Source organism: Sphingomonas sp. PAMC 26621, assembly GCF_000251145.1.
GTDB lineage: Bacteria > Pseudomonadota > Alphaproteobacteria > Sphingomonadales > Sphingomonadaceae > Sphingomonas.
In genome coordinates, this window is record NZ_AIDW01000009.1 from 1 (window position 1) to 115,343 (window position 115,343).

The window sequence follows — 115,343 nt, forward strand, 5'->3', positions numbered from 1 at the left end:
CCTATCCCCTGTGTGCCTTGGCAGTCTCATGAGCTGCTGCCGGTCTCATGGACACCAAGTTAGGCTACATGAGCTTGCTTCTCGAAGTCCATGGGGCTGAGATAGCCCAAGGTCGAGTGCCTGCGTGTGGGATTGTAGAAGCGTTCGATGTAATCGAACACGTCCTGCCTTGCCTGATTGCGCGTGCGGTAGGTTTTGCGTGCGATGCGTTCGGTCTTCAGCGAGGAGAAGAAGCTCTCCATCGCAGCGTTGTCCCAGACGTTGCCCGACCGGCTCATCGAGCAGGTGACGCCGTTGTCGGCCATCAGCCGCTGGAACTGCTGGCTGGTATATTGGCTACCCTGGTCGGAGTGATGCAGCAGCGCATCGGGCTTGCCGCGTCGCCAGATCGCCATGACCAGCGCATCAGTCACGAGCTGTGCCGTCATCGTGTCGCTCATCGACCATCCGACCACCCGCCGCGAGAACAGGTCGATCACCGCGGCCGCATACAGCCATCCTTCGGCGGTCCAGATGTAGGTGAAGTCGGCCACCCACTTCTGGTTCGGCGCGTCCGCGCTGAACTGCCGATCGAGCACGTTGCCCGCGATCACCGAGCGTTCGCCATGATCCTTGGGCAGACCGCGGCGTCGCGGCCGCGCCATCAGACCGTGCGCGCGCATCAGCCGTTCGACCCGATGCAGGCCACAGACGAGGCCTTCGGCCAAGAGATCGTGCCAGACGCGACGCGCACCATAGGTTCGGTAGCTGGAGATGAAGCTGGCGCGGATCTTTCCTGCATACACTTGGTCGCTGCGCGACCGGGCACTTGGCGCCCGCACGAGCCAGGCGTGGAAACCACTGCGCGAGACATCGAGCGCCCCGCAAAGCCATGATACCGGCCAGATTCCTCGATGCTTTGCGATGAACCCGAACTTCATATCGAGTCCCTGGCAAAGTAGGCCGCGGCTTTTTTTAATATGTCACGTTCAGCCTTCATCCGGGCCAACTCGCGGCGCAGCCGCTCAATCTCCTGCTGCTCGGGCTTCATCTGACCGTTGCCCGGGAATGCCGACTGGGGATCAGCTTCCGCTTCGCGGACCCATTTGCGCAGCACGTTCTCGTGCAGGTCCAGGTCGCGGGCAGCCTGCGCTACCGCCACACCCCGATCGCGGACCAACTTCACCGCCTCGAGCTTGAACTCTCGGCTGAACTTCCGTCGTTGCATTTACACCCTCCGGTTCCGAAAACACCTTATCTCGGTGTCCACGAAACCGGCAGCAGCTCAGTTCGCCGCGAGCTCATCGCCGGTGTCTTGCTAAACCAGTCTACCGCTTGGCGGATCAGTGACTGTATCATGGCATTCATAGCGGATCTGCAATCGATTGCTGAAGGTCGAGGCTTTCTAACGGGCTCGAAAAGGTAAATTACTCAATTTTATATAGGCAACCCTGTAGGCGCTACAGCTAATTGTTCGCAGTACCGTAAGAATGTCGCAGTGGTTCAACCGTCGCGACATCCTTGCTCGCAATATGTGCGGGCTGCGTTCGTCAACAAGGGAGAGGTCGTTATGAAAAATGTTATAATCCTCGCATCCGCTGCAACTGCAGCATGTCTCGCCAGTGCGCCGGCCTTTGCCGAAAGCCTGACCGTTCAGGGCGTCGTCGCCCCCTATTGCAACGTCGCGCTGAGCAACGTGTCCAGCGGCACCGCCTCGATCGCCATGGCGAACCAGCAAACCGTCGCCAACTTGCGGTTGTCCTGCAATTCCGCATCCGGCACCAAGCTGATCGTCGGATCGACCAACGGGGATCTCACGCAGGTGGTCGGCGGCGTCACGCAGCGGATCAATTATGATCTCATCCTCGATTCCCCTAGCGACAGCGCTTTCGCGATCGCCGCGCACGACACCTTCCCGGGGAGCGGGCAGGAAAACGTCAACCAGTTCACCCGGTCGCGCACCGGCTATACCCAAGGGATCGCCAACGGGATTCCGCTGGTCCTGTCGCTCAACATGAACGTCGCGGCGGATACCAATAACACGGCGACGTCGCAGAACTTCTCCGCGAACGCTGCACCCGCGGGCACCTACACGGAGACGTTCACCTTCACGGCAACTTCGGTCTGATTGGCTGATCGAACTGGCGGGAGCGGGGGGGGCCGCTCCTGCCTTTGTCTCGTCGTGTACAGGGGAATGATCGTGACCACAGCTTTCGTACGGGGGTTCGGGAATCGGTATCGCGGCCGACCGTTTGACCATGATCTTCGAACAGTTTGCCCAGGCGGATTCGTCGACTGCGCGCAAATATGGCGGCACCGGGCTGGGGCTTGCGATCAGCAGCAATCTGGCACGGTTGATGGGCGGCACGATCACCGTTCGCAGCGTTGAAGGACGTGGCACGACCTTTACGGTCACCCTTCCCCTGGTGGCGGGCGATCCGGCAGCGGTGGCCGCCACGATAGTGACGAGCGAGCCCGCTGCGCCGACGGTCGTCGGCCAGGCGCGAGTTCTCATCGCCGAAGATCACGATATCAATCAGATGCTGATCCTGGCGCTGGCGGAAGCCGCCGACCTCGACGCGACGCTTGCGACCAACGGCGCGGAAGCGATCGCAAAGGTCGAGGAAGCGGCGCGCTCGGGCAAGCCCTTCGACCTTGTCCTGATGGACGTCCAGATGCCGGTCATCGATGGGCTCGAAGCCACCCGACGGCTCCGCGCGGGCGGCTTCTCGGCGGAAATGCTGCCGATCGTCGCGCTGACCGCAAATGCCTATGTCGAGGATGTGCAGGCGTGTCACACCGCGGGCATGCAGGCGCATCTCGCCAAGCCTGTGCGTCTTCGCGACATTCAGGCGATCGTGACGAGGTTTTGTCGCGCAGACGGCGCGAGCGATGCCGTGACCGCCGCTCCCGGTCCGATCGAACCGATGCCCGCAATGAAATCGGCGGCCGAACGCTATGCGGTCCGGCGCGTGCAGACGCTGGAAGCGATCGCCGAAGCGGCCCGAAGGAAGGCGCTCGATGGCGTTCTGGTGACGGACCTTGCATCGATGTTGCACAAGCTTGCGGGCAGCGCAGGGTTCTTCGGTGAAGCCGAACTGGGACAGATCGCGGCGGAAGCCGAACGGTCGCTGGTGACCGCAGCGCCCGACGACTGGACCCGGGTCGTGGCGGAAGTGTCGTCGACGTTGCAGCGCGCCGCGTAAGTGAACGATTGTATCAAGCCTATATTCCAGACCGTTAGGATCGAGCCCGGCAAGTAACAATTTCCCGGGCCGGGTGAACTTTTGCGTCCCAAGAGCGTCGTTTTAGGGCCTGTCTACAGGGTCTGCATCAATTGCCGCACAGTGTCGGTTTTGGGAATTTTTGGCATGGGTAGGATCATCTTCGCCGACGATGACGACGTGGTCGCCGAAGTCGTGTGCGACGCCTTCATGGCCGCCGGCCATGCCGTCGGCTGGCTGAGTGACGGGCGCAACGCGTATGAGGTGATTTGCCGGCGTCCCCCCGACCTCGTCATTCTCGACTGCAGCATGCCGGAAATGACGGGCGTCCAGATCGTGCGCGAGATGCGCAAGTCGGCCGCCTTGTGCGATATCCCGGTCCTGATGCTGACGGGACGCGTCGGGGACTCCGATGAAGGTATTGCGCGCTACGAGGGGGCCAACGACTACGTGAAAAAGCCGTTCGATCCTCGTCTCCTGGTGGCCCGAGCGGAAGCGCTGATGCGGGGCGAGCGGCGTTGGGACTGAACAACCCGCGCATCTGTTGCAAACGGGCCATTCGACATCGAGTGACGTGGATGCGGCGGACGGTTGCATCCTTGAGAGTCGCGGTCGCCTGGGTAAGCGATGGAACGACGATATTGGGCGAGATGCAGCTCCGTTACTGCGACGAATGCGGCCTTCATCCCATTCGTCCGGTGCCTCCAGAACGATCGAGCCTTTCCAGACAGATTCCGTGACAAACGAAGGGTTGCCGCGATAGCGACAGGCACTTGCCCGTTGCGACGCTATCGATGCTTCGCAGGACGGCTCATCGGGGTCATGACCAGCAGCGAAACGCCCTGGCGGGGCAGCTTGAAGGTCAGTTCTGCATCCCGGCCATCCTTCGAAAGCCGGGCCGGATCCGTCTCGATGGACGCGAGGGCACCCGCTTTCAGCAGAACGGCGCGTTGCGCGTCCGTCGGCGCAAGCGGCGACCCCATGTCCTGCCAAGCGGCAAAACTGTTCGAATGACGGGGGTCGATGCGATACTGGGTCAGCACCACCCCAGCCGAGAAGGGGCGGGGCAAGCGATGCAGTCGCAGCTTTACGCTGGCCGTCGGTCCGGCCTGGTCGTCGTCGTGATAGTGCCATACCAGAACAGCAAGCGACGCACCGTCGAGGGTGGCAACGCTGCCGACGTCCGCCGCGCCGCGCACGCCGTCCCGCATCACGGTATCCAGCGCGGCTTGATGATCGGAGATGGCGGGCACATACCGCCCGTTCATTTTGGCGAACATCTTGAAGACGTTCATCACCGGCAGGTCGATCCCGTTCGAGGTCAGTTGCCGAAAACCGGCGAACGGCGGCTGGTCCTCAAACTCGAACGCCCAGGACAGGATCCCCTCGAGATCTAGGCCACGGCGCCCGGCGAGCGCCAGCAGGCGCGGGAAGGACGCGGCGGTGTAGCTCGAATACATCGTGCCGTTGCGGTACGCATTGGCCGGCCCCTGACACGCGGCACAGCCTTCCGGGTCCGATTCGCCGATGATGATCGGCTTGGTGCGGAACGCCGGGTTGGCGGCGATCGCGGCGAATTCGTGGTCGGCTGCCTTGAGATGGGTGTTTAGCCCCATGCGCACGTGGCTGCCGTTCGCATCCGCGATCACCTCGGGTTGGCCTTTTGCATGGAAGGAGAGGAAGTCGGTGGGGGTTCCCGCGGCCTGCGCATGCGCCATGAACGCCGTCAGGAAATCGTCCCCCGCGCCGGCGCTGTCGGGTCCGCCGACACGCGCCTCGGGCAACGCGCGTCTGACGCCGCGGACCGCGGCATCGTGCAGCCGGAAGAACTGGTCGCGCGTGCCGCCCCAATAATATTGCGGCAAATTGGCTTCGTTCCACGTCTCGAAATACCAGCTCGCCACATCGGCGCGGCCATAGCGCGCGATGCAGTGGAGCACCCATTGGTGGATCAGTTCCTCCCAGCGCGCATAGTCGCGCGGGGGATAGGCCCAGCCGGTCCGTAAGCTCCCGCTGCCCGGGCGCCAGTCATGCTGATACGGCAGCGGTCTGGTCGACAGGGCCTCGGGCATGAAGCCCAGTTCGACATAGGGTTTGACGCCGCGCGCGCGGTAGGTGTCGAAGATTCGATCCACCACGGTCCAGTCGTAGACCGGACGGCCATCGCGGTCCTCGCTGTAGATGCCGGTGGATCCCCATTTGAGCGCCGGCGTACCGTCGCCCGACGTCAGCAGGTTGTGGGTGCGGAAATAGACGTGGTCGGGGCTCAGCGCACCGAGGGTCGCCAGCGTGCTGCGCCCGTCCTTCATCGTGGCATAATTGGCTTCGTCCGCGCCGAAGAAGCGCCAGACCGGATCCACCGGCTTCCCGGGATCGCCCGCATCGACGGCGATCGTCACGGGGAACGTATCGGCGGCAGGCCGGGGGTCGGCGCACGCCGGACCGGACACGGCAACGATCGCGGCACTGAGCGTCAGCAATCGTAACATGCGTTATCCTCTACCTATTCTTTCGGATGATGCGGATCCCGGCGGCTCTGCGCAAGCATGCGGTTGAAGCGATGCTGTCGTTTGCATGGAGTTCGTCAGACGGCTGCCCTTGCACCCGGCAGTAGCCTTGGTACCGGTAACGTGCTTAAAATGGTGGAACACCCCTATGTCGCAACGAGGCAGGATCCAGCCTCAGCCGGGAGCACCGTCATCAGCACTGCCAGCACCTTTGCTCACGCGACACTCGCAGCCACGGGCTGGATCGCGCTGTGTTTCGCGGCCCCCGTGCTGGCGCAAGCCCGGGACGTGACCGCTCCGGCAGCACATGTCACCGCAGCGGACGTCACCGCGCAGATCGAGACGATGCGCAGGGCGTTGAAGCCCGGTCAGGGTTTTGCGTATCAGCCGATCCTGCGCGCAGGCGATGCCAGTGCGGCGATCGAATATTGGCGCAAGCCCGGCAAACCCGCGGTCCATCCCGATCAGGCCGAATATGTCGTCGTATTGGCGGGTGGCGGCACGATGATATCCGGTGGGACGATGATCGATCCCGCCACGACCAACCCGACGCTGATCGAAGGTAGCCGGATCGTCGGGGGCACGACCCGGCAGTTGCGAACCGGCGACGTGTTCCTGATCGCCGCAGGTACCCCGCACTGGTTTGGCGTCACCGGGGAGCGGCTGGTGCTGCTGGGTACGAAGATCCCGCAACACCGCGAATAGGCTGGTCCTGGTTTTTCCTGTGTTTCAGCGCGGGCCGTGCCATCCCGCGGTCCCTCGAAGCAGACAGATCCTGGTTGAACGGAGACAAGCATGACAAGCGAAGTGTCACGGCGTGGAATGCTCGGACTGGGCGTGGGGGCAACGCTTGCGATCCCGGCGATGACGCGGGCGCAGCGGCCACTCCCGCCGCACCGGGAGCAGGATTCGGTTGGCGTCGCGGTCGTCGGACTCGGCAAGCTGAGCGAGGGGCAGATCCTGCCCGCGCTCAAGCGGACCAAGGGCGTTCATCTTGCAGCGCTCGTCAGCGGCGTGCCCGAAAAAGCGAAGAAATGGGCGACCGAGTTCGGGCTCCCGGACAGCGCGATCTATAGCTATCAGAATTTCGACTCGATCGCGCGCGATCCCAAGGTTCAGATCGTCTACATCGTGCTCCCCAATGCAATGCACGCGGATTTCACGGTGCGGTCGTTCAAGGCGGGCAAGCACGTGCTGTGCGAAAAGCCGATGGCGGTCACGCTGGCCGAGGGGGAGCGGATGATCGCCGCGGGCAAGGCGGCGCAGAAGCATCTGATGATTGCCTACCGCTGCCTGTTCGAGCCGGTCAACGTCTCGGCCATGCAGATGATGCGCAAGGGCGTCGTCGGCGCGCCGAGGCTGATCAAGACGGTCATGGGCAAGCAGACCAGTCTATCCGACCCGTCCGACGCCTGGCGACTCGACATGGCGATGTCCGGGGGCGGGGCGCTCGCCGACATGGGGATCTACGGCATCAACGCCACGCGCTACCTGCTTGGCGAGGAGCCGACCGAAGTGCGCGCCTGGGCACGCACGGACCGGAACGACCCGCGCTTCAAGACGGTCGAGGACATGATCGCCTGGCAGATGAAGTTCCCGTCCGGCGCAATCGGCGAAGGCTCGTCCTGTTTCTCGCAGCCCGGCACGATGGCGTGGCAGGCGATCGGTACGGAACGCCGCCTGGTCGCCGATCCCGGCTGCTTCTACAATGGCAACGCGGTGCGGATCGTCGGCGGGAAGGATGATGACCAGCCACGCGTCGCCGAGATCGATCATTTCGGGAACGAGATGAACTGGTTCGCGGACGTCGTGCGCGGTCGCGCCCCCAACGTCGCACCGGGTGAGGAAGGGTTGCAGGACATGCGGATCATCCACGCGATCCTGCAGTCGGTCCGTGATGGCGGTGCCACGGTGAAAACGGGCTTCGGTTACAAGCGCGCCTACGATCCCGCGACTGTCGTGGGCATTCGGACAGCGATCTGATCTTCTGCCGGGGGGCGACGGCCTCCCCGCGGATGCGGAACGGTCGTCGTCCGCGCACCTTCGCGTCGTCAGGGTCTAGTGCTGCGGATCGGGCGCGCGGAAGGGGGAGCAGCAGGGTTTCCCGACCGCGTGAAACTCCATCAACTCGGCGCGCGTCCCGTCTGGATCGAGCAGGTTGAGCTGCCACTTGGCGTCCCGCCCGATCTTGGGAGTCTGGTCCTGCCCATCGAGGCGCTTGCCGTTCCACAGCAAGGTGTACGCCGCGCGCGCATCGGGAATGCCCAGCGCGAAGTGATTGAGCACCCCGAGGTTCGCCGCCGACATGCCTGCGGGTATGCCCTTCGTGTCGGGTGTCCCCACGACCATATATTCGATCCAGTCGCGGCCTTCCGGGAGTTGCAACGAGACCCATGTGGTATCGTCGTCGCGCATGCCGCCCTCCCAATACGGGCGTAGGCCCAACACGCCCTTGTAGAAACGATCCTCGTTGGCACGGTTGTGGATGATGAAGCCGAAATGCATGATGTGGCTCGAGAGCGCATTGACGGGCACGTCCGGCAGCCGGGCAGGGGGCTGGAGGAACTGAACCATTGTGCCTTCGGGATCGGTCACGGAAAACCACCGGCTACCATCGGGCGCAGACGTCAGCCGTCCCGGGACCGCGATGCCTTGCGCTGCCAGATATGTGCGCATGGCCTCGGCGTTCGCCGTGGTGAACGCAACATGGGCCAGGCGGTTGATCGAGCGATTCCCCGAGGGAAGCGGCAGCACCTCGACGAACTGGGTCGCGGAGAAATAATAGCGCGCGCCCGCCGAGGCCTCGGGGTCCGGCATTTTGACCGCGCCCAGATCCTGGACGTAGAACCGCTCGCTCTTGGAGAGGTCTTCGGCATAGATCGCGATATGCGAGACGCTCGCCAGCGGGGGGCGTGCCGGTCCCTTGGCCATGGATGGGGTCGTAGACAAGAGCATCGCAAGGATCGCCAGGCCGGTCGTACGTCGGGTCATCGGCGGCACCTCTCAGGCATGCAGGGATTGCATGCGACGCCGGATCCGTACCCCGACCATAGGGTTGTGCGAGGACCGGCGCCTTTTGGTCAATAGCTTCGGTGGCTTTGTCCTCTCGTCATGGCAGGGCGCTGGGTTTGAAGCGTTCGAGCCCGCGAACAGGTCCTCCGCGCAGCAACGTTGCACTGTGATCCGATGATCAACATTCGACGACGTTGACCGCCAGCCCGCCCAGGCTCGTTTCCTTGTACTTCGAGCGCATGTCTTCCCCGGTCTGCCGCATCGTTTCGATGACCGCATCCAGACTGACGACGTGATTGCCGTCGCCGCGCATCGCGAGATACGCCGCATTGATCGCCTTGACTGCGCCCATCGTGTTGCGTTCGATGCACGGGATTTGCACCAGTCCCCCGATCGGATCGCAGGTCAGGCCGAGATTGTGCTCCATCCCGATCTCGGCGGCGTTCTCGATCTGGCGGTTGCTGCCGCCCAGCACCGCGGCAAGCGCGCCCGCAGCCATCGAACAGGCCACGCCGACCTCGCCCTGGCAGCCCATCTCCGCCGCGGAGATCGAGGCGCGCTTCTTATAGAGCATGCCGATCGCGGCGGCGGTGAGGAGAAACGTCCGCGCACCGTGTGCGGTCGCTCCCGTCACGAGCGTCTCGTAAAAGCGGAGCACGGCCGGCAGCACGCCCGCCGCGCCGTTGGTCGGCGCGGTCACCACGCGACCCCCTGCCGCATTTTCCTCGTTGACCGCGAGCGCCCACAGGCTGACCCATTCGAACACTTCGGCGGGATTGCTGCCGGGCCGCTCGCCCGTAAGGTCCGCCGCCAGCGCGCGGGCGCGCCGTCGCACCTTGAGGCCCCCCGGCAGCACGCCATCCTGCGCGATGCCGCGATCAATGCAGGCGCTCATCGCGGCGCGAACAGCGTCGAGGAAGGCGTCGGTTTCCGCAGGCGCGCGCCAAGACTCCTCGTTGGCACGGACGATGTCGGCGATATGGAGGTTCGTCGCATCGCCGATCGTCAGCAGGTCGGCGCCGGACGAGAAGGGGTGCCGGACCGCGAGATTGGTCGCTGCGCAGGGTGCCCCCTTGCGCAGGATCGCACCGCCGCCGATCGAGAAATAGGTTTCGGTATGCGCGCTGCCGTCGGCACCGGTTGCAGTGAACGTCATGCCGTTGGGATGCTCGGGCAGGAATTCGCGCGGATGGAAAACAACGTCGTCTTCGGCGAAAGGGATTGCCGCGATCCCACCGAGCATCAGATAGCCGCTCGTGCGTATCCCGGAGAGGAATGCGGGGGCGGCGTCGGGATCGAGCCGTTCGGGCTCCCAGCCGGCAAGACCAAGGATCGTGGCCGTATCCGTTGCATGGCCGCGCCCGGTCAGCGCAAGCGAGCCGTACAGGTCGCACGTGACGCGAACCGGCACCGCCTTGAGCGCCAGGGCGCGTTGCGCGAAATCGAACGCCGCGCGCATCGGTCCCACCGTATGGGAACTCGATGGTCCGATCCCGATGGTGAAAAGCTCAGCGACACTGATGGGGCGGTGGATGTCGCGGTCGAGAGGAGTGAGAGCCAGATCGGGCAGCATGCGGTCCTTCCGCCGGTCCTGCCCGGCCGTGCATGCCCCGTCTGTCCCTTGTGCCTGAGATCGCTATCCCGTCGGCGGACGCGATACCTGCGTCACTCTCCAGATGTTATACGTCGAGGGGTCCTTTTGCCTGAGAGTTTCCGGGGCGGTTGCTCCTTCGGCGCCGGGATGCCCCCGGTCTCTCCCACATCGACGCGCCGGGCTATCGGTCATCCGAGCGGTCGCGGTCAAGCCGGATTGGCCTTCAAGACGTTCTGATCGTAGGAAGATTACCGTTCCCTACGCCAACCTACCCGAAGCGCCGAGGTGCGCTGCAGAAGGAGCCTTGGCCCGCAAGACGGCGGTGAACGACCAGACCTGGCTGGCTCCGCAACGCGCGGATCTGTCGGCAAGGTCGCACCGATTGCCATTGGCAGATGGCAACCGGCGCGAACAGTTGGGTCGCAAACGTGGCAATTAATGCTCACCACCGCTGAATAATTCGAGCCGTTTCAAAGCCAATACAGCACTATTACGTACCGCGAACGTCGCGCGATGCGGCACATGCCGTGCCCGCCGCATGGTCTCACCAATCTTCCCCCGTCAGCATGGCGATCTTGCTGAGGAGACAAATCAACTGCGGTTGCCGTGCGGTGCCGGTCTTGGCGAGCACGTTGGCAAGCTGTGTCCGCAGCGTCGGCATGCGGACGTTGGTCCGTTCGGCGATTTCCTGCAACGTCTCGCCCCCGGCCAGCGCGGATGCCAGCGTCGCTTCGGCCCTGGTCAGCCCGAAGGTCAGTTGCAGCAGCGTTTCGGGAAGGTGGTGGCGTCGTTCCAGATCGACGATCGTAAGAGTCGCGGCGACGGTGCGTTGCTCGGTCCGTTCCGCGCGCAGGCGCAAGAGTATCGGGAGCTTGAACGGCCGTGGTTGTGTGAAGACCAGTGTCGTATGCGCACCCGCGAGCGGACTGGACTGGACGAGAGAAAGAACCTCGTCGACCCGCTGTCCGACCTGGCGATTCCGGAACCGCAACGTGTCGTTCTCGATCGACAAGACGGTCTCTGCCAGCGTCCCCTGCACCGGTGGCTTGCGCAGCAGGCGCATCTGCTGATCGAACGAGTATTTACCAATATCGGGAGGAGCCAATGGCTCTACCGGATCGGGCAGGAACATGATGTTCGATTGTTCTTGGCGAAATTCCAGTAAAGCTATCGACATGATACGCCCTTTACACAACCGCGAAACCGAACATACCGTGCCGATTCCGTGTTTTAGGGGAGATGTCGCGATGGAAGCTTTCTTGTCGGACAGGTATGACTGCCGACCCCCATTGCGTTCACTGTTACCCCAATCGAATGACATAGCATCCGGGGTTTACCAGCAATACAGTACTAATACGGCGTTAAGGATTCGCGCGACCGACTTTGGTACGTCATCGATTTGACGCACGAGAGCCGCGCGCGGGGGGCATTGGTCGAGGACGAAACGCGCATCCCGGGGGCTGTCGGCAGCGGTCTCTACGCAAGCGTTATAATCACATTGGCGTAAGCCGTTCACCGCACGTTCATCCCCACTTTGACGTTACGGCAACCCGTGGTATCGTTCGGACGGTTCGTTTCAGGAACCGGAAAGGGCAGGGATGCGGCGGCTTTGGCTGATGCTCGATGAAGCCCCTTTGCCGTCGCGGCAGGGCGTCTTCGTCTGGCTCACGGCATCGGCCGCGTCGTTCGCCGCAGTGATCGTCACCCTCGTCTTCGATCTCAAGTTCGGCATCCAGCTTCCGTTCCTGTGGGCGATCGCCGCGATATTGGTCGTTACCGTCCGGACGGGGATGACCGGCGGGTTGCACTGTGCGGCGATGAACCTCCTGTTGCAGATCGGGATGGCCTACCGCGTTCCAATGACGCTGCTGACCTTTCGCAATATTGCGGTCGTGGCATGCCTGTCCGCCTGTCTCGCGGTCATCGGCGGATGGCGCCGGCAGAAACGGGCCGATCGCGATGCCTTTGCCGCGCAGATCAAGCTCCGCGAAGCGCATCTCCAGTCGATCTTCGACCATTTGCCGGCGCCAATCGTGATCATCGACGTGGCGGGGCGGGTGCGCGGGATCAACGCCGCCGGATGCGCCTTGTTCGAAGTCGCCCCCGACACGGTCTTTGGCGGTTCGCTCGAGGCCTTCGTCATCCGACAGGATCCGGACGAACGATCACTGGCTGACGTCCTGAGCGACTTGTCCGCATCGGGCAGCGACCTGGCCGTCAAGGCACGCGGCACGACGGCAACCGGGCGCGCGCTGCATTTGCTGCTGACCGCGTCCCGAGTCCCGTCGGGGGAAGGGCGCTGGCTGACCGTCCATGTGCAGGACGAAACCGAACGGCTCGCGGCGGCCGCGCGGCTCGAGGACGTCCAGCGCCAGCTGATGCACGTATCGCGCGCGACCGCCCTGGGCGAACTGGGGTCCGCGATCGCGCACGAACTCAACCAGCCGCTGGCTGCGATCAGCGCGTGCCTTGGCGCGGCGAAGATCGAGATCGCGCGGGAACGGATCGATCGCGCGGAGATTGCGGACGCGCTCGACACGTCGCTTGCGCATACGCTGCGCGCCGGGGCGGTCCTCAAGCGGTTGCGAGTCTTCGTCGCGCGCGCGCCCGAGACGCGGCAGGTCATCACGGTCGCCGACATCGTTGCCGAGGCGGTTTCGCTGGTCCAGTTTGCGGTGCGCGATGCCGGAGTCCGGCTGGACGTGACTGTCGCGCCGGGACTCGGCGCGGTAGAGGTCGATCCGGTCCAGATCCAGCAGGTACTGCTGAACATGATCCGCAACGCGATCGAGGCGATGCGCGACGCCGCGGTCCGGATGATCACGATCGAGGCGCGGGCCGACGGACACGCCGGTATCGTGATTTCGGTCGTGGATACGGGAACGGGAATCGCGCCGGCGATCGCCGATCTCGTCTTCACGCCGTTCGAGACGACCAAAGGCGACGGATTGGGGGTCGGCCTGTCGATCTCAAAGACGATCGTCGAATCGTTCGGGGGCGAAATCGGATGCGAAGCGAACGGCGGTGCCGGAACGCGCTTCTGGTTCAGCCTGCCGCTTGCCCGGGCGGAGGGAAGCCGCCTTGCCGCATAACCCGCATATCGCCTTGGTCGAAGATGATGGCGATGTCAGCCAATCGCTGGTGCGGCTGTTGACCGCCGCCGACTTCACGGTCAGCGCCTATCCGTCCGCCAGCGATTTTCTCGGCCATCCCTATGCTGTGCACAGCGACTGTATCGTCAGCGACGTGCGCATGCCGGACGTCACCGGCGTCGACCTGCTCATGTTGCTCCGGGACCGAGGCGTCGACATTCCGGTCATCCTGATTACGGGGCACGGCGACGTGCCGCTGGCGGTACAGGCGATGAAGCTCGGCGCCCGCGATTTCCTGGAAAAGCCGTTCGATCCGCAGACCCTGCTCGATGCGATCGCGCGCGCGCTCGCCGGCGGCGACGGATCGGGCAACGCGGCGATGGAGGCGCACGCCCGTGCCGAAGCCCGCGAGCTGGTCGCGCGCCTGTCGCCGCGCGAGCGACAGGTCCTGCAAGGCATCGTCGCCGGGCATCTCAACAAGCAGATCGCGCACGACCTGCACCTCAGCGTGCGCACGGTCGAGGTGTATCGCGCCAGCATCATGACCAAGATCAACGTTCACGGCACGTCGAACCTCGTTCGGGTCGGGCTGCTCGCGGGGCTTCAGGAAGGTCCGCCGCCTGAATCAAAACCGCAGGCGATACCCAATGTGCCCGATAAAGGCGCGCTCGAACCGCGTCCCTATTAGGCGATCGGTGGTATACCGCTGCCAGATGAAATTGCCGCCTGCCTCCGCCTCCAGCTCGGTGTTGCGGATCGGGCGCCAGACGAGCCGCATCGATGGCGCAATCACGCGTTGATCCCCCGTCGCAAGCCGCTGGTCGCGCAGCGCGAAACGCAGGCGCGGGGCGAGCATCAGTCGCGGCGCGACCGGCAGGCGGACGGTGAGGTCGCCCGCGTAGAGATGTGATCGTTGCAATGTCGCCGTCCGCAGGCCCACCAGCCAGGTATCGCGCGGCAGCATCAGCCCGTCGCCGATGGCCTGCACCCCAATGGCGATTTCGGTTCCGGTGGCGGGGAAGGCCGGTACGCCGAACGATGCCGGGGACGCACCGGTCGAGAACACGCTGCCATCCACGATGACGTGCCATTTCGCCGACAGATCATGGGAATAGGTAACGCTCGCGGATCGGGTCAGCAGCGTCCGGTCCCGCGCGGCCTGTTGCAACGCGTCGAGCGCGAACAGATCGCGGACCACATCCAGCGACGGCGTCGGTTGGCCGAGGGCGGCATTGGTCAGGGACAGCGTCGGGGCATGAAACTGTTGCAGCAGGACGGCGAGGTTCGACGTGCGACCGAGCCTGATCGAGGCGTTGAGCAACGCGGCATCAAGCGTCCCGAACGCAACGTTGAAATCGACCAGGCCGGACAGGGACAGCACGCGCGACGCACTGTGCCCCTCGATCCCGATCGACTGGCGATCCACCAGCCCAGCGGCGCGCTGATCGAACCAATAGACGCCAATCGATCGCCGCCCGTTCGGGGAGGTGAGATCCGCGCCGAGGCCATAAAAGGGCCGCGACCGGTCGACCCAGGTCTGGCGTTCCGACCAGACCGGGAATCCGGCGACGAGGTTGAGCCGCACATTGGACCGGACGTCCACCCCGGCCCGAACCCCGTCGAAGCGGCCGAAGATCCCCGAGCCATAGCGGGTCTGCCGCCCGATCCGCAGCGACGTGTTCAGGCGATCGATCGCGACGTCCAGATAGAGCTGGTCGAGCAGATCGTACGAGCCCCGGTTGCGATCGGCACCGACGAGGATCACGGGGCGATATTCGGCGACATGACCGAACGAGGCGCGGGCTTCGATCCGGGTCGTGCCGAGTGTTGCGCGACCGACGATATCGGCCACGCTCAGCAGTTCGTCGACATTGTCGCGTCGGTCGGGATTGGTCGACGCGGTCGCCGGTTGCGCGGTGAGGAAGATGCTCCTGCTGCGGTCGTGCAGATAGAATTGCGAAACGACTCCCCGAACCGATACCCGGTCCGCAGGGGTATCGCGCACGGCTGGCGAGGCGGCCCTCGTGCCCATTGGTCCGGAGTCGCCGAGCGCAGCGAGCCGTTGCCGAACGCGCGGCGCGCCTTCGTCCTGCGGAAAGCGGCGGAGATAGTCCTGATAGATGTGTCTGGCGTCCTCCTGCCCGCCAGCGCGTTCGCGTAGCATCCCGATGAGTTCGCAGGCGCGGGGCGTGTGCGGATTGCCCGGTGCGGCGGCGAGCGGTTCGAGCAACGCCCAGGCGCGTGTCGGATCGCCGCTGCGGATCGCATCCTCCGCGTCGCGTTCGCGTGTGGCGTCGGCGGTCGGATCGGGCGGGACTGCGGAATCGTTCGGCAGGGCGGACGTTGCGCCATTGCTGCAAAGGGCGACGATGCGATCCACTGGCGGAGGAGCGGTCGCCGACGGTCGCGGCAGATCTGGAGTGGTGGGAGGAAGATCGGCAATCATCCTGCCGATCCCTCCCGCGTCCGCCCGGCCGGTGGGCGCGCGATCGCGTGGATTCCCGGAAGCAGCAGCTTCCAATGGACCGTGTCGTGGCAATCCTCGCAAATGTTGCTGGTTGCGGGATGGGTCGCGGTCTTGCCGGGCGCGGTGAAATTGTTGTGGCACCGCACGCATCCGGCGAGCACGTCGCTATGGTCGAAGCGCGACAACCGCCAGTCCTGGACCGAGTGACAGCTGTCGCACGAAAGCGCCGTCGGAATGTGCCGCGGTCCGCGCGCTTCGGCCAGGACGCCGTTGTGGCAGTCGCCGCAGCGCCGCGGCGTCCCCTTGAAAACGCCGCCGCGGTGGCAATCCTCGCAGGCGACACGTTCATGCCCGCCCTCGAGCGGAAAGCCGGTTGCATAATGGTCCAGCCGGTCGACGATGCCGTGCCCCCCGGGTCCCTGCGCGAACACCGTGATCGAAAACAGCAGGGTCGCGAGGCAGAAGACGATGCGCGGCAGCACTTTCATCGACGCCTCCTGATATCGCCGAGCGGGGATTGTTGCGCGAGCTGCCAGCATCGCGCGACCCCGCCGTGGAGACGGTCCGCCGGACAGGCCGCCGCGGGCATCCTGACCGGCGTCGAAGCACCGATCTGCCCTTGTACCTTTGCCGGGCGGAACCCCTCGGTCGAATGGCACTGGCCACATTGCCGGCCGAAGGCGCCGTGGTGCGCGTCGTCGGATCGGTGGCAGGCGTAGCAGGTCGGGTCGAGCTTGGCGGTTGGCGCCGCGACCCGGTGGCATGCCGCACAGGCTAGACCGAGATGCTTGCCGTCGAGCGCGAACCCGGTCTGGCGCGCATGGTCGAACCGCCACCGGTCCCATCCGGCCGGGACGTGGCATTGCGCGCAGTCGGGCGTCCGGCCAAGGCGACCCTTGTGGAAATCGTCGGCGTGGCAGGCGGTACAGGTCAGCCCCTTGGCGGTGAAGCTGCGGTCGACGTGGCAGCCCACGCAAGCCATGCGGGCGTGCTGGCCAACCAGCGGGAAACGCGTCCGGCCATGATCGAATCCGAGCGCCGCGCGCCATTGCGTTTCATCGTGGCAGCCGGCGCAATCGGTCCCGAGCCGACCGCGATGCGGATCGTCGGCGCGGTGGCAGCCGATGCAGGTGGACGGCGGCCGGACGCTATGCAGTGGCCCGACATGACAGGCGGTGCAGGCGACCGTGCGGTGCGCCCCCCGAAGCGCGAAGCGGGTCATCCGATCATGGTCGAAATGGACGTCCGGCCAGCGTGTCGGCGCGTGGCAGGTCGCACAGTCGCCGCCAAACCGCCCGTGATGGACATCGTTGGTCGCGTGGCAGGCGATACAGGTCGTCTTGGGGTGCCGTTGCGCCATGGCCTTGCCGTGGCACCCGGCGCAGGCGGTGGATGCGTGCGCGCCGACCAACGGGAACCCCGTGTCGCGATTGTGATCGAAGGTGGCGAACTTCCACCCCGCGGGCGTGTGGCATGCCGCGCACTCGGTGCCGCGCTGGCCGTGGTGGACGTCGTCCTTGCGGTGACAGGCGATGCAGGTGCGCGGTGTTCCCGCGAGCCGGCCGTTGACGTGGCAGCCGGCACATGTCGTCTGGCGATGCAGGCCGACCAGCGGGAAGCCGGTGCGCGCGTGATCGAACGCGTGGATCGATTTCCACGACCGCGTGTCGTGGCAGGACGCGCACGCCTTGCCGAACCGATTGTGGTGCACGTCCTGCTTTGCATGACATCCCGCGCACGTACCGGGGGCATCCGCATACTTCCGGGGCGGCTTGTGGCACGCGGTACAGGCAACGCCGCGATGCGCGCCCGTCAGCGCGAAATCGGTGAGATGGTGATTGAAATGATGCGGATCGAACTGTACGATCGCGGTGCGCTTGCCGCGATGGTCGCTGTGGCAGGCGCTGCAGCGCTCCGTGGCGATCGCGGGCACCCGCCCGTGAAAGCCGCGATGCGCCGCGATGTCGCGCCCCACCCTGGCGTGGCAGGCGAGGCAGGTCGTGTTCTGTGCCGCCTTGGCGAACGGCACGTGGCAGGCGAGGCACCGTCCGCGCAAACTGGCGTGCGGCGCACTGAGCGGCCCGGGGCTGACCACGCTCTCCAGCACTTCGCGCGTTACGATCGTGAACGCCGCGACCGCGAGCAGCACCGCGAGGAGCGTCAGGATCAATCCGCGGCGCATCAGTAGAGGTGAACCGCGACGACATGCGTGATCGCCGCGAGCACGAGAAAGCCGAACAACGGCAGGTGCAAGTGGTGCCACAGCGCGAACAGCCGTTCGAACGCACCGTAGGTGGCGGCGCTGCGGACCGCGCGGAAGTAGCTGTCGAGATGGTGCGCGGCGTCGCGCCGATGCTGCCTGAGGTCCGCCTTCAACCAACCGCGTTCGATTGCGACCTGCGCGAGGTGCTGGTCGATCTCGTGGAGCAAGGCGGGCTTGCGCAATCGCATCGCCAGCGTCAGCACCAGCGCCTTCGCGATCGTGACCGGAAGCGAACCGCGGACGTCCGCAGCCCGTGCGGCAAACGCCGCGAGTTCGGCAAGGACGCTGTCGTCCGCATCCTCTTTCACGGCGGCGCGCGCCGCCATGACCGTATCGCCGAGCTCGCTCGCCTCGATATGTTGCAGCCGGTAACCGCGATAGAGGTGCCGATGGAAATACCGCCCGACGATCCCGCTGCCCGCGACGATCAGCATCGCCGCCAGCGCGACGCCACTGTTGAGCGCGTCGTAACGGAAGCGCGCGTGATACAGGATCGCCAGCGGACCGAGCAGCCCGAGCAGCATGTGGAAGCGAAACCAGAAACCGACCGACCCGGGGATCGCCCGTCCAAACCGCTTGCGCAGCGGATAGGCGAGCAGCACGAGCATCATCCCCGCGCCCACGATCCCGAGCCAATAGCCGACGCCGAGGTCGGGGCGGATCCCGAGATGCGCCCGTTCGCGGTATCCCACTATCAGCGCGCCCGCGATCCCCAGACCGGTGGCGCTCGGCAGCAAAGCCGCCGCGGCTGTCGCCAGCCGCCCTGCCGCCAGCCGAACTGCCGGCGATGGGCCGATCTCGGAAATAAACGCAGATACCCGGGCAGGCACGAACACGCTCCTGTTAGGTCGCGCCTGCCAGCACGGCGATCGCAAGATAGGGGAAACCCCAGGGATCGGCAAGGAAGGTCCGGTTCGGTCATATCATTCAAAAGGTCGAGCGCGGTGTCAGCCGCCGTATTTTCCGAACCGCTCGACGATCCCCAAGGGGCCGTTACGGACCCATTAAGGTGGCTACGTATTAGTGCGGTATTGGCCCATCGACGGACGATGCGCCCTGAAAGCATCGAGAACATTGTGACCGATTTCACGATTGGGCTTGCCTATGCCATGCCCGCGATTCCCATCTGGGGAAGCTACTTGCTGACCCGGCGGCAGCGCGGAGGTCTCCACAAGTCCATCCGCGACGAAGCGGTCGACGCCGGCCTGACCGAGCCGCCCTCGCTTCACCCGGTGGTCGATCTGGACGCGTGCATCGGGTGCGGTGCCTGTGTCCGCGCGTGTCCGGAGGGCAATGTGCTCGGCCTGATCGAGGACAAGGCGAGCCTGATCGATCCGACCCGGTGCATCGGCCACGGCGCGTGCAAGGCCGCGTGTCCGGCCGATGCGATCAGCCTCGTGTTCGGCACCGCAACGCGCGGGATCGACATTCCGCTGGTCGACCCGAAGTTCGAGACGAACGTACCGGGCATCTACATCGCAGGCGAACTCGGCGGCATGGGGCTGATCCGCAACGCGATCGAACAGGGGCGGCAGGCGATCGGGTCGATCGTCGCCGCGACGCAATCCGACGAGCGCACGGACGGCATGCTCGATCTCGTGATCGTCGGCGCGGGTCCGGCGGGAATTTCGGCGAGCCTGGCGGCGCAACAGGCGGGGCTCCGGTTCGAGACGATCGAACAGGACAGTCTGGGTGGCACCGTTGCGCATTACCCACGCGGCAAGATCGCGATGACCGCGCCGGTTACCTTGCCGGGCTATGGGATGCTCAACTTTCGCGAAGTGTCCAAGGAGGAACTGATCGGGATCTGGACCAAGGTGGTGGGCGAAGCCGGCGTGCCGATCGCCTATCAGGAACGCGTCCTGCAGATAACCCCGCGTTCGATCGGGTTCTCGGTCGAAACGGGGCCCCGGGTCCTGCATGCGCGGCGGATTCTGCTCGCGATCGGCCGACGCGGCACGCCGCGGACGCTCGACGTGCCGGGAGAGGACCAGACCAAGGTGGTCTATCGGCTGATCGAGCCCGAGCAATATGTCGGGCGTTCGATTCTGGTCGTCGGCGGTGGCGACAGCGCGATCGAGGCCGCCATCGCGCTGGTCGATGTGCCGCGAACGACGGTCACGCTCACGCACCGTGGCGAAGCGTTCGACCGCGCCCGTAAAAAGAACCGCTCCACACTCCAGACGCTCGTTTCCAGCGGTCGGATCGTCTGCCGCACCGGAACGAAGGTGCTCGAGATCCGCGAAAAGTCCGTTTCACTGAGCAATGCCGGAGGATGCGACGCCATTCCCAATGACGACGTGATCGTCTGCGCAGGCGGGGTCTTGCCCACGCAGTTTCTGCAGAAGGCGGGCGTGTCCGTGGAACGGAAATTCGGGGAAATGTGATAAGATCGTGATGGCCCGGCTGCGCGCGTCCGGGGCGATTCCTTGGCGGACGACTCCCGCCGGACGCGCGCAGCCACCCGTGTGTCACCCGATGCCGTCGAGCGCTGCCATCGCCGCGTCGGGAAGCTCCAGCGCGGCCGCGGCGAGATTCTCGCGAAGGTGCGCCACCGACGATGTGCCGGGGATCAGCAGGATGTTGGACGAACGCCGCAGCAGCCACGCCAGCGCCACCTGCATCGGCGTTGCGCGCAATCCTGCCGCAACGTCGGATAACGCCTGCGACTGGAGCGGGCTGAAGCCGCCGAGGGGGAAGAAGGGAACATAGGCGATGCCGTCCGCTGCCAGCGCATCGATCATGGCATCGTCGTGGCGGTGGGCGAGATTATACTGGTTCTGCACACAGACGATGTCGACGAGTCCGCGCGCCTGATCGACCTGCGCGGGGGTCGCGTTGCTCAGCCCGATATGGCGGATCAATCCCTGCGCCTGAAGCGCGGCGAGGGTGGTCAATTGCGGTTCCACCGTACCTTCGGCGGGCCCGTGATCGTCACTGTCGCCCATCAGGCGCATGTTGACGACGTCCAACACGTCGAGACCGAGGTTCCGGAGATTGTCGTGGACCGCGGCAGTGAGCGCCGCTGCGTCCTGCGCCGGGTTCCACGCGCCATCGTTGCCCCGCACCGCGCCCACCTTCGTCACGATGGTCAGTTCGTCGCGATAGGGATGGAGGGCTTCCCGGATGATCTGATTGGTGACGTGCGGCCCATAGAAATCGCTGGTGTCGATATGGTCGACCCCGCCCTCGATCGCTTCGCGCAGCACGGCCAGCGCGGCGTCCCGGTCCCGCGGGGGGCCGAACACGCCCGGGCCGGCGAGTTGCATGGCACCATAGCCCAGCCGCCGTACGGTGCGGTCACCGAGGTCATAGCGACCAGCCTGATCGATCGTCTGCATGTCGTTCTCCTCTTCCCCCGCCAGATAGCGGTTGCCCGGTCGCGCGATAATCCGGCATGATCCGCACGGGCTGTACGGAAAACCGAACGATGGACGCGGACCTTGGAGATCTGACGGCGTTCCTCGCCGTGGCGAAGGCGCGCGGCTTTCGCGACGCGGCGCGGACGAGCGGCACCAGCGCCTCGACGCTGAGCGAAGCCGTGCGTCGACTGGAAACACGCCTGGGCGTTCGGCTGCTTCACCGCACGACCCGCAGCGTCACGCCGACCGAAGCGGGTGCGGGGCTCATCGACCGGCTGACCCCGGCACTCGGCGCGGTCGATGCGGCGCTGGACGCCGTCGGAAGCTTCCGGGACGGCACGGCGGGGGCGCTACGGCTCAACGTTCCGGTCAGTGCCGCGCGGCTGGTGCTGCCCGCGATCCTGCCGGGTTTCCTTGCCGCCTATCCCGCAATTCGGCTGGAGATCGTCGCGGACGACAGCTTCGTCGACGTGCTCGCTGCGGGGTGCGACGCCGGCATCCGGTATGACGAACGGCTGGAGCAGGACATGATCGCGATCCCGATCGGGCCGCGCATCCAGCGCATGGCGACCGCCGCCGCGCCGATCTACCTTGATCGACACGGCCGCCCGGATCACCCGCGCACCCTGCTCGACCATGCCTGTGTCCTCGGGCGTTTCGCGAGTGGTGCGCTGACGAGTCCGTGGGAGTTCGAGCGGGCCGGCGAGATCGTCCGGGTCGAGCCGCGCGGGCCGTTGATCGTGCAGGTCGGCGGTGCGATGGATCTCGCCGTTGAGGCTGCCATCGCGGGCGTGGGGGTCATCACGCTGTTCGAGGACTGGCTGCGTCCGCATCTCGACAGTGGTGCGCTGGAGCCGGTGCTGGAGGAATGGTGGCAGCCGTTCTCGGGCCCGTTCCTTTATTATTCCGACCGTCGGCTCGTGCCGCCCCCGCTGCGCGCCTTCATCGACTATGTGAGGACGACGACGCCGTAGCGAACACGGAGGCGGGTTGCCGCGCCGCTGGTCGACCTTGGAACCGTATCAGGATCTGGCGACCGGGCGGCGGGGTGCGGGAGGATCGGCTTCCAGAGGCGAGATGGTCGGCGATTCGGCGGCGGTGCCGTTCACGGGCGGGTGTCCGCGATCGGATAGTGCCGAAGCGTCTGTCGAATATGCCCGGGCCGTGCGGCCTCGCCAGCGCCGTTTACCGGATGGGCGATCGTGCCCTTGCCGGTCCCGAGCGAGATCGTGGTGACATTGCTTATGCGCACGTCCGCGACATCGGGCACTTCGACCGCGCTGGCCAGGATGATCGACGGATCCGCCGTGAAGTTCGCATAGACGCCCATGCCGATGGCTTCGTGATGCCGGACGTGATCCGCAACCTTATAGGCTGCCCACCCACGGTCAGAATCCGCGCGCCATGCAGCCTGGCTTGGCGGATCGTAGGGCAGTTCGTTCTGGTAGAAGAAGGTCCGCCCCCGCTCCCCGTTCCACACGGTCTGCCAGCCCTGAAAATGTTCGACGAAAAGTCCGTAACAGGTCACGTCGTCGCCATTGACCACCAGTCCATGATCGCCCCGGCTTTCGGTCCAGCCGACATGAACCTGGCCGTGCTCGCGGTCGCCATGATCCGCCCGCCAGATCCACAAATGGTCCCCGATGACGTTGTTGCTGTTGATTTCCAGGCACGTTCCGACGCTGCCGATGGCGGCGCCGCCGACGCGGAAGAAGATGTCGGCGAAAAGGGTAGGATCGGCACTGTGATCGCGGGCGGCGCCACGCGGACCGACCTCGACGAGCACGGGGGAGGACCGGGGCCCCGCATCGATCAGCAGACCGGCGACGGACACGCCCGGTACGTCCGCGATCGTCAACGCGGCGTTACCGTCCACGCTGAGCAACGTCGCCAGTCCGATTCCCAGCACCACCGTCCCGGCACGGCTGACCCGGATCGGTTCGCGCAGATGGTAGATACCCGGCGTCAGCAGAAGGTGGCGGCCATCCGCGAGCGCCCGGTTGATCTCGCTGATCGACGTGGTCGGATCGGCGATCAGGAAGGCCTCCAGCGAGAGGGCGCGACCGGCTTGCTTCTCCCGCCAGGAGACATCGCGCGCATCCCGCCGCAATCCCGGAACGAAGACCGCCCATCCGCCGTCCGGTCGGACAATAAGGAAGGGCTTTTCGCGAATCACCGGTACGGTCGGCAGGGTGGTATAGGGTGGCTCGGGGAAGCTGTCCGGCGGTGCCCCCGCCACACCCATGAACATCATGTTCCAATTGGCACCTTGCCACCCGCCAATCCGCGAGGTGCGGGTGAACCATTGCTGCTGGGTCCCGGAGCGGACGGCGCCGTCGATCAGGCAATCGGCCATGAACCCGCCGCTCGACCAGCCACCGTCGTCGAGCGCGAGGTCCCCGGCGAGATGGACCCGCCGATACGGCGCGGCCTGCGATACCGCCCAGCGGTCCGCCCGATCGGGCGGTTGGACCGTCATGTTCTCGACCGACCGCCAGAAGTTCACCAGCGCCATGCCCTTCGCCCAATCGGCCTCGGCATGCACATGGCCGGTGACGGTCACGTCACCGGGTGCTAGGCCAAGGCCGGCGACCTGGGTGAAGAAACCGACGTTGATATCCAGCCGGTGCGTGCCCGGCTTCAGCAGTATGGCGTAGCGTCGATCGGTGAAATGTGCGCGTTCCTGTCGCGCGAACCAGCCGTCGATGCGGCGCTGCGCATCGGGCATGCCGGGGTCGACGATCAGCACGTTCGGTCCAAGGTGCGGGTCTTGTGGGGCCTTTCGGCCACGCGCAGCGACCGTATCGGCGCCAATGGCCGCGATGCCTGCCAGCACGCTGCGCCGCGTCGTTTCTCCCGTCACCCGATGTCCTTTGTCTGCAGGATCTTAGCGTTACCGTACCTAGCCCATATCGCGCGGGGTTGGCTACCGCCGGGCACCGCCGACCCTTTGCTGTTTTCCGATGGTTTCGCTCGCGGCCGGGCCTTAGAGCAGGTCCACGGCGGATCGGCCGAGATCGATCGGCCAGGGAAGAGGTGACACCTTGACGATCGTCGTGACCCTGCTCGCACAGGCGGTGAGCCTGGCTGCAACCAATTATACCGTGGACGTCCCGATGCGTGCCCCGGCTGCGCGACCCGAATGGGCGGATGCGTTCACCCGCTCGATCGACCGGACGCGCTGGCGCTACGATACCGATCGCAACCGGCAGGGCTGGCCCAACCACGAAAAGCAATATTATGCCGACCGTCGCCAGAACGCCCGGATCGAGCATGGCGCGCTGGTGATCGAGGCGCGGCGCGAGGCGTTGCGCTCGGCGCCCGATTGGGGCGGGCAGGGCTATAGTTCCGCCAAGCTCGTCAGCCGTGCCGCGCTTGGCTACGGTTTCTACGAGGTTCGGGCCAAACTGCCCTGTGGCCGCGGGAGCTGGCCTGCGGTCTGGCTCTTGCCAGAGAAGGGTACGTGGCCCGACATGGGCGAGATCGACCTGATGGAAATGGTCGGCTGGCAACCGAACGTGGTGCATGCGACGCTCCACAGCGGCGCGTTCAACCACAAGCTCGGGACGCAGCGTGGGGCGGAAATGCGTCTGGCGAGCGCCTGTACCGCGTTTCACCGCTACCAGCTCGACTGGCAGCCGCATGCGATCACGATCGGCGTCGATGGGCGTGGCTATATGCGCGTGACTGACGACCAGCCGGGGGGGCATGCCGCCTGGCCGTTCACCGTGCCGTATCACCTGATCCTCAACCTGGCGGTGGGCGGGGACTGGGGTGGCGCGAAGGGGATCGACGATGCCGCGCTGCCGCAGCGCCTGTCGGTTGACTACGTGCGCTATTGGCGCAAGCGGTGAGCGCCCCCTCGATTACCGTCCACCATGTCGGACGGGAAGCACAGCCGGTCGTGGTGATCGACGACTTCGCGCCCGATCCCGATGCACTGCGCGCGGCGGCGCTGCGTACGACCTTTGGGCCGGCGGTGCAGCATTATCCGGGTTTGCGCTCGGCCTTGCCGGACACTTACGTACCCACGCAACTCGCGGTGCTCGCACTGGTGCTGGGGCCACTGCTGGGTCGCGCGGGTACGGTCGACGTGCTCGATGCGAGCTTCTCGATGGTGACGACTCCGCCCGAAGCGCTCGAGATCCGCCAGCGTATTCCGCACTGCGATGCGTTCGGGCCGGAGCGGATTGCGCTGGTGCATTATCTTGCGCCCGAAGGCGGGGACGGGACCGCCTTCTTCCGCCATCGCTCAACCGGGTTCGAGACGATCGACGCGGATCGCGCGCCGATCTTCTTTGGCCAGCTCGATGCCGAGTTCCGTTTCGGCGGGGTGCCGCCCGCGCGCTATGTCCTGGGCGATACCTCGCTGTTCGAGCGCACCCTGGCGGTCGAGGCGCGCTACAACCGTGCGCTAGTCTATCCGAGCTACCTGCTCCACAGCGGCGCGATCGCACCCGATGCAGTGCTGTCGAGCGATCCCGCGCTGGGGCGGCTGACGGTCACGGCCTTCCTGTCGGTCGGCTGAAGCCTGCTCCGGCCGCCCGTCACCCCGGGGCCTGGCCCAAGGTGACGGAGGCTGGCGAGATCAATCGCTAGGGCTTCATCGTCGCTGCTGTGACCGTCGCGGTCGATACGAGCGCGCGGTCGCGCGCGTCGTGCGCGAGCGCGACGCGGTAGCGGCCGCCCGCCACTCGCCAGCCCGGCAAGCCGGTATCGTACTCCGCCAGGATGCGCGGTTCCGCCACCAGCGTGACGCGGGTCGTTTCGCCCGGCTTCAGCATCACCCGCCGGAACGCAGCGAGCCGCATCGGTACAGCCGCCCCGTCGCGAGTGACGTACATCTGTGGCACGTCGGCCCCTGCGACCCGCCCGGTGTTGACCACCTCGAAGCTGATGCTGAGCGTCGCGCCGCCCTTCACCACCGGGTTGCGATAGGCGAACTGCGTATAGCTGAGGCCGTAGCCGAACGGGAACAGGGGTTTGGCGTTGGTCTTTTCGTACCAGCGATAGCCGACGTCAGCCCCCTCGACGTAGTCGACCGGGAAGCTAGCCAGTTGGTGCTCGCCGGCATGCCCCGGATCGGCGGCCGCCTGCGCGTCGGCGGCGCTCAGCTTGTCGAGCCCGACGGGCGCGGCGCGGGGGGCCTGGCTGGCGCTGGCGGGGAAGGTGATGGGCAAGCGGCCGGACGGATTGACCCGCCCGGTCAGGATATTGGCGATCGCCGGCCCGCCGCGCTGGCCGGGATACCAGGCCTGCACGACCGCGGGCACCGCCGACAGCCACGGCATCAGCACGGGACCGCCCGTTTCCATCACCGCGATCGTCCTGGGCTGCGCCGCCGCCACCGCGGCGATCAGATCGTCCTGACGATCGGGCAGCGAGAGGTCGGGAACATCCTGCGCCTCGGTCGTCCACTGCGTCGCGAACACGATCGCGACGTCGGCGGCCTTGGCCGCGGCGGCCGCTGCGGCCGGATCGCGGCCATCGATCCAAGTGACCTGTGCCTGTGGCATCGCTGCGCGGATCGCGAGCAGTGGGGAGGAGGCATGCCACGTCACCCGCGCGAACGACGACGCTGCGCCGCTGGTGAGCGGAATCTCGACCGGTGCGCCGCCGACCGACCGCACCTGGCTAGACCCCCCGCCCGACAGGACGCCGACATCCGACCTGCCGCCGATCAGCACAACCCGTTTCGCCGTGCGCGCGAGCGGCAGGAGGTTGCCGTCATTCTTGAGCAGGACGATCCCGGCTTCGGCAGCGCGTTGCGCGACCTCGGCATGGGCTTCGTACGGGATTTGCTGCGCGACGCTGGCAGGCGCGTCATAGGCGCCCGTTTCGATCAGGCCGGTCAGATAGCGCGTCACCATGTCGTCGAGCCGTGCCATCGGCACGCGGCCCGCAGCGATATCGGTCTTGAGTGCGTCGGCGAAGTAGACAGCGTGGTCGAGTTCCTGTCCCGATTCTTGGTCGAGCCCCGCATTCGCCGCCTTGGCGGTCGAATGGACCGCGCCCCAGTCGCTCATCACCCAGCCGCGATAGCCCCAGTCGCGCTTGAGCACGTCGGTGAGGAGATGCTTGTTCTCGCACGCCCAGTCGCCGTTGACCTTGTTGTACGCGCACATCACCGAGCCCGGCTTGCCCGTCTCGATCGCGATCTGGAACGCGAGCAGGTCGCTCATCCGCAGCGCTGCCTCGCCGATTCGCGCGTCGACCACAGTCCGCCCGGTTTCCTGGGCGTTGAGCGCCAGATGCTTGACCGTCGAGACGATCCGGTTCGACTGGACTCCGGCGATATGCGCGCCCGCCAAAGTGCCGGCAAGCAACGGATCCTCGCCGAGATATTCGAAATTGCGGCCGTTCCAGGGGTCGCGCGTCAGGTTGACGCCGCCCGCAAGCAGGACGTTGAACCGTTTTGCGCGTGCTTCCGCGCCAATCATCGCGCCGCCGGCGCGGGCGATCGCGGGATCGAACGTCGCGGCGGTCGCGAGGCTGGATGGCAGGGCGGTCGCGACATCGCCCTTGCGCTGTTCGACCTGGTTGGCGACGCCGAGCGATGCGTCGCTCTCGCGGACCAGCGGGACGCCCAGATGCGGGATGCCGTCGATATGGCCTGCGGACGGGATCAGTTCGTTCGGGGTCTTGCCCTTTGCCATCGGCGGGAACACCCGTGGATGAGCGCGATCTTCTCGTCGACCGTCATTCGCGCGACGATCGCCGCGGCCCGCGTTCGGGCATCCTGTACCGGCGCCTGAGGTTTCGAGTCGCGTGCCTTCACCGGGGCGGTGGCGCCTGCGCCGCACAGGAGCGAGGCTCCCAATAGCCAGACGTGAATCTTCCTTGCCATCCCGACATGCTCCCCTGGTCTAGCGGTCATGCCGTGCCCCGCGGTCTCGCCGCCGGGCCGTGCCGCCGTTGGTGTTGCGCGTAAACAGCATATTCCGAGAACGTTCACAACCGGGCGTTTTCGTAGTGTTGCTGGCTTGACAATCGTTTCGCCGCGGATCAGGTGAACGTTCTCAAACAAGAGGGCGCAGGTGTAAAAGCGCCACGTTTACAGGGAGGATGACGATGGGGGGCTTCAAGACCCGTTTGGCTACGCGACTCGCACTTGGCGGGTCGATGCTAGCGCTCGCGAGCTATCCGATGATGGCTTCGGCACAGGATACGGCCTCGACGATGGGCAATACGGGTCCGTCGACGACCCAGGGCCAGCCAAGCGCGCCCGCGACCACGCAGAGCACCGCAGTGGCAGACGGCACCGCGGTGGCGGACGGGACCCAGGCCCCCGGCGATATCGTCGTTACCGGCATTCGCGCCAGCCTCCGCAACTCGATCAACCTGAAGCGCGACGCGCAGGGCATTGTCGATGCGATCTCGGCGGAAGACATCGGCAAGTTCCCCGACACGAACCTCGCGGAATCGCTCCAGCGTATCACCGGCGTGTCGATCGACCGGTCCAACGGCGAAGGCCAGTTCGTCACGGTGCGCGGCTTTGGCCCGGAATATAACCTCGTCACGCTCAACGGTCGCCAGCTCGCGACGTCGACGATCGGCGACGGCAACAGCGCGCCGGTCTCGCGCTCGTTCGATTTCGCGAACCTCGCCTCCGAAGGCGTCGCCGCCCTCGAGGTCTACAAGTCGGGCCGTGCAAGCGTGCCGTCGGGTGGCATCGGGTCGACCATCAACATCCGGACGCCGCGTCCGTTCGACAAGCCCGGGATCCGTGGCTCGCTATCGGCGCGTGGCGTCGTCGACACGTCGCAGAACGGCGGCAAGGACGTGACGCCCGAAGTCTCGGGCATCTTCTCCGACACGTTCGCGGACGACCGGATTGGCGTGCTGATCCTCGGCTCGTTCCAGGAGCGCCATTTCAGCGCGAACTCGGCCAATGTGGGCTTCCGCGACGGCTATCTCGGTGCGGAAAACAACTGGGGTTCGCTCGCGCAGCCGGGTGACCCGCGCTATGCGAACATCACCAACCGCCCCGGCGCGACCGACGTCTATCAGGTGCCGCAGAATGCGGGCTATGACGTCGTCAACGGCAAGCGTCAGCGTATCAACGGGCAGGCTGTCCTGCAGTTCAAGCCGACCGACACGCTGACCGCGACGTTCGACTACACCTACTCGCGCAATACGGTCGACATTCGCGATAACAGTGTCGGCATCTGGTATAACCACAACGACACGTCGAGCTCGTGGACCAACGGCCCGATCGCTGGGCCCGTCTTCTACACCGAGCGGTTCCAGGCGTCCGAAACCAAGGATCTCGCCTATTCGGCGTCGCAGACCTCGGCGCGTAGCGAGAACAAGGCGATCGGCGGCAATCTGACGTGGAAGGGGCCGGGTGGTGTCACCGTCGTGCTCGACGTCAACCACTCGACCGCGGAATCGAAGCCGAACAGCCCGTATGGCAACAGCAACTCGGTCGGTACCGCGGTGTTCGGCATCCAGAACCAGACGCTCAACTTCGACAACCGGCTGCCGGTCATCTCGTACAACATGTACGGAGGCATCGATCCGCTCAACGCCGCCAACATCGTCCCGACGGGCAATGCGTTCCGCAATTCCTACTTCCGCGACGAGATCAATCAGATCCAGCTGAAGGGGCATTACGAGCACGACAACGGCTTCCTCGACAGCCTCGACTGGGGTGTGCAGTACACCCAGAACAAGGTGCGTTCGGCCTACAGCGTGCTGCAGAACGACACATGGGGCGGGACCGGCGGCGACAGCGCCGCGCAGCGTGCCGCAGCGGCGGCGTTGCTGCCGGACAATCTGTTCAACCTCGTCAGCATTCCCGACAAATTCTCGGGCATCAGCGGCTCGAACGCGTCGAACATCGTCAAGTCGTTCTATTCGTTCAACCTGCCGAGCGTGGTCACGTTGCTCGATCAGGCGTACAAGATCTGCGGCGGCAACGGGCAGTGTCTGCTCCCGTACACCACGGACTCGCGCGTGACCGAAAAGACGATCGCGCCGTATCTGCAGGTCAACGGCAAGTTCGAAGTGATGTCGGTCCCCGGGCACATCATCGGCGGCGTGCGCTACGAGACGACCGACGTCAGCGCGTCCGCGCTGGTGCCGACCCCGTCGGGCGCGCGGCAGAACTCGCAGAACGAGTTCAACATCCTGTTCGCCGGTAGCGGTTTCACCCGGTTCAAGGGCAGCTACCAGAACTGGCTTCCGTCCTTCGATTTCGACATCGAGCCAACGAGCACGATCAAGCTGCGGGCTTCGTACAGCCACACGATCACGCGTGCGGATTACGGCAGCCTCCAGGGCGGGCGCCGGCTCGATACGCTGTTCCGCGTCGGTGGTGGCTTCGGTTCGGTCGGCAATCCGAACCTGATCCCCTTCAAGTCGAAGAACATCGATCTGTCGGCGGAGTGGTATTACACCAGGGAGAGCTACATTTCGGTCGGCTATTTCCACAAGAATGTGTCGAACTACATCAGCAGCACCGTGGTGAACCAGACGATCCCCGGGATCACGTCGCCGACGACGACCTTCAACGGGGTGACGCAGAACGGGCCACGCTATCAGGCGGCGCTCAATGCCCTTGGTACCAACGCGACCTTCGCGCAGATCCGCGACTTCATCGGCACCAATTATCCGGGTGGCGTGGTCAACGGGACGATCGTGGCGCAGCCGAACGATCCACTTGCCAACTTCGTGATCACGACGCCGTTCAACAGCGCAAACTCCGCTAGTGTCGATGGCTTCGAGTTCGCAATCCAGCACAACTTCTGGCGCACCGGCTTCGGCACGATTCTCAACTACACAATTGTCAACGGCAACCGGAACTTTAACAATCGCCTGCCTGCCAGCGTGTCGCAGTTCGCGATCACAGGTTTGTCGGACAGTGCCAACGCGGTGCTGTTCTATGACAAGAACGGCCTGCAGGCGCGCGCCGCCTACAATTGGCGCAAGGGGTATTTGGCGTCGGGGACGGGCATCAATCCGTTATACGTCGATACCTATGGCCAGCTCGACGTCAGCGCGAGCTATGCGCTGACCAAGAACATCTCGGTGTTCGTCGAGGGGATCAACGTCAACAGCGAGGATCGCAGCGGTCATCTCCGGTCCGAACGCAACATCAACTTCGTCACCAAGCAGGATCCCCGCTACTCGGCGGGTGCGCGGATCTCGTTCTAAGGCCTCGGGTAGACCACTCGCGCCCGGCGTGGGTGGTCTTTTCGCTTGGCTGAGGGCACAAGGCTATCGAACAAGGCTTGGGTACGGGCCACGCAACAGGACGGGCCACAGTGGATACGGCCATCACGAAGATCGTCATCGTCGGCGGCGGGACCGCAGGCTGGCTGGCCGCCTGCCGGATCGCCGCCGCGGCGCACCCCGCCGCCGCTGATCCGATCACCGTCACCCTCGTCGAATCCCCCGATGTGCCGACGATCGGCGTCGGGGAGGGGACGTGGCCGACGATGCGCGCCACGCTGGAGCGGATCGGGATCGGCGAGGCCGAATTCCTGCTCGCCTGCGACGCGTCGTTCAAGCACGGCTCGCGCTTCAGGGGCTGGGCGAGCGACGCGTCCGACGACGTGTATTTCCATCCCTTCACGCCACCGGTCGAGGCGGACGCCCGCGGACTCGTCGCTGCATGGCAGGCAGACGCAGCGAACGCGCCGTTCGCCGATGTCGTCACCCCGCAACCGCAGGTCGCGCGGCAGTGCCTCGCGCCCCGCCAGCGGACGATGCCCGATTTCGCAGGCGCGCTGAATTATGGCTATCATCTCGACGCGGGCAAGCTTGCCGCATTGCTGATGCGACACGCGACCGAACGGCTCGGCGTGCGCCACCTGCGGGACCATGTGACCGGGGTCGATCGCGCGGAAACCGGCGACGTGATCGCCGTACGCACCCGCGACAATGGCGCGGTCGGGGGCGACCTGTTCCTCGATTGCTCGGGCCATGCCGCGCTGCTGGTCGGCGAAGTGCCGTTCATCGACCGGGGCGACGTGCTGTTCAACGACCGTGCGCTGGCGGTGCAGGTGCCGGTCGCCCCGGACAGCCCGATCGCGGCGCAGACCGACGCGACCGCCCATGCGGCCGGATGGATCTGGGACATCGGCTTGCCGACCCGGCGCGGGGTCGGTTGCGTCTATTCCTCCGCGCATATGAGCGACGACGAAGCGCTGGCGGCGCTGACCGCGTATGTCGGCACGCCCGAGCTGGTCGAACCCCGACGATTGCGCTTCCGGTCGGGGCACCGCGCGCAATTCTGGACGGGCAATTGCCTTGCGATCGGGCTGTCGGCGGGGTTCCTGGAACCGCTCGAGGCGTCGGCGATCGTCACGGTCGAGCTGTCGCTCGATGCCTTGCTCGACGACTGGCCGACCCGCGCGACGATGCCGCTGGTCGCGGCGCGCTTCAACACGCTGTTCCGCTATCGCTGGGACCGGATCGTCGAGTTCCTCAAGCTGCATTACGTGCTTAGCCGGCGCGAGGGACGCTATTGGCAGGACCATCGCGATCCCGCATCGATCCCGCCGCGGCTCGCCGAATTGCTCGCGCTGTGGCAGCATCGTCCGCCGCTGCGCGCCGACCTGCCGATGGTAGACGAGATGTTCCCCGCCGCGAGCTATCACTATATCCTGTACGGCATGGGGGCATCCCCGCCCGCCACGGGGCCGCTGCGCGCAGGCGCGCTTCCGTCACTCGCGCCGATCGCGCAGCGCACCCGCAGCATGGTGGCCGCGCTGCCGCCGATACGGGCCTATCTCGACGCGTGCCGGGCGGCGCGCCAACCGATCGCTATGGAGCAGTTTTCCTGATGGCCAACCACGTCCTTCTCACCAGCGAGGAGCACCGCACGCTGCGCATCGATCCGTCGCGCGGCGCGGCCTTCGGCGATGCGGTGATGTCGTGCCTGATCGTGCCGAGCGAGTTTCGCCGCGTCCAGAACGACTATCCGATCCTGTTCCGCCTGACGCCGCAGCGCGATCGTTTCCAGGCGCTGGCGATGTTCGGGTTCGAACCCGGCGAGAACCTGTTCCTCGACGGCACGCGCTGGGATGCGCGTTATCGCCCGCTCGCGCTAAAGATCCAGCCGTTCCTGATCGGCCATCCCGCGACGCCGGGCGGCGACAAGCAGATTCATCTCGACCTCGACAGCGCGCGCGTCGCGACCGGCGGGGAGGGGGTGCGCGTGTTCGACGACCTCGGACGCCCGACGCCCTATCTTGAAACGGTTGCCGAACAGCTCGGCGAGCTGGATCTGGGCTGGCAGGCGACCGACGGCTTCTTCGCCGCACTCAACCGGCATGAATTGCTCGAACCGCTGACGCTGGAAATCACGCTCGACGACGGCACGACCAACCGGCTGGTCGGCTATCACGGGATCGCCGAGGAACGGCTCCAGCAACTCGATGCGACGGCATTGGGGGAGCTTCAGGCGGAGGGGTACCTGATGCCGGTGTTCATGGCGGTGGCGTCACTCGCCAACGTCGCCGAGCTGATCGCGCGGAAGAGCCTTCGGGAAGCGGCGCGTGGCTGAGGCGGATCGTGGCATCTTCGCGGATCTGGCGACGGTGCCCGAAGTCCGCGTCGCGGATGCCGCCGAGCTGGATGCGAGGCTGCGCAGTGCCGCGGCGCCGTTCGTGGTGCGCGGGCTGGTCAAGGACTGGCCGCTGGTCGAGGCGGGGCGTCGCTCGTCGCGCGATGCGCGCGCCTATCTGCTGCAGCACCACCGCGACATGGCGTTCACCGTCGCGATCGGCGAACAGGGTGCGGACGGCCGGTTGTTCTACGATGCGGCGATGGCGATGAACTTCCGCACGCTGCGCGCCAAGCTGCCCGACATCTTCCAGCGAATCGATTCGATCGAGGGGCGCGCGGGGGCGCCGCCGGTCTATCTCGCGTCGATCGACATGCACCAGTTCTTCGACGGGCTGTACGAGGCGAACCACGTCGATCTGGGCGATCGCACCTGCCTGGCGAGCATCTGGATCGGCACGAAGACACGGATTGCGGCGCATAACGACCTGCCCAACAATCTGGCGTGCGTGGCGGCGGGGCGGCGACGCTTCACGCTGTTCCCGCGCGAACAGTTCCGCAACCTACATCTCGGGCCGATCGACAATACGCCTGCAGGCCGTGCGATCAGCATGGTCGATTTTCACGCGCCCGATGCAGCGCTGCATCCGCGCTTCCCCGACGCACTGGCGCATGCGCAGGTCGCCGAGCTCGAGGCGGGCGACGCTTTGTATATTCCGGCGATGTGGTGGCACCATGTCGAAGGGCTGGCCGATTTCAACGTGCTGGTGAATTACTGGTGGCGCGAGACGCCGCGCTGGATGGGGTCGCCGCAGGATGCGCTCAACCATGCGCTGCTCGCGATCCGCGATTTGCCCGAGGACCAGAAGCGGCACTGGCGCGACCTGTTCGACTATTACGTCTTCAACAATGGCGACGACGTGACCGCGCACATCCCCGGGGAGGGGCGCAGCGTGCTCGCCCCGCTCACCCCGGAAAGCGCCGACCGTATCCGCGCCTTCCTGCTCAGGAACCTCAGCCAATGATTGCCAGCCCACGTCGTATCGTCGTCGCCGGGGGCGGCACCGCGGGGTGGATGGCCGCCGCCGCAATCGCGCGGACGATGGGCCGCACCGCCGAAGTGACGTTGATCGAATCCGACGCGATCGGGACGGTCGGGGTCGGGGAATCGACGATCCCGCCGCTCGTCACCTACAACCGGCTGCTCGGGATCGGTGAGGCCGATTTCATGCGCGCGACGCAGGCGACCTTCAAGCTCGGCATCCTGTTCGATGGCTGGAAGGATGGCACCGACCGCTATTTCCACTCGTTCGGGATCACCGGGCAGGACCATTGGTCCGCGGGGTTCCAGCATTTCTGGATGAACGGACGCGAACGCGGGCATGATGCGTCGTACGACGCCTATTGCCTCGAGCTTGCCGCCGCGATGGAAGGCAAGTTCGCGCATCTGCCCGATGAGCGGATGAACTACGCCTATCAACTCGATTCATCGCTTTACGCGCAGTTCCTCCGCCGCATGGCGGAAGCCGACGGCACGCGCCGGATCGAGGGCAGGATCGTGCGCGTCGCGCTCGACGGCGAGACCGGGGACGTCGCCGCGCTGCACCTGGACTCGGGTGCCGTGGTCGAGGGCGATCTGTTCCTCGATTGCACCGGGTTTCGCGCGCTGCTGATCGAGCAGGCGCTCCATGCCGGCTATGACGACTGGAGCCACTGGCTGCCGTGCGATTCCGCCATCGCGGTGCAGACCGAGAGCGTCCGGCCGCCCGTGCCCTACACCCGCGCGATGGCGCATGACGCGGGCTGGCAGTGGCGCATTCCGCTCCAGCATCGAACCGGCAACGGCATCGTCTATTGCAGCCGCTATCTCGACCGCGAGACCGCGCTGGAACGGCTGCTCGGCAACGTCGAGGGCACGGTGCTGACCGAGCCGAACACCATCCGCTTCGTCACCGGCGCGCGGCGGCGGCAATGGCACCGCAACGTCGTCGCGATCGGCCTGTCGGGCGGGTTCATGGAGCCGCTCGAATCGACCAGCATCCACCTCATCCAGCGCGCGATCCTGCGGCTGATCCGGATGATGCCGGGCGGGTCGATCTCGCCACGCGACATCGCCGAGTTCAACGACCAGCAGTTCGCCGACATGGAGCAGATCCGCGACTTCCTGATCCTCCATTACAAGGCGACCGACCGGCGCGATTCGCCTTTCTGGCGGCAATGCGCCGCGATGGACGTGCCGGAAAGCCTGGCGCAGAAGATCGCGCTGTTCCGCGAGACCGGCCGCGTGTTCCGCCGCAACGAGGAGCTGTTCGCGGAGAACAGTTGGGTGCAGGTGATGATGGGCCAGGGCATCGTGCCCGCCACCTATCACCCGATCGCAGCCAAGCTGCGCGACGAGGAACTGGCGAAGTTCCTGTCGAACCTGCGCGACAATGTCACGCGGACGGTAGCGGGGCTGCCGGGACATGCCGAATATGTCGCCCATTATTGCGGCGGTTGAAGGCAGTGGCACGCAGGCGGCAGGCCGTCACGATCAAGCATGTCGCGGCGGATGCGGGGGTATCGCTGCAGACGGTCAGCCGGGTCGTGAACAAGGAGGCGGGCGTCCGGCCGGAGATGGCCGCACGCGTGCAGGAAGCGATCGACCGGCTGGGGTATGTGCCCTCGATCGCGGCCCAACGGATGGGCGGCTCGCGCTCGTATCTCATCGTCGCGCTCAATGATCGGGAGCGGACGATCGCCGATTGGCGCGCGCGCGAAGGGACCGACTGGGTCGACCAGATGCTGTTGGGCGGGATGCTGACCTGCGCGACCTATGGCTACCGGATGATCGTGGAACTGGTCGACACGCATAGCGATCATATCGAGCGCGAACTGATGGGCGCGATTGCCGCGTTGCAGCCCGACGGCGTGATCCTGACTCCGCCGCATTCGGAAAACCCACTCATCATCAATCTGCTGGAGTCGCACGGGATCAGTTTCGCCCGGATTGGCTCGCGGCGCGCGGGGCCTGGCTTTGCGCTGACGATGGACGACGAGCGCTCGGCCTCGAGCGCGACCGAGCATCTCGTCGCGCTGGGACACGAGCGGATCGGCTTCATCGCGGGACCCTCCGAATATCAATTGAGCGCGTGGCGTGCCGAGGGGTGGCGCGCCGCGATGGCGGCGGCGGGGCTTGAGGATGACCTGCTGGCGCGTGGTGATTTCAGTTTTGCCTCGGGGCAGGCGGCGGCCGCCGCACTCCTCGACGCGGCCGAACCGGCAACCGCGATCATCGCCAGCAACGACCAGATGGCCCTTGCCACGCTCGAAACCTGTCGAGACCGCAAACTCGTCGTTCCGCGCGACGTGTCGTTGATCAGCTTCGACAACACGCCGATCGTTCGTTTCGCGCATCCACCGCTGACCGCAATCGACCAGCCTATCGCCGATCTGGCGGCACGCGCCGTCGAACTCATCATCGCCGAACTCGCTGGTCGCGAGGCTCCGCAGCAGCCGATCATCGTTCCCGCGACGCTGGATTTGCGCCGGTCGACCGCGCGGCGTCGCTAGCGTGCCCGTCTCTCTTGCCGCGCTGACGGCGCGACCGGGCTGCGTTCAACGATCATGCCCATGAAGCGCTCTCCGGCCGTCCGTGGTCCCGGGCAGCCGACCGTTTGGCTGCCGGTGCTGGGTGCGTTTGCCTATGCCGGCTGTGTCGTCGCCTATCTGCCTCTCCTGACGTTGCTGCTGCCGCTACGGGTCGAGCAGATTGCGGGGGAAGCGCGGTTGGGCGTGCTGGCGACGGCCATGATCGCCGGCGCGGCGATGGCCAGCATCGCCGGCATCCTGTTCGGTTGGCTGAGCGACCGTTCGCTCGAACGGGGCACGGGACGGCGTTCGTGGATCGCGGCTGGTCTCGTGGCGACGATCCTGTCCTACGCGGGTGTTGCCGAGGCGCGCACCCCAGCCATGCTCGTCCTCGCAGTGATGGCGTTCCAGCTGTCGCTGAACGTCGCGCTGGCACCGCTGGTGGCACTGCTTGCCGAGGAGATTTCCGATACGCAGAACGGACTGATGAGCGGTTTGCTCGCAGGCGCGCAGCCGCTTGGTGCGGTGATCGGTCCGTTGCTGGCGGGATGGACCCAACCCGAACTGGGTCTGCGTCTGTCGCTGATCGCGGTCATCGTCGTGCTGTGCATCGGTCCGTTACTGGCGACGTCGGCGCGCAAGACGGTGCAGCGATCCGAACCGACGGCCCCGGTCCTGTCCCCCGATCTCGCCATCGCCTGGCTGTCCCGCCTCATGGTCCAGATCGCGGGCAATGTCCTGTTCGCGTACCTCCTTTTCTATATGGAGCGGTTCGCGGTGCCCTCTGCGTCGGGCGACACGGCCACCCAGGTGGGATGGCTGATCCTCATCGCAAGCGTCGTGCCGTTGCCTCTGGCGGTTTTCCTCGGTCGCTGGTCGGACCGGATCGGACGGCGAAAGCCATTCCTGATCGCCGCTTCCGCATTCGACGCCGCAGGGCTGGTGGTGATGGCATTCGCGGACGACTGGACCGTCGCTGCGACGGGCTTCTGTCTGTATTCGACTGGCTGGCTGGTCTTCCTGACGCTGCAGATCGGTTTCGTCATGCAACTGCTTCCAAATCCGAACCGGCGGGGGCGGGATCTCGGGCTGATCAATTTGTCGAATACCGTGCCGGTGCTGATCGGGCCGGCACTGGCGTGGTGGCTCGCGACACCGCGAAACTTCGGCCTGCTGTTCCTGACGCTCGCCGGATTGTCGTTCATCGGGGGAGTGGCGATGCTCGGCATAAAGGGGCGTCGGTAACGACAGAACCGGGTTGTGCGGTTTGGGCCGGTCGGTCTGTCGCCGCGCCGTCGCCGTATCGAAAACACGATACGGCGACGGCAGCCACGCTGGAGCGGATCGGCGCTATTGCCAGAGGCGTTCGGCGCAGGCGCGGATGAAGGCAGCGCTTGCCGCCGGATGCGCGACCGGAAGCATGTGGCCGCCGTCCGTGCGCTCCAGCGTCGCGCCCGGGATTGCCGCCACTGCACGATTGCCGTCGATCGCAGGCGCGATGACCTGATCCTCGCGCCCGTACAGCAGCGCGACCGGGATCGTCACCGTCGGATAGCGGTGGGCGATCGCGGTGAGATCCCTGTCGGCACTCGCGAGTTCCACCAGCGCGGCGTTGACCGAGATCGGCCGATCCCCGAGCCGGCCACCGCCGCGCGTTGCGAAGTCGCGTGGAACCGGATCGGGTGCGAAGATGGAACGCCAGCGCATATCGAACGCCGCGCGGCTGATCGGCGTGCCGAGCACATTGGCGAAAACCGTGCGTGCGGTTGGGCTGCCGTCGATCGCGTCGGCGACCGGCGCGGGCATTGCGTGGGGAGGCTGCGTCATCGGCGCGAGCAGCGCCAAGCCGGCAATCGCGCCCGGATGGTGAGTCGCCACGCCCAGCGCAACCGCGCCCGCGATCGAATGGCCGACGAGCAGTGGTGGATGGTCGAGCGCAAGCGCCTCGATCAGCGCCGCGATGATCGCCGACTGGGCGAGGATGCCGGGTTGGTCCCCGTTCGCGACCGAATAGCCCGAACCGGGCCGGTCGACGAGGATCACGCGGTAGCGGTCCGCCAGCGCGTCGGCGACGCCGTAGGAAAAGTTGCGAAGCTGCGCGCCCAACCCGTGCAGCAGGACGATCGTCGGGCCCGTGCCGCGATCGACGTAATGCAGGCGCGTACCGGCAACGGTGATGAACGTGCCGTCCGCCGGAACGTCCTGCTCGATCCGCCCGGTCGTCGCGCGCGTGTAGAGCGCTGCCGCCGCGAGGGTCGCAGCGACCGCGCCGGCCGACCGAAGCGCGAACGCGCGCTTGCCGGACCCGCGCGAAACCGCCTTGGACGCGAAGAAGCGGCGCATGTCCGCAAGCAGCAGACCGGGTTGCTCGAGCGCCGCGAAGTGTCCGCCAGCGGGCATCTCGGTCCATTGCACGATCGTGTAGGTCTTCCGCGCGAGCGAGCGGGGCGGCGGGGCGAAGACCGGATCGGGGAACGCCGCGACCGCGGTCGGCACGCGAATGCGCGTTCCCGCAGGAAACTTGCCCGATCCTTCCAGCACGCGGCCCCGGTACATCCAGGTCGACGTCACGAACGACCCCTCGACCAGATACAGCATGATGTTGGTGAGCAGAAAATCCTCGTCGAACGTCTGCCACAGGTCGGGGCGACCCTGCGCATTGCGGGGAACGTCGGCCCAGGCACCGAACTCTTCGAGGGTCCATGCCGCGATTCCGACCGGACTGTCCGACATCGCGACGCCGAGCGTCTGCGGACGCGTGCCCTGTTCCAGCGAATAGCCGGTTTCCTCCTTGGCGGTCTCGGCGCGCTGCTCGGCCCAGGCGTGTTCCTCGAACTTCGTCGGCACTGCGTCTTCCGCCTGGAGCAGCACCATGTTGAGATGAAGCCCGGCGACGGCGTCGGGATGCTGGTGCGCGATCCATCCGCCGATCGCGGCGCCCCAGTCGCCACCCTGGACGAGATAGCGGGCCGTGCCGAACAGCTCGACCATGAGCCCGTGCATCAGCTCGGCGGTCTGCTTCGGCCCGATCGGCGCGGATGGCCGGCCCGAGAAGGCGTAGCCCGGAAGCGAGGGGATGACGACATCGTGACCATCCGCAACCAGCGGCGCGATCAGCGCCTCGAATTCCAGGAACGAGCCGGGCCAGCCGTGCAGCAACAGCAGCGGCGGCCGTGAGCCATCGCCGCGCGCGTGGATGAAGTGAAGGCGCTGGCCCTGCACCTTGGTGGTGAACTGCGGCAGCGTGTTGAGCCGTCGTTCCTGTGCGCGCCAGTCGTAGCGCGTCAGCCAGTGATCAACGAGCCGCTTCAGATCGGCAAGCCCGACCCCTGATTGCCATTCGCCCGCATCCGGCACCATCGTCCAGTCGAACGCCGCGACCTTCGCGCGGATGGTGGCGAGCCGATCGTCCGGCACGGCGATGATAAACGGGTCTGCCATATCGGGATCCTGCCAGTCGAAGTGCGTGGGAACGGGGGTTCGTGATCGAAGCCCCCCTCAACGTCCGAACCGCGGATGCGTTCACCGGCGTCCTGCCGGACGGAAACGATGGGGGCGTTGGGCCTTCCATGAGGGCAAAGCGTTCTCGAGCGCTGACATTCCATCGAAGGACGGATTATGAAAATGCAGGATCTGACCGGCAAGGTCGCGGTGATTACCGGTGCGTCGAGCGGGATCGGCGAAGCGGCCGCGCGACTGCTCGTCGCGGAGGGCGTTCGCGTCGTGCTGGTGGCTCGGCGGCGCGAGCGGATCGACACGCTGGTGGCGGAACTTGGCGACGCGGCGATCGCGCTCACCGCCGACGTCGGCGATGCGGCGGCGGTCGCGAGCGTCTTCGCCGAGGTCGAGCGGCGGTTCGGTGGGCTCGACCTGCTGTTCAACAACGCCGGCCTCGGCATCAACGCGCGCTTCGAAGACAGCAATCCCGCCGACTGGAAACAGATGATCGACGTCAACCTGTACGGCGTCCTCTACTGCACGCAGGCGGCGATCCCGCTGATGCGGGGCCGGTGGGCGCGATGATTTCTTCGGTGTCGAGTGTCGGCGGGCGGTACGGGACCGAATCCTGGTCGGCCTATAGCGCCATCAAGTTCGCGGTGGTTGGCTTTCACGATGCCTTGCGCAAGGAGCTTGGCGGCGATGGCATCCGCGTTTCCGTGATCGAGCCAGGCGCGGTGTGGACCGAGTTCGGCCAGAATGTGAGCGATGCGATGCGCGAACGGCGCGAGAGCCTCGATGCGCTGACGTCAGAGGACGTCGCACAGGCGCTCGTCTATGCCTTCGCGCAGCCGCCGCGGGTGCTGGTCGAGGAGATCCTGCTGCGTCCGGTCAGGCAGGTCGCCCCCTGACCGGCGGCGCTCTTACGTCAGAAGGGGCGGGGCCATGCCCGCCCCTCCGTCGTACGGATCAGGCCGCCAGATTGTGGGCCTCGACATGCGCGGCGATGTCGCCCGCGGTCGTCCACCAGATGCGGGGATCGTTCGCTTCGCGGAGTTCGGTCAGCACCTGCGCCAGCGCGGGGACGCGATGCGCCTGCCCCATGATGTAGGGATGAAGCGCGATCCCGAGCACCAGCGGGCGGCGGTCGCATTCGGACAAAAGCTGCGCGACATTGGCGCGGATCATGTCGGCGAACGTGTCAGCCTCCTGCTTGCGCTCGATGATCGCGGGGAGATCGTTGATTTCCTGCGAATAGGGGACGGAGAGCAGGCCACCGTGGTCGGTCGCGAGCCGGGTCGGCTGGTCGTCGTGCGCCCAGTCGAGCACATAGCGATAGCCGTTCCTGGCAAGCAGGTCGGGCGTGTTCTTGCTTTCCGAGATCCAGGGGCCGAGCCAGCCGGTGGGGCGCACGTCGAGCGCCGCCAGCCGCTCGGTCACGTCGGCGATCAGATGCGCCTCGCGCGACCGGAACAGCGCGCCTTGCGCCGTGGCGTTGCTGCCCCCGTGCGCTGCGATCTCGTCGCCACGGTCGCGACAGGCTTCGGCAAGTCCGGGGCAGCGATCGAGCACGTCGGCGTTGAGGAGCGCAGTGGTGCGAAGCCCGAGCCGGTCGAACAGATCGAACAGCCGCCACGCGCCGACGCGATTGCCGTAATCGCGCCACGCGTAGTTCATCACGTCGGGCTTGGTCTGCGACGACGCCAGTTCGGGGCCGAGACCGCTGCCGAAGTCGAACACCTCGTAATTGACGCCGAGATAAATGGCGAGGCGGCGGCCATCGGGCCAGTCGTAATCCGGGCGTCCGACGATCGGGCGATAGGCGTAGCGGTCATGGTGCGAGCTGCTCATCGCGCGACAACGCGCGAAGCCGCCGATCGCTTCCACCGGATTTTGGCGGTTCCGACCGGCAGATCGTGACCGTCCAGCAGCAGTCCGCGGACAGCTTCCGCGCCCAACTCGAGGATGCCTGCGCCTGGCTCGAAGGCGAGGCGGCCAGCTTCGGCGGGCGGATGCTGCCGATCCATCTGACCCCCTATGTCATGGGACTGCCCTATCGGATCGGCGCGCTGGAGCAGCTGCTTCGTACCTTGGACAATCGGCCCGGCGTCGCCTTTATGTCGGCGGGGGAGCTTGGCCGACAGGTCTCGGAGCAGCTGGCAAGCATCGAACATCACCCCGGGGCGGCATTCGGCAGCGTCCCGACGCTTTTCTTGCCGTATGGCGGAGCCGGTCGTGTGTCGGAATCGTTGAGGTCCACCAGACTTGCGAGGAATGCCGGTGTCAGACGCCCCAACGCCCGAATTGCCGACGACCGATCTCCCGCCTTTGCCATCGCCCGAGCGATTGCAGGACCTGCTGCATCAGGCCGCGCGGCTCGGACGCGACGATGTCATCCCGGCCTTGCTGCAGGCGGGGGCTGACGTGGATGCGCGCGATGTCAAGGGCTACACGCCGTTGATCCTGGCGAGCTACAACGGCCAGGTTTCCACGACCACCGTGGTGCTGGCGGCGGGCGCAACGGTGGATGCCGGGGACGGCGCGCGCGGCAATACCCCGCTGATGGGCGTGGCGTTCAAGGGCTATGCCGACATCGCGCGCCTGCTGCTCGAGGCGGGCGCTGATGCGAACCAGCGCAATCTCGCCGGGCAGACCGCGCTGATGAACGCTGTCATGTTCGGTCATGCGCCGATCGTCGAGATGTTGCTGGCGGCAGGGGCCGAAACCGACGTGGTCGATGCCGCCGGGAACAGTCTGGCGAGCATCGCCGCCGGTCAGTCAAACACCGCGATGCTCGACCTGATCGACCGAGCCGTCCGACCATCCCGATCCGACGCGGAACGGGCTGACGCCGCCCCGCAAGCCCAGCGATAGGGCGTGGCGGCGGTCGACGACGCGTGCGCGATGACCGCGGCGCTCCTCGCGCAACGCACCCCCGATGGGTCGATCTGCCCGAGCGAAGTCGCTAGAGGCCTCGCCGCCGCAGACGCCTCGCCGTTCCTGGACTGGCGCGACGCCATGCCCACGGTGCACGCGGCCGTCGATCGTCTCATCAGCGCGGGTTCGGTGCGGTTGAGCTGGAAGGGGAAGCCGCTGCCCGCCCGGTCCGGGCCCTATCGGATCAGGCGCGGCGAATGAGCAGACCAGCATCGTTCCGTACGGCAGTCCCCAGAGCGGGCGTGTTCGACCGATAGACGGGTTTGCGGAGGCGATTTTGACGATCGCCCGGTTTGACGCACCGCACGGCAACCGGCATCCTCGGCGCATGACCAACCCCGCCCCCTCCCGTCGTGACGCACTTTCCGGCATGGCCGCTGGCGTTGCCGCCAGTGTCGCCGTTGCAGCAACCCCCGCCTGGGCAGCGCCCGGGGGCGAGCCTGCCGCGGCATTGCTTGACCGGCTGGCGTGGGGGTTGCTCGAACTCGACCCGCCCCAGGCGACCAGCCTCGGCGTCGATACCGGCACCCATGCGGGGCTGCGCCGCCGGCTGGATGATCGCACGCCCGCCGGGGTGGCGGCGCGGAAGGCGTTCCTCACCCGCGCGCTCGCCGATCTCGCGAAGGTGCCGCGCGACGGTCTCGATCCGGCGCTGCAAACCAGCCTGTCGGTTGCCGACAGCGCGTTTCGCACCGCGCTCGACGGGATGGCGCTGCCGTACGGCGTCGCGACGATCGGCAACTGGCGCAACACGCCGTATGCGGTGATCCAGAACGTCGGCGCGTGGATCGACGTGCCGCAACTGCTCGACGGCGCCCAGCCGGTAACGTCCGCAGCGGACGCCGAAGCGTATCTCGCACGGCTGTCCGGCATGGCAGGGCAGCTCGACGGCGAGACGGTGCGGATCCGGGCGGCGCGGCTCGAGGGACTCGTCCCGCCCGCGTTCCTGCTCGACAAGACGATCACCGGGATGACCGGCACCATTGCATCCGCGGCGGCACCCGACGGCGCGCTGATCGGCCCGCTTGCGCGCAAGACCAAGACGATCCCCGGCGACTGGATCGCGCGCGCGCAGCGGATCGTGCAGGGGAGCGTGATCCCCGCGCTCGAACGACAGCGCGCCGAGTTGCGCGCCGAGCGCGCGGTCGCGACCGATGCCGCCGGGCTCGGCACCCGGCCGCACGGGCCGGAATGGTACGCCTGGGGGCTGCGCGCGGGCACGACGACGCGGCGCACGCCCGCCGATATCCACGCGCTCGGGCGCGCGCAACTCGTCGACCTGCAGCGCCAGATGGACGTCATCCTCGGGAGTTTCGGGCTGACCGAGGGGAGCGTCGCCGAACGGGCGGCGGCCTTGCAGCAGAGGCCCGGTATCGGTTTTCCGAACGACGATGCCGGGCGCGTGCAGATCATCGCCTACATGCAGGGCAAGATCGACGCGATCCGCCCGCGCCTGCCGCGCGCGTTCCGCAAGCTCGAGAAGGGCAATCTCGAGATTCGGCGCATGCCGCTCGCGCAGGAGCCCGGCGCGCCCGCCGCATATGGCGGGCCGGGGTCGATCGACGGCACGGTCCCGGGCAAGATCTGGGTCAACCTTGGCGATCCGACGATCCACAATCGCGTCACCATCCCGGATCTGGTGTTCCACGAGGGCATTCCCGGCCATGTCTGGCAGGGCGAATATGCCCAGCAACTCCCGTTGATCCGCTCGATCCTCGCGTTCAACGCCTATACGGAGGGGTGGGCGCTCTATGCCGAGCAACTCGCCGACGAACTGGGGATGTACGAGGGCGATCCGGCAGGACGGCTGGGGTATCTGATGGGACTGTCATGGCGCGCGGTGCGACTGGTGGTCGATACCGGGATCCACGCGATGGGCTGGACGCGCGAGCAGGCGCTTCGCGAATTCATCGCCGCGACGGGGCTGCCGCTAAGCAACGCGGCGAGCGAGGTCGACCGGTATTGCGCGTGGCCGGGGCAGGCGTGCGGCTACAAGCTCGGCCAGACCGAGATCGTCGCGCAGCGCAACCGGGCGCAGGCGGCGCTCGGCGCGCGGTTCGACCTGCGCGATTTCGATCAGGCGGTGGTCGAGGGCGGCAATGTCCCGCTCGACGTTCTGGCGGACAACGTGACCCGGTATATCGCGCTGGCCAGGGGCTGATTGCGAGGATCAGCCCCCCGCCGGGGCATCGCTACCGCTGCATCGCGACGCTGCGATCGCGATACGGGTCGCTGATGGCGATTCCGTCCTTGGCCCAGTCCGGACGGGAACGGCAGGGGTCGGCGGCGCTGCGCGGATAGGGCTCTGCCGGTGCCGGGTCGGCAAAGACTCGCAGGCAATAGTCGTCGCGTCGCCCGGCGTAGCGGACCCGGTAGGTTTCGGTGACGGTGGAATGCCGGGCCTGTTCGGCGCGTTCCGGCAACGTCGGAACCGCTACGCTCATCGCAATGGCAAGAAGGAGAATCATGATTCCGCAGGCTCCAGAATGTTCGGCACATCGACCATTCGGCGTGCCGTGGGAGACCGATGCGAAAAGTGTGCCAGTCGACTAATACACGCACGCTGGGGGGAAACCCCGGCGCCATCGCAGGGCGGGGTAGCGCCGTTTGCACCAACCTCTGGTTCCATCTCCCAAGCCTTGGCTAATCGCGACCTCCGGCTTCCGGCCTCCGCGGCAGCGCGCTGAAACCAAGGGAAACGGCTCGCCGTGCGCGCGCCCGAACCGAACGGCATGTTTTCTTTCTTGTGGCGGAACGTCGTTGGACCTTCGCCAGCGGTCGTTTTAACGCAGACGGGCTTGACCGTTCGGAGCCGGGGGACCACGGCCAAGACATTCCGTTCGCCCCGATGGGGCTGTGTTTCCCGACTTTATAAGATTGTATGCCCATGCGCTTGTCTCGTCTGCTGTCTCCTTCCTCCAGCGACCTGGCGATCGACCTCGGCACCGTGAATACCGTCATCTACTTGCGCGAGAAGGGCATCGTCCTGAACGAGCCGTCGGTCGTCGCGCTCGAGACGCTGGACGGCGTGCAACGCGTCCGCGCGATCGGCGCGGAGGCCAAGCTGATGCTCGGCAAGACCCCGGATGCGATCCGCACGATCCGCCCGATGCGTGATGGCGTGATCGCGGACATCGATGTCGCCGAACAGATGATCAAGCATTTCATCGAGAAGGTGAACGGCGGGCGCAACTGGCTGTCGCGCGGCCCCGAGATCGTGATCTGCATTCCATCGGGCGCAACCCCGGTCGAACGCCGCGCGATCCGCCAGGCGACGATGAACGCAGGCGCGCGCAAGGTGCATCTGATCGAGGAATCGATGGCCGCCGCGATCGGCGCCGGGCTGCCCGTGGCCGAGCCGATCGGCGCGATGGTGGTCGATATCGGCGGCGGCACGACCGAGGTCGCGATCCTGTCGCTGCGCGGGCTGGCGTACAGCACGTCGGTGCGGGTCGGCGGCGACCGGATGGACGATGCGATCGCCTCCAGCATTCGGCGCAAGCACAACCTCATGATCGGCGAGGCGACCGCCGAGCAGATCAAGTTCGCGATCGGCACCGCGCTGATGCCCGAGGACGGGATCGGCCAGGAGATGCGCGTCCGCGGGCGCGACCTTCTCAACGGCGTGCCGAGCGAGATCACCGTCAACCAGGGTGAGATCGCGCAGGCGCTTGCGGATCTGGTCGGGCAGGTGATCGAGGCGGTGCTCTCCGCGCTGGAAAAGACCGAGCCGGAACTCGCGGCGGACATCTTCGACCGCGGAATCGTGATGACCGGCGGCGGCAGCCTGCTCGCCGGGATCGATGCGGTGCTGTCCGCGGCGACCGGCCTGCCGGTGATCGTCGCCGAGAATGCGCTGACCTGCGTCGCCGTCGGGGCCGGGCAGGCGCTCGACGACCAGGTGTTCCAGGGCGTGCTGACCACCGCCTGACGGTATCTATATGCGTCCTTTATGCCGGACGCAGGCGATCGATCTCGAACCTTAATGCATGGCGGGCCTATCTGAAGGCCAGCCCGATCAAGCGCTTGCCGGGCTTTACCGGCAGCGCGGCAGGATCGGGCGTAGGAGCCTTGCAATGCTGTCGACGACCGATCCGGAGCCCGACCAACCCGCCTGCGTGTTGAAGGTGGGGCAGGATACCGCTGGCCACTGGCTCGTCCAGGACAGCGGCGGACGCCTCGAGGGGCGGTTCATTTCGCTCGCCACTGCGATGGCGTTCGCGCGCGCCGAGCGGCATTCGCTCCTCGGTGCGACGATCGAGCGGAGCGACACCCCGCTGATCCCCAACATTTCGTTCGCCCGGGTCGAACCGTGGGAAAATGCGCAGCATCTGCGCCACGCTGCCTGAGTGCGCGCCTCATTCCAGGAATTCTGCATGACTTACCTCGCTGATCACAGCGTTGCCGCGCCGTTGCGCGCGGTGCGCACCCCGCGCCGCGCCAAAGTGCGCACCGCTTGCCCCAAATGCCGTGACGCGCGCTGGGCTGCCGTCTCCGCCGCCCTCGTCGCGCTCCGCGACGGCAACCGGCGGAGTGTCCGGATCGTCGATGCGGATTGCGGCAACGGCACCTTGCTGCTGTGCGCGGTGCAGCAGGCGCGCGCACTCGGCTTTACCGCGATCGAGGCGCGCGGGATCGACGCCGCCCCGGCGCACGTCGCTCGCGCGCGGGCGGCAGCGGCGGCGATGCACGACCCCGCCATCGGCATCGCGTTCGAAACCGGCGATCTCCTCGCCGCGCTCGATGTGGAAAGAGAGCTGCCCGCCGATATCGTGCTGTGGCATGGCGCGCGCGGTCGCAACGCCAGCGCCGAGGCGCGCGCGGTGGCGTGTGCCGGACGGACGCTGATCGCCGATCCGGTCGAGCCGAAGGCGCTGGCAGCATGACGCACCGGGACATCGCCTGGCGCAGCTTCGGCGGAGCACTGTTCCTGATGGGGGCGGTGATCGGGCTCAACGACCGAGCCGGGAGCGGCAGCTTTCCGGGGCTGGCAGGGTTTCTGGTCGCGCTGTTCGGCTTCGTGCTGATCGTCCAGGGCAAGCGCGTCCCCGCCGCGCTTCGGATCGAGCGCAGCCGCCACAAGGGCCTGCCGCAATCGATCCACGCACGCCGACGCCGTCGGCCGGAGAACCGCAATGGATGACCTGCCGTTCGTACTCCGCGCAGGCGTGCTCCACGCCGAGGGCGTGCCGCTCCCGGTGATCGCGCAGACGGTCGGAACCCCGGCCTATGTCTATTCGGCCGCCGCGCTGCGCGTTGCAGCGCGCGCGTTCCGCGACGCGCTCGCGCCGATCGCGCGCAAGCAGCTTGCGTTTGCGGTCAAGGCCAACCCCAATCTCGCGGTGCTGCGATTGCTCGCCGCAGAAGGCTATGGCGCGGACATCGTGTCGGGGGGCGAAATGCTCCACGCGCTCGCGGCGGGGATGCCCGCTTCCGCGATCGTCTATTCGGGCGTCGGCAAGACCCGGGGCGAGCTTGCCGCTGCGCTCGATGCGGGGATCGGCCAGTTCAACCTCGAGCTGGAGGCGGAAGGCGAAATGCTTGCCGCCCTCGCAAGGGCGCGAGGGGTGTGCGCGGCGGCGGTGCTCCGCGTCAATCCCGATGTCGACGCCGGCACGCACGCGAAGGTCTCGACCGGGCGCAAGCAGAACAAGTTCGGGGTGGCGTATGAGGATGCAGCCGCAATCTATGCGCGGCTCGTTACACGCGAGGGGCTGAATCTGCGCGGGATCGCGATCCATATCGGGAGCCAGCTCAACGACCTGGGGCCGCTTGAGATCGCCTACCGGCGGGCGGGCGCATTGATCAGGACGTTGCGTGCGGCGGGGCATCGGATCGAGCATGTCGATCTCGGCGGCGGACTCGGGGTCGCCTATCGCCCCGGCGACGTGATGCCGAGCGCGCAGGCGTATGGCGCAATCGTCGAGCGCGTCACGCGCGACTGGGATGTCACGCTGACGTTCGAGCCGGGGCGCTTCGTCGCGGCGGCGGCGGGGGTGCTGCTGACCGAGGTCGTGTGGGTGAAGCCGGGGGCGAGCCACCCGTACGTCATCGTCGATGCGGCGATGAACGATCTTGCACGGCCAGCGCTCTACGAGGCGTTCCACGGGTTCGAGGCGGTCGTGCCGACGGGGCAGCGGATGACCGCCAATATCGCCGGGCCGGTGTGCGAAAGCGGCGACAGCTTCGCCACCGCGCGCGAGATCGACTTGGTCGAGGCGGGCGATCTGGCGGTGTTCCGCACCGCCGGCGCATACGGAGCGACGATGGCGTCGACCTACAATTGCCGCGCGCTCGTGCCCGAGGTGCTGGTCGACGGTGATCGCTTCGCAGTGGTCGCGGAACGCGTGACGCCCGAGGCGATGCTCGCGCACCAGCGGCTGCCGTTCTGGATGGGCGAGCCGGTCACGCCACGGCGGGCGGCATGAAGCGCACGTTCGAGACGAGCCGGCACCCGCTCCGGCGCGACGATGCGGCGGATCGACCCGACCCCGCGCCGCCGCGCATCACCGGACGGTTGTCGCTGGGAGGGCAGTCGCGCGGGTCGGACCAGGAGGCACAGCGTCATGCCGGGCCACGCCCGGCATGACGCCAACGTTGTCGGGTTACGCCTCCGGGAAATCCGCCCCGAGGCTTGCGTCGCGATGCCGCTCGATCTCAGCGAGCCGTGCCTTCAGCTTGTCGACCACCGCGTCATAGCCCCACTTGCCCAGGACCAGATGGCGCGGCGGATTGGGATCGACCGTCAGCGCGATCATCGCCTCGCCCGCGCGGACGGGGTCGCCTGCCTGTTTGCCGCTGCCGCTCCGGGTGTCGGCAAGCCGCTTGCCCGCGGTATCGGCATAATCCGCGATCCGGCTTTCGGTCTGCTGGAGCGAACGGCCGGCCCAATCGGTGCGGAACGGCCCCGGCTCGACGCAGGTAACGTCGATCCCCAGCGGCTGGACCTCGGCGAGCAGCGCATCCGAAAAGCCTTCGACGGCATGTTTGGACGCGGCATAATAGCCCGATCCCATGAAGCCGACGAGCCCGGCGACCGAGGTGATGTTGATGATATGCCCGCTCTTCTGCTCGCGCATTTGCGGAAGCACCGCACGCGTCATCGCGAACAGGCCGAAGGTGTTGGCATCGAACTGCTTGCGGATTTCGGCGTCGACACCTTCCTCGAGCGTGCTCTGATAGCCATAGCCCGCATTGTTGACGAGGACATCGATCCGCCCGAACTTCTCGATCGCGGCCTTGGTGACGGACTCGATCTGGTCCTGCTTGGTCACGTCGAGCGCAAGCGCGAGGACCCGGTCCGGCGCGGCTTCTGCAAGATCGGCAACGCGCGCGGCATCGCGCGCGGTGGCGATGAGCCGCCAGCCGCGATCGATGATCAACTGTGCGAGATCGCGGCCGAAACCGGTCGAGCAACCCGTGATCAGCCAGACGGGGGAGGGGGAGAAGGTCATGCGGGATACTTTCGCTTACGGGGGTCGGTCGACACAACGACCCATTCCCCGGGGAGTTCACCGCATTTCTCGGGAGCGGTCCGACACCCGAGGCGTTGAGCGCGCGATGCCCGGCTGGAATGCCGGCACAGGAGACAGACGATGCGGACGATCACAGTAGGCTCACCAATGGACCTCGACCAGTTGACGCTGGGCGAGAGCGCGGACCCCGGCCAGCCCGGCGCGGGCGAGATCCGCGTTGCGCTCCACGGCAGCTCGCTCAATTACCACGACCTCGGCGTCGTCACCGGGCGTATGGGCGAGGCCTCGGGCCGAATTCCGCTGGCCGATGGCGCCGGGCTGGTCGAGGCGGTCGGCGCGGGCGTCACCGAATTCGCGGTCGGCGACATGGTCGTGTCGTGCTTCTTCCCCGACTGGCAGGACGGAACGCCGACGATCGGCGATTTCAGCCGCACGCCGGGCGATGGCATCGATGGGTTCGCACGCGAGGCCGTCGTTCTGCCCTCTTCCGCCTTCACGCATGCGCCCAAGGGCTACGATGCGGTCGAGGCGGCGACGATCACCACCGCCGGGCTGACCGCATGGCGTGCGCTGGTGGTCGACGGCAAGCTCAAGGCGGGCGACACGGTGCTGTTGCTCGGCACCGGCGGCGTGTCGATCTGGGCGCTGCAGATCGCCAAGATGATGGGCGCGGTGGTCGCGATCACCTCATCGTCCGACGCCAAGCTCGAGCGCGCGAAGGCGCTGGGTGCGGACTTCTGCGTCAATTACCGCACGACCCCTTCGTGGGGCGCGGTGATCAAGGACTGGGCTGGCGGTCGTGGGGTCGATCACGTCGTCGAGGTCGGTGGCCCGGGGACGCTCGCGCAGTCGATCGAGGCGGTGCGCGTCGGCGGGCATATCTCACTGATCGGCGTGCTGACGGGTGGCGCAGGCGAGGTGCCGACCGCCGCGCTGATGTCGAAGCAGGCGCGGCTCCAGGGGCTGATCGTCGGCAGCCGCCGCGAGCAGCAGGAATTCGTCCGCGCGCTCGAGGCAGGCGGGATCAAGCCCGTCGTCGATCGGCGCTTCCCGCTGGAGCAGCTTGCCGACGCGTTCCGCTACGAAACCGGGGGCGAGCATTTCGGCAAGATCGGGATCGAATGGTAAGCGCAGGCTGAGGCTGCGAACCGCGCGTCGCGAGCGGTTTTCTCCGCCTGAGTCGGGGAAGCCGGTCGCGGCGGGCGCGCGCGGGCGGCATCCCGACCACCCGGCATCACCCTGAACGCGTTTCAGGGTCCACCGCGCCGCAAGTCCGCTCCTTGCCTGCGGAGCGGTGGATGCCGAAACACGTTCAGCATGACGGAAGATGCGGGGTCGGAGCGGACAACCCCTCATAACAGCGTACCTTCGGACAGCCGTGTTTCATCCCTTCGCCTGCATCGCGCGCCAGTGCCGCAAGCCTTCCTCGCGCACGATCTGCGCGATATTGGCGGGGGTCAGGTCCCGGCGCGCGGTGTGCGGGAACAGCACTGTGGTGACGTCGCCGCCGATGCTTTCCATCCGCTCGATCACGCGGCGACATGTTCCCGCGCCGCTCCGCGCGACGCACAGTTCGCGCCCCAGCGCACGGTGCAACGCAAGCGACCCCTCGCCGAGCTTTTCGTACGGGCCGGTATCCGCGACGATCACCGGGATCGTTCGCCCGCGCGCGATCACCACGCCGAAATCGCCGACGCCCACGCCAGTCAGCTTGGTGAACCGCCCCTGTTCGGCGCGCGGGCCCTCCCACGGGATGACGACATAGGGAATCGTGTCCGCATCGACCGGGATTTCGCCACCCTTGCCGTTCGGCAGCATCAGCGAGGTCGGGCACTGGTCCATCGCGCCGTGATCGGGGCTGCACGCGAAAGGCGATCCGTCGAGATCGACCGCGAGTTTCGCGACATAGGCGACCGCACCGCCCGGCAGACGGCGCAGCGCCGTGACCGCATTGGGGTCGTCACGGCAGCCGTGGACGGCACGGCCGTGGAAACGGTCGGCGTGGTCGCAGACGCCGAACTCCTGGCGATAGGCTTCGTCGATGGGGTGTCCGGCGGGCAACGCGACGTCCGCGGGCCATGGTGTCTGTGTTGCCTGACTGGGCGCGGTCATCCCGGCGCAGATCAGGGCGAGGGCGGAATACAATCGCTTCATGGTCACGACGTCGCCTTCGCGCGTGGGTCGGTCGCCCCTTCCAGCCGTGCGTCATAGGTCAGGATCGCGTGGGGCACGATCGGGACCGAGGCATATGGCAGCGATTTGTGGAGCGTCAGCGCCCAACGATCCAGCCAACCATCGCCGTTCGGACCGACATAGGTGTCGGGGATTGCATAGGCCGGGTCGCGCATCGCGGTATCGAGCGGGACGACGCGCAAATGCTGCGCGCGCAGGATTGCGGCGAGCTTGTCGATGCTCGCGGCATTGAGCCGGCTCGCGTGAAGCAGGAAGACGAACGCCGGCTCGCGGCCCAGCAGCGCTTGCCCGGCTTTCTGGTACCAGGGGACGATCCGCGCGGTGAAATCGAGATACGCCTGCTGGATCCGCCGCGCCTCGATAGGATCGCCCCGCGCGATCGCGTCGTCATAGGGGGCGGCGAAGCGCCAGTCCGAATTTTCCATCGTCACCGGGGCGACGCGATAGCCATGGGTCCCGAGCCATCCTTCGAACCGCTGCCGCGTCGCCAGCGTCAGGCCGGTCTCGAGATAGGGATAGCGATACCAGCGTTCGCGCTTTCCGCGTCCGGCAAGCAGCGTGGACGTCTCCTGCGCGCCGTGCGCGACGTCCGCGATATACGCCTCGACCGGCACCGCATTGAGCGAAAGGTGCGAATAGCTGTGGTTGCCCAGGTCCATTCCCGCATCAACCCAGCGTGCGAGCAGACGGACACGCTGCGCGCGATCCGGCGCGGCAAGCTGGCGTTCGTTGACGAAGCCGGTCGCCACGTAATGCTGGCGTTTGAGTCCTGCGAGCAACGCCTCGGTGACGACCGCGCCATCCGCGGCCGACGTCATCCTGCCGAAAACAGGCAGGTCATCAAACGTCAGCGCCACGGTTCCCGCCGTGGCGGGCACTGCGGCGGCGACCAGCCCGGCGGCCGCGGCGATCCGGAGCGCCGTCCGCAGGAAACCGAATTTTGCGGACATGAAAGCGTCTTTCTCCGCGTCAGCGGCGGGCAGGGCAGTTCCGGGGGCCTGTTGCTGCTGGCCCCCGGAACCCGGGACGACCGCCCGAGCGCCGTCAGTGCGGCGTTGGTCGCCTAGCGCTGCGCCGGAGTGCCCTGCTGCGCTGCCGCTGCCTTGGCTTTTTTGCTGTAATGGTGATGCGCGATCGCGCAGCCGGCTGCGGCCCCGGCAAGGGCATGATGGCCCGCATAATGGCCAGCGACGCCGCCCGCGACTGCGCCACGGATACAGCCCTTTGCGGACGCGGGCGCATCGAGCGCGATCGTGCTGCCGGCGAGGGCGAGAACGGCAAATGCGGGGGCAAAAATCTTGTACATGAAATCCCTCAACGACAATGAAGGCCGACCTTGCATCCGACGGCATGACGCGAGGGCATCACGCGCATGAAATCGCTGTCATGCCCCTGATTCAAGGCGTCAGATCTTCGCGGAGTAGATCATCCGTCCCGCGCCGAGCCGCGCGAACACCTGGTCGAGATCGCCTTCGCTGACCGCGAAGCAGCCCTGGCTACGGCCGAGCTGACCGTGCGTCTTGACCATGTCGGGGTCGGCATACCATGCCGAATGCACCACCAGCGCGCGCTGCAAGGCGCGGTAGTTGGTTTCGTCGAGCCCCATCAGTCGCTGCGAGCGACCGTGTTTGCCGACGTAATAATCCCCCGTGACGAAGGCGCCTTCGCTCGACGCGTTCGAACCTTCGCTGTTGGAGAAGCGCTGGAGGTAGCCGGTGTGCGACGGATCGCTGCCGCTGCCGTGCGTGACGAGCAGCGTCGTCGCCATGCCGTTCGCCATGTCGACCATGTAGAAGCGCGGCTGCGACGAGGGCAGCGAGAAATCGGCGATCGCGATCCGGTCATGCCGCGGAATCGACGACCCGTGCTGCTGGAGCGCGGCGAGTGCCTTGCGGAGCAGTTCGGGGCGAACGACACGGCTCGAAGCGAGCGGCTGGATCGTCGCGGGGGCCGGGCCACGCGCGAAAACGGGGGCCTGCGCGCGGGCAGGAACGATCGTGGAAGCGCCGAGCAGCGCCAGGGCAGAGCCGCCAAAGGCGCGGCGCGAAAGCATAAGTGGTTGATCTTGCACGGTTTGGAACATGTCCCTCAACGTCTGTTGATGATCTTGTAGCATAAAATGGGTATCAGTGTCTTAACCGCGACCGTTCGATCCGGCCGAAACGGGGGTTCCATCCCGACTCCTGGGCAGTTCGTCGCAAAGCGGCACAGAACGACCGAGGAGTGACCGGAAAGCACGAGAATCGCAGACGGTCTCAGTCGTCCGCCTCGGCCGGCGCCCACAATCGGTGCGCGTCAATCCGCAGTTTCGCGACCGCGCGCGCGGCGCGCGCGCGGGCTTCTGCCTCGATTTTCTCGGCATCGCGGAGCTGGCGCTGGGCGTAGAGCAGGGCCGACAGGTCGACCCCACCGAGCTTCCGGCCATCCTCGAGCTTCGCCATCGCCGCCCGCGCCGCCGTCACCGCGCGCTGCGCGGACTCGAGCAGCGCATAGCCGGTGCGCGCCTGCACCAGATCGGTATCCGCAGTCGCAAGAATCTCCCGCCGGACGCGCGCGAGTGCCTGGTCCGCCGCGCCCGCTTCGCCGATCGCCTGGTCGACCGCCGGTTTGCGGAAGCGTCCGCCGAACGGAACCACGCCGACCACGCCGACGCCGACCTCGAGCCCGCCCCGTTCGCTGAATGCGCGCCCGCCAACCGACGGATCGGCATGCCGTTCGAGCCGAGCGCGTTCGGCAAGCGCGTGATATTGCTGCGCAGTCGCCTCGGCCGCGCGGATCTCGTGGCTGTCGCCGAGGATATCGTCGCGCCAGCCCGCAAGCTGCGTCGGCGTCGCGTGGATCGGCTGCGGCGTTGGTATCTCGGTCGGCAGGTCGAGCGTCGGATAGGATGCGCGCAGCATCGCCGCCGCCGCCGCCTCGGCGCCGCTCGCGTCAGCGAGTTCGCTCCGCGCGGTCTCCAGCTCGAGCGTCGCGCGGTCCGCATCGAGGCGGCTCGCGTCCTTGTAGCGGACCTGCAACGCGATCCCGGCGGAAATGCGCTGCTGCACGTCGATCGCGCGCTGCGCGATCGTCACGCGTTCGTGTGCGGCGAGCCAGTCGAACCATTGGCTCGACAGCGTCAGCGCCGCCTGATGCCGCGCGTCCGCGAACATGTTGCGCGCCGCCTTGATCTCATACCCGCCCGCCGCGCGATCGAGCGAGGCCTTGCCGGGGAGGCGGAACGGCTTGAGCACGGTGACGTCGAATTCGTTGTACGTCGTCTCGTTGGTCACGCGGCGGCGGACATAGGAGCCGGTCGCGGTGAATTCGTGCGGGCCTGCGCTCAGCACGCCGGCATGGCCGCGCGCGGCGTCGACACGGGCCGCCGCCTCGCGGACCGAAGGACTGTTGTCGAGCGCGTCCGACACCGCCGCCAGCGGGGGCAGTGCGGCGTCGGCAGGGTCGATCACCTGCGTCGGCATCGCGGGCGCGGCGGTCTGGGCGAGCGCCGGAGTAGCAACGCACAGCAGCAAGGCAAAGCGCAGGGTCATGACTGCGCCGCCACATCGATCGCATGCCAGACGGTGCCGTCCTCGACGACGTCACGGACGGCATCGAGCGCCGAATCGTCTCCGAGAAAACGCAGCGCGGTCCGTTTCCGGCGACCCGTCACGCGTTCGCGGACGCTGGCGTCCTTAAGGCTCTCGGGCGCGATCTCGATCGGCTGGAGCGTGATCCACGTGTCGATCCCGTGGTCGCGGAGCGCGTCCACCAGCGCATCGGCGTCGTCCGGCGCACACAGAATCTCGATCAGCAAGGTCATGCCTTCGCCTCCCCGAAGCGTTCGTACAGGATCGGCAAAAGGATCAGCGTCAGCAAGGTCGAGGTGATCAGCCCGCCGATCACGACGATCGCGAGCGGCCGCTGGATCTCCGACCCCGGTCCGGTCGCGAACAGGACGGGGACGAGCCCGATCGCGGTGATCGTCGCGGTCATCAGCACCGGGCGCAACCGCCGCTCCGCGCCGTCACGGACCGCATCGTGCAGGTCGCGGCCGTCGTCGCGCAGGTCGCGGATGTGCGAGACCATCACCAGCCCGTTGAGCACCGCGATCCCGAGCAAGGCGATGAAGCCGACCGAGGCGGGCACCGAGAGATAGCTGCCGGTGATGAGCAAGGCGACGATCCCGCCGACCATCGCGAACGGAATGTTGGCGAGGATCAACATCGACGCGCGGAGCGATCGCAGCGTCAGGAACAGCACCAGCAGGATAAGCGCGAGCGCGATCGGGATGACGATCATCAGCCGCTGCGACGCGCGCCGCTGGTTCTCGAACTGCCCGCCCCAGACAAAGTGATAGCCGCCCGGCAATTTGACCTGCTGCTGCGCCTTCTGCTGCACTTCCTGGACGAAGCCGACCAGATCGCGCCCGGTCACCGATGCCTGCACCAGCGCATAGCGTTGCCCGTCTTCATGCGTGATCAGCACCGGGCCATCCTTCCGCGAGAGGTGCGCGAGGTCGCTGACATGCGCGAGCGTACCGGTGGGCGAACGGACCAGCAGGTCCTCGAACGCGGTCGGGTTCTGGCGGATGTCGTCGTTGCCGCGGATCGTGATCGGCACGCGCCGCTGCCCGATCCGCGCGACGCCCGCATCGAGCCCCTCGAGCTGCGCGCGCAACGCGTCCTGCACGTCCGACACCGGGATCCCGGCGTTGCCAGCCGCCAGCCGGTCGATCCCGAGCTCGAGATAATTGACGTGATCCTCGGCGAGCGTCTGGACGTCGGTCGCGCCTTTGGTCGCCTGCAGCAGCGCCTTCATCTTGCCGGCGATCGCCGCGAGTTGTTCATTGTTGGTCCCGAAGATCTTGAGCGCGAGGTCGCCACGCGACCCGGTCAGCATCTCGGACACGCGCATCTCGATCGGCTGGGTGAAGCTCGGTTCGATCCCGGGCAGCCCCGCCATCGCGCCACGCATCTGCGTGACGAGCCACTCCTTGTCGCCCTTGCGCCAATCGCCGCGGGGTTTCAGCGTGACGTAGCTGTCGGTCTCGTTGAGCCCCATCGGATCAAGCCCGATCTGGTCCGAGCCGGTGCGCGAGACGATGTTGGTCACCTCGGGCACCGCCGCCATCACCGCGCGCTGCGCCGCCATGTCGTCGGCGAGGCTGTGGTCGAGCCCGATCGAGGGCAGCTTGGTGAGCTGCATCACGACCGAACCCTCGTCGAGCGTCGGCATGAAGGTCTTGCCGACCATCAGATATGCCGCGACCGCGACCGCGAGCAGCACCGCCGCGCCGATCCCGACGATCGCCTTGTGTCCGAATGCGGCGTCGAGCGCCTTGGTGTACGCCGGACGGACGCGGCGCATCACCCAGGGTTCGTGGTCGGCATCCGAATGGGCCTTGAGCCCATAGGAACCGAGCACCGGCACCAGCGTCAGCGCGACCAGCAGCGACCCGACCAGCGCGAACACGATCGTCAGCGCGACGGGGGCGAACAGCTTGCCCTCGAGCCCTTGCAGCGACAGCAGCGGCAGGAACACCAGCGCGATGATCACTATCCCCGCGCTGACCGGGGCGATCACCTCGCCGACCGCGACGAAGATGCGGTTGAGGCGGCGTTCGGGGGGCAGGTCCGGGTCGGCGAGCCGCTCGACGATATTCTCGACCACCACGACCGAGCCATCGACCAGCAGCCCGATCGCGATCGCCAGCCCGCCGAGGCTCATCAGGTTCGCGGTCACGCCGAACCCGCGCATCAGCATGAAAGTGATCAGCGTCGCGAGCGGGAGCGTCACCGCGACGATCAACGCGGCGCGCCAGTCCCCGAGGAAGATCAGCAACAGCACCAGCACGATCACGGTCGCTTCGAGCAGCGCCTCCTGCACGGTCGATACCGCGCTATGGATAAGCTCGGAGCGATCGTAGAACACCTTGAGCCGCGTGCCCTTGGGGAGCGTGACGCCCGCGAGCTTGGTCCGTACGGCCTCCACGACCCGGCTCGCATCCGCGCCTTTCAACGCGATGACGATCCCCTCGACCGCTTCACTCTTGCCCGCCTGCGTCACCGCGCCGTAGCGGGTCAGGCTCCCGGTCACGACCTGCGCGACATCGCCGACGCGGGTGATGCCGGTCGGGCCCGACTTGACGACGATCTGCGCGATGTCCTCGGGCGCCTCGACCGCGCCGGTCGCGCGGACGATCAGCGCTTCCTCGCCTTCGCTCAGGCGGCCCGCGCCGTCGTTGCGGTTGTTCTTGTCGATCGCGTCCTTGAGGTCGGAAATCGTGATCCCCGCCGCCGCCAGCGCATTCGCATCGGGCTTGATCTCGAAACTCTCCGCGAGGCCGCCAAGCGCATTGACGTCGGCGACGCCCGGTACGGTGCGCAAGGCTGGGCGGATCGTCCAGTCGAGCAGCGTCCGCTTCTCGGTCAGCGACAGCGGCCCCTCGATCGTGAACATGTAGACGTCGCTGAGCGGCGTCGAAATCGGCGCGAGTCCGCCGGTGACCCCGGGGGGCAGGTCCGCCATCACGCCGGTCAGCCGTTCCGCCACCTGCTGGCGCGCCCAGTAGATGTCGGTGCCTTCCTGGAAATCGATCGTGACGTCGGCGATCGCATATTTCGCGGTCGAGCGGAGCGTCGCCTGTTTCGGAATACCGAGCATCTCGGTCTCGATCGGCGTGACGACGCGAGTCTCGACCTCCTCCGGCGTCATCCCGGGCGCCTTCAGGATCATCTTGACCTGGGTCGACGAAATGTCGGGATAGGCGTCAATCGGGAGCGAACGATACGCCATCACGCCGAGCGCGACGAGGATCGCCGCGAGCGCGATGACCGCAAGCCGCGCCGACAGCGCCCAGGCAACCAGCGACCGCAGCATCAGCGCTTGGTCACCAGCGACTTGAGTTCGGTGACGCCGGTGGTGGCGACCGTCTCGCCGCGGTCGAGCCCGCTTGCGATGACGGCGCGCTGCGCGTTGCGCCCGGCGATCCGGACCTCTCGCGGCACATAGCCGCGCGGCGTTACTACGAACACGAACCAGCGACCCTTGTAGCTGGTGACCGCGCCCGCGGGCACCTGCACCGCGCCCGCCGGGGGCGGGGCGAGGACGGTCGCCGACAGCGCGCGCCCGAGCACGATTCCGGGGCCGCCGGGGATCGTCGCGCCGATCGACAGCGACCGGGTCGCGGGGTCGACCGTGGTGCCGACCGCGACGATCTTGCCCGAGACATTGGGGGCGACCGCGATCCGCATGCCCGTGCGGACCTGCCCGGCATAGCGTTCGGGCAATTGCGCGGTGAGCGCATATTGGCCGGACGCGTCGATCACGAACGGCGCGGCCATCCCGTCGAGCGTCCCGCCCGCCTGGATCGCTATGCTGCTGACCGTCCCGGCGATCGGCGCGCGGAGCGTGTAGGTGCCCGAGCGCCCGTCCGCGCCACCGAGCGCGAGGATTCGGGCATTTTCGGTCGCGACGGTGCGCGCTTCATAAGCAGCGGAGTTGGCTTCCTCCGAGCGCGCCTCGGCGATGACGCCCGCGCGCGCGAGTGCGGCGGTGCGCGCGGCGGTCGACCCGGCCAACTGTGCGCGGGCGCGGGCACGCGCGAGCTCGGCGCCGGTCTGGAGGACCTCGCGGCTCATCACCACCGCAAGCGGCTGGCCCGCGCGGACCTTCTGGCCCTGGACGACGTAGATCTGGCGGACGATCCCCGCGAACGGGGCGGCGACCGCGCGCCGCGCACCCAGTGGCGGCTGGACCGTCGCGGGGACGATCGCGACCGGCATGTCGGCAGCGGGTTCGGCCCGTGCCGTGCGGATCGCGAGCGCCTTGGTCTGCTGCGGCGACAAATGGACCACCGGCACCGTCGCGGCGCAGGATACCAGCGCAGTGCCGATCAGCCCGGTCATGCGCAGGTGGCATCGGCGCAGGCCAAGAAACGGTTCGAATCTGGAAATCATCGGAATCCTGTCTCCCGCACCAACCCGCGAGATTGCGACCCCCTATCCTTATCCCCTAGCGCGGTCGCGTTAATTGGCGTCAACATAATGAACCAGAGTTCATGGTTCGAAGCGTCCCCTCACCGTAGCGCGGGCGGCGGCGATGGACCTCCGCGATCTAGCAACATTTCATTACACACCTTGTAAATGTCTTCTCGCGCTGTATCTGCACGTGCAGTTAATGAGGACGAAGACAGATGGCGGTGTTCAACGTCGAGGATTGCGCGGCAAGCCGTGCACCGGGGCGGCTGTTGCGGCGGCTCGACAAGACGATGTCGGCCTATGTCGAATCGCGGATCGCCGGGCGCGAGTTGACCTATCAGCAATGGGTCGCGCTCAAGGTCGTGCGGGACGGGATGGTCGGCAACGCGGGCGAACTTGCGCGCGAGCTCGGGCTCACCACGGGCGCGACGACCCGGCTGATCGACGTGCTCGAGACGCGCGGCCTGATGGTGCGCGACCGTAGCGGGGAGGATCGCCGCGTCGTGCGATTGGTAACGACCGAACGGGGCGCCGCGACCGTCGAAAAATTGCAAGGCAACGTCGTTTCGGCCTGGAACGAGGTGATGGCCGAATTCAGCCAGACCGACGCAGAGGCCTTCGTCGACATGCTCGCGCGCGTGCTTGCCGTTGCCGAACGCGTGGCGGGCGATGCCCCGCTCGCGGAGGTGGTGCAGTGATCCGCCCGATCGGCCTCGTATCGCTCGTGGCGGTCCTGTTGTCGTCCTGCGCGGCGGTCCCGCACGATCCACCGCAGGTCGCGCAGGTGCAGCCGACGACATTTGGTTTGAGCAATGCGAGCACGTCGATCGCGGCGGACTGGTGGACCGCGTTCAAGGATCCGCAGCTCGATACGCTGGTGACGATGGGCCTTGCCGCCAATCCATCGCTTGACCGTGCGCTCGCGCGAGTGCGGATGGCGCAGGCCACGCTCGGGGTACGGCGCGGCGACCAGTTGCCGCAGGTGACGCTCGACGGCCAGTCGACGTATCAGCGCTTCCCGGACCGCTCGCTTTATCCGCCGCCTTTTGCGGGCAACGCCTATCCGACCACATCGGTGCAGGCGAACCTCAACTGGAACCTCGACTTGTTCGGCCGCCAACGCGCGCTGGTCGCGGGTGCCCGCGCCGATGTGGCGGCGGCGGCGCTCGATGCGGCGGCGGCGCGGCTGATGGTGTCGACCTCGATCGCGCAGGCCTATGTCGGGCTCGCCCGCGCGGACCAGCTGATCCGCGTCGCGGACAGTTTCGTCGCGACGCGGCGGCAGGCGCTGGGCTTCGTCAATTCGCGGATCCGCAACAAGCTCGCCAGCCAGTTCGAGCTGCGCCAGGCCGAGACGCTGCTCGCCGAGGCCGATCAGGCGCGCACCCGCGCGGTCGCGCAGCGCGAATTGCTCGTCCACGCGATCGCCGCACTGGTCGGACGGGGCGCGGATTTCTACCCGCAGATCGCCAGCCCCAAACTGGCCTTCGATGCCCCGCCGATGGTCCCCGCGATGCTCCCGGCGGATCTGCTCGGGCGGCGTCCCGATCTGCTCGCCGGGCAGGCGCGGATCGATTCCGCCGCGGCGGGGCGCAAGGTCGCGCGCGCGGACTTCCTGCCCAACGTCAGCATCCAGGCGCTCGCAGGCTTTGCCGCGCTCGGGCTCGGCAGCTTCTTCGATCTCGGCGCGCGGACCTATGGCGCTGGCCCGGCGATCCACGTGCCGATCTTCGAGGGCGGCAAGCTCAAGGCGCAATATCGTGGCGCAACCGCCGCGCTCGACGAGGCGGTCGCCGCTTATGACGATGCGGTGCTCGGCGCGGTGCGGGATTCGGCGGATGCGCTGACCCAGGTCCGCGCGACCGACCAGGATACGCTCGCGCAACGCCGCGTCGTTGCGGGGCTGCGCGAGACGGTGCGGCTCGATCAGGTCCGTGTCTCGACCGGGCTTGGCTCGCAGCTCGACAGCATCGACGCGGGCTTCCGCCTGCTCGAGGCGGAACAGGCGCTGGTCGGACTCCAGTCCGATGCGCTGACCCGCCGGATTCAGCTCATCGCCGCGCTTGGCGGCGGTTTCGATTCTTCCTCCCCGCCGCCTGCAGCGGCCCTTGCGGACAGCGCATCATGAACGACCAGACCCCCACCGACTGGAAGCGCAAGACGGAAACCGCCGAGCGCATCGATCCGGTCGTCGGCCCCGAGCCGATCGCCGCCGAACCGCCCCCCACGCCGGTCGATCCCGCGATCAAGCGCCGGTCGCGGATCCGGCGGATCGGGTTCCTGATCCTCGCGCTTGTCGTGCTGATCGGACTGATCCTCTACGGCATCAGTGTCTTCACTGCGCCCGCGACCGAGGAAACCGACGACGCCTATGTCGCTGGCAACGTCGTCTCGGTGACGGCACGCGACGGTGGGACCGTCCTCGCGCTGCACGCGGACAACACCCAGTCGGTCAAGCGCGGCCAGCCGCTGATCGATCTCGATCCCGCGACGGTCGGCGTCCAGATGGATGCCGCGCAAGCCGCGCTCGGTCGCGCGGTCCGCGCGGTGCGCTCGACGCACGCGCAGGTCGACGCGGCGGGGGCGGAAATCGCGCAGGCGCAGGCCGAATTGTCGCGTGCGCAGAATGACTATGGCCGTCGCCAGGGCGCGGCGCGCGACGGCGCGATTTCGGGCGAGGAACTGTCGCACGCGTCCGATGCGGTCACTTCCGCGCGCGCCGCACTCGCGCTCGCCCGGGCGAAGCAGGCGCAGGCCGCGAGCACCGTCGCGGGCACCGACATCGCCAACAACCCGCAGGTGCTCGCCGCCATCGCCGACGTCCGTCGCGCCGCGATCGACGGCAGCCACATGAAGATCCTCGCGCCGGTCACCGGGATCGTGGCGCAGCGCACCGTCCAACTCGGCCAGCGTGTTGCCGCCGGAACCCCGCTGATGGCGGTGGTGCCGCTCGACAGCCTGTGGATCGACGCCAACTTCCGCGAGACGCAGCTCCAGCATCTGCGCGTCGGGCAGCCGGTGGCGATCACCGCCGATGTCTATGGCAAGGCCGTCACCTTCCACGGCAAGGTGCTCGGGCTCGGGGCAGGGAGCGGCAACGCCTTCTCGCTGCTTCCGCCGCAGAATGCCTCGGGCAACTGGATCAAGATCGTCCAGCGCGTGCCGGTGCGGATCGCGCTCGATCCCGCCGAACTGCGCGCGCATCCGCTCCGGATCGGCCTGTCCGTCAATGCGATCGTCTCGACCACCAACCTGTCCGGCCCGATGGTCGCAGGCAGCACCGCGCCTGCAGGCGGCGTCCAGCAAAGCCTCGATGGCGGCCCTGAAGTCGACGCGATGGTCCGCCGGATCATCACCCAAAACCTCGGGCGCGATCGGTGAGCGCACCCGCCGGCGCGGGGGCGGCCCCGCTTCGCGGCGCGACGCTCGCGGTCACCTCGATCGCGCTCGCGCTCGGCACCTTCATGCAGGTGCTCGACGGAACGATCGCCAACGTCTCGCTCCCGACGATCGCGGGCAACCTCGGCGTCTCGACGGATAACGGGACCTGGGTGATCACGTCGTTCGCGGTCGCCAATGGGGTGACCGTCCCGCTGACCGGCTGGCTGATGCAGCGGTTCGGCGTGGTGCGGACCTTTACCGTGTCGGTGGTGCTGTTCACGATCGCCTCGCTGCTGTGCGGCCTCGCGTGGGACCTGTCGTCGCTGATCGGTTTCCGGATCCTGCAGGGCGCGGTATCGGGGCCGATGATTCCGGGTAGCCAGGCGCTGCTCATCTCGATCTTTCCCGCGCATAAACGCGGTACGGCGCTCAGCATCTGGTCGATGACCACGCTCACTGCGCCGGTGCTGGGGCCGGTGCTCGGCGGCTATATTTCGGACAATTATCATTGGGGCTGGATCTTCCTGATCAACGTCCCGGTCGGCATCGCCTGCGCGTTCGTATCATGGCGCTCCCTCGCGAGCCGCGAGACCCCGACGCGCAAATTGCCGATCGATACGGTCGGGCTGATCCTGCTCGCCTTCTGGGTGTTCAGCCTGCAGACGATGCTCGATCTCGGCAAGGATCGCGACTGGTTCAACAACCCGCTGATCGTGATCCTTTTGGTCTGCGCGTTGGTCGGGTTCGTCGCGTGGCTGATCTGGGAAATCACCGACGGCAACCCCGCGGTCGACCTCAGCCTGTTCCGTCGACGCAACTTTGCGTTCGGGACGCTGGCTTTGTGCCTCGGCTATGCCTTGTTCTTCGCGAACAACCTGCTGCTGCCGTTGTGGCTGCAGGAGCAGATGGGGTACACCGCGACATGGGCCGGGTTCGTGGCCGCGCCGAGCGGGATCGTCGCGGTGCTCGCGACGCCGTTCGTCGGGCGGCTCAAGATCGATCCGCGCTGGCTGACGACGATGGCGTTCCTCGCCTTTGCCGGGTCGTATTTCCTGGCTCGCAATATACCCCCGACGCGAGTTTCTGGACGCTGATGTTCCCGCTGCTGTTGCAGGGGCTGGCGATGAGCATGTTCTTCGTGCCGCTCGTTACCATCTCGTTCGACGGCATTCCGGGCGAGCGGGTGCCCTCGGCAAGCGGCATCTCGAACTTCGCGCGCATCACCGCGGGCAGTTTCGCGGCGTCGATCATCACCACGACCTGGGATCGCCGCGAGGCGCTCCACCAGACACGGCTGACCGAGGTGGGCAACGACTATTCGCCCATCTACCGCCACGCGATCGAACAGTTGCAGGCAGCGGGGATGACGCAGCAGCAGGCGGCGGCTTCAGTGATGCGGCAGGTCGTTAACCAGTCGTATCTGCTGTCGTCGCTCGAACTGTTCTGGATCTGTGGATGGATGGCGGTCGTGATGATCGGCGTCATCTGGCTGACGCGGCGTCCTGCGCCGAGTGATCTGGTGGTGGCTGCGGACTGAGGTCGGGACGCGCTGTCACGCCTCTACTCATCCCCGCGGCTGATGGCGAAGGGCGATCAGCCGCCGGGACGCAAGGCAGGGGGGCAGTGTTCGTCAGAACCCGCCCCCCAACGCCCTTTACAGCTGGTGCGCGCGCAGCATCCAGAGCTGCTTGTCGATGTCATGTGCGACTTCCTGCAGCATGTTCGACGTGACCGGATCGGTCTCCTCGGTCGCCTTGATCCGCGCATAGATGCGATCGTTCTCGGTCTTGAACGCGACCGTCAGCATCTTCAGCCCCTCGGTATCCTTGGTTTCGGCAAAGGGCAGCTCGGGCAGCTGTGCGTTCGCCGCGACCGCGGACGGACGGCCGTCGACCGCGACGCCCAGCGCACGGTTCCGCTCGGCGACCGTGTCGATATAGCCCGCGACGGTCTTGTAGAAGTCGCCGAGCATCTCGTGCGTCGCATAGAAGGTCGGTCCGGTGACGTTCCAGTGGAGCTGCTGGATGTTCTGCTGCAATCCGATCAGCTCGTACAACGTCGCCTGCAACGCCTGCTGCGTCGGACTCGCCTTGTCGGCGGGGAGCGGAACCTGCCGCGGGGCCACTGCCGAGCGATAGATCGACAGGTCCTGCGCGGAAGCGGGCGCGTGCGCGACGAGCGTGGCGAGCAGGATGGCGGCACTGGTTTTCACGAATTGCATACAGGTTCCTCATACTCCGGGAAGGCCCCCAGAACCGTGGAGAAAGCCGCCAAGTTCCGGCCGATCCGGGTTAAATAACCGCCATAAAATGAACTGCATTTCACAGTCCCGACAGGCTTGCCTGTGCTAGGCCCAACCTCACGCAATCCATCCCCGTTCGTTTCGAGTACCCTGACCGTGGCGCGCATTTTATTGATCGAGGACGACGACGGGACCGCGCAGGAGATCCTGCTCGGTCTGTCGCGCGCGGGCTATGTCGCGACGCGCGCGGCGACGGGTGCGGATGGCCTCGCCGCGATCCGCAGCGGGGACAACGACCTCGTCATCGTCGACCGGCAACTGCCCGATAGCGAGGGGCTCGATTTGATCGCGACGATGCGGGGGGAAGGGATCCGTACCCCCGCGCTCGTGCTCAGCGCGATGGGGAGCCTCGACGATCGCGTCCGCGGGCTGCGCGCGGGCGGCGACGATTACCTCCCCAAGCCGTTCGCGCTGATCGAACTGCTCGCCCGGATCGAGGCGCTGCTCCGCCGCCCGGTCGAGGGGCGCGAGACGCGGCTGTTCGCGGGCCCGATCGACATCGACCTGCTGGCCGGCACGGCGATGCGCAACGGGCGCGATCTCGAACTGCTCCCGCGCGAATTGCTGCTGCTCGAATATCTGATCCGGCGGCCCGGCCGGGTCGTCACGCGGATGATGCTGCTGCAGGACGTGTGGGGCTATAATTTCGACCCGCGCAGCAATGTCGTCGACGTCCACATGAGCCGCCTCCGCCGGAAGGTCGATGGCGAAGGGGACCTGCCGCTGATACGCAACGTGCGCGGGGAAGGGTATCGCTTCGATGCCCCTGCGTGAGCGCGGTGCCAAGGTGATCGGACGCGGAACGTTGCTGCGCTGGGGGATTGCGATCGCGCTTCTGCTCGCGGTTCAGTCGGTCGCGATGGCGGCGCTCTTCTGGGTGTCGGCGCGCGAGGGGCATCGCGGCGAGCTGGACGAGGCGCTGCTCCACGATTGCACCGCGTTCGCCGCGCTCGCGCCGTCCGCGCGCGGGATGGAACTGCACCGTCAGCTCGAGCTCGATATCCACCGGGATCGCTTCCTCGCGATCGCGGATGCGCGGGGACACGTGCTGTACGGCAACATCGCGGTGCTGCCGACTGGGATCGCCATGAACGGCATCGGCACCGCGACCGTCACGCCAACGACGCTGCCGGGCAAGACCAGCGACGTCGCGCGGGGGCGGCTGTGCCGGTTGCCGGGGGGGCAAGTGCTGTTCACCGGGATCGACCTCGACGACAGCGAACAAGCGCTGCGGATCGTCGAACGGACGTTGCTGTTCGCGTTTCTGCCCGGGTTGGTGATCGCAGTGCTGGGGGGCTGGTACGTGGCGCGGCGTGCGGGGCGGCAGCTCGATGCGGTTCGCGTGCTGTCCGAGCAGATCACCCGTGGTGAGCTCAACCGCCGCCTGCCGGTCGCCGAACATCCCGACAGCTTCGGGCAGTTGTGCGCGCACATCAACGCGATGCTCGACCGGATCGAGACGCTGGTCGGCGAAGTCCGCGGGATCGGCGACGATATCGCGCACCAGTTGCGTACCCCGCTCACCCGGCTCCGCGCACGGGTCGAGCGCGAGATGGAGGATGCGGTCTCGCGCGACGATTTCGCGCGCGCGGGTACGGCGACGTTGGCGGATGTCGACCAGGCGCTCGCGATCGTCGCGGCGTTGCTGCGGATCCACGAGATCGAACATCGCGCAAAATGCGCTGGCTTCACCCGGGTCGACCTCGGCGCGCTGGTGCGCGACGTCGGGGAACTCTACGCGCCGGTGGCGGAGGATAGCGGCCGGACGCTCGCGATTGCGATCGACGGCGACGCGGCGGTCTCGGCGGACCGCGACCTCCTTGGGGAGGCGCTCTCGAACCTGATCGACAATGCGGTGAAGTTCGGTCCGCCCGGCGGCACCGTCACGCTGTCGTTCACGGTGGATGGCACCGCCGCAACGATCACGGTGGCGGACGAGGGTGCGGGGATCGCCCCCGCCGACCGCGAGCGCGTGTTCCAGCGCTTCTTCCGCGCGCGGGGCCTGCAGAACGTCCCCGGCACCGGGCTGGGGCTGAGTCTGGTACGCGCGATTGCTGATCTCCACGGCTTCGTGCTCGCGTTGTCGGACCGTGGCAGCGCGGTGTCGATCACGGTTCCGCTCGATCGCGGCTGATCCGATTGGGATCGGCGGGCGCGTCCCTATATCGGCGGGATGGCATCGCACCAGATCGACCTGTTCGCCGTGCCGTCGCTCCCGGGAGTGTCGGCCGCAGAAGATTTCCTGTCGCCCGCCGAGGAGCAGGCGCTGATCGCGACGATCGACGCGACCGCGCTGACGCCGTTCCGCTTCCAGCAATGGCTGGGCAAGCGGCTGACCGCGTCGTTCGGCTGGCATTACGATTTCGAGCGCGGCACTTTCGCCCCGACCGATCCGATCCCCGATGCGTTGCTCCCGGTTCGCGCGCGGGCAGCGGCGTTTGCGGGGCTGGCACCCGAGGCGCTCGTCCAGGCGCTGCTGATTCGCTACGACCCGGGGGCGGGGATCGGCTGGCACCGCGACCGGCCGCTGTTCGAGCATGTCATCGGCCTGTCGCTCGGCGCGCCCGCGACGATGCGGTTCCGGCTGCGCGACGGCGAGCGGGATGGGCGCGCGATCTACCGTCGCGTGGCCCAGCCGCTGGCGCCGCGCGGGATCTATCATTTGGCGGGCGCGGCACGGTGGGACTGGGAGCACAGCATCACCCCGATCGAGGCGCCACGCTGGTCGGTGACGTTTCGCAGCGTGTCGGAGCGGGGGCGGGCGGTGGTGAGGTGACGGAACGCTACCCCCGCGCCGCGCGCCAGCGCTGCACCGACCGCACGCCGCCGACGAACCGCGAGAGGACGAGCTCCTCGATGCCGGCATAACCAAGCCCGAGATGATCCGGCCGCACCCCCGCCGCATCGCCCAGCCGGAGTCCGCCGGTGCGCAACCCCGCACGACCGATCCGCGCCCAGCGGCGCGCGGTTTCCCAGCGGATCAGCTTGGCGCTTTCCTTGTCCGGACGGTGCGTGGCGAGGAAATCCTCCTGCAACCGCACCAGCGCCGTGCCGACGCGCTCGAGCGTCGGGCGGTCCGGGACGGGGGCGTGCGCAGTGACATGCGCGACGATCAACGCGGCGGTCCCGGCCGCCTCGTCCCCGAACAACGAAGCATAGGCTTCCGCGAGCACGCGTGTCGCGCTGTCGCGCATCGCGGTCGCCTGGCGTTGCGACGCGCCGCCGGGATGGCGGCGATAGGTCAGCAGTTCCGCATCGAGCCGCGCGATCCCGCCGAACGCATTGATGCGGTGGTAGAGGTCGAAATCCTCGGCATATTGCAGCTCGGGCCGGTTGAACGGATCGAGCCGCCGCGCGGCGTCGCCGCGCAGCATCACCGAGGACCAGACCAACGGGTTCTCGATCCGGAGCAGCCACTGGATCAACGCCGGCGTCGAGACGGGGGCGAGCGCGGAGGGCAGGATCGCGCCCTCGTACAGCACATTGGCGGCGGTACCCACCAATACCATCGCGGGGTTCGCCTCGAGATAGCCGATCTGGCGCGCAAACCGTTCGGGATGGCACAGATCATCCTGGTCGAGCGCCGCGATATACCGCCCGCGCGCGAGCGAAAGCGCGGCGTTGCGCGTCAGCACGACGCCGCGATTCTGTTCGGCGCGGATCAGCCGGATCCGCGGGTCGTCGACCGCGGCGACGATGGCCGCGGTGTCGTCCCGCGAGCAATCGTCGATCACGATCACCTCGAAATCGCGCATCGTCTGCGCCTGCAGCGACGCGAGGGTTTGGCGGACCAGCGCGCCGCCATTGTAGGTCGGGATCAGGACACTGACGAGCGGATCGCTCATGCGACCGCACGCTCCGCGTCGCCCAGCACCTGCTCGACGATCATCGCGCCGACGTCGTTCTGCCACTGCCACAGCCCGTTGGCCTGTCCCGAGAAGCTCGCCTCGCCGCCGAGCCGCCCCCAAGGGACGAACCCCGCCGCGAGCCCGATCCCGTACAGGCCCGGGATCGCGCCGCCTTCCGCATCGACGATCCGGCAATGCCGGTCGACCATCGCGCGACCGTCGTGCGCGGCCAGATCAATGGCGCTGCCGTCGCCGTCGCGGACGTCGAGCGCGCGCGGGCGATAGCCGAGCGCGGCGATCACCAGATCGGCTTCCGCCAGCTTCGTGCGCGCGACGGGGTCGTCCTCGCCCCGGACTTGATGCGCCATCACGCGCGGATCAGGGGTGCGGCCATCGACGCGCAGCATCCGCAGCACGAGATCGCGCGCCTCGAGCCGGAAGCCCGCGAGACGGTAGACGAAGCCGCTGACCGGGCAGATGTCGTCCGGCCCAAAATCGGTGAACCCTTCCGCCCGCGCCGCCTCGGGGGTGGGGTAGAAGGGCCGCAGCGGGCGCCGATGCAGCAGGGTGATCCCGCCCGCGCCGAACGGGATCGCGGCGGTCTTGAGCAACAGCACGATCGTCGCGAGCGCACTGGTCGATCCGCCGATCACGACGATCTTGGGGTCGCGCTTGCGCGACAGCAGGTCGATGATCCGCGCGGGACCGCCAAGCGCCAGCGCTTCGTCCGACTGGATCAGCCGGTCGCCGACCTCGCCGACGAGCGACACCCCGCCGACGCGTTGCGCGGCGAGCCGGTCGAGCGGCTGGTGCCCGCCGGTCGCGATCACGACCGCCTGCGACAGCTGATCGAATTCGTGCCCGTCGGCGATCCGGCGCATCCGGCTCGACCACAATCCGCCGCCGGTGCGGGTGGTGCGCAGCACCTCATGCCCCATCAGCACGGTGCCGCCATGCTGCCCGACCAAAGCGTGCAACCGCTCCCCGGTCGCGCGGACGAACGGCCCGGCTTCCGTCAACGGCACCCCCAGCGCGCCGATATGCCGCGCGACCGCACGTCCTGCCGGATGCTCCGCGAGTGCCGCGATTTCGGGGTGGGGATTGTCCTTCACCGCGCTCAGGAACGTCTCGGCGGTGCTGTCCGACGTGATCGCATAACGCCCGATCCGTCCCTCGCCGAGCGTGTCGCCGCGTTCGGCGATGACGAGCCCCGATGCGGCCAGTTCGGGCAACCGTCCGCGCTTGCTCGCCGCAGTCAGCAACGCGGTCCCCGCGGGGCCGCCGCCGACCACCAGCAGCGAGGCGATCGGATTGGCGCGCGGGCGTGCCGGGACGCGATCTTCCGCCGCAAGCACGCGGTTGACGCGTTCGGCGATCACCGCGACGTCCTCGGGCGTCATCGCGTCGGTGACGGGGAGCGACAGGGACCGCGCACCGATCGAATCCGCGACCGGGGTCGGCAGGATCGTGGCGCACCGCTGGAACAGCGGTTGCTCGCCCAGATGCGGACTGAAATAGCGCCCGACGCCAACCCCGGCCGCCTCGATAGCGGCGGCAATCGCGTCGCGGCGGGGCGCGAGATGCTCGGGGAGCAGCGCCGGCATGAACTGGCTCGCGCGTCTGCGGCCGACCGCCTGCTGGAAATCGAACCCGACGAGCTGCGCGCGATACGTCGCTTCCAGCCGTGCGCGTCGGTCACACAGATCGTCGATTTCGCCCAGCTTGGCGCGCGCCATCACCGCGATCACCTCGGGCAGCTTGGCGTTCAGGCCGGACAGGGTCGCGCTGCGGCCACTCTCGAACCCAAAATTCGCCATCGCGCGCAACCGCTCGATCAATCGCGTGTCGCCCGAATGGATCACTCCGCCCTCGGCGACCGCGAAGGTCTTGGTCGCGTGCATCGAATAGACCACCGCGAACGGCGCATCCGCGCCAAACCCGGCACCGCTTTCGTCGGTCGTGCCGAGCGAGGCGGCCGCGTCGATCACCACGCCGACCCCGGTCTGCCGCTGCAGCCACGCATAGCGGTCGAGGTCGATCGCGGTGCCGAAGGTGGCATAGGGAAGCAGGACCGCGATCCGGTCGCCGTGTTCGGCGAGCAGGCGTTCCTCTTCCGCCGCGCTGGCGGTCCAGTCGGCGGGGTCGATATCGCAGATCAGCGGGGTCAGCCCAGCCCACAGGGCTGCCTGCGCGGTCGCGGCGAAGGTCAGTGCGGGCATCAGCGCATAGCGTGCCTCGGGCCGCTCGCCGACCGCCTCGCGCAGCGCGATCATCAGCCCGAGCGTGGCATTGGCAACCGCGAGCGTCGCACCGCTTCCGCCGAACAGCTGCGCGGTCGTCTCCGCCTCGAACGCGCGCACTTCGGGGCCGTTGTTGCTGTACACCCCAGATGTCTCGACGCGTTGCAACGCCGCGAATTGCTCGCTGAGGCGCGGGGGGTTGGGGGCAATCAGGGGATAACGCTGCATGGGGAAGGGACGCCTGACTCGGGATACTCCCGCGCCTTGTGCTCTACCGGCCCCTAAAAAGGCGTTACGCCCCCGATATTACCTCCCGCTATCCTTCGCGTGCCACCGCGAACCCGGCGAACGACTGGTTGACCGGCATCAGTTCGAGCGTGTTGATGTTGAGGTGGCGAGGCTGTTCCGCGACCCACAGCATCGTCGCCGCAATGTCCTCGGCGGTCATCGGGGTGACGCCCGCGTACAGGGTGTCCGACGCGGCCTTGTCGCCCCCGGTGCGGACGGTGGTGAATTCGGTCTCGACCATGCCGGGTTCGATCGAGGTGACGCGCACGCCCTTGCCGTGGAGATCGGCGCGCAGGCCGAGGCTGAACTGGCGGACAAAGGCCTTGGTCCCGCCGTAGACGTTGCCGCCCGCGTACGGATAGGTCGCCGCGACCGACGAGAGGTTGATGATCGCCCCCTTGCGCGCGACGATTCCCGGCAACAGCAACCGCGTGACCGTGACCAGCGCGGTGACGTTGGTATCGATCATCGTCTGCCAGTCGTCGAGCTTCGCTTCGGGCGCGGGCGACGTGCCGAGCGCGAGCCCGGCGTTGTTGATCAGCAGGTCGATGTCGGCAAAACCGGCGGGCAAGCCGGCGATCGCGCTTTCCAGCGCGGCGCGGTCGCGGATGTCGAACGCGAGCGTGTGGACGGTATCCGCACCGAGCGCCTCGGTCAGCGCATCGAGCCGGTCGGTGCGACGCCCGGTGGTGACGACGCGCCAACCGGCGGCGGCGAACGCGTGGACGGCGGCGCCACCGATCCCGGCGGTGCCGCCGGTGATGAACGCGGTACGCTTGGTTTCGGTCATGCAAGGAGTCCAGTCGCGGTTGACCGCGCCGGTCGCGGTGGGGCTGCTGTTCGTGCCGGGTCCGGCAGATAGGCAGTCGGGATTTACGGCGCAAGGTTCGGCAGCGACGGGGTGGACTAGGCGGGGTGGACTCGGCGGGCGCGCCCGTTTTCCGGCCCCACCAAAGTCCGTCGAAGCCCCGGCGGCGACCGGCGACTAGGGTGCAGGCGAGCCCTGTCCCGCCTGGCGCACGACAGCCAGGAATCGGCTGACGATCAGCGGCGGCGCCTCGGCATGGACTAGCCACATCGCGGACGTCGCGCGATCATCGAGCAGCGGGATGTAGACGAGCCCCGAGGATTGCAGCGCGGAAAGCGACTCCGCGATGATCGTGATGCCGATTCCCGCCGCCACCAGCCCCAGCAGGGTAGAGACCTCACGGACGCCTTGCGCGACTCGCGGCTCGACCCCGGCGGCCCGCATCAGCAGGAACAGCGCTTCGGTGAAACCGCCGCTGCGGTCGTTCGCATAGACCACCAGCGAATGGGATCCGAGATCGGACAGGTGCAATCCGGCACGGCTCGCAAGGACATGATCCGGCCGGGTTGCGACGAGGAGGCGTTCCTCGAGAATGAGCGTCGCGGTCAAGCCGGCAGGGACGGCGGGGCGCTGCGGGCTGCGCATGAAGCCGAGGTCGAGCTGGCCCTCGCCGATGGCCGGGATCTGCGACGTTCCAGCAACTTCGGTCAGCGACAGCCGGACATCGGGACAGGCCTGTCGGAACGCATATAGCGCGGTCGCCACCTGCGGGATGAACGGGGCGGAGGCGTTGAACCCGATCCGCAGGTCGCCGAGTTCGCCACGCGCCGCGCGCCGCGCGATCAGGACGGCACGGTCCGCTTCCTCGAGCGTGCGCTGCGCTGCTTCCAGGAACAATGCGCCCGCGGGCGTCAGCGCGACCCGGCGACTGGTCCGTTCGAGCAGAAGGACGCCGAGTTCCTCCTCGAGCAACCGGATCTGTTGGCTCAGCGGGGGCTGCGAGATTCCAAGATGCGCCGCCGCGCGGGCGAAATGCAGATCGGTGGCGACCTGCACGAAATACCGAAGATGCCTCAATTCCATAATCGATAGCTTTTACGTCTCAATCATGTGGGAAACAATATTAGACAAGCCAGCAACACAAGCCGAATGGTGCGCTGCCGCATCGCTCCTGATGTCGGTCAACATCTGGTTCGGGTGTCCTCCCCAGGCATGATTCAAGATGCAGATCATGGGCCGCGCAATGCCAGCCCTTACTTGAGCACAGCTGCGTGATCGGGATCGTCCGCGTTGCGTTGACGCGCCCGCTCACCTTCATCGTCATGGCGATCCTGATCGCGATCGTCGGCGTGCTCGCCGCGATCCGGACGCCGGTCGACATCTTCCCCGACATTCGCGTGCCGGTGATCGCCACCGCGTGGCAGTATAGCGGGCTTTCGCCCGACGAGATGTCGGGCCGGATCATCACCCCGTTCGAACGAGTGCTGACGACGACGGTCAACGACATCGACCATATCGAGAGCCAGTCGCTCCCCGGCATCGGCGTCGTGAAGATCTATTTCCAGCCCGGCGCCGACGTCCGCACCGCGACCGCGCAGGTCACGTCGGTGTCGCAGACCGTGCTCAAGCAGCTCCCGCCGGGTGTCACCCCGCCGCTGGTGCTCAACTACAGCGCGTCGACCGTGCCGATCGTCCAGCTCGCTCTGTCGGGGACGGGGCTGTCCGAGGGCAAGATGTTCGATCTCGCTGTCAACCAGGTCCGTCCCGGGCTGGTCACCGTGCCCGGCGCGGCGATCCCCTATCCGTCGGGCGGCAAGACGCGGCAGATCCAGATCGACCTCGACCCCGAGGCGCTCCAGTCGAAGGGGCTGTCGGCGCAGGACGTCGGCAATGCGATCGCCGCGCAGAACCAGATCAACCCCGCGGGCTTCGCCAAGATCGGCGGGTTCCAGTATAGCGTCCGGCTCAACAACGCGCCGGGGTCGATCGAAGAACTTAACAGCATCCCGGTCAAGGTCGTCAACGGCGCGACCATCTACATGCGCGACGTGGCGCACGTCCGCGACGGTTCCGCCCCGCAGACCAACGTTGTCCATGTCGACGGGGCGCGTTCGGTGATCATGACCGTCCTCAAGAACGGCGCGACCTCGACGCTCGCGATCGTGCAGGGGATCAAGGACGCGCTCCCCAAGATTCAGGAGACGCTCCCGGCGCTCAAGATCGTGCCGATCGGCGACCAGTCGCTGTTCGTGAAGGCGGCGGTCGAGGGCGTGGTCAAGGAAGGGGCGATCGCGGCGGCGCTGACCTCGCTGATGATCCTGCTGTTCCTCGGCTCGTGGCGCTCGACCGTGATCATCGCGATCTCGATCCCGCTCGCGATCCTCGCGGCAATCATCGGGCTGGCGATCACCGGCAATACCCTCAACACGATGACGCTCGGCGGGCTCAGCCTCGCGGTCGGCATCCTGGTCGATGATGCGACGGTGACGATCGAGAACATCAACTGGCACCTCGAACAGGGCAAGCCGGTGATGCAGGCGATCCTCGACGGCGCGGCGCAGATCGTGACGCCCGCGTTCGTGTCTTTGCTCTGCATCTGTATCGTGTTCGTGCCGATGTTCTTCTTGCCCGGCGTGGCGGGGTTCCTGTTCGTGCCGCTCGCGCTCGCGGTGGTGTTCGCGATGATCGCGTCGTTCATCCTGTCGCGCACGCTCGTGCCGACGATGGCGATGTATCTCCTCAAACCGCATGCCCCGGGGCATGAGCATGAGGCGGGCACGCCCGGATCGCGCAACCCGCTGGTCCGCTTCCAGCGCGGGTTCGAGCATCGCTTCGAACGCTTCCGCCTGAGCTACGGCGGGATGCTCGAGCGCGTGCTTGCGGGGCCCAAGCCGTTCGTGATCGGGTTCCTCGCGGTCGTTTTGCTGTCGTTCCTGCTGGTGCCGTTCCTCGGACAGAACTTCTTCCCCGCGGTCGATGCCGGGCAGATGGCGCTCCACGTCCGCGCGCCGGTGGGCTCGCGGATCGAGCAGACCTCGGCGCAGTTCGACCTGATCGAGCGGCGGATCCGCCAGATCGTCCCGGCGAACGAACTGGTCTCGGTGGTCGACAACATCGGCCTGCCGGTCAGCTCGATCAACACGACCTATAACAATTCGGGCACGGTCGGGCCGCAGGATGGCGACATCCTGATCCAGCTGTCGAAGAACCACGCCCCCACCGCGGACTACATCCGGCAGTTGCGCGAGCGGCTGCCGCGCGATTTTCCGGGTTCGACCTTCTCGTTCCTGCCCGCCGACATCACCAGCCAGATCCTCAACTTCGGCGCGCCCGCGCCGATCGACATCCAGATCTCGGGCAAGGATGCCAAGGCGAACCAGGCCTATGCGCGGATGATCCTGCGGCGCATCGCCGCGATCCCGGGCGTGGCGGACGGGCGGATCCAGCAATCCGCGCGCTACCCCCAGCTCAACGTCGTGGTCGATCGCAGCCGGATCGGGCAATATGGCCTGACCGAACGCGACGTCACCACCAGCGTCGCCAGCTCGCTCGCGGGCACCTCGCAGACCGCGCCGGTGTTCTTCCTCAGCCCGGAGAATGGCGTGTCCTATCCGGTCGTCGCGCAGGCACCCGAATATCGCGTCGGATCGATGGACGACCTCGCGAGCATTCCGGTGACGGGGGCGGACGGCACGTCGCAGGTGCTCGGCGGGATCGGCACGATCGTCCGGTCGAACGGCGCGGCGGTCGTCTCGCATTACAACATCGCGCCGGTGACCGACATCTATGCGACCCCGGCGGGGCGGGATCTCGGCGCGGTGGCGGGCGACATCAAGGCGGTGCTCGCGGAGCTGAAGGACAAGGCCCCCAAGGGCGCGACCGTCACGCTGCGCGGGCAATATGCGACAATGAACGGGGCGTTCTCGGGGCTCGGCTTCGGGCTGCTCGGCGCGATCGTGCTGATCTATTTGCTGATCGTCGTCAATTTCCAGAGCTGGCTCGATCCGTTCGTCATCATCACCGCGCTGCCGGGCGCGCTTGCCGGGATCGTGTGGATGCTGTTCGCGACGGAGACGACGCTGTCGGTCCCCGCGCTGACCGGCGCGATCATGTGCATGGGCGTCGCCACCGCCAACGCGATCCTGGTCGTCAGCTTCGCGCGCGAGCGGCTGGCCGAACTGGGCGACGCGACCGCGGCTGCGCTGGAGGCGGGAATGACTCGCTTCCGTCCGGTGTTGATGACCGCGCTCGCGATGATCATCGGCATGTTGCCGATGGCGCTCGGGCTGGGCGAGGGCGGCGAGCAGAACGCGCCGCTCGGCCGCGCGGTGATCGGTGGGTTGCTGGTCGCGACGTTCGCGACACTGTTGTTCGTGCCGGTGGTGTTCAGCCTGGTTCACCGGCGCAAGGCGGACGCCGCCGCGTCGCCGACCCCCGAATTGGAGAGAGTGCATGTCTGAGCGCGGCCAGGGCCGATCGCTGAAAACGGTCGGGATCGTTGCTGCGGTGGTCGCGGTCGGCGTCGTCGGCTTCGGCATCGCCAACCGCTCGCATTCCGAGCAGAAGCTTGCCGGATGGACCCAGGCGCAGGCGACGCCGACGGTCACGGTGATCCATCCGAAAGCCGCAGGCAGCGCTGCCGCGCTCACGCTGCCCGCGAACCTGCAGGCGCGCAACAGCGCGCCGATCTTCGCGCGGACGAGCGGTTATGTCCGCAAATGGTATGTCGATATCGGCGACAGCGTGCGCGCGGGCCAGACGCTCGCGGTGCTCGACGCGCCCGAGGTCGACCAGCAGCTTGCCGCCGCGCAAGCGGATCTCGAGACGGCCAAGGCGAACCAGATGCTCGCCGCCTCGACCGCGACGCGCTGGCGCAACATGTTGAGCAAGGATGCGGTGTCCAAGCAGGAGACCGACGAGAAGATCGGCGACCTCGCCGCCAAGACCGCATTGGCGAATGCGGCGCGCGCCAACGTCGCGCGCTATCGGTTCACGCAGGGGTTCACCCGGTTGATCGCGCCCTTCTCGGGCGTCGTCACGACGAGATCGACCGATATCGGCGCGCTGGTGACCGCGGGGACGGCAGCATCGACCCCATTGTTCACCGTGTCCGACGTCAGCCGGATGCGCGCCTACGTCCGCGTGCCGCAATCCTATTCGGCGCAGGTGCATCCGGGGCTGCATGTCGGGCTGACCTTGCCGGAATATGCCGGGCGCACGTTCGATGCGGTGCTGACGCGGACTGCGGGCGCGGTCGATCAGCGCTCGGGCACCGTGCTCGTCGAACTCCAGGCCGCCAATGGCGACCGCGCGCTCAAGCCAGGGGCCTATGCGCAGGCGAGCTTCCCGGTTGCGGGCGCAAGCGGCGCGATGACGCTCCCGGCAAGCGCATTGCTGACCGGCGAGCACGGCACACAGGTCGCGCTGATCGGCACGGACGGCAAGGCGCATCTGAAGGCGATCGTGATCGGCGAGGATCGCGGCGAGACGGTCGAGATCCGCTCGGGGCTGACCCCGCAAGACCGCGTCATCGACAATCCCCCCGACGCGCTGGCTGACGGTGACCCGGTAACGGTCGGGCGGGGCGGGGCGGGGGCTGCGCATGCGGCGCGCTAGGCTCTGGCTGCGTCGGATCGCTGGCATCCAGGCGCTGCTGGCGACGACGGCCTGTTCGGTCGGGCCGGCCTACGTCCGCCCGCCCGTCGCCACCCCCGTTGTCTATAAGGAAGCGACGGTTCCCGGCTGGCAGACCGCCGGCGTGGCGGTGCCGCCGTCCGGCTCGTGGTGGGAGGTCTTCGGCGATGCCGAACTGAGCGCGCTCGAAAGCCGGGTCGAGGCCGGCAATGCCGATCTCGCGGCCGCGGTCGCGCGTTACGACCAGGCGCAAGGGCTGCTCCGCCAGGCGCGCGCGGACCGTGTACCGCAGATCAGCGCGGGGACAGATCTCTCGCGCCAACGCGTGGCGGCGGGGCGGCCCTTGTCCTCCGGCAATGCCGCGACCTACACCGTCGCGTCGGTCGGCGCATCGCTCGATTACGAGGTCGACCTGTTCGGTCGAGTCCGCAATTCGATCCGCGCCGGACGCGCTGATGCGGCCGCGAGCGCCGCCGATCTCGCGGGGGTGCGGCTGGGGCTTCAGGCGCGGGTGGCGAGCGTCTATTTCGACATGCGCGGGCTCGACGCGCGGATCGTGCTGCTGCGCCAGACGGTCGACGCCTATCAGCGCGCCTTCACGTTGACCGATACGCGCCATGCCGGCGGTATCGCGTCGGGGATCGACGTCAGCCGCTCGCAGAACCTGTTGTCGAGTGCCCGCGCCGAATTGCAATCGGTGTCAATCGACCGGCAGCGCGACGAACATGCGATCGCGGTGCTGGTCGGCGAGGCGCCGTCGGGCTTCGCCATTCCGGTGGTCGAACGCCAGACCGCCCCGCCGGTCATCCCGGCCGGGCTACCGTCGCTGCTGCTCGAGCGGCGCCCCGACATTGCGGCGGCGGAGCGGCGCACGGCGGCGGCGAACGCGCGGATCGGGGTCGCGCGTGCTGCCCTGTTCCCCAGCATTACGCTCGGTGCTTCGGGCGGGTTCGAAGCCGCCAGCGGGGCATTGCTCAGCGCGGCGAACGGGTTCTGGGCGCTCGGGCCGTTGTCGTCCGCGCTGTCGTTGCTCGATGGCGGGCGACGTCGCGGTGGCGTGCAAATCGCGCGCGGGCAGTTCGACGAAGCGGCGGCGACCTACCGCCAGACCGTGCTGACCGCGTTTCGCGAGGTCGAGGACGATCTCGCGAGCCAGCGCTACCTGGCGGCACAGGAGCGCGAGCAGAGTGTCGCCACCGCTGCGGCGGAACATACCCGCGAACTGGCGCTGATCCGCTACCGCGATGGCGCGGCGGATTATCTCGAAGTGGTCACCGCGCAGACCACGGCGCTCGATGCGGAACGGTCGTTGCTCGACGTCCGCAGCCGCCAGTTGCAGACCGCGACCGATCTCGCCCGCGCGCTCGGCGGGACGTGGTGAGGCAGGGGACGGCGTCGTCTGCCGTCGTCCCCCGCTGTCGGGTCAGGAGAGCGGCGGCTGACCGTTCGACGCGGACAAACCGCCATCGACCGGCAGGTTCACCCCGGTGACGAACCCCGCATCGTCGCTGGCGAGGAACGCGATCACGCTTGCGATGTCCTCGGGCTGCGCGCCGCGGCCCATCGGGATACGCTCCTCGAACTTCGCGACCAGCTCGGGCTGTTCGGTCATCCCCTTGGTCAGCGCGGTATAGGTAAAGGACGGGTTGACCGCATTGACGCGGACCCCGGCCTTCGCCTCGTCCATCGCCAGCGCTCGCGTGAAGTTGGTGACCGCACCCTTGGCCGCGCAGTAAAAGCTGTGGTTCCAGTCGCCACCAAGCCCCGATACCGACGAGACGTTGACGATGCACCCCTTTGTGCCGCGCCGATGCGCGATCGCCGCCCGGCTCATCTGGACGACGCCGTAGAGGTCGGTCTCGATCACCTTGGTGAAGTCGGACAGGTCGCCCGCATCGAGCTTGCCGAGATGATCGACCCCGGCGTTGTTGACGAGCACGTCGACCTTGCCGAACCGCTCGACCGCGAACGCAACCAGCGCCTCGCAATCCGCGTTTCGCGAAACGTCGGTCGCCTTGATCGCGACCCGGTCGCCGAGGTCGGCGGCGAGGGCTTTGAGCCCCGCCGCATCCGTGTCGCCGAGCACCACCGTCGCCCCCTCGGCGGCGAAGCGGCGCGCGGCCCCCTCGCCGCTCCCCGAGGCAGCGCCGGTCACGATCACGATTTTGCCGCTGAACCGCGCTATGTTACGCGCTCGCTGCCTGTTCGGCATGCTTGCCCTCGGCAAATTCCTCGACGAGCTTCGCGCAGAAGGCGGGCAGGTCGTCCGGCGTACGGCTGGTGACGAGGCCCTTGTCGACGACGACCTCCTGATCGACCCAGGTGCCGCCCGCGTTGCGGATGTCGGTCTGAAGCGTCGGGAAGGACGTGACCGTCCGCCCCTTGAGAACATCGGCCTCGACCAGCGTCCACGGCGCGTGGCAGATCGCGGCGACCGGCTTTCCCTGCTCGAAGAAGGCATGGACGAACGCGACGACTGCCTTCGACCCGCGCAGCTTGTCCGCGCCGACGCTGCCGCCGGGGATGATCAGCCCGTCGAACGAATCTGCCGACACATCCGCGATCGCCTTGTCGACCGGAAAGGTCGCGCCGGGGTCGAGGTCGTTGTTGACCGACTGCGCATCGTCCGTCGCGAGGCTGATGACCGTCACCGTGCCGCCCGCCGCTTCGACCGCGGCCTTGGGCTGGGCGAATTCGGGTTCTTCGGTGCCGCGGGGGGCGATCAGGATTGCGATGATCTTGCCGTCGAGCTTCATGATTGTGTCCTGGGTTTGGTGGGGAGGGATGCGGGGCGATCAGGCGGGGGGCTGGTCGTTGCCCCAGGTGGCTGCCGCCGGGGACTTCCCGGCGGCAGCGCGGGTCAGGCGTCCGCCGCAGCGGGCTCGTGATACGGGCAGCCATTGGTCCGCGCGCGGAAGTCGGCGGAGTGACGGTAGGTATCGCGCCGCACGCGGTTGATGTTGCCGAGCGGCTGGTGCGCGGCGATCCCGGTCCACACGCTGAAGCGCGTTTCCTCGTTGATCTTCTGCACGTGTGCGTCGCTCCAGCTATCCTGCGCAGCGGCGCGGATCGTGCCGACGCGGACGAACGGCGCCTCGGTTTCCTTCCATTCGACCGTCGGATCCTCGACCGGTTGCGCATCCAGGTCGCGGCAGAGCTGAACGCGGAATTCCCACTCTGCGTTCAGGCCGCGCATTTCCTTCTGCACTTCCTCGCGGATCGCATTCTCGCGGCCACCGACGTGGATTTCCTTGCCGGTCAGTACGGTCATCGCAGGCGCGACCGGGGCGACGCTGAACTTGGCGATGTAATCCCCGAAGCGAAACGCCGTCACGCTGTAATAGGTCTCCCCGAGCGGCTCCGAATTCGGCGCGCCGCCAAGCGCGTTGAGCGCGGCGGGCAAGGCACCGCCGACCGCTTCGAGCACCTGCCGCGCACCCTGCAGCGTCGCCGAAATGACCTTCTTGGTCCCTTCCAGCCGGTCGGTCGTCTTCGCGAGCAGCTTGAGGTTGCCGAGGAATGAGTCGGCGTCCTTGGCCTGGAAGACGGAGCCGTTGACCATCACGAAGTCCTGCGCCGTGCCCTCGGACCCAGGCAGCCGCTCGCCCGCCACGTCGAAGACCTTAAGGGCCATGCCGCGTGGCAGGCTGATGACGTCGGGCAGGATGTCGCCCGCGTTGGTCGACAGGCGCATCAGCACCTTGTGCTTGCCCGGCGTGGCGAACAGCCCCTGCGCCAGTTCGGCGGGCAGATTGGCGTCGATCTCGAGCTCGCCCTCGATGAGACCGTGCGACTTGGCATGGACCGAGCGAACGGCATGCCCGTAGTCCTCGGCGGTGCGCTCGAGGATCGTGTCGAACGCGGCGTTGAGACCGGCGATCGTCTCGCGTTCATCCGCTTTGACGGTCTCGACGGATGGGCTGTAGCGAACGGGGGACATGGCGAACTCCTGATGGATGGCGGGGCGGCGGGATCAGTGGAAGAACGCCGGTCCCGCCAACAACGTTCAACGCGGGCGATCGATCAGCGCGGACACGGTGCCGCTCTCGCTCTGTCTCTCCGAGGTACGAACGCGTTCGCACCGTCGCTGGTTTCCGTAGGCAACCGCACCCAGCCCGAATTGGCGGGATCGGCCGAAATTCGTTGAGGCATGGCGTGGATGTACCGAAGGCACCGCTGCCCCCCATCAGGCCGAGCCGCGAAGGTGCGACCGCGCCACCCGCACCCTGCGATCGCGGAGCCTCGGCGGCGCGCCTTCGGACGTACACTCTTGCCTGAAAATCCGTTCGACGGCGAGATGTTCGGCACATGCCCGATCAAGGGCTGCTGCTTTTGGGTGATCAGTGTTGCACCATCGATGCATCCAGCCGACCAGTCCTGTGTTGCGCCAAAGGATAACCGTCGATCGGCCGATCTATAATATCACGCCAACTACGATGGCACTATTCACCAATGCGCATCAGCGACCGGTTCCGCGCGTCGGTCGGCGATCCCGCTGCCAAGGCGCAGGAGGGCGACTTCCTGCTCGCGGTCGATGGCGAGCCTCTGAAGGCACCGGACGACCCCTATGGTGTGCTCGCGGAGCACCACAGCCCACTGACGCTGACGATCGCGACCACGTCCGATGGCCCCACGCATACGATCACGGTCGACCCGGTCGCCAGCGAGGGCGAGATCAGGAAGCTGGACTGGATCGCCCGCAATCGCACCATGGTCGAACGGCTGAGCGGAGGTCGGGTATGCTACGCCTATCTCTCGGACTTCAACGCGCTCGGGTCGGAGGACTTCCTCCGCCAATATTATCGGCAGGCCGACAAGGCGGGTATGGTGATCGACGTTCGTGGCAATCTGGGTGGTTTCACGAGCCAGTCGGTGCTCGACCTGTTGCGCCGCCCGCAGGGCGGTATCTTCAGCAACCGCGAAGGCGGCGTCATTGCCTTGCCGGGGGCGATCGCTCCACCGCGCCTGGTCATGGTCACCAACCTGTTTTCGGCATCCGACGGCGATCAGTTTCCCTATTATTTCCGCACCTGGGGCATGGGGGCGGTCATCGGCCAGCGAACCTTGGGCGGTGTGCGTGGGATCAAGGGCCCATGGCTGCTGATCGACGGGACCTACATCACCGTTCCGAAAGACTCGCTCCTGACCGAGGCGGGAGCCAAGATCATCGAAAACCGTGGGGCCGAGCCCGACATCGTTGTGGATGACAGTCCCGCGGATCGAATTGCGGGGCGAGATCGCCACCTGGAGCAGGCGGTCGTAACCGTCATGGGCAGCGCTGTTCCAGGACAGGGCGGAAACCGGAGAAGCGTCAAGTAAGCGGGTATCGCTTGCCGATCCGGTCGACCGGGGTGCCGTCCGCGAGGGGCGCCGCGCGGACCACGTCGTGATCGATGAATCCCACGCGGCTATAGAAGGACAGCCCCCCGGCGTTGTCAGCACGGATGGTCGCGTTGATGGCCGACAGGCCCTGCCTGGCCGCTTCCGTCCGCGTCTGCGCGAATAGCCGCGTGCCGATGCCCTTTTGCGTGTGATCGACCCGCGCAAACGTCGCGATGTCGCCGATGTCGTCGGGAAGGGCAGACGACCGCATGAGCGTTTGAAAAGCGTGCAGCGATCCATCGTCGTCCTGTGCGACGAAACAGCATAGAATCGTGGGGCCCGTCAGCAGGGCGTCGGCCATTGCCTGAGCGGTAAAGGCCGTTTCAAACGCGGTCGTGCCCCCGCGAGCAATGATCTCGTTGAGCAACGCGGCCAATGCCGGAGGGTCGCTGTCCTGAACGGGTCTGATCTGCATCTTACCTCCAATCTCGCGGTGGCCATCGCCCTCTGCCGACGGGATCGTCTCATCAGGGCGCCGCCAACGTCCGCCGTTGGTGGCACAAGCTGCGGACTCGCATTGCCCGGCAACCGACATCAACGATCGGAGGAAGCTTCGAGGTGCAAGAGGGGGGCGTAAGCGTCCGGATCCGGGTCACTGTCACGTCAAAACCGCCGGCATCCGTCAATTGGATTCGCGATGATCGACCATTACCATGCGCCCGGGACTTCGCTTTTCCACTTATGGTGGCGATCGCGGCCGCGAGCGTGACGCTTCGCGCGCAAGAGCGTTGAAGGTTTTCGTCCGACTTTATACGAGCAACGGATTGGTTACTCCAATCGCCTTGCGCTCGGCACTCGCGCCCAGCAGCACGTATTCAGGCAGATCGTCAGGGTTTTGAATCGCAATGAATTATCGTCATTCCTTCCATGCCGGCAACAGCGCCGATGTCGTGAAGCACAGCCTGCTGATCGCCCTCGTGCGGGCCTTGCAGCAGAAGCCGGGCGCGCTAACGCTGATTGACACCCACGCCGGCTGTGGAGTGTACGACCTTGACGGCGGGGACGCCCGACGCACCGGCGAATCCACGCAGGGTGTGCTGCGGGTCTTTGCCGACCCCAATCCCCTGCTGGACGATTACCGCGCCGCCGTACAGGCGGTGAATGTCGCCGCCGAGCCCCGCTTCTACCCCGGGTCACCGCGGATCCTGGCGCAGCTGCTGCGCCCGCAGGACTTCCTGATCCTGAACGAAAAACATCCCGATGATGCCTATACCCTGCGCGGCGTGATGCGCGACACATCCGCCGCGGTGCATGAGCGCGACGCCTACGAGCTTTGGCTCGCGATGCTGCCGACCCGAACCGCGCGTGGCGTGGTGGTGGTCGACCCGCCGTACGAGCAGCTCGATGACCGTGAACGAATCACGTCCACGCTCGCCGCGGCGCACCGCAAATGGGCGCATGGCGTCACGGTGATCTGGTATCCGCTGAAAGACCGCGCCACGCATTGGGAGTGGAAGGCGCAGTTGCGCAAGCTCGGCATCCCGAAAATGCTGTGGGTGGAGCATTGGTTGTACGATGACGATCAGCCCGGCATCTATAACGGTGCAGGCCTTTATATCGTCAACCCGCCCTACGCCTTCACGCAGGCCCTGCCGCCCCTGCTGGAGGCTCTGCGCGCCGTGCTGGCGCCGGAGGGGCATAGCGGCGAGATCTCAACCGACTGGTTGTAGGTTTGGAATAACCCGCATCGCTTGCGTTCGCAGATTGCCGGAAGGGCCGGCGCGCCGGACGGGCGTGGGAACGGCTCTGGGAATGTGTGGGTTTGTCGAATTGATCCGGTCGACATCGAACCCATGGTCGGATCACAAGCTCAGTTAGAAGGCTGAGGGCGCCGCGTCGGCACGATCGTCGAGATCGATCGCCGCCATGCTCAGACCTTGCAGGAGTGCGAGCGCAACGGCTCCGGTCGGGCGAGGGTCGGTCGTCATTGAATAGCCCTCGAATCCGCCTGTCGTCAGTTGCTTCCAATGGCCGATAGAAAACATGGAGGCACCTGCGGGGGCCAGGGTGTTTTGAAATCTTCGAAACGTCGACGGAGCGCGGGAAGGCCGGCGCTGAAGCCTATTCGTTTATGACAGGCGGGCGGATCGCCTCATTCGGCAACGGCTAGGTAGCAACGACACCATTTCGAAAAATGGTGCCCGAGGGCGGATTCGAACCACCGACACTGCGATTTTCAGTCGCATGCTCTACCAACTGAGCTACTCGGGCACACCGGCCGACCCCGCTGGAGCCGTCTGGGAAGCGGCCTCTTAGTCGGGTGATTTCGTGCTGTCTAGCCCGTCTTCTTCATCTCCTGGCGGCATCGTCACCGGAATCGCATAGCCTTCGCCCAGCCACTGCAGCAGGTCGCGGTCCCGACAGCCTTGGCTGCAGAAGGGAGCATGCGCCTGGGACAGCGGTTTTCCGCACAGGGGACAGGGTTTGTTACGGGGCATCAGAGGCTTTCGAAGATCGGGGTGACGCCGGTACGCTTCGCCAGTGCGGCGGTCCAGTCGGGGTTCGCGTTGAGCACGGCAAGCACGCGCGGACCGATTCGGTGATTCGCCGGGGCGGGCGGCGGGGTGCGTTCGATTCGCCGCAGCAGCGCCCGCGCGGCAGTCGCGGCGGGATCGGCGCGGAGCAGCTCGGGGAGCGAGGCGCGCGGACGGCGACGGATGATCTGGACGAAGCCGAAGCCGTTCATCGCGGTCCGGTCGAACGGTTGCGGCAACCCTGTGTCGATCGCGGCATCCACCGCGGCGCGCGCGGCCTTGCCGGTGAGCGTCGGGAAATCGATCCCGATCGACCCGCCGATGTCCATCCGCACGATCGCCGCCGCGACCGCCTTGGCCGCCGCCAGCGCAAGCGGTTCGAGCGGGGGATACCCATCGACGTCGAACAAAGTCATCGCCGGCGTCGGGCTCATCCTGAGCGCGCCGCCGACCGCGCCATGGAACACGATGTCGCCGGTCATCGCTTCCTCGAGCACTTCGGACCAGCCTGCGGCTTCGAGCAGGTCGGGTTCATGCGCATGAACCGTGCGGACCGGGATGCCGCTTGCGGTGATTCGTGCGAACAGGTCCGGCCCGTCGCGCGTCGGGCCATCGGCGGGGGCGACGCGCGGGAGTTTGGTGCGACCCGCTTCCGGGATTACCTCGCGGACGAGTTCGACCGTCAGCGTCGCGCCTTGCGTGATGCCGGGGGGCAGGGGCGCAAGCACAGCCTCGCCGCCGTCGAAGCGGACGCGGCCCTCGCGCCCCTTGACGGTGATCTCGACCAGTCTGGCGGGGAACACCGCGCCCAGGCGCGGGCCGGGGCGATCCAGTTCGATCCGCGCTTCGACGATCGTGCCGTCGACGACCAGCGCGGCGCGGGTTTCGCCGATTCCGGCCTCGTGCAGCCACTCAGCCAAGCGGCACGCCGGCTGCGAGCAGCAATGCGCGGGTTTCGAACAATGGCAGCCCGATCACCCCCGAATGCGACCCCGACAGGAACCGCACGAACGCCTCGGCCCGCCCCTGGATGGCATAGCCGCCTGCCTTGCCCAGCCCTTCGCCACAGGCGACATAGGCGTCGATCTCGGCGGGGGAGAGCGGCTTGAACGCGACGATCGTGTCCGACAACCGCGTGCGGAGCTTGCCCGCGGCGTCCACCACGCTGACCGCGGTAAGACAGTGGTGGCGGCGGCCCGACAGCGCGGCCAGCATCGTGCGGACCGTGGCCTCGTCTTCGGCCTTGCCGAGGATCCGGCGGCCGAGCGCGATCGTCGTGTCGCCCGCGAGGATCACCTCGCCCGCGCCACGCTCCACCGCGCGCGCCTTGGCCTCCGCGATCCGCGTCACGTAGACGCGGGGCGGTTCGGCCTTGAGCGGGCTTTCATCGATGTCGGGCGCGGCGATGCGGCCAGGCGTCACCCCGAGCCGCGCGAGCAGGTCGCGGCGGCGCGGCGAGGCGGAGGCGAGGACGAGCGTCATGGCAGTGTCTTCCCGGGCGATCCCGCCTGCGGAAGCGGCGCCGTCACTTGAAGCGATAGGTGATCCGACCCTTGGTGAGATCATACGGCGTCAATTCCACCAGCACCTCGTCTCCGACGAGGACGCGGATGCGGTTCTTGCGCATCTTGCCGGCGGTATGGCCGAGAATTTCGTGGTCGTTTTCGAGCTTTACGCGGAACATGGCGTTGGGGAGAAGCTCCACCACCTGTCCACGCATTTCGAGCAGTTCTTCCTTGGCCAAACAAACCTCTAGCGATGTTGCGGAAATATGGAACGCGGCCCTTAGCCGAAGGTGCGCCAAAAGGAAAGCGCGGGGGTGCGGGGCTGCGGATATGCCTCCTTCACTCCGTCATCCCCGCGGAGGCGGGGATCCATACTGGCTGGCTGGGGTGTTTGTTCTTGGAGATCTCGAATCAATGGATCTCCGCGTGCGCGGGAATGACGGATGGGGGAAGTGGCGGGGAGAAGGAAGGGCGCGCCCTAGCCGTCAGTCGTGGGCGTCGACCGGCGTTTCCATCAGCTCGACCAAGACGCCGCCCATGTCGCGTGGATGCACGAACACGATCGGCGTTCCGTGTGCGCCGATTCGCGGTTCGCCGAGAAGGGTCGCGCCCTTCGCCTTCAGGTCGGCGACCGCGGCATGGATATCGGGCACCTCGAAACAGACGTGATGCTGCCCACCCGCCGGATTCTTGCGGAGGAACCCCGCGATCGGCGAGCCGTCGTCATACGGCTCGATCAGTTCGATCTGCGTGTTGGGGGTATCGATGAAGCAGACCTTCACCCCCTGCGCCGGAAGGTCGAACGGCTCGCCGATCTGCGTCGCGCCCATCAGGTCGCGGTAGATCGCAATCGACTTCTCGATCGACGGAGTCGCGATGCCGACATGGTTGAGGCGGCCGAACTGCATCGTCTATTTCTCGTCTGCGGGCGTCGGCTTGGCAGCCGGCGCTGCCACCGGAACCGCCGACCGTGCCGGTACGACCCCGAGTTCGTAGCCGCAGGCAGCCAGCACGCGCTTGACCGGCGCATCGGTTGCCGGTCCCGTAAACGTCGCGTCGATCGGCGTATTGTCGGGATTGATCACGCGGACCTTGATCGCCTTGCCATGCGCAAGCTGCGCGGCGAGCGTGGTGACGATCGCATCCTGGCTGGTGAACGCGCCACTTCCGGGGAACTGCCAGTTGGACCCGAGCCAGCCGTTATCGTCGATGTTCATCGACACGGGCCGCGGGAGCGCGGCCGGGAAGCCACCGCGCGGAATGAACTGGATCGAGACGATCTTCTCGCTCGCGGCATCGCACCGCACCACCAGCCGTGCCGCGCCGTCCAGCGACCAGACCGACGCCGACGTCGCCGTGCTCGTGCCGTTGACCCTGGTCGTAACCCCCCACGGGGCCGGAACCGGTGCGGGTGTCGGCGTTGCGGCCTGAAGGAGCAGGGCGACGAGCAGCATCGCTTATTTCACGCCTGCGCCGACGACGCTCTCGGGCAGATCCTTGCCGAACACGCGCTGATAATATTCCGCGACCAGCGACCGTTCGGTCTCGTCGCACTTGTTGAGGAAGGAGAGCCGGAACGCGAAGCCGACGTCGCCGAAGATCAGCGTGTTCTGCGCCCAGGTGATGACGGTGCGCGGGCTCATCACGGTCGAGATGTCGCCGTTCATGAACCCGCGGCGCGTCAGATCCGCGACACGCACCATGTTCTCGACCTCGGCCTTGCCGGTCGGCTTGTCATATTCGCCCGACTTGGCGAGCACGATCCGCGCCTCGACCGCGGCGGGCAGATAGTTGAGCGTGACGACGATGTTCCAGCGGTCCATCTGGCCCTGGTTGATCTGCTGCGTGCCATGATAGAGGCCCGACGTGTCGCCGAGGCCGACCGTATTGGCGGTCGCGAACAGGCGGAAATACGGGTTCGGGCGGATCACGCGATTCTGGTCGAGCAGGGTCAGCTTGCCCTCGGTCTCGAGCACGCGCTGGATCACGAACATCACGTCGGGGCGGCCCGCATCATATTCGTCGAACACGAGCGCGGTCGGGGTCTGCAGCGCCCAGGGGAGCAGGCCTTCGCGGAATTCGGTGACCTGCTGGCCGTCGCGCAGCACGATCGCATCGCGGCCGACCAGATCGATGCGGCTGATGTGCGCGTCGAGGTTGATGCGGATGCACGGCCATTTGAGGCGCGCCGCGACCTGTTCGATGTGCGTCGACTTGCCGGTGCCGTGATAGCCCTGGACCATCACGCGGCGGTTATGCGCGAAGCCAGCGCAAATCGCGAGCGTGGTCGGCGCGTCGAACACATAGGCCGGGTCGAGATCGGGCACGCGCTCGTCGGCTTCGCTGAACGCAGGCACTTCCATGTCCGAATCGATCCCGAACAGGTCGCGGACTTTCACCATGCGATCGGGCGCGTCGAGGATCGTCGTCTCGCGGCTGTCGGGCTGGGTGTTGGGGATATCGGTCATGAGCTCAATCCAAAAGCCGCCCTGCAGGATCAGGGAGGTCGCGCATCGCCAAACGCATCGCCCGCGGCAAAGTCCCGCGTGCGGCGCTTCGATCTCTCCAATGCCCATTCAGGCGGGGGCGGTAAAGTTCCTAATCGTGCCGGGCGGAGGGATGACGTCCGGCTTCTTGCGCTCAAGCGCGGCGAAGCGCCGCCTTCCGGAGGTTCGGGAATCGCGTGGGAAACGCTCGACTCGGGGAGAGGCGACGGGCGCTCGGCACGGCAGCGTCATCTGCTACGAATTGCCGACCCTGGACCCCCAAGCGCGCAGGCGCGGTGGGGAAGGCACAAGGCCGGGGGCATGGCGGCGCACGCCGGCACTGGGTGGCCCGGGGTCAAGCGAAGGCGGGTGCGCCCTTCAGTTGCGTATAGGCTCCGATCACCTCCTGCAGCTTCGACTCGAAGCTCCGATCCCCGCCATTCCGATCCGGGTGATAGCGCCGCACCAGCTCGGCATAGCGTTCGCGAAGCGCGCGCCGGTCGACGTCGGTCGCGAGCCCCAGCACCTTGAGCGAGCGCCGGTCCGCCTCCGACAACGGACGTCCGTCCTTGCGCTGCGCCTCCGCCGCGCGGCGGAACCGCGCACCGATCGCGTCGAGCGGATCATGGAAGTCGGACCATTTCGGCGGCACGTCCGCGCCCGAATGCGCGAATGCGCGGGTCTCGCGTTCCCATCCGGAAAAGGGCCGTTGCTGTTGCTGGATCTCGTCCGGGCTCATGCCGGAGAAGAAGTTGTAGCGCGCGTTGAACGCGCGGACGTGCTCCAGGCAGAACCAGCGATATGGCCGCGGCCCTTCAAACCCGTTCGCCGGCCCCTCCTCGGGTGGCGCACGAAATTCGCCCGGTTCGGTGCAACCGGGGTGCGAGCACAGGCGTCCGGTCCCCTCCACGCGGCCGTGGAAGCGGGCATTGGGTCGGTCTTTCTTTTCGGATTCGCGCGCCACGCAGGCTCCCTGAGGATGCAAAAGCGCCCTATATAGGCGCGATGAACGAACCTTCCAGCAGTGCCGCCGAACGCATTCCTCTCGTCGTCGAGATCGAAAATCGTTTGAATTCCGCCCTTTCCCCCACGCGTCTCGACATCAGCAACGATAGTGCGCAGCATGCCGGGCACATGGGGGACGACGGTACGGGCGAATCGCACTTCTCGGTGACGATCGAAGCGCCCGCCTTCACCGGCCTCTCCCGGGTGCAGCGGCAGCGGCTGGTCAACCAGGCGCTGGCGGATCTGCTGCGGGATCGCATCCACGCCCTTGCGATCCGCGCAACGGCACCGGGAGAATGACCGTGCGGTACGGGCTGTGGTATTGGCCGAGTATCCAGGGACGCGGAGAATTCATCCGGTTGCCGATGGAAGCCGCCGGGATCGACTATGTCGATTGCGCGCGCGAACAGGGAGTCGAGGCGCTCGTCGCCAATCTCGAAAAGAATGCCGCGAAGCGCGGGTCGTTCGGGCCGCCGTATCTCGAGCTCGACGGGATGGTGATCGGCCAGGTCGCCAACATCCTGCTGTACCTGGGGGAGCGGCATCATCTCGCGCCGTCAAACATGGCGGACCGGCTGTGGCTCAACCAGTTGCAGCTGACGATGTCCGACATGGTCGCCGAGATCCATAACGTCCACCATCCGGTCGACATGATGGCCTATTACGAGGACCAGAAGACCGCCGCCCTGGGCGCGGCCGATGCTTTCCGCGACGAGCGGATCCCGAAATTCTTCCGGCACTTCGAACAGGCCGCTGCGTCGCACAAGGGGGACTGGCTGGTCGACCATCGCTGGACCTATGCCGACACGTCGCTGTTCCAGCTGGTCGAGGGGCTGCGCTACATGTTCCCCAAGCGGATGGCGACGATCGAGGGCGATTATCCGCGCGTGATCGCGATCCACGATCAGGTCGCCGAATTGCCGGGGATCCGCGCCTATCTCAAAAGCGAGCGCCGCCTGCCGTTCTCGACCGAGGGCATCTTCCGCCATTATCCCGAGCTGGACGGCGAATGAGCGGCGAGGGCATTGCGCGCGCGCTGCGCCCGGCGGCGCGTATCCTGTTGCGCGACGCGGCCGACCGCGTGCTGCTGTTCCGTTTCGACCCCGACGACCGCCCGCCCTTCTGGTGCACCCCCGGCGGCGCGCTCGACCCGGGCGAGGATTATGCGACCGCGGCGCGGCGCGAGCTGATCGAGGAAACCGGGATCCATGCCGACCCCGGCCCCGAAGTGTTGCAACGCGACGTCGAGTTCATCACGATCGAGGGCGTGCCGGTGAGCGTGGACGAACGCTATTTCCATGTGCGGACCGACGCGGATGCGATCGACACGGCTGGCCACACCGCGCTCGAACAGCGCGTGATGACGCGCTGGCGCTGGTTCACGCCCGCCGAATTGGTCGCGCTCGACGAACCCTATTTTCCAAGCGATCTCAGCGAGATTCTCGCGGCTCTGGAGCCTGACCTGTGACCAATGACGATCTGATCCTCCAGACGATCACCCCGGTGACGCACGACCTCGGTGGCTTCAAGGTGCATCGCACGCTGCCGTCGCGGCCACGCACGATGGTCGGGCCGTTCATCTTCTTCGACCAGATGGGGCCGGCGGTGCTGAGCGTGGGCGAGGGGATCGACGTGCGGCCGCATCCGCATATCAACCTCGCTACAGTGACGTACCTTTTCGCGGGCGCGATCGACCATCGCGATTCGATCGGGAGCCTCGCGACGATCGAGCCCGGCGCGGTCAATCTGATGACCGCCGGGCACGGGATCGTCCACAGCGAGCGTTCGCCCACGGCCGAGCGCGCGCACGGGCCGGAGCTTTCCGGGATCCAGACATGGATCGCGCTTCCCGAAAAGGACGAGGAGATGGACCCAGCGTTCGAACATGTTGCGCGCGATCGTTTGCCGACCGTGGAGACGCCGGGGGCACAGGCGCGGGTGGTGATGGGGAGCCTGTGGGGCGTGACCGCCCCGACCACGACCTATGCCAGTACGATCTATGCGGACATCCTGCTCGCGCCGGGCGGATCGGTCCCGATCGATGCGGCCGCCGATGAACGCGCGATCTACGTCGCGATGGGGGAGGCGACCCTCGACGGGATGAAGCTCGAGCCGATGATGCTTTACGTGCTGCGCCCCGGCATCGCGGCGACGCTGCGTTCGGCCGATGGCGGGCGCGTGACGCTGTGCGGCGGCGAGGCGTTCACGACCCCGCGGCACGTCTGGTGGAATTTCGTCTCGTCGCGCCGCGACCGGATCGACGAAGCCAAGCGCGCCTGGACCGCGGGCGAATTCGCGCGGGTGCCGGGGGACGAGAAGGAGTGGATTCCGATCCCGGCGGTGCCGAAGACGGTGAGCTATCCGTAAGTCTGCTTAAGCCCCTCCCCTTCAGGGGAGGGGTTGGGGGTGGGGACGTGTCTCGCAGAGAGCTTAGTTCTGCTGGACTCCCCCACCCCAACCCCTCCCCTGAAGGGGAGGGGCTTTAGAAGAACAAAAAAGGGAGAGAGACATGGCTGAGGACCTGCACCGGATCGACCTGCCCACCGGGGTGACGCTCGACGTCGCGACTGCGGGCGACGTGGCGAACCCGCCGATCATCCTGCTCCACGGCTTTCCCGAATCGCACCGCACCTGGCGCGCGGTGATGCCGGACCTGGCGCGCGACCATTTCGTGATCGCACCCGACCAGCGCGGGTTCGCGCGCTCGTCCAAGCCCTCGGAAATCAGCGATTATACCCCCGACAAGATCGTCGCCGACCTGCTCGCGCTTGCCGACCATTTCGGGATCGCCCAGTTTACGCTGGTCGGGCACGACTGGGGCGGTGCGATCGCGTGGATGGCGGCGTTGCAGAACCCCGACCGGATCACGCGCCTCGTCATCATCAACGCACCGCACCCCTTCGTCTTCCAGAAGACGCAGTTCGACGACATGGCGCAGCGCGAGGCGAGCCAGTACATCCGCGCCTTCCGCAATCCCGATCTCGAAAAGCATATCGACAGCATCGGCCTGTCGGCGTTCTTCGACGGCAGCTTCCTGAAGCACACCGATTTCGACAGGATCGCGGACGAGAAACCGATCTATCTCGACCAGTGGAGCCAGCCCGGTGCGCTGACCGCGATGCTCAACTGGTATCGTGCGAGCGCGATCATCGTCCCCGCGATGGACGAGACGCCCGAACGCCCCGCGTTCCTCGACGCGCCGTTCCCGCCGGTGCGACAGCCGACGCTGGTGATCTGGGGGATGAAGGACGCCGCGTTGTTGCCAAGCCAGCTCGAGGGGTTGGACGCGCTGGTGCCGGATCTGACCGTACAGCATGTCGATGCGGGGCATTTCGTGCCGTGGGAGAATGCGCCTGCGGTGGTCGCGGCGATCCGGGGGTGGTTGGGGGATAACTGAAAGCCTGCGCGGTTGGTTATGGGCGCTTCTAAATGACAGCCGCTTCCCCGGCGAAGGCCGGGGCCCAGTAGCGAAGGTTTTTGTTACCGCGCGCGGCGCTCTCTTGCCGCTGTTTCGCGACTGGGCCCCGGCCTTCGCCGGGGAAGAAGGTAGAAGGAAGAAGGGGGAAGCGAGAAGGGGGAAGGAAGAAGGAAGAAGGAAGAAGGGGGAAGCGAGAAGGGGGAAGGAAGAAGGAAGAAGGAAGAAGGGGGAAGGCTCAAACCGCCACCTTCGCAGCCTCCGGCAGCGCCACCAGCGGCGCATCTCCGCTCCCCCCGGCGGTATCCACCCAGGCCCCGTGCGCGTGCGCGGTGGCGAGCGTCTCCCACGCACCGTCCCCCGGCCAGCTTCGCGCGCGGATATTCTGGTGCCCGACCGAACGGTCCGGCTCCATCATCACCCAGCCGAGCGGGCGTTCCGCCGTCGCGCGGGCGCCCGCCGCCTGCATCGCCGCCCGGATTCGCGCCGCGACCGGCTCCGGAAGATATTGCCATACGACCGAGTGCATCAGCACCCGCGTCACCCCCGCCGCCTGCGGTTCGGCCAGTCGCGCCTCGACCCAGTCGGCGGCATCCGCCTGGACCAGATCGACGCCGCGCTCGCCAAGCATCGCGATCGCGGTCCGCACGCGCGCGAGCCGTTCGGGCGTGTCAGGCCAGACATAGGCCGAGAGCCGCGCGGCGACCGCCGGATCGGTCGCGTCGATCGGGTTGATGTCGCAGCCGCGCACCGAAACGATATCGAGCGACGCGGACGGGGCAGGGGGGCCTTTCCACTCGGGGCGGATCGTCACGGGCGAGTCCGCCGGGCCATAGCAGGTGCCGCCGAGATCGAAGCGATAGCGGTCGATCAGAAGGTTGAGGCCAGCGCTCGACCCGATCTCGAGCAGTTCGATCCGCGGCCCGTGGCGCTGCGCGAGCGCGATCAGCCCGAGGATCAGCGCGCCCGAGCGGCCCGGCTCGTTGGTCTGCGGCGGCCCGTCGAGCCACGGCAGCAACGCCGCAGCATGGTCCGCAAACACGCGTTCGAGCGTCGCGCCGATCTCCGCCGGGTCTGTCATGCGCCCCGCATACACCTCCGCCAGCCCGGCATCCTGCCCCGCCAGAACCAGCGCATGCAGCCCGCCGAACAGCCGCAAGGGCAGGGCATCGCGCGTCGGTTCGCCCGGCCAGTCGAGCACGCGCGCGCCGATCACGCTGTCCCGCGTCACGCCTGCCGCCACCGCCGCGCACATCCGCGCATAGATCGGCGCGGCGTTGCGCTCACAATAATGCTGCTGGATCAGGAAGGCGCGCGGTTGGTCTGTTCGTCGGCCATTGAACCAATCCTTTTTGCGCAGCGTTTGGTGCTCTCTCGGGCGTTGTTGCGCCCACCCCCCCGCCCAAGTAAAGCCCCGACCCATATGGCCGATCCGATCATCATCGCCGTCCCCAAGGGGCGAATCCTGTCCGAAGCGGTTCCCTTGCTGGAACGCGCTGGAATCGTTCCCGAAGCCGCGTTCAGCGACCCGGATTCGCGCGCGTTGCGCTTCACCACCAACAATCCCGGGATCGACCTGATCCGCGTTCGCGCGTTCGACGTCGCGACCTTCGTCGCGCATGGCGCGGCGCAATTGGGCATCGTCGGGTCGGACGTGCTGGCGGAGTTCGATTATTCCGAACTGTACGCGCCGGTCGATCTTGGGATCGGGCATTGCCGCCTGTCGGTCGCCGAACCTGCCGATCTGGCGGCGCATGACGACCCGCGCGGGTGGAGCCATGTGCGAATCGCGACCAAATATCCGCATGTCACCGAAGCGCATTTCGCGGCGCGTGGCGTGTCGGCTGAGTGCGTCAAATTGAACGGGGCGATGGAGCTGGCACCGTTGCTGGGGCTCGCGCCGCGGATCGTCGATCTGGTGTCTTCGGGGCGGACGCTCAAGGAGAACGGGTTGGTCGAGGTCGAGGTGATCTGCGAGGTCACCAGCCGCCTGATCGTCAACCGCGCCGCGTTCAAGACGCGCGCGCAAATCGTGCCGCTGGTCGAGGCGTTCCGCCGCGCGGTTTCGCAGGAGATGGCGGCGTGAGTGTGTTTCTAAACCTAAAGCCCCTCTCCTTCAGGGGAGGGGTTGGGGTGGGGCTGTCCAGCAGCGCCAACGTCTCTGCGAGGCACTTCCCCACCCCCAGCCCAGTGTCAGGTCGGTCAGGCCCCCGGCCTGACCTGAATAGCCCGGGGGGCTATTCACCTGACACTCCTGAAGGGGAGGGGAGCGAGATATGATCCGTCTCTCAACCTCCGAACCCGGGTTCGAGCGCGCGTTCGAAACCCTCGTCAACGCCCGCCGCGAGGCGGACGCCGATGTCGCGCGCGACGTCCGCACGATCGTGTCGAGCGTCCGCGACGAGGGCGATGCCGCGCTCCACGCCTTCACGCGCAAGTTCGATCACCACGATCTCAACGAGACCGGCTGGCGGATCGAGCGCGCCGAATGGCGCGCCGCCTATGAAGCGCTGATGCCAGAATTGCGCGACGCGCTCGATCTCGCGGCGGCGCGAATTCGGACCTATCACGAGAAGCAGAAGCCCGCCGACAGCGACACGATCGACGATGCGGGCGTCCGGCTCGGCGCGCGGTGGAATGCGGTTGCGGCGGCGGGGCTGTATGTCCCCGGCGGGCGCGCGGCCTATCCCTCTTCGGTGCTGATGAACGCGATTCCTGCCAAGGTCGCTGGCGTCGACCGGCTGGTGATGGTGACGCCGACCCCCAATGGCGAGGTCAACCCGCTGGTGCTCGCCGCTGCGCATGTCGCCGGCGTCGACGAGATGTGGCGGATCGGCGGCGCGCAGGCGGTGGCCGCGCTTGCCTATGGCACCGGGCGGATCGGCGCGGTGGATGTCGTGACGGGGCCGGGCAACGCCTGGGTCGCCGAGGCCAAGCGGCAATTGTACGGTGTGGTCGGGATCGACATGGTCGCGGGGCCATCCGAGATCGTCGTCGTGGCCGACGGCAAGAACCGGGCGGACTGGATCGCCGCCGACCTGTTGTCGCAGAGCGAGCATGACCCAACCAGCCAGTCGATCCTGTTCACCGACGACGCCGCCTTCGCGCGCGCGGTGGCGGAGGAGGTGGATCTGCAGATCGGCACGCTTTCGACCGCCAAGGTCGCGCGCGCGGCGTGGGACGCGAATGGCGCGATCATCGTGACCGCAAGCCTCGAGGAATCGCTGCCACTGGTCGACCGTCTCGCGCCCGAGCATCTCGAACTGGCGTGCGACGATCCGCAGGCGTTGTTCGACCGGGTGCGGCATGCCGGGTCGGTGTTCCTGGGGCGGCATACGCCCGAGGCGATCGGCGATTATGTCGCTGGGCCGAACCATGTGTTGCCGACCGGACGGCGGGCACGGTTCTCGAGCGGGTTGTCGGTGCTCGACTTCATGAAACGGACGAGCTTCCTGGAGCTTGGCGCGCAGGGGTTGGCGGCGATCGGGCCGGCGGCGGTGGCCCTGGCGGAGGCCGAGGGGTTGCCGGCGCATGCAAGGTCGGTGGCGTTGCGGCTCTAACCTCTTAGCCCCTCCCCTTCAGGGGAGGGGTTGGGGGTGGGGCAGTGCCTCGCAGAGATCGAAGTTCTACGGGACTTCCCCACCCCAACCCCTCCCCTGAAGGGGAGGGGCTTAGGTTGCGCCCGCTTCCCGTACGCGGCTTTTTCCCTTAAGGGCCGCGCAATGTCTTCTCATTCCACTCCCCGCACCGCCCCGCGCTCCAAGGCGCGCGCCGCCGCGCGTCTCGCCGCCGTCCAGGCGCTGTACCAGCACGACATGGAAGCCACCGCGATCCCGGTGCTGCTCCACGAATTCCACAACCACCGCCTCGGTGCGACGATCGAGGATGCCGAATATGCCGAGCCCGAGGTCGATTTCTTCGACGACGTCGTGAAGGGCACGACCGCGCGCCTGTCCGAGATCGACACCGCGATCGCGGGCAAGCTCGCGAAGGGGTGGAACCTAACGCGGCTCGACAAGGCGATGCGCGCGATCCTGCGGGCAGGCACCTATGAGCTGATGGCGCGCGCAGACGTGCCAACGGCTGCGGTCATCACCGAATATGTCGACGTCGCGCACGCCTTCTTCGACAGGCGGGAAGCTGGCTTCGTCAACGGGCTGCTCGACGCGATCGCCAAGGACGTGCGCGGCTGAGCATGGCGGAGGTCATCAACCTCCGCCGCGCCCGCAAGGCCCGCGCGCGTGACGCCGCCACCGAGGGGGCTGCCGCCAATCGCGCGGCGTTCGGGCGGACGAAGGCCGAACGCGCTGCCGCAACCGCCGATGCCGAACGGCAGGCGCGACTGCTCGACGGCGCGAAGCGCGAGGACTGAGCCCGAAGGCTCGACCGGGACGGCTTATCCCACCGTCACCCCCACGACGCGCCACGCGCCGCCTTCCTGGACGAGCGTCACCGTCTCGACCGCCCCGGCCTTGTTGGCGAAGTTCGTCCGGAACTTCACCACCTCATAGCCGGCGGGGGGCGCGGGCAGATATTGCTGGCTGTCGAAGCCGCGCGACACCACCGCGCCAAGGGGGACCCGCGCTCTGTTTGACGCTGCCGTCCAGGCCTGGACGGTGTTGAGCTTGCGGAACGCGCGACCGGTCAGGCGATAGCTTTCCGCCCAGCGGAATTGATCGAGCAGCGCGAGCCACTGCCGCGCGGTGTCGACCACCGCCGCATCCGGCGTTTCGCTGGAGGCGGCTGGCGACGGCGGTGTGGTCGGGGCGGTTTGCGGTACGGCGGCAAGGGCCAGCAGCGCGAGCGCGAGTGTCATGGACAGGACTCCGACGATAAGGGCGGGGCGGCGGTGCGCCGGCCCGACGCCACTGCTGGGCGCACCGTCCTGATCGGTCGGCGCGCGTGGCGCGTCTTCCCCGATTCCCGCGTCCACAGGGAATTCGGGGGGCGGCGGCGCGAGCGCATCGCCCTCCGCCTCGAACAGGATGCGCGCGGCCTCGCGGCTGCTCGACACCGCCATCTTGCGGCGTGCATCGCGCAGGCGTTCGTTGATCGTGTGGACCGACAGGTTGAGGCTGCGCGCAGTGGATTTCGCATCGTGTCCGCGCACGATCAGACGGAGGGTCTGCTTCTCCTTTTCGGTCAGCGTTCCGATTCCGTCTCGTGCGGTCATGGTCATGGCGACGACCCTAGTTGCGGGGCGTGGCGCGACTACCCCGAAAAATTCGTACCTTTTGGGCTGTCACTCCCGCTAGACCCCAGCGCATGACCGAAGCCGAATTCCTCGTCGCGCTGCGCCGCCTCCCGCTCCATCCCGGCGCGCTCGACCTGCGCGACGATGCGGCGCGGCTGGGGGATCTGGTGCTTACCACCGATACGCTGGTGGAGGGGGTGCATTATCTTTCCGGTGATCCGGCGGGGGACGTGGCGTGGAAGCTGGTGGCGACCAATTTGTCGGATCTGGCGGCCAAGGGCGCGGTGCCGGTGGGGGTGATGCTCAACTACCCGTTGCGGGCGATACCGGCTTCTTCTTGCTTTGCTTCCCCGGCGAAGGCCGGGGCCCAGTCGCGGGCCGACCATGGCGGAGGGCAGTCAGACGTTACCATGGCTACCTCGACTGGGCCCCGGCCTGCGCCGGGGAAGCGAGAAGGGGGGGAGCAAGAAGGGGGGCGTGAGGATTGGGACTTCGCGTTTCTCGAAGGCTTCGGACACGCGCTGACCACCTTCTGTGCCCCGCTGCTCGGCGGCGACACCGTATCGCTTCCGGCGCATGCCCCTCGCGTCATTACGCTCACCGCCATCGGCCGGAGCGCGACCGCACCGATCCGCACCGGCGCGCGGGCGGGCGATGCGCTTTACGTGACCGGCACGATCGGGGATGCGGGCGCAGGACTGAAGATCGCGCGGGGGCAAACAGGCCCCGTCGAATTGCTCGCTGCCTATCGCCGACCGCAGCCGCGTCTCGTCGAGGGGCGCGCGCTGGGCAGTGTCGTCAGCGCGATGATGGACGTGTCCGACGGGCTGCTGATCGATGCGCAGCGGATGGCGGCGGCGAGCGGGCTTTCCGTCACGGTCGACCTGGCCGACGTTCCACTGTCTGACGCGTATCGCACCTGCGCGGGTGACGATCGCGCAGCGCGGCTTACAGCAGCGACGGCGGGGGACGATTACCAGCTCCTGTTCGCCGCCGCGCCCGACGTCGCTTTGCCTTGTGCCGCGACGCGCGTTGGCCGGTTTTCAGCGGGGACCGGGCTGATTCTGGTCTACGCGGGTGAAGCCGTTCCGCTCCCCGGCAATCTGGGGTTCCAGCACAACCAATAAGCCCCGGGCGCGCCTGCTTGCCAACCCATCCTCCGCCTGTAGGATGACGCCCAAGAGCGGGGACGAGACCGCGGTCGCGATCCTTGCCGGACTTCAGGAAAGGAACAGCATGACGATCGTCTATGCCGCCATCATCTGTGGCCTGATCGCCGTCGCCTACGGCGCGATCACCAGCCAGCAGGTTCTCCGAGCGCCCGCGGGCAACGCAAAGATGCAGGATATCGCCGCCGCGATCCAGGAGGGGGCAAAGGCGTATCTCGGGCGGCAATATCGCACGATCGCGGTGGTCGGCGTCATCGTCCTGCTGCTGGTCTGGGTCTTCCTCGACGGGATGCGCACGCCTGTCTCCGCGCTGAGCTTCGCGCTGGGTGCGGTGCTGTCGGGCGTGGCGGGATATGTCGGCATGAACATCTCGGTCCGCGCCAACGTGCGGACTGCCGAGGCCGCGCGGACGTCGCTGCAAGGCGGGCTGACGATGGCGTTCCGGTCGGGTGCGGTGACGGGGTTGCTCGTCGCGGGGCTTGGGTTGCTGTCGATCTCGGGGACGTTCCTGTATCTCGCGGGGCCGAACGGTGCCGATGCGGGCGCGCCGGTGGTGGTCAAGGCGCTGACCGCGCTGGCGTTCGGCGCGTCGCTCATCTCGATCTTCGCGCGGTTGGGTGGCGGCATCTTCACCAAGGCGGCGGACGTCGGCGCGGATCTGGTCGGCAAGGTCGAGGCGGGAATCCCCGAAGACGACCCGCGCAATCCTGCGACCATTGCCGATAACGTTGGCGACAATGTCGGCGACTGCGCAGGGATGGCGGCGGATCTGTTCGAGACCTATGTCGTGACGATCGGCGTGACGATGATCTCGGTCGCGCTCGCGCTAAAGAATGCGGATCATCTGCTCAACGTGATGACGCTGCCGCTGATCGTCGGCGGGGTGTGCATCCTGACGTCGATCGTCGGGACGTACGCGGTACGGCTCGGCAAGGGCACGATCATGGGTGCGCTGTACAAGGGGTTCTGGCTGAGCGTCGGGCTGTCGATCCCGGCGATCTATGTCGTCACGCGCTACACGCTTGGCGACATGGATGCGCGGATCGGGGGCAATGCGTTTCTGGATGGCGCGAGCCCCGAGGCGATCGCGGGTGTGGCCGCCGCGAGCTTTACTGGCATGCAATTGTTCTGGTGCATGATGATCGGGCTGGCGGTCACTGGCCTGCTGGTGTGGATCACCGAATATTACACCGGCACCAACTTCCGCCCGGTCCGCTCGATCGCCAAGGCGTCCGAGACGGGGCACGGCACCAACGTGATCCAGGGGCTCGCGATCAGCCTCGAATCGACCGCGTTGCCGACGCTGGTGATCGTCGTCGCGGTGATCGCGGCGTATCAATTGGCGGGGGTGATCGGGATCGCGTTCGCCGCGACCGCGATGCTCGCGCAGGCCGGGATGGTCGTCGCGCTCGACGCGTACGGGCCGGTCACCGACAATGCGGGGGGCATCGCCGAGATGGCGGGGCTGCCCGATGACGTGCGGCATCGCACCGATGCGCTGGACGCGGTCGGCAACACCACCAAGGCGGTGACCAAAGGGTATGCGATCGGCTCGGCGGCGCTGGCGGCACTGGTGCTGTTCAACGCCTATACGTCCGATCTGGCGCGGGATTTCCCGACGCTGACGGTCAATTTTGCATTGTCCAACCCCTACGTCATTGTCGGTCTGCTGCTTGGCGCGTTGCTGCCCTATCTGTTCGGCGCGATGGGGATGACCGCGGTCGGCCGTGCGGCGGGCGCGGTGGTCGAGGAAGTCCGCGCGCAGTTCCGTGAAAATCCGGGGATCATGCTTGGCACCAGCCGGCCGGATTATGCGCGAACGGTCGACCTCGTGACGCGCGCGGCGATCCGCGAGATGATCGTGCCGTCGCTGCTGCCGGTGCTGTCGCCGATCCTCGTCTATTTCGTGATTACCTTCGTCGCGGGGCAGGCCGAGGGGTTTGCCGCGCTGGGCGCGATGTTGCTCGGGGTGATCGTGTCGGGGTTGTTCGTCGCGATCTCGATGACGTCGGGCGGCGGCGCGTGGGACAATGCTAAGAAGTTCATCGAGGATGGCAATTACGGCGGCAAGGGGTCGGAGGCGCACAAGGCCGCGGTGACGGGGGATACGGTGGGGGATCCGTACAAGGATACCGCGGGGCCGGCGGTGAATCCGATGATCAAGATCACGAACATCGTCGCGCTGCTGTTGCTCGCGGCGCTGGCGGCGGCGGGGTGAGGTGTGGGGCTCCATACTCCCCCATCCGTCATCCCCGCGGAGGCGGGGATCCATTAGGGCTGGCCTTGCCATTCGCCTCGAACGTTCAAGATAATGGATTCCCGCCTTCGCGGGAATGACGGGGAGTGGGGGAGGTACCCGCCTTCTTCGACCGCTGGACTGGGGCGAACAAGCCCCCGCCTTACGCTACCACCGACAGCATGTTTCCAAGGACCAAGTGATGCCCGACCCCATGATCCAGACCGAACGGCGCGGCGACGTGCTGATCGTCACGCTCAACCGCCCCGACCGGCTCAACGCCGCCCCGCCGCAGATGTTCGACGACCTCCGAACCGCGCTTTCCGAACTCGACGGCGCCCGCGCAGTGCTGATTGCTGCGGCTGGCCGAGGCTTCTGTTCGGGCGCTGACGTCGGCGGCGGTGCGCTCGGCAGCGACGATCCCGGCAACAGCACCTTCAAGGCGCTGACCGAAGCCTATAACCCGACGATCGCCGCGATCGCCGACCTGTCCGTACCCGTCGTCAGCGCGGTGCGCGGGCCAGCCGCCGGGATCGGCTGCAGCCTCGCGCTCGCCGCCGATTTCTGTGTCGCGAGCGACACCGCTTATTTCCTCCAGGCGTTCGTCAACATCGGGCTCGTTCCCGATGGCGGCGCGTCGTGGATGCTCCCGCGCCTCATCGGCCGTGCGCGCGCGACCGAGATGATGCTGCTCGGCGAGCGCGTTCCCGCCGCAAAGGCGCTCGACTGGGGGATGATCCACAAGGTCACGTCCGACGATTCGCTCGATGCGGAAGCGGTCGTATTGGCGGAACGCCTCGCCGCTGGCCCGACCGTCGCGATGGGGTTGATTCGTCGCCAGATCCGGCATGCGTATGAAGCCGATTACGCCGCGGCGATGGTGCAGGAGGCCGAAAACCAGCGCCACGTCCGGGGCACCGCCGATTCGATGGAAGGCGGCATGGCCTTCTTGCAGAAACGAAAGCCACGGTTCACAGGCACCTGATGGCAGAGATTGAAACGAATACGGGTGAGGACGCCGGCAGCACGCCGGCCCCGCGCGATCTTCCCGAGCCGAGCAAGCGCCCGACGCTCGACGCCTGGGCAGCAGCGGCGGCGAAGGAGGTCAAGGGCAAGGACCTGACCTGGCACACGCCCGAAGGGATCGACGTCAAGCCGCTCTATACGGCAGCGGACGTGGCGGACATCGACCCCGGCCTCCCCGGTTTCGCGCCGTTCACACGCGGCGTCCGTGCCTCGATGTACGCGGGGCGGCCGTGGACGATCCGGCAGTACGCCGGTTTCTCCACCGCGGAAGCGTCCAACGCCTTTTATCGCCGCAACCTTGCTGCCGGGCAGAAGGGCCTGTCGGTCGCGTTCGATCTGGCGACGCATCGCGGGTATGACAGCGACCATCCGCGCGTGACCGGCGACGTCGGCAAGGCGGGGGTCGCGATCGACACGATCGACGACATGAAGATCCTGTTCGACGGGATCCCGCTCGACAAGATGTCGGTCAGCATGACGATGAACGGCGCGGTGATCCCGATCCTCGCCTTTTTCATCGTCGCGGGCGAGGAGCAGGGCGTGCCGCAGCATCTGCTCGACGGGACCATCCAGAACGACATCCTCAAGGAGTTCATGGTCCGCAACACGTATATCTACCCGCCAGCGCCGAGCATGCGGATCATCTCGGACATCATCGGGTATACGTCGGCGCACATGCCGAAGTTCAACAGCATCTCGATCTCTGGCTATCACATGCAGGAAGCGGGGGCGACGCAGCTGCAGGAGCTGGCGTTCACGATCGCGGACGGGCGGGAGTACGCCAAGGCGGCGATGGCCTCCGGGCTCGATCTCGATGCGTTCGCCGGTCGGCTGAGCTTCTTTTTCGCGATCGGCATGAACTTCTTCATGGAAATCGCCAAGCTGCGCGCCGCGCGCAAGCTGTGGCACCGCGTGATGACCGATCTCGGCGCGAAGGACGAACGCTCCAAGATGTTGCGGACGCATTGCCAGACGAGCGGCGTGTCGCTGACCGAGCAGGACCCGTATAACAATGTGATCCGCACAACCGTCGAGGCGATGGCGGCGATGCTGGGGGGCACGCAAAGTCTCCACACCAACGCGCTCGACGAGGCGATCGCGCTGCCGACCGACTTCTCGGCACGGATCGCGCGCAACACGCAGATCGTGCTGCAGGAAGAGACGGGGATGACCAAGGTCGTCGATCCGCTCGGCGGCTCATACTACATCGAGAGCCTGACCGAGGAGCTGGTCGACAAGGCGTGGGAGATCATCCAGCGCGTCGAGGCCGAGGGCGGGATGGCGCAGGCGGTCGCGGCGGGCTGGCCCAAGGCGATGATCGAGGAAGCCTCTGCGGGCCGCGCGGCGCGGGTCGACAAGGGCGAGGACGTCATCGTCGGCGTGAACAAGTACAAGCTCGCCGAGCAGGATCCGATCGATATTCTCGACGTCGACAATGTCGCTGTGCGCGAGGCGCAGATCGCGCGGATTGCCCGGTCCAAGGCCGGGCGTGACGAGGCGAAGTGCCAGGCTGCGCTGGACGCCTTGCGCGAGGGTGCGCGCACCCCTCCCCGGAACGGGGAGGGGGACCGTGAGCATTCAGCGAACGGTGGAGGGGTCGATCCGGGCGCAGCGCGTGCGGTAGAACCCCTCCACCACCCGGCTGAAGAAGCCGGGTGCGCGAGCGAGAATGTGTCCCCCGGACACATTCTTGGCCTGCCGGGGGCAGGCCAAAGCTCGCACACCCCCTCCCCCGTTGGGGGAGGAATGGAAACGAACCTCCTCGCGCTCGCGGTCGAATGTGCGCGGCAGCGCGCGACGCTCGGCGAGATTTCCTCCGCGATGGAGGATGTGTTCGGGCGCTACGATACCGTGCCGACGCCGGTTTCGGGCATCTACGGCGGCGCGCATGAGTTCGACGCAGCGTGGCAGGGTCTGAAGGAAGGCGTCGTCTCGCTCGAGACACGCAATGGCCGCCGCCCGCGGATGCTCGTCGCCAAGATGGGGCAGGACGGGCATGATCGCGGCGCGAACCTCGTGTCGTCGGCGTTCGGCGATCTCGGGTTCGACGTCGTGCCGGGGCCGTTGTTCCAGACGCCGGCCGAAGCCGCCGAGCTGGCGATCAAGAGCGATGTCGACGTGGTCGGTGCATCCTCGCTCGCGGCGGGGCACAAGACGCTGATTCCCGAGCTGATCGGGCATTTGCGCGAGGCCGGGCGTGGCGACATCAAGGTGATCGCGGGCGGGGTGATCCCCGCGCAGGATTACCAGACGCTGCGCGACGCGGGCGTGCAGGGGATTTTCGGGCCCGGGACCAATCTGGTCGAGGCGGCGGGCGAAGTGTTGCGATTACTGGGGCATAATATGCCGCCGGTTGAGGAAGGTGTGGAATGAACGAGATTTTGGCCGAGCAGCAGGATGCCGAGCGTCACTCCCACTCTCAGCGTCACCCTGAACTTGTTTCAGGGTCCACCGTGCCACAAGGGCAGTCCGGGCAAGCGGAGGAGTGGATGCTGAAACAAGTTCAGCATGACGGCAGTGGGGAGGGGCGCGTACGGAACGACTGGACGCGCCAGGAAATCGCCGCGCTGTTCGATCTCCCCTTCGACGAACTGATGTTCCGCGCGCAGACCACGCATCGCGCGCATCATGCCGCGGGCGAGGTCCAGCTGTGCACGCTGCTGTCGATCAAGACCGGCGGCTGCCCTGAGGATTGCGGTTATTGCAACCAGTCCGCGAGCGCCGACACCGAGCTGAAAGCCAGCAAGCTGATGGACGTCCGCGCCGTTCTGCAATCCGCCGCACAGGCGCGCGATGCGGGGTCGCAGCGGTTCTGCATGGGCGCGGCGTGGCGCAACCCCAAGGACAAGGACATGCCCGCGATCATCGAAATGGTGCAGGGCGTCCGCCAGATGGGGATGGAAACCTGCATGACGCTGGGCATGCTTGAGCCGCACCAGGCAAAGCAGCTCGCCGACGCAGGGCTCGATTATTACAACCACAACATCGATACTTCGCCCGAGAAATATGCCGAGGTCATCACCACCCGCACCTTCCAGGATCGGCTCGACACGCTCGAGAACGTCCGGGAAGCGGGGATCAACGTCTGCTGCGGCGGGATCGTCGGGATGGGCGAGACGCGCGGGGATCGCGTCGGCTTCATCCACGCGCTCGCCACGCTGCCGCGGCATCCCGAAAGCGTGCCGGTCAATGCGCTGGTGCCGGTCAAGGGCACGGTGCTCGGCAACATGCTCGCGGATACGCCGCTCGCCAAGATCGACGACATCGAGTTCGTCCGCACCGTCGCGGTCGCGCGCGTGACGATGCCGCTGAGCATGGTGCGGCTGTCGGCGGGGCGCGAGAGCATGTCCGAAGCGACGCAGGCCTTGTGCTTCATGGCAGGCGCGAACTCGATCTTCACCGGCGACAAGCTGCTGACGACGGGCAATGCCGGCGACGACAAGGACGCCGCGTTGATGGCGAAGCTCGGGCTGGTCCCGATGGTTGGAGAAGAACCGATGCGGAAGGAAAAGACGTGCTGCTGATCGCGCTGCTGGTCGCTGCCGCCGCCCCGGTCCAGACCCAGGCGGCGATGAACCAGACCGCCGGGTCGAGCTACGCGCAGGCAGATGCCGCGATGACCGCGCAGTGGAAGCGGACCTATGCCTATATGAAGCGCCGCGACGCGCAGGACACGTCGCGTGGCGGCGGGTTCGGGTTTGCGGGGTCGTTGCTCGAGAGCCAGCGCGCATGGCTCAAGTTCCGCGATACGCAATGCGTGATCGAGGGCGGGCAATATGCGGGCGGGTCGGCGCAGGGCATGACGATCGCGGCATGCCGGACGCGCCTGACGCGGGCGCGCACGACGCAGCTCAAGACGATGATCTGGTACCAGTAACACTCAGTCCGCACCCGGGTCACCGGGAAGACGGCACAAACTAGGGCGAGCGATGTTCAAGAAAATCCTGGTCGCGAACCGCGGCGAAATTGCCTGCCGCGTGATGCGGACCGCCAAGAAGATGGGGATCGCGACGGTCGCGGTCTATTCCGACGCCGACGCGCGCGCGCCGCACGTGCTGATGGCGGACGAAAGCGTCCGGCTCGGGCCGCCACCTGCAGGCGAGAGCTATCTGCTCGCCGACCTGATCCTGCTCGCCGCCAAGGAGACGGGCGCGGACTGTATCCATCCGGGCTACGGCTTCCTGTCCGAGCGCGAGAGCTTTGCGCGCGCCTGCGCCGATGCCGGGATCGCCTTCGTCGGCCCGCCGGCCAAGGCGATCGCCGCGATGGGGGACAAGATCGAGTCCAAGAAATTGGCGAAGGCTGCGGGCGTCAACGTCGTCCCCGGGTTCCTCGGCGAGATCGCCGATACCGAGGAGGCGGTGAAGATCGCGACAGACATCGGCTATCCGGTGATGATGAAGGCGTCGGCCGGCGGCGGCGGCAAGGGGATGCGGCTCGCCTATAGCGAACAGGACGTCCGCGAGGGCTTCGAGGCGACCAAGCGCGAGGGGCTGGCGAGCTTCGGCGACGACCGCGTGTTCATCGAGAAGTTCATCGAATCGCCGCGCCATATCGAAATCCAGGTGATGGGCGACCAGCACGGCGACATTGTCTATCTCGGCGAGCGCGAATGCTCGATCCAGCGCCGCCACCAGAAGGTGGTCGAGGAAGCGCCGTCGCCGTTCGTCACGCCCAAGATGCGGAAAAGCATGGGCGAGCAGGCGGTCGCACTCGCGCGCGCCGTGGGGTATTATTCGGCGGGGACGGTCGAGCTGATCGTCTCGGGCGCGGATACGACGGGGGAGGGGTTCTACTTCCTCGAGATGAATACGCGGTTGCAGGTCGAGCATCCGGTGACCGAGGCGGTGACCGGGCTCGATCTGGTCGAGCTGATGATCCGCGTTGCGGCGGGCGAGGCGCTGCCGTTTGCGCAGGATGACGTGAAACTCAACGGGTGGGCGATCGAGAATCGGGTTTATGCGGAGGATCCGTATCGCGGGTTCCTGCCGAGCACGGGGCGGCTGGTGCGGTATCAGCCGCCGGAGAGTGTGGGCACGCCTTATACTTCGCTTAGCCCCTCTCCCTCGGGGGAGGGGTTGGGGTGGGGCCGTGCAGCGGACTCAGCCGACGTTGCTCTCGGTGAGACTTCCCCCACCCCCAACCCCTCCCCTGAAGGGGAGGGGCTTCAGGAAGCCTACGTCCGTGTCGACGATGGCGTGCGCGAGGGGGGCGAGGTCAGCATCTTCTACGATCCGATGATCGCCAAGCTCATCACCTGGGCGCCGACGCGCGAGGAAGCGATCGACGAGCAGATCGCCGCGCTCGACGCGTTCGAGATCACCGGGCCGGGCAACAACATCGACTTCCTCTCGGCGCTGATGCAGCATCCGCGGTTCCGGTCGGGCAACATCACCACCGGCTTCATCGCCGAGGAATATCCCGACGGCTTCCACGGCGCGCCAGCCTCCGCCGAACTGCTGCGCGACCTGTCCGCAATCGCCGCCTTCGCCGCGACCGCCGAGGCGGATCGTGCGCGCCGGATCGACGGCCAGCTCGGCAAGCGGTTGCGCCCGCCGGCGCAGTGGTCGGTCAAGATCGGCGAAGCGACGCATGTCGTCGACATTTCGACCGATGGCGTCACCGTCGACGGCGACGATCTCGACATCGCGCTGGAATACACGCCGGGCGACCGGATGGTGCACGCGGAGATCGACGACACCGAGCTCAGCGTCAAGATTGTCCGCACGCGCGGCGGCTTCCGCCTCACCACGCGCGGTGCCGCGCACGAGGCGCGCGTTCTCCCCGCGCATGTCGCACCGTTCGCGCAGCATCTCATCGACAAGATCCCGCCCGATCTGTCGAAGTTCCTGCTGTGCCCGATGCCGGGGCTGCTGATGCGGCTCGACGTCGGGGTCGGCGACAAGGTCGAGGCGGGGCAGCCGCTTGCGGTGGTCGAGGCGATGAAGATGGAGAACATCCTGCGCGCCGAAAAGGCGGGAACGGTCAAGGCGGTCAACGCCAAGACCGGCGACAGCCTCGCGGTCGATGCGGTCATTCTCGAAATGGAATAACACGCCAAATCGCCGCCGCGACAGATTGCGACAACAATTCGGTGGACCGCGCCCGGTGTGTTAGCCACATGGGACGTATGCGGTATCGTTCCATCCTGTTGCTTTCGCTGACGGTGCCGATCGCGGCGTGTACGGTCGGGCCGAATTATCATCCCGCTTCTCCGGCTGCGCTGGGGGTGCCGGATGCCTATTCGGTCCCGCTTCCGGCGCAGGCGCGGGGCGACCTGACCGCTTGGTGGACGCAGTTCAACGATCCGCTGCTGACCAGCGTGGTCGAACGCGCGCGCGCGAACAACCTCGATATCGCGCAAGCGGTCGCGCGGCTGCGGCAGGCGCGCGAGACGCTAGTGCAATCGCGCGCACAACTCCTCCCGACCCTCAGCGGCTCGGCAGGCTATACGCGCTCGCAGAGCATCGTCGGGGGCACCACCACGTTGCCGGGTGGCGCGACGGTGATCACCGGACGCGGATCAGGCGATACGCTCTCGCTCGGCGCAGACGTGCAATATCAGGTCGGACTGTTCGGCGAGATCCGCCGCACGATCGAATCAAGCCGTGCGCAATATGCGACGTCGGGCTATGATCTCGCGACAGTCCTGCTCTCGACCGAGGCGGAGGCGGCGCGCAACTATATGCTCGCGCGGCTGTATCAGGCACAGCTTGCCAATGCGCGCGCATCGCTGCGGGTGCAGGACGACAATCTCGAGATCGCAGGCTTTCGCGTTCAGGCCGGGCTGGTCTCGTCGCTCGATGCCGAGCAGGCGCGGTCGCAGCGCGCGACCACCGCCGCGACGATCCCGACGATCGAGCAGAATTACAACGCCGCGGTGTCGCGGATCGGCGTGCTGACCGGGCAGGCACCGAGCGCGCTCAAGGCCGAGCTCGCCGCGACTCAGCCGATCCCGGCCGGGCCGGACAGCGTCGCGATCGGCGTCCCGCTCGATACGCTCCGCCAACGCCCCGACGTCCGCGCGGCGGAGCGCCAGCTTGCCGCGACCACCGCGCAGATCGGCGTGGCAAAGGCGCAACTCTATCCGGCGTTCGCGATCAGCGGGAGCCTGTCGACCGACGCGTCCAAGCTCGGCAACCTGTTCCAGACAGTCGCGGGGCAGGTGTTCGCGGGGCTGACGCAGGCGATCTTCAACGGCGGGCGGCTGCGCTCGCAGGTCCGCAGCACCGAAGCCGCTGCCGATGGCGCGTTCGCGCTGTACAAGTCGACCGTGCTGCAGGGGCTCGAGGATGTCGAGAATGCGGTCGTCGCGCTCGATTCCGCGAAGCGCCGCGCCGAACAGTTCACGATCGCGCTCGACGCCGCCAACACCAGCGCGATCCTGTCGCGCAGCCAGTATCGCGCGGGGCTGACCGATTTCGTCACGCTCAACACTACCGAAACCGCACTGCTCAACGCGCGCAACGGGCTGAGCCAGGCGCAGTCAGACCGCGCGACCGCGCTGGTCCAGCTGTTCCTCGCGCTCGGCGGCGGGTGGGACAGCAGCGCCGACCCGACCGCCGCGATCGCGCCCCCCGCGTCCAACCCCATCGTCCGCCAGGAACGCTAAATGGCCAGCACGCCCCCGACCGCCGCAGCCAGCCCCGATCTGGATGCCTTTCTCGGCACCAAGCCGGTCCCCGCGTGGAAACGCTGGGGCAAATGGGTGCTCGTCGCAATTGGCGTGGTCCTGTTGCTGCTGACGCTCAAGAGCTGCTTTGCGGGGACCGCAAAGCCCGATTATGCGACCGTCGCGGTGGAGCGGGGCGCGCTTTCGGTCAGCGTCTCGGCGACCGGCAAGCTCCAGCCGACCAATCAGGTGCAGGTGGGTTCGGAACTGTCCGGGCTTGTCACCAAGGTGGTGGTCGACGTCAACGACCGCGTGACCAAGAACCAGCCGCTCGCGCTGGTCGACCCCTCGCGTTTCCAGGATGCGGTCAATCAGAGCCAGGCCGCGCTCGACGCCGCGATCGCGACGGTCGCGCAGAATCAGGCGACCTTGGCACAGTCCACCGCGACGCTGTCGCGTTATCAGGAAGTCAGCCGCCTGTCGGGCGGGCGGGTTCCTGCGAAAACCGAACTCGACCAGGCGCGGGCCGACCGGGACCGTGCGGTCGCCAATGTCCGCGCGGCGCAGGCGAACGTCGTGTCCGCCCGCGCGACCCTCTCCTCCAACGCGACTCAGCTGGTGAAGACGGTGGTCCGCTCGCCGGTCAACGGCGTCGTACTCGCGCGGCAGATCGAACCCGGGCAGACCGTCGCCGCATCGTTCAGCACGCCGACGCTGTTCGTCATCGCCGAGGATCTCAGCCGGATGAAGCTCGCGGTGGCGATCGACGAGGCCGATGTCGGTTCGGTCAAGGAAGGGCAAAGCGCGACCTTCACGGTCGATGCGTTCCCCGGAAAGACCTTTCCGGCGGCGATCACGCGGGTCGACCTGGGGTCTAATCTCAGTGCGTCGACGACATCGAGCAGCACGTCGACCGCCACCTCCACCGCGGGACAGGTCGTGTCGTACAGCGCGACGCTGTCGGTTGCCAACGCCGGGCTCCAGCTTCGCCCGGGCATGACCGCGACCGCGGATATTGTCACCACCGCCAAGCCCAACGTCCTGCTCGTCCCCAACGCCGCGCTGCGCTTCAAGCCGACCGATACGGGGGCATCCAGCGGCAGCAGCGGGATCGCGGGCGCGTTGGTGCCGCGGCCGCGTCGACGTGGCGGCGCGAACAGCGGCAAGGGCGAGACGGTCAAGCGCGGCGGTGCGCAGACGGTCTATGTGCTCGACGCGGAGGGCACGCCCAAGCCGGTCGACATCACCACCGGCGAGAGCAACGGATCGATGACCGAAGTCCTTGGCGGGGCGCTCAAGCCCGGCGACAAGGTGATCACCGGGCAGCTCGCGAAGGATGCGGGCGGGTCGGCGGGCGGCAGCGGTCAGCGGCGGCGGTCGGGCGGGCAGGGCGGTGGCCAGTAATCCCGCCTCCCCGGCGGTGTCGGCGGCGGCTGCGGTCGCGCCGATTATCTCGCTGCGCGACGTCACCAAGCGCTACGGCGACGGCGCGACCGCGTTCCTTGCGCTTAAGGGGATCGATCTCGACATCGCGCAAGGCGACTTCGTCGCGGTGATGGGGGCGAGCGGCTCGGGCAAGTCGACCACGATGAACATCCTCGGCTGTCTCGACGTGCCGACCGGCGGGACGTTCGCGTTCAAGGGCGTTCATGTCGAGACGCTCGATCGCGACCAGCGTGCGTTGTTGCGGCGCAAGTATCTCGGTTTCGTGTTCCAGGGGTTCAACCTGCTCGCGCGGACGACGGCGCTCG

102 protein-coding genes, 1 tRNA gene, 2 pseudogenes and 1 riboswitch (1 of these 106 running past the window's edge) are annotated in these 115,343 nt (G+C 67.1%); of the genes and pseudogenes, 61 read left to right on the top strand and 44 right to left on the bottom strand.

Annotated elements, in window-relative coordinates; translation table 11 throughout:
• Positions 1-59 precede the first annotated feature (59 nt).
• Positions 60-1,207, bottom strand: a protein-coding gene (locus RI03_RS03730; protein ID WP_086011715.1) for an IS3 family transposase whose coding sequence is annotated in 2 segments (ribosomal slippage) — positions 60-949 and positions 949-1,207 — 1,149 coding nt in all. Because the reading frame shifts where the segments join, the coding sequence is not laid out codon by codon here.
• A 342-nt stretch (positions 1,208-1,549) separates the two neighbouring features.
• On the opposite strand from RI03_RS03730, the gene RI03_RS03740 reads away from it, so the two are divergent.
• From RI03_RS03740 to RI03_RS03750, 3 genes are all read left to right on the top strand, one after another.
• The gene (locus RI03_RS03740; RefSeq protein ID WP_010215316.1) at positions 1,550-2,107 is read left to right on the top strand and encodes a hypothetical protein; all 558 of its coding nucleotides are present in this window, start codon (positions 1,550-1,552) and stop codon (positions 2,105-2,107) included.
• A gap of 109 nt (positions 2,108-2,216) precedes the next feature.
• Positions 2,217-3,185 carry a response regulator gene (locus RI03_RS03745; RefSeq protein WP_274517554.1) on the top strand — a complete coding sequence of 323 codons (969 nt, stop codon included), beginning with the start codon at positions 2,217-2,219 and terminating at the stop codon, positions 3,183-3,185.
• A gap of 165 nt (positions 3,186-3,350) precedes the next feature.
• Entirely contained in the window at positions 3,351-3,731 is a 381-nt protein-coding gene (locus RI03_RS03750; RefSeq protein ID WP_037514757.1) for a response regulator transcription factor, read from the top strand.
• 260 nt (positions 3,732-3,991) lie between these two features.
• Here RI03_RS03750 and RI03_RS03755 read toward each other — a convergent pair whose 3' ends face one another.
• A complete protein-coding gene (locus tag RI03_RS03755) occupies positions 3,992-5,692 on the bottom strand; it encodes a GH39 family glycosyl hydrolase (protein ID WP_037514759.1) in 1,701 nt (566 codons plus the stop codon).
• Positions 5,693-5,842: 150 nt separating this feature from the next.
• Here RI03_RS03755 and RI03_RS03760 point away from each other — a divergent pair, with 150 nt between their 5' ends.
• Entirely contained in the window at positions 5,843-6,415 is a 573-nt protein-coding gene (locus tag RI03_RS03760) for a cupin domain-containing protein (RefSeq protein WP_238542243.1), read from the top strand.
• 90 nt (positions 6,416-6,505) lie between these two features.
• A complete protein-coding gene (locus RI03_RS03765; protein ID WP_238542244.1) occupies positions 6,506-7,693 on the top strand; it encodes a Gfo/Idh/MocA family protein in 1,188 nt (395 codons plus the stop codon).
• 75 nt (positions 7,694-7,768) lie between these two features.
• Here the strand turns inward: RI03_RS03765 and RI03_RS03770 are convergent, their stop codons facing one another.
• The 3 genes from RI03_RS03770 to RI03_RS03780 form a co-directional block, all read right to left on the bottom strand.
• Complete coding sequence (locus RI03_RS03770; RefSeq protein WP_037514774.1) at positions 7,769-8,701, bottom strand: VOC family protein; 933 nt, start codon at positions 8,699-8,701, stop codon at positions 7,769-7,771.
• 199 nt (positions 8,702-8,900) lie between these two features.
• On the bottom strand, positions 8,901-10,295 hold the full coding sequence (locus tag RI03_RS03775; RefSeq protein WP_081504197.1) for an L-serine ammonia-lyase: 1,395 nt from the start codon (positions 10,293-10,295) through the stop codon (positions 8,901-8,903).
• A 109-nt stretch (positions 10,296-10,404) separates the two neighbouring features.
• A riboswitch (glycine riboswitch) is annotated at positions 10,405-10,492 on the bottom strand.
• A 368-nt stretch (positions 10,493-10,860) separates the two neighbouring features.
• The gene (locus RI03_RS03780) at positions 10,861-11,637 is read right to left on the bottom strand and encodes a helix-turn-helix transcriptional regulator (protein ID WP_238542245.1); all 777 of its coding nucleotides are present in this window, start codon (positions 11,635-11,637) and stop codon (positions 10,861-10,863) included.
• A 277-nt stretch (positions 11,638-11,914) separates the two neighbouring features.
• On the opposite strand from RI03_RS03780, the gene RI03_RS03785 reads away from it, so the two are divergent.
• Together RI03_RS03785 and RI03_RS03790 are read left to right on the top strand one after the other, a co-directional pair.
• The gene (locus RI03_RS03785) at positions 11,915-13,408 is read left to right on the top strand and encodes a sensor histidine kinase (RefSeq protein ID WP_010215332.1); all 1,494 of its coding nucleotides are present in this window, start codon (positions 11,915-11,917) and stop codon (positions 13,406-13,408) included.
• Positions 13,398-14,096 carry a response regulator transcription factor gene (locus tag RI03_RS03790; protein WP_010215334.1) on the top strand — a complete coding sequence of 233 codons (699 nt, stop codon included), beginning with the start codon at positions 13,398-13,400 and terminating at the stop codon, positions 14,094-14,096. Before RI03_RS03785 ends, RI03_RS03790 begins: the two co-directional genes overlap by 11 nt.
• Here RI03_RS03790 and RI03_RS03795 read toward each other — a convergent pair.
• The 4 genes from RI03_RS03795 to RI03_RS03810 are packed head-to-tail and all read right to left on the bottom strand — an operon-like array spanning position 14,034 to position 18,968.
• A complete protein-coding gene (locus RI03_RS03795; RefSeq protein ID WP_238542247.1) occupies positions 14,034-15,854 on the bottom strand; it encodes a hypothetical protein in 1,821 nt (606 codons plus the stop codon). The genes RI03_RS03790 and RI03_RS03795 overlap by 63 nt on opposite strands.
• Positions 15,851-16,363, bottom strand: a complete 513-nt coding sequence (locus RI03_RS03800; protein WP_010162401.1) for a hypothetical protein — start codon at positions 16,361-16,363, stop codon at positions 15,851-15,853. Before RI03_RS03800 ends, RI03_RS03795 begins: the two co-directional genes overlap by 4 nt.
• On the bottom strand, positions 16,360-18,057 hold the full coding sequence (locus RI03_RS03805; RefSeq protein ID WP_010215337.1) for a cytochrome c: 1,698 nt from the start codon (positions 18,055-18,057) through the stop codon (positions 16,360-16,362). Before RI03_RS03805 ends, RI03_RS03800 begins: the two co-directional genes overlap by 4 nt.
• Positions 18,057-18,968 carry a hypothetical protein gene (locus tag RI03_RS03810; RefSeq protein WP_238542249.1) on the bottom strand — a complete coding sequence of 304 codons (912 nt, stop codon included), beginning with the start codon at positions 18,966-18,968 and terminating at the stop codon, positions 18,057-18,059. Before RI03_RS03810 ends, RI03_RS03805 begins: the two co-directional genes overlap by 1 nt.
• Before the next feature lie 219 nt (positions 18,969-19,187).
• Here RI03_RS03810 and RI03_RS03815 point away from each other — a divergent pair, with 219 nt between their 5' ends.
• Complete coding sequence (locus tag RI03_RS03815) at positions 19,188-20,525, top strand: NAD(P)-binding domain-containing protein (protein ID WP_010215339.1); 1,338 nt, start codon at positions 19,188-19,190, stop codon at positions 20,523-20,525.
• 84 nt (positions 20,526-20,609) lie between these two features.
• On the opposite strand, the gene RI03_RS03820 is transcribed toward RI03_RS03815, so the two are convergent.
• Positions 20,610-21,479 (bottom strand): aldo/keto reductase family oxidoreductase, encoded by an 870-nt coding sequence (locus RI03_RS03820; protein ID WP_010215340.1) that lies wholly within the window; start codon positions 21,477-21,479, stop codon positions 20,610-20,612.
• 89 nt (positions 21,480-21,568) lie between these two features.
• Here RI03_RS03820 and RI03_RS03825 point away from each other — a divergent pair, with 89 nt between their 5' ends.
• A complete protein-coding gene (locus tag RI03_RS03825; RefSeq protein WP_010215342.1) occupies positions 21,569-22,474 on the top strand; it encodes a LysR family transcriptional regulator in 906 nt (301 codons plus the stop codon).
• Between the two features lie 131 nt (positions 22,475-22,605).
• Here RI03_RS03825 and RI03_RS03830 read toward each other — a convergent pair whose 3' ends face one another.
• Positions 22,606-24,363: an adenylyl cyclase gene (locus RI03_RS03830; RefSeq protein WP_238542251.1), complete on the bottom strand. Its 1,758-nt coding sequence runs from the start codon at positions 24,361-24,363 to the stop codon at positions 22,606-22,608.
• A 181-nt stretch (positions 24,364-24,544) separates the two neighbouring features.
• Here RI03_RS03830 and RI03_RS03835 point away from each other — a divergent pair, with 181 nt between their 5' ends.
• Positions 24,545-25,354 carry a glycoside hydrolase family 16 protein gene (locus RI03_RS03835; RefSeq protein WP_010162409.1) on the top strand — a complete coding sequence of 270 codons (810 nt, stop codon included), beginning with the start codon at positions 24,545-24,547 and terminating at the stop codon, positions 25,352-25,354.
• A complete protein-coding gene (locus tag RI03_RS03840) occupies positions 25,351-26,028 on the top strand; it encodes a DUF6445 family protein (protein WP_238542253.1) in 678 nt (225 codons plus the stop codon). Before RI03_RS03835 ends, RI03_RS03840 begins: the two co-directional genes overlap by 4 nt.
• A gap of 67 nt (positions 26,029-26,095) precedes the next feature.
• On the opposite strand, the pseudogene RI03_RS03845 reads toward RI03_RS03840, so the two are convergent.
• Positions 26,096-28,347 (bottom strand): annotated as a pseudogene (locus tag RI03_RS03845) (beta-glucosidase).
• Positions 28,348-28,565: 218 nt separating this feature from the next.
• On the opposite strand from RI03_RS03845, the gene RI03_RS03850 reads away from it, so the two are divergent.
• From RI03_RS03850 to RI03_RS03880, 7 genes are all read left to right on the top strand, one after another.
• On the top strand, positions 28,566-31,658 hold the full coding sequence (locus RI03_RS03850) for a TonB-dependent receptor (RefSeq protein ID WP_010215347.1): 3,093 nt from the start codon (positions 28,566-28,568) through the stop codon (positions 31,656-31,658).
• 110 nt (positions 31,659-31,768) lie between these two features.
• Positions 31,769-33,292 (top strand): tryptophan halogenase family protein, encoded by a 1,524-nt coding sequence (locus RI03_RS03855; protein WP_010215348.1) that lies wholly within the window; start codon positions 31,769-31,771, stop codon positions 33,290-33,292.
• Positions 33,292-34,014, top strand: coding sequence for a SapC family protein (locus tag RI03_RS03860; protein WP_010215350.1), 723 nt, complete (start codon positions 33,292-33,294; stop codon positions 34,012-34,014). The genes RI03_RS03855 and RI03_RS03860 overlap by 1 nt, the downstream gene beginning before the upstream one ends.
• Entirely contained in the window at positions 34,007-35,038 is a 1,032-nt protein-coding gene (locus RI03_RS03865) for a cupin-like domain-containing protein (protein ID WP_010215351.1), read from the top strand. The genes RI03_RS03860 and RI03_RS03865 overlap by 8 nt, the downstream gene beginning before the upstream one ends.
• Positions 35,035-36,513, top strand: coding sequence for a tryptophan halogenase family protein (locus RI03_RS03870; protein WP_010215352.1), 1,479 nt, complete (start codon positions 35,035-35,037; stop codon positions 36,511-36,513). The genes RI03_RS03865 and RI03_RS03870 overlap by 4 nt, the downstream gene beginning before the upstream one ends.
• A gap of 5 nt (positions 36,514-36,518) precedes the next feature.
• Positions 36,519-37,565, top strand: coding sequence for a LacI family DNA-binding transcriptional regulator (locus tag RI03_RS03875; RefSeq protein ID WP_010215353.1), 1,047 nt, complete (start codon positions 36,519-36,521; stop codon positions 37,563-37,565).
• A 60-nt stretch (positions 37,566-37,625) separates the two neighbouring features.
• On the top strand, positions 37,626-38,828 hold the full coding sequence (locus RI03_RS03880; RefSeq protein ID WP_010215354.1) for an MFS transporter: 1,203 nt from the start codon (positions 37,626-37,628) through the stop codon (positions 38,826-38,828).
• A 105-nt stretch (positions 38,829-38,933) separates the two neighbouring features.
• Here RI03_RS03880 and RI03_RS03885 read toward each other — a convergent pair whose 3' ends face one another.
• Positions 38,934-41,024 (bottom strand): epoxide hydrolase family protein, encoded by a 2,091-nt coding sequence (locus RI03_RS03885; protein WP_010215355.1) that lies wholly within the window; start codon positions 41,022-41,024, stop codon positions 38,934-38,936.
• A 177-nt stretch (positions 41,025-41,201) separates the two neighbouring features.
• Here RI03_RS03885 and RI03_RS25060 point away from each other — a divergent pair, with 177 nt between their 5' ends.
• Together RI03_RS25060 and RI03_RS25065 are read left to right on the top strand one after the other, a co-directional pair.
• Positions 41,202-41,606, top strand: coding sequence for an SDR family oxidoreductase (locus RI03_RS25060; protein WP_274517552.1), 405 nt, complete (start codon positions 41,202-41,204; stop codon positions 41,604-41,606).
• A complete protein-coding gene (locus tag RI03_RS25065; protein ID WP_274517553.1) occupies positions 41,603-41,932 on the top strand; it encodes an SDR family oxidoreductase in 330 nt (109 codons plus the stop codon). The genes RI03_RS25060 and RI03_RS25065 overlap by 4 nt, the downstream gene beginning before the upstream one ends.
• A 58-nt stretch (positions 41,933-41,990) precedes the next feature.
• On the opposite strand, the gene RI03_RS03895 is transcribed toward RI03_RS25065, so the two are convergent.
• Positions 41,991-42,872: a polysaccharide deacetylase family protein gene (locus tag RI03_RS03895; RefSeq protein ID WP_026046429.1), complete on the bottom strand. Its 882-nt coding sequence runs from the start codon at positions 42,870-42,872 to the stop codon at positions 41,991-41,993.
• Between the two features lie 495 nt (positions 42,873-43,367).
• On the opposite strand from RI03_RS03895, the gene RI03_RS03905 reads away from it, so the two are divergent.
• The 3 genes from RI03_RS03905 (at position 43,368) to RI03_RS03915 (ending at position 46,119) form a co-directional block, all read left to right on the top strand.
• The gene (locus tag RI03_RS03905; RefSeq protein WP_010215361.1) at positions 43,368-43,895 is read left to right on the top strand and encodes an ankyrin repeat domain-containing protein; all 528 of its coding nucleotides are present in this window, start codon (positions 43,368-43,370) and stop codon (positions 43,893-43,895) included.
• 3 nt (positions 43,896-43,898) lie between these two features.
• The gene (locus RI03_RS03910; RefSeq protein WP_010215364.1) at positions 43,899-44,159 is read left to right on the top strand and encodes a DUF3253 domain-containing protein; all 261 of its coding nucleotides are present in this window, start codon (positions 43,899-43,901) and stop codon (positions 44,157-44,159) included.
• 169 nt (positions 44,160-44,328) lie between these two features.
• The gene (locus RI03_RS03915) at positions 44,329-46,119 is read left to right on the top strand and encodes a DUF885 domain-containing protein (RefSeq protein WP_238542257.1); all 1,791 of its coding nucleotides are present in this window, start codon (positions 44,329-44,331) and stop codon (positions 46,117-46,119) included.
• Positions 46,120-46,150: 31 nt separating this feature from the next.
• On the opposite strand, the gene RI03_RS03920 is transcribed toward RI03_RS03915, so the two are convergent.
• A complete protein-coding gene (locus RI03_RS03920; RefSeq protein ID WP_010215367.1) occupies positions 46,151-46,426 on the bottom strand; it encodes a hypothetical protein in 276 nt (91 codons plus the stop codon).
• A 419-nt stretch (positions 46,427-46,845) separates the two neighbouring features.
• On the opposite strand from RI03_RS03920, the gene RI03_RS03925 reads away from it, so the two are divergent.
• The 6 genes from RI03_RS03925 (at position 46,846) to RI03_RS23995 (ending at position 50,547) form a co-directional block, all read left to right on the top strand.
• On the top strand, positions 46,846-47,889 hold the full coding sequence (locus tag RI03_RS03925) for a rod shape-determining protein (RefSeq protein WP_010162428.1): 1,044 nt from the start codon (positions 46,846-46,848) through the stop codon (positions 47,887-47,889).
• A 145-nt stretch (positions 47,890-48,034) separates the two neighbouring features.
• A complete protein-coding gene (locus tag RI03_RS03930) occupies positions 48,035-48,307 on the top strand; it encodes a hypothetical protein (protein ID WP_010215369.1) in 273 nt (90 codons plus the stop codon).
• A 27-nt stretch (positions 48,308-48,334) separates the two neighbouring features.
• Positions 48,335-48,844, top strand: coding sequence for a hypothetical protein (locus RI03_RS03935; protein ID WP_010215370.1), 510 nt, complete (start codon positions 48,335-48,337; stop codon positions 48,842-48,844).
• Entirely contained in the window at positions 48,841-49,101 is a 261-nt protein-coding gene (locus RI03_RS03940) for a hypothetical protein (protein WP_010162431.1), read from the top strand. The genes RI03_RS03935 and RI03_RS03940 overlap by 4 nt, the downstream gene beginning before the upstream one ends.
• Positions 49,094-50,386: a diaminopimelate decarboxylase gene (gene lysA, locus RI03_RS03945; protein WP_010215371.1), complete on the top strand. Its 1,293-nt coding sequence runs from the start codon at positions 49,094-49,096 to the stop codon at positions 50,384-50,386. Before RI03_RS03940 ends, lysA begins: the two co-directional genes overlap by 8 nt.
• Complete coding sequence (locus RI03_RS23995) at positions 50,383-50,547, top strand: hypothetical protein (protein WP_010215374.1); 165 nt, start codon at positions 50,383-50,385, stop codon at positions 50,545-50,547. Before lysA ends, RI03_RS23995 begins: the two co-directional genes overlap by 4 nt.
• A gap of 16 nt (positions 50,548-50,563) precedes the next feature.
• Here the strand turns inward: RI03_RS23995 and RI03_RS03950 are convergent, their stop codons facing one another.
• Positions 50,564-51,412, bottom strand: coding sequence for an oxidoreductase (locus RI03_RS03950; RefSeq protein WP_010215375.1), 849 nt, complete (start codon positions 51,410-51,412; stop codon positions 50,564-50,566).
• 141 nt (positions 51,413-51,553) lie between these two features.
• Here RI03_RS03950 and RI03_RS03955 point away from each other — a divergent pair, with 141 nt between their 5' ends.
• On the top strand, positions 51,554-52,561 hold the full coding sequence (locus RI03_RS03955) for a zinc-dependent alcohol dehydrogenase family protein (protein WP_026046432.1): 1,008 nt from the start codon (positions 51,554-51,556) through the stop codon (positions 52,559-52,561).
• 255 nt (positions 52,562-52,816) lie between these two features.
• Here RI03_RS03955 and RI03_RS03960 read toward each other — a convergent pair whose 3' ends face one another.
• The 8 genes from RI03_RS03960 to RI03_RS03995 form a co-directional block, all read right to left on the bottom strand.
• Positions 52,817-53,587: a glycoside hydrolase family 75 protein gene (locus RI03_RS03960; protein WP_238542258.1), complete on the bottom strand. Its 771-nt coding sequence runs from the start codon at positions 53,585-53,587 to the stop codon at positions 52,817-52,819.
• Positions 53,588-53,589: 2 nt separating this feature from the next.
• The gene (locus RI03_RS03965; RefSeq protein ID WP_010215379.1) at positions 53,590-54,576 is read right to left on the bottom strand and encodes a polysaccharide deacetylase family protein; all 987 of its coding nucleotides are present in this window, start codon (positions 54,574-54,576) and stop codon (positions 53,590-53,592) included.
• A gap of 113 nt (positions 54,577-54,689) precedes the next feature.
• Positions 54,690-54,932, bottom strand: coding sequence for a hypothetical protein (locus tag RI03_RS03970; RefSeq protein ID WP_010215381.1), 243 nt, complete (start codon positions 54,930-54,932; stop codon positions 54,690-54,692).
• Between the two features lie 99 nt (positions 54,933-55,031).
• Complete coding sequence (locus tag RI03_RS03975) at positions 55,032-55,679, bottom strand: murein L,D-transpeptidase catalytic domain family protein (RefSeq protein WP_010215382.1); 648 nt, start codon at positions 55,677-55,679, stop codon at positions 55,032-55,034.
• A 202-nt stretch (positions 55,680-55,881) separates the two neighbouring features.
• Complete coding sequence (locus tag RI03_RS03980; RefSeq protein WP_010215384.1) at positions 55,882-57,156, bottom strand: TolC family protein; 1,275 nt, start codon at positions 57,154-57,156, stop codon at positions 55,882-55,884.
• Positions 57,153-57,428 (bottom strand): hypothetical protein, encoded by a 276-nt coding sequence (locus tag RI03_RS03985; protein ID WP_010162441.1) that lies wholly within the window; start codon positions 57,426-57,428, stop codon positions 57,153-57,155. Before RI03_RS03985 ends, RI03_RS03980 begins: the two co-directional genes overlap by 4 nt.
• Positions 57,425-60,487 carry an efflux RND transporter permease subunit gene (locus tag RI03_RS03990; protein WP_010215386.1) on the bottom strand — a complete coding sequence of 1,021 codons (3,063 nt, stop codon included), beginning with the start codon at positions 60,485-60,487 and terminating at the stop codon, positions 57,425-57,427. Before RI03_RS03990 ends, RI03_RS03985 begins: the two co-directional genes overlap by 4 nt.
• Complete coding sequence (locus RI03_RS03995; protein ID WP_238542259.1) at positions 60,487-61,566, bottom strand: efflux RND transporter periplasmic adaptor subunit; 1,080 nt, start codon at positions 61,564-61,566, stop codon at positions 60,487-60,489. The genes RI03_RS03990 and RI03_RS03995 overlap by 1 nt, the downstream gene beginning before the upstream one ends.
• A 236-nt stretch (positions 61,567-61,802) precedes the next feature.
• Here RI03_RS03995 and RI03_RS04000 point away from each other — a divergent pair, with 236 nt between their 5' ends.
• The 4 genes and pseudogenes from RI03_RS04000 (at position 61,803) to RI03_RS04015 (ending at position 66,505) form a co-directional block, all read left to right on the top strand.
• The gene (locus RI03_RS04000) at positions 61,803-62,285 is read left to right on the top strand and encodes a MarR family winged helix-turn-helix transcriptional regulator (protein ID WP_010215389.1); all 483 of its coding nucleotides are present in this window, start codon (positions 61,803-61,805) and stop codon (positions 62,283-62,285) included.
• On the top strand, positions 62,282-63,715 hold the full coding sequence (locus RI03_RS04005; RefSeq protein ID WP_010215390.1) for an efflux transporter outer membrane subunit: 1,434 nt from the start codon (positions 62,282-62,284) through the stop codon (positions 63,713-63,715). The genes RI03_RS04000 and RI03_RS04005 overlap by 4 nt, the downstream gene beginning before the upstream one ends.
• Positions 63,712-64,968 carry an HlyD family efflux transporter periplasmic adaptor subunit gene (locus RI03_RS04010; protein WP_010215391.1) on the top strand — a complete coding sequence of 419 codons (1,257 nt, stop codon included), beginning with the start codon at positions 63,712-63,714 and terminating at the stop codon, positions 64,966-64,968. The genes RI03_RS04005 and RI03_RS04010 overlap by 4 nt, the downstream gene beginning before the upstream one ends.
• Positions 64,965-66,505: pseudogene (locus tag RI03_RS04015) on the top strand (DHA2 family efflux MFS transporter permease subunit). Before RI03_RS04010 ends, RI03_RS04015 begins: the two are co-directional and overlap by 4 nt.
• A 117-nt stretch (positions 66,506-66,622) precedes the next feature.
• Here RI03_RS04015 and RI03_RS04020 read toward each other — a convergent pair.
• A complete protein-coding gene (locus RI03_RS04020) occupies positions 66,623-67,189 on the bottom strand; it encodes a Dps family protein (protein WP_010215392.1) in 567 nt (188 codons plus the stop codon).
• Positions 67,190-67,366: 177 nt separating this feature from the next.
• Between RI03_RS04020 and RI03_RS04025 the strand changes: the two genes are divergently transcribed.
• Genes RI03_RS04025 through RI03_RS04035 form a run of 3 tightly spaced genes read left to right on the top strand, consistent with a single transcriptional unit; the run spans position 67,367 to position 70,046 of the window.
• On the top strand, positions 67,367-68,044 hold the full coding sequence (locus RI03_RS04025) for a response regulator transcription factor (protein WP_010162450.1): 678 nt from the start codon (positions 67,367-67,369) through the stop codon (positions 68,042-68,044).
• Positions 68,031-69,404 carry a sensor histidine kinase gene (locus RI03_RS04030; protein ID WP_010215394.1) on the top strand — a complete coding sequence of 458 codons (1,374 nt, stop codon included), beginning with the start codon at positions 68,031-68,033 and terminating at the stop codon, positions 69,402-69,404. The genes RI03_RS04025 and RI03_RS04030 overlap by 14 nt, the downstream gene beginning before the upstream one ends.
• Before the next feature lie 39 nt (positions 69,405-69,443).
• Positions 69,444-70,046: an alpha-ketoglutarate-dependent dioxygenase AlkB gene (locus RI03_RS04035; RefSeq protein WP_010215395.1), complete on the top strand. Its 603-nt coding sequence runs from the start codon at positions 69,444-69,446 to the stop codon at positions 70,044-70,046.
• 7 nt (positions 70,047-70,053) lie between these two features.
• On the opposite strand, the gene RI03_RS04040 is transcribed toward RI03_RS04035, so the two are convergent.
• From RI03_RS04040 to RI03_RS04055, 4 genes are all read right to left on the bottom strand, one after another.
• Positions 70,054-71,115, bottom strand: coding sequence for a glycosyltransferase family 2 protein (locus tag RI03_RS04040; RefSeq protein ID WP_010215397.1), 1,062 nt, complete (start codon positions 71,113-71,115; stop codon positions 70,054-70,056).
• On the bottom strand, positions 71,112-73,586 hold the full coding sequence (locus RI03_RS04045) for a DegT/DnrJ/EryC1/StrS family aminotransferase (RefSeq protein WP_010215398.1): 2,475 nt from the start codon (positions 73,584-73,586) through the stop codon (positions 71,112-71,114). Before RI03_RS04045 ends, RI03_RS04040 begins: the two co-directional genes overlap by 4 nt.
• Positions 73,587-73,674: 88 nt before the next feature.
• Positions 73,675-74,436 (bottom strand): SDR family NAD(P)-dependent oxidoreductase, encoded by a 762-nt coding sequence (locus tag RI03_RS04050; RefSeq protein ID WP_010215399.1) that lies wholly within the window; start codon positions 74,434-74,436, stop codon positions 73,675-73,677.
• Between the two features lie 195 nt (positions 74,437-74,631).
• The gene (locus tag RI03_RS04055; protein WP_010215401.1) at positions 74,632-75,537 is read right to left on the bottom strand and encodes a LysR substrate-binding domain-containing protein; all 906 of its coding nucleotides are present in this window, start codon (positions 75,535-75,537) and stop codon (positions 74,632-74,634) included.
• Between the two features lie 188 nt (positions 75,538-75,725).
• Between RI03_RS04055 and RI03_RS04060 the strand changes: the two genes are divergently transcribed.
• From RI03_RS04060 to RI03_RS04070, 3 genes are read left to right on the top strand one after another with little or no spacing between them, the layout of a single operon-like run.
• The gene (locus tag RI03_RS04060; protein ID WP_010215402.1) at positions 75,726-78,914 is read left to right on the top strand and encodes an efflux RND transporter permease subunit; all 3,189 of its coding nucleotides are present in this window, start codon (positions 75,726-75,728) and stop codon (positions 78,912-78,914) included.
• A complete protein-coding gene (locus RI03_RS04065) occupies positions 78,907-80,070 on the top strand; it encodes an efflux RND transporter periplasmic adaptor subunit (RefSeq protein WP_010215403.1) in 1,164 nt (387 codons plus the stop codon). Before RI03_RS04060 ends, RI03_RS04065 begins: the two co-directional genes overlap by 8 nt.
• Entirely contained in the window at positions 80,057-81,469 is a 1,413-nt protein-coding gene (locus RI03_RS04070) for an efflux transporter outer membrane subunit (protein WP_010215404.1), read from the top strand. The genes RI03_RS04065 and RI03_RS04070 overlap by 14 nt, the downstream gene beginning before the upstream one ends.
• Positions 81,470-81,511: 42 nt before the next feature.
• Here the strand turns inward: RI03_RS04070 and RI03_RS04075 are convergent, their stop codons facing one another.
• The 3 genes from RI03_RS04075 to RI03_RS04085 all read right to left on the bottom strand — a co-directional run bounded on the left by RI03_RS04075 (position 81,512) and on the right by RI03_RS04085 (position 84,028).
• Positions 81,512-82,273, bottom strand: a complete 762-nt coding sequence (locus tag RI03_RS04075; RefSeq protein ID WP_026046433.1) for an SDR family NAD(P)-dependent oxidoreductase — start codon at positions 82,271-82,273, stop codon at positions 81,512-81,514.
• Position 82,274: 1 nt separating this feature from the next.
• A complete protein-coding gene (locus RI03_RS04080; protein WP_010215406.1) occupies positions 82,275-82,844 on the bottom strand; it encodes a type 1 glutamine amidotransferase domain-containing protein in 570 nt (189 codons plus the stop codon).
• Between the two features lie 104 nt (positions 82,845-82,948).
• Positions 82,949-84,028 carry a catalase family protein gene (locus tag RI03_RS04085; RefSeq protein ID WP_010215409.1) on the bottom strand — a complete coding sequence of 360 codons (1,080 nt, stop codon included), beginning with the start codon at positions 84,026-84,028 and terminating at the stop codon, positions 82,949-82,951.
• Positions 84,029-84,540: 512 nt separating this feature from the next.
• Here RI03_RS04085 and RI03_RS04090 point away from each other — a divergent pair.
• The gene (locus RI03_RS04090) at positions 84,541-85,407 is read left to right on the top strand and encodes a S41 family peptidase (protein ID WP_010215411.1); all 867 of its coding nucleotides are present in this window, start codon (positions 84,541-84,543) and stop codon (positions 85,405-85,407) included.
• Here RI03_RS04090 and RI03_RS04095 read toward each other — a convergent pair.
• Positions 85,400-85,846, bottom strand: a complete 447-nt coding sequence (locus RI03_RS04095) for a GNAT family N-acetyltransferase (RefSeq protein WP_010215415.1) — start codon at positions 85,844-85,846, stop codon at positions 85,400-85,402. The two genes, RI03_RS04090 and RI03_RS04095, sit on opposite strands and share 8 nt — an antisense overlap.
• Positions 85,847-86,315: 469 nt before the next feature.
• On the opposite strand from RI03_RS04095, the gene RI03_RS04100 reads away from it, so the two are divergent.
• The gene (locus RI03_RS04100; RefSeq protein WP_010215416.1) at positions 86,316-87,140 is read left to right on the top strand and encodes a 23S rRNA (adenine(2030)-N(6))-methyltransferase RlmJ; all 825 of its coding nucleotides are present in this window, start codon (positions 86,316-86,318) and stop codon (positions 87,138-87,140) included.
• Positions 87,141-87,605: 465 nt separating this feature from the next.
• Here RI03_RS04100 and RI03_RS04105 read toward each other — a convergent pair.
• The 9 genes from RI03_RS04105 to RI03_RS04140 all read right to left on the bottom strand — a co-directional run bounded on the left by RI03_RS04105 (position 87,606) and on the right by RI03_RS04140 (position 92,899).
• Positions 87,606-87,681, bottom strand: a tRNA-Phe gene (locus RI03_RS04105).
• Positions 87,682-87,722: 41 nt separating this feature from the next.
• Entirely contained in the window at positions 87,723-87,908 is a 186-nt protein-coding gene (locus RI03_RS22585) for a DNA gyrase inhibitor YacG (RefSeq protein WP_010162476.1), read from the bottom strand.
• Positions 87,908-88,864, bottom strand: a complete 957-nt coding sequence (locus tag RI03_RS04110; RefSeq protein WP_010215417.1) for a hypothetical protein — start codon at positions 88,862-88,864, stop codon at positions 87,908-87,910. Before RI03_RS04110 ends, RI03_RS22585 begins: the two co-directional genes overlap by 1 nt.
• A complete protein-coding gene (locus RI03_RS04115; RefSeq protein WP_010215420.1) occupies positions 88,857-89,426 on the bottom strand; it encodes a Maf family protein in 570 nt (189 codons plus the stop codon). The genes RI03_RS04110 and RI03_RS04115 overlap by 8 nt, the downstream gene beginning before the upstream one ends.
• 43 nt (positions 89,427-89,469) lie before the next feature.
• Entirely contained in the window at positions 89,470-89,688 is a 219-nt protein-coding gene (gene infA / locus RI03_RS04120; protein WP_010162480.1) for a translation initiation factor IF-1, read from the bottom strand.
• Between the two features lie 246 nt (positions 89,689-89,934).
• Positions 89,935-90,357: a methylmalonyl-CoA epimerase gene (mce, locus tag RI03_RS04125; protein WP_010215421.1), complete on the bottom strand. Its 423-nt coding sequence runs from the start codon at positions 90,355-90,357 to the stop codon at positions 89,935-89,937.
• Between the two features lie 3 nt (positions 90,358-90,360).
• Positions 90,361-90,903 (bottom strand): hypothetical protein, encoded by a 543-nt coding sequence (locus RI03_RS04130; RefSeq protein WP_010215424.1) that lies wholly within the window; start codon positions 90,901-90,903, stop codon positions 90,361-90,363.
• 3 nt (positions 90,904-90,906) lie between these two features.
• The gene (gene cobS, locus RI03_RS04135) at positions 90,907-91,917 is read right to left on the bottom strand and encodes a cobaltochelatase subunit CobS (RefSeq protein WP_010162485.1); all 1,011 of its coding nucleotides are present in this window, start codon (positions 91,915-91,917) and stop codon (positions 90,907-90,909) included.
• A gap of 373 nt (positions 91,918-92,290) precedes the next feature.
• Positions 92,291-92,899, bottom strand: a complete 609-nt coding sequence (locus RI03_RS04140) for a J domain-containing protein (protein ID WP_010215426.1) — start codon at positions 92,897-92,899, stop codon at positions 92,291-92,293.
• 41 nt (positions 92,900-92,940) lie between these two features.
• Here RI03_RS04140 and RI03_RS04145 point away from each other — a divergent pair, with 41 nt between their 5' ends.
• The 5 genes from RI03_RS04145 (at position 92,941) to RI03_RS04165 (ending at position 96,337) form a co-directional block, all read left to right on the top strand.
• Complete coding sequence (locus RI03_RS04145; protein ID WP_010215427.1) at positions 92,941-93,240, top strand: BolA family protein; 300 nt, start codon at positions 92,941-92,943, stop codon at positions 93,238-93,240.
• Positions 93,237-93,953, top strand: coding sequence for a glutathione S-transferase family protein (locus tag RI03_RS04150; RefSeq protein ID WP_010215428.1), 717 nt, complete (start codon positions 93,237-93,239; stop codon positions 93,951-93,953). Before RI03_RS04145 ends, RI03_RS04150 begins: the two co-directional genes overlap by 4 nt.
• Positions 93,950-94,408, top strand: coding sequence for an NUDIX hydrolase (locus RI03_RS04155; RefSeq protein ID WP_010215429.1), 459 nt, complete (start codon positions 93,950-93,952; stop codon positions 94,406-94,408). The genes RI03_RS04150 and RI03_RS04155 overlap by 4 nt, the downstream gene beginning before the upstream one ends.
• Entirely contained in the window at positions 94,405-95,307 is a 903-nt protein-coding gene (locus RI03_RS04160) for a pirin family protein (RefSeq protein ID WP_010215431.1), read from the top strand. The genes RI03_RS04155 and RI03_RS04160 overlap by 4 nt, the downstream gene beginning before the upstream one ends.
• Before the next feature lie 142 nt (positions 95,308-95,449).
• On the top strand, positions 95,450-96,337 hold the full coding sequence (locus RI03_RS04165) for an alpha/beta fold hydrolase (RefSeq protein ID WP_010215433.1): 888 nt from the start codon (positions 95,450-95,452) through the stop codon (positions 96,335-96,337).
• Between the two features lie 256 nt (positions 96,338-96,593).
• Here RI03_RS04165 and RI03_RS04170 read toward each other — a convergent pair whose 3' ends face one another.
• On the bottom strand, positions 96,594-97,778 hold the full coding sequence (locus tag RI03_RS04170; protein ID WP_010215434.1) for a DUF2332 family protein: 1,185 nt from the start codon (positions 97,776-97,778) through the stop codon (positions 96,594-96,596).
• Between RI03_RS04170 and hisG the strand changes: the two genes are divergently transcribed.
• The 4 genes from hisG to RI03_RS22590 all read left to right on the top strand — a co-directional run bounded on the left by hisG (position 97,779) and on the right by RI03_RS22590 (position 100,727).
• Positions 97,779-98,441 (top strand): ATP phosphoribosyltransferase, encoded by a 663-nt coding sequence (gene hisG, locus RI03_RS04175; RefSeq protein WP_010215436.1) that lies wholly within the window; start codon positions 97,779-97,781, stop codon positions 98,439-98,441. It abuts the gene before it with no gap.
• A 190-nt stretch (positions 98,442-98,631) separates the two neighbouring features.
• Complete coding sequence (gene hisD / locus RI03_RS04180; protein WP_010215438.1) at positions 98,632-99,915, top strand: histidinol dehydrogenase; 1,284 nt, start codon at positions 98,632-98,634, stop codon at positions 99,913-99,915.
• Between the two features lie 162 nt (positions 99,916-100,077).
• A complete protein-coding gene (gene nusB, locus RI03_RS04185; protein ID WP_010215439.1) occupies positions 100,078-100,548 on the top strand; it encodes a transcription antitermination factor NusB in 471 nt (156 codons plus the stop codon).
• Positions 100,549-100,550: 2 nt separating this feature from the next.
• Positions 100,551-100,727 carry a DUF4169 family protein gene (locus tag RI03_RS22590; protein WP_010215440.1) on the top strand — a complete coding sequence of 59 codons (177 nt, stop codon included), beginning with the start codon at positions 100,551-100,553 and terminating at the stop codon, positions 100,725-100,727.
• Between the two features lie 24 nt (positions 100,728-100,751).
• Here the strand turns inward: RI03_RS22590 and RI03_RS04190 are convergent, their stop codons facing one another.
• The gene (locus RI03_RS04190; RefSeq protein ID WP_010215441.1) at positions 100,752-101,534 is read right to left on the bottom strand and encodes a helix-turn-helix domain-containing protein; all 783 of its coding nucleotides are present in this window, start codon (positions 101,532-101,534) and stop codon (positions 100,752-100,754) included.
• 86 nt (positions 101,535-101,620) lie between these two features.
• Here RI03_RS04190 and RI03_RS04195 point away from each other — a divergent pair, with 86 nt between their 5' ends.
• From RI03_RS04195 to RI03_RS04240, 10 genes are all read left to right on the top strand, one after another.
• Positions 101,621-102,676 carry a thiamine-phosphate kinase gene (locus RI03_RS04195; RefSeq protein ID WP_010215443.1) on the top strand — a complete coding sequence of 352 codons (1,056 nt, stop codon included), beginning with the start codon at positions 101,621-101,623 and terminating at the stop codon, positions 102,674-102,676.
• A 109-nt stretch (positions 102,677-102,785) separates the two neighbouring features.
• Positions 102,786-104,936 (top strand): sodium-translocating pyrophosphatase, encoded by a 2,151-nt coding sequence (locus RI03_RS04200; protein ID WP_026046436.1) that lies wholly within the window; start codon positions 102,786-102,788, stop codon positions 104,934-104,936.
• 220 nt (positions 104,937-105,156) lie between these two features.
• Positions 105,157-105,939, top strand: a complete 783-nt coding sequence (locus tag RI03_RS04205; protein ID WP_010215445.1) for an enoyl-CoA hydratase-related protein — start codon at positions 105,157-105,159, stop codon at positions 105,937-105,939.
• Complete coding sequence (scpA, locus tag RI03_RS04210; RefSeq protein ID WP_010215447.1) at positions 105,939-108,353, top strand: methylmalonyl-CoA mutase; 2,415 nt, start codon at positions 105,939-105,941, stop codon at positions 108,351-108,353. The genes RI03_RS04205 and scpA overlap by 1 nt, the downstream gene beginning before the upstream one ends.
• A 116-nt stretch (positions 108,354-108,469) precedes the next feature.
• On the top strand, positions 108,470-109,504 hold the full coding sequence (gene bioB / locus RI03_RS04215; protein WP_010215450.1) for a biotin synthase BioB: 1,035 nt from the start codon (positions 108,470-108,472) through the stop codon (positions 109,502-109,504).
• Positions 109,495-109,857: a lysozyme inhibitor LprI family protein gene (locus RI03_RS04220; protein ID WP_010215452.1), complete on the top strand. Its 363-nt coding sequence runs from the start codon at positions 109,495-109,497 to the stop codon at positions 109,855-109,857. The genes bioB and RI03_RS04220 overlap by 10 nt, the downstream gene beginning before the upstream one ends.
• A gap of 52 nt (positions 109,858-109,909) precedes the next feature.
• A complete protein-coding gene (locus RI03_RS04225; RefSeq protein WP_010215453.1) occupies positions 109,910-112,033 on the top strand; it encodes an acetyl-CoA carboxylase biotin carboxylase subunit in 2,124 nt (707 codons plus the stop codon).
• Between the two features lie 77 nt (positions 112,034-112,110).
• Positions 112,111-113,592: an efflux transporter outer membrane subunit gene (locus RI03_RS04230; protein WP_010215454.1), complete on the top strand. Its 1,482-nt coding sequence runs from the start codon at positions 112,111-112,113 to the stop codon at positions 113,590-113,592.
• The gene (locus RI03_RS04235; protein ID WP_010215455.1) at positions 113,593-114,996 is read left to right on the top strand and encodes an efflux RND transporter periplasmic adaptor subunit; all 1,404 of its coding nucleotides are present in this window, start codon (positions 113,593-113,595) and stop codon (positions 114,994-114,996) included.
• A protein-coding gene (locus RI03_RS04240; protein WP_010215456.1) for an ABC transporter ATP-binding protein crosses the window boundary here: on the top strand, positions 114,929-115,343 show its 5' portion. 398 nt of this gene lie beyond the right edge of the window; the window shows 415 of its 813 coding nt (coding positions 1-415); its start codon is at positions 114,929-114,931; the stop codon falls past the right edge of the window. Before RI03_RS04235 ends, RI03_RS04240 begins: the two co-directional genes overlap by 68 nt.

Coding starts and splice junctions, on each gene's coding strand:
- RI03_RS03740 (WP_010215316.1), top strand. CDS start 1,550: ATGAAAAATGTTATAATCCTCGCATCCGCTGCAACTGCAGCATGTCTC.
- RI03_RS03750 (WP_037514757.1), top strand. CDS start 3,351: ATGGGTAGGATCATCTTCGCCGACGATGACGACGTGGTCGCCGAAGTC.
- RI03_RS03755 (WP_037514759.1), bottom strand. CDS start 5,692: ATGTTACGATTGCTGACGCTCAGTGCCGCGATCGTTGCCGTGTCCGGT.
- RI03_RS03760 (WP_238542243.1), top strand. CDS start 5,843: ATGGTGGAACACCCCTATGTCGCAACGAGGCAGGATCCAGCCTCAGCC.
- RI03_RS03765 (WP_238542244.1), top strand. CDS start 6,506: ATGACAAGCGAAGTGTCACGGCGTGGAATGCTCGGACTGGGCGTGGGG.
- RI03_RS03770 (WP_037514774.1), bottom strand. CDS start 8,701: ATGACCCGACGTACGACCGGCCTGGCGATCCTTGCGATGCTCTTGTCT.
- RI03_RS03775 (WP_081504197.1), bottom strand. CDS start 10,295: ATGCTGCCCGATCTGGCTCTCACTCCTCTCGACCGCGACATCCACCGC.
- RI03_RS03780 (WP_238542245.1), bottom strand. CDS start 11,637: ATGTCATTCGATTGGGGTAACAGTGAACGCAATGGGGGTCGGCAGTCA.
- RI03_RS03785 (WP_010215332.1), top strand. CDS start 11,915: ATGCGGCGGCTTTGGCTGATGCTCGATGAAGCCCCTTTGCCGTCGCGG.
- RI03_RS03795 (WP_238542247.1), bottom strand. CDS start 15,854: ATGATTGCCGATCTTCCTCCCACCACTCCAGATCTGCCGCGACCGTCG.
- RI03_RS03800 (WP_010162401.1), bottom strand. CDS start 16,363: ATGAAAGTGCTGCCGCGCATCGTCTTCTGCCTCGCGACCCTGCTGTTT.
- RI03_RS03805 (WP_010215337.1), bottom strand. CDS start 18,057: ATGCGCCGCGGATTGATCCTGACGCTCCTCGCGGTGCTGCTCGCGGTC.
- RI03_RS03815 (WP_010215339.1), top strand. CDS start 19,188: ATGCGCCCTGAAAGCATCGAGAACATTGTGACCGATTTCACGATTGGG.
- RI03_RS03820 (WP_010215340.1), bottom strand. CDS start 21,479: ATGCAGACGATCGATCAGGCTGGTCGCTATGACCTCGGTGACCGCACC.
- RI03_RS03825 (WP_010215342.1), top strand. CDS start 21,569: ATGGACGCGGACCTTGGAGATCTGACGGCGTTCCTCGCCGTGGCGAAG.
- RI03_RS03850 (WP_010215347.1), top strand. CDS start 28,566: ATGACGATGGGGGGCTTCAAGACCCGTTTGGCTACGCGACTCGCACTT.
- RI03_RS03860 (WP_010215350.1), top strand. CDS start 33,292: ATGGCCAACCACGTCCTTCTCACCAGCGAGGAGCACCGCACGCTGCGC.
- RI03_RS03870 (WP_010215352.1), top strand. CDS start 35,035: ATGATTGCCAGCCCACGTCGTATCGTCGTCGCCGGGGGCGGCACCGCG.
- RI03_RS03880 (WP_010215354.1), top strand. CDS start 37,626: ATGAAGCGCTCTCCGGCCGTCCGTGGTCCCGGGCAGCCGACCGTTTGG.
- RI03_RS03885 (WP_010215355.1), bottom strand. CDS start 41,024: ATGGCAGACCCGTTTATCATCGCCGTGCCGGACGATCGGCTCGCCACC.
- RI03_RS25060 (WP_274517552.1), top strand. CDS start 41,202: ATGAAAATGCAGGATCTGACCGGCAAGGTCGCGGTGATTACCGGTGCG.
- RI03_RS25065 (WP_274517553.1), top strand. CDS start 41,603: ATGATTTCTTCGGTGTCGAGTGTCGGCGGGCGGTACGGGACCGAATCC.
- RI03_RS03895 (WP_026046429.1), bottom strand. CDS start 42,872: ATGAGCAGCTCGCACCATGACCGCTACGCCTATCGCCCGATCGTCGGA.
- RI03_RS03915 (WP_238542257.1), top strand. CDS start 44,329: ATGGCCGCTGGCGTTGCCGCCAGTGTCGCCGTTGCAGCAACCCCCGCC.
- RI03_RS03920 (WP_010215367.1), bottom strand. CDS start 46,426: ATGATTCTCCTTCTTGCCATTGCGATGAGCGTAGCGGTTCCGACGTTG.
- RI03_RS03925 (WP_010162428.1), top strand. CDS start 46,846: ATGCGCTTGTCTCGTCTGCTGTCTCCTTCCTCCAGCGACCTGGCGATC.
- RI03_RS03930 (WP_010215369.1), top strand. CDS start 48,035: ATGCTGTCGACGACCGATCCGGAGCCCGACCAACCCGCCTGCGTGTTG.
- RI03_RS03935 (WP_010215370.1), top strand. CDS start 48,335: ATGACTTACCTCGCTGATCACAGCGTTGCCGCGCCGTTGCGCGCGGTG.
- RI03_RS03940 (WP_010162431.1), top strand. CDS start 48,841: ATGACGCACCGGGACATCGCCTGGCGCAGCTTCGGCGGAGCACTGTTC.
- lysA (WP_010215371.1), top strand. CDS start 49,094: ATGGATGACCTGCCGTTCGTACTCCGCGCAGGCGTGCTCCACGCCGAG.
- RI03_RS23995 (WP_010215374.1), top strand. CDS start 50,383: ATGAAGCGCACGTTCGAGACGAGCCGGCACCCGCTCCGGCGCGACGAT.
- RI03_RS03950 (WP_010215375.1), bottom strand. CDS start 51,412: ATGACCTTCTCCCCCTCCCCCGTCTGGCTGATCACGGGTTGCTCGACC.
- RI03_RS03955 (WP_026046432.1), top strand. CDS start 51,554: ATGCGGACGATCACAGTAGGCTCACCAATGGACCTCGACCAGTTGACG.
- RI03_RS03960 (WP_238542258.1), bottom strand. CDS start 53,587: ATGAAGCGATTGTATTCCGCCCTCGCCCTGATCTGCGCCGGGATGACC.
- RI03_RS03965 (WP_010215379.1), bottom strand. CDS start 54,576: ATGTCCGCAAAATTCGGTTTCCTGCGGACGGCGCTCCGGATCGCCGCG.
- RI03_RS03970 (WP_010215381.1), bottom strand. CDS start 54,932: ATGTACAAGATTTTTGCCCCCGCATTTGCCGTTCTCGCCCTCGCCGGC.
- RI03_RS03975 (WP_010215382.1), bottom strand. CDS start 55,679: ATGCTTTCGCGCCGCGCCTTTGGCGGCTCTGCCCTGGCGCTGCTCGGC.
- RI03_RS03980 (WP_010215384.1), bottom strand. CDS start 57,156: ATGACCCTGCGCTTTGCCTTGCTGCTGTGCGTTGCTACTCCGGCGCTC.
- RI03_RS03985 (WP_010162441.1), bottom strand. CDS start 57,428: ATGACCTTGCTGATCGAGATTCTGTGTGCGCCGGACGACGCCGATGCG.
- RI03_RS03990 (WP_010215386.1), bottom strand. CDS start 60,487: ATGCTGCGGTCGCTGGTTGCCTGGGCGCTGTCGGCGCGGCTTGCGGTC.
- RI03_RS03995 (WP_238542259.1), bottom strand. CDS start 61,566: ATGATTTCCAGATTCGAACCGTTTCTTGGCCTGCGCCGATGCCACCTG.
- RI03_RS04000 (WP_010215389.1), top strand. CDS start 61,803: ATGGCGGTGTTCAACGTCGAGGATTGCGCGGCAAGCCGTGCACCGGGG.
- RI03_RS04010 (WP_010215391.1), top strand. CDS start 63,712: ATGAACGACCAGACCCCCACCGACTGGAAGCGCAAGACGGAAACCGCC.
- RI03_RS04020 (WP_010215392.1), bottom strand. CDS start 67,189: ATGCAATTCGTGAAAACCAGTGCCGCCATCCTGCTCGCCACGCTCGTC.
- RI03_RS04030 (WP_010215394.1), top strand. CDS start 68,031: ATGCCCCTGCGTGAGCGCGGTGCCAAGGTGATCGGACGCGGAACGTTG.
- RI03_RS04035 (WP_010215395.1), top strand. CDS start 69,444: ATGGCATCGCACCAGATCGACCTGTTCGCCGTGCCGTCGCTCCCGGGA.
- RI03_RS04040 (WP_010215397.1), bottom strand. CDS start 71,115: ATGAGCGATCCGCTCGTCAGTGTCCTGATCCCGACCTACAATGGCGGC.
- RI03_RS04045 (WP_010215398.1), bottom strand. CDS start 73,586: ATGCAGCGTTATCCCCTGATTGCCCCCAACCCCCCGCGCCTCAGCGAG.
- RI03_RS04050 (WP_010215399.1), bottom strand. CDS start 74,436: ATGACCGAAACCAAGCGTACCGCGTTCATCACCGGCGGCACCGCCGGG.
- RI03_RS04055 (WP_010215401.1), bottom strand. CDS start 75,537: ATGGAATTGAGGCATCTTCGGTATTTCGTGCAGGTCGCCACCGATCTG.
- RI03_RS04065 (WP_010215403.1), top strand. CDS start 78,907: ATGTCTGAGCGCGGCCAGGGCCGATCGCTGAAAACGGTCGGGATCGTT.
- RI03_RS04070 (WP_010215404.1), top strand. CDS start 80,057: ATGCGGCGCGCTAGGCTCTGGCTGCGTCGGATCGCTGGCATCCAGGCG.
- RI03_RS04080 (WP_010215406.1), bottom strand. CDS start 82,844: ATGAAGCTCGACGGCAAGATCATCGCAATCCTGATCGCCCCCCGCGGC.
- RI03_RS04085 (WP_010215409.1), bottom strand. CDS start 84,028: ATGTCCCCCGTTCGCTACAGCCCATCCGTCGAGACCGTCAAAGCGGAT.
- RI03_RS04090 (WP_010215411.1), top strand. CDS start 84,541: ATGCGCATCAGCGACCGGTTCCGCGCGTCGGTCGGCGATCCCGCTGCC.
- RI03_RS04100 (WP_010215416.1), top strand. CDS start 86,316: ATGAATTATCGTCATTCCTTCCATGCCGGCAACAGCGCCGATGTCGTG.
- RI03_RS22585 (WP_010162476.1), bottom strand. CDS start 87,908: ATGCCCCGTAACAAACCCTGTCCCCTGTGCGGAAAACCGCTGTCCCAG.
- RI03_RS04115 (WP_010215420.1), bottom strand. CDS start 89,426: ATGACGCTCGTCCTCGCCTCCGCCTCGCCGCGCCGCCGCGACCTGCTC.
- mce (WP_010215421.1), bottom strand. CDS start 90,357: ATGCAGTTCGGCCGCCTCAACCATGTCGGCATCGCGACTCCGTCGATC.
- RI03_RS04130 (WP_010215424.1), bottom strand. CDS start 90,903: ATGCTGCTCGTCGCCCTGCTCCTTCAGGCCGCAACGCCGACACCCGCA.
- cobS (WP_010162485.1), bottom strand. CDS start 91,917: ATGACCGATATCCCCAACACCCAGCCCGACAGCCGCGAGACGACGATC.
- RI03_RS04145 (WP_010215427.1), top strand. CDS start 92,941: ATGAACGAACCTTCCAGCAGTGCCGCCGAACGCATTCCTCTCGTCGTC.
- RI03_RS04150 (WP_010215428.1), top strand. CDS start 93,237: ATGACCGTGCGGTACGGGCTGTGGTATTGGCCGAGTATCCAGGGACGC.
- RI03_RS04155 (WP_010215429.1), top strand. CDS start 93,950: ATGAGCGGCGAGGGCATTGCGCGCGCGCTGCGCCCGGCGGCGCGTATC.
- RI03_RS04165 (WP_010215433.1), top strand. CDS start 95,450: ATGGCTGAGGACCTGCACCGGATCGACCTGCCCACCGGGGTGACGCTC.
- RI03_RS04170 (WP_010215434.1), bottom strand. CDS start 97,778: ATGGGTCGGGGCTTTACTTGGGCGGGGGGGTGGGCGCAACAACGCCCG.
- hisG (WP_010215436.1), top strand. CDS start 97,779: ATGGCCGATCCGATCATCATCGCCGTCCCCAAGGGGCGAATCCTGTCC.
- hisD (WP_010215438.1), top strand. CDS start 98,632: ATGATCCGTCTCTCAACCTCCGAACCCGGGTTCGAGCGCGCGTTCGAA.
- nusB (WP_010215439.1), top strand. CDS start 100,078: ATGTCTTCTCATTCCACTCCCCGCACCGCCCCGCGCTCCAAGGCGCGC.
- RI03_RS22590 (WP_010215440.1), top strand. CDS start 100,551: ATGGCGGAGGTCATCAACCTCCGCCGCGCCCGCAAGGCCCGCGCGCGT.
- RI03_RS04190 (WP_010215441.1), bottom strand. CDS start 101,534: ATGACCATGACCGCACGAGACGGAATCGGAACGCTGACCGAAAAGGAG.
- RI03_RS04195 (WP_010215443.1), top strand. CDS start 101,621: ATGACCGAAGCCGAATTCCTCGTCGCGCTGCGCCGCCTCCCGCTCCAT.
- RI03_RS04200 (WP_026046436.1), top strand. CDS start 102,786: ATGACGATCGTCTATGCCGCCATCATCTGTGGCCTGATCGCCGTCGCC.
- RI03_RS04205 (WP_010215445.1), top strand. CDS start 105,157: ATGCCCGACCCCATGATCCAGACCGAACGGCGCGGCGACGTGCTGATC.
- scpA (WP_010215447.1), top strand. CDS start 105,939: ATGGCAGAGATTGAAACGAATACGGGTGAGGACGCCGGCAGCACGCCG.
- bioB (WP_010215450.1), top strand. CDS start 108,470: ATGCTGAAACAAGTTCAGCATGACGGCAGTGGGGAGGGGCGCGTACGG.
- RI03_RS04225 (WP_010215453.1), top strand. CDS start 109,910: ATGTTCAAGAAAATCCTGGTCGCGAACCGCGGCGAAATTGCCTGCCGC.
- RI03_RS04230 (WP_010215454.1), top strand. CDS start 112,111: ATGCGGTATCGTTCCATCCTGTTGCTTTCGCTGACGGTGCCGATCGCG.
- RI03_RS04235 (WP_010215455.1), top strand. CDS start 113,593: ATGGCCAGCACGCCCCCGACCGCCGCAGCCAGCCCCGATCTGGATGCC.